This window comes from Brevibacillus sp. BC25, assembly GCF_000282075.1.
GTDB lineage: Bacteria > Bacillota > Bacilli > Brevibacillales > Brevibacillaceae > Brevibacillus.
Window position 1 is genome coordinate 1 of the sequence record NZ_AKIX01000051.1, and the last position, 87,634, is coordinate 87,634.

Genomic DNA, 87,634 nt, shown 5'->3' on the forward strand with positions numbered 1-87,634 from the left:
CCCGCGACCTCCGGTGTGACAGACCGGCGTGAACTCCAACTTCACCACAGCTCCATTTGGTTTTCGTCCCCATCTTGCGGCGACTTTTGTAATATAGCACGATTCTATCTCCTAAAGCAATAGTTTTTGAAAAAATAGTGAAAGATTATTTTTTTCATAGATTTACCAACGGAAATCCGATAGAATTTTAGATAGATATGTAGATTTTAGTAGATTGGTGGAGACGATGACATGAAAAAGACTTCGAGGCTACTCACCTTCCTCGCCCTCTTCACTCTGCTGCCTACTGCTGCCCATGCATCCTCATCGGCATATGTGGTATCAGCAGGTGATACCCTGAGCAAGATCGCTCGCGAGCATCAAGTATCGGTGGATCAAATCATCCAATGGAACCAACTGAATGATGATAAATTGTCAATTGGACAAACTTTATCTATTCATGGTGCAAACACTTCTGACTCCATTGCGACTGACATTCCTTCCGATGTAGCTGTCAATCAGAATGATAACGCTACCACTGAGTCTAAAGAACTAACCGCCGGTGAAAAGGCCCGCGTCACTGGTGACGTGCTGAATGTGCGTAAAAAGCCTTCGACTGACGCAAAAGTGTTAGGCAAACTAAGAGTCGGTTCCATTGTAGAAGTCGTAGAAACGGGTAGTGAATGGACGAAAATTGAATTCGAAGATCGTGAAGCATATGTTGCTACAGAGTTCCTAAGTCCAAACCTCACTTCTACCGTTTCGCTGCCTGCCGAGGTAAATGCAGAAGATCTGGGTCGTATGAAGGAAATTTTTGAGCCATTGCTCAATACACCATACGTCTTAGGCGGAACTACTCCAAATGGCTTTGATTGTAGTGGCTTTACTTCATACGTTTTTGAGCAGCTTGGGGTTACACTTCCGCGCACTTCTGAAGATCAATTCCGTGGCGGCCAAGAAGTATCACTGGATCAAGCACAGCCTGGTGACCTCTTGTTCTACGATGCACTTGGAAAAGGACACGTGTCCCACGTAGCGATTTATCTGGGTAATGGGGCAATCGTTCATGCGAATGGCGAAGATGTTCGCTATGGCAAAGTCGAATACATGCATAAGCTCTACCCGTTTTACGGAGTGAAGCGTTACGCTAATTTGCAGTAGGCTATCCTACACATAAAAGCAAACAAACAGCCCTACCTGCCTTTGGAGCAGTTCGAGGGCTGTTTGTTTTTCTGTGTTTAATGTATTTCGGTATTATGGGCCTGCTGCTGTTGTTGTTGTTGCCCTCCGATTTCGATTTTGCCCAACGCTTGCTTCATTTTATCGAGCTGAAGCTGATAATCACGAACGACTACGGTAAGAACACTGACAGACTCCTTGAAATCCGGCTCGCTGCTTACTCTGTCGATGGCTCTATGTAAATGCAGCATCTTGTTCTCCGTTTCCCGCAATAGGTCGAGTAACTGCAATCCGTTTACCACGTAATCACCTCATCTGTTTTTTCTTACTTTCTCCTTCCCTTCTGTTCCCTATGCGCACAAAAACGCTTTGCATTATGAATAAAAAACGTCCGCTAATGACATAGCGGACGTTCTTCCTATTTAGTTCAGACGTGCAGATGCGAGCTCAACGAATTTGTCGATGTCTTTTGCAACCAAAGAGAGTGAATTACGCCAGAAATCGACTGAGCGTACATCAACATTCATGATAGCTGCTACGTCTGCAATGCTCATTTTGCCCGTTACAGACAAGAGCTTGTCGTACTGCTCAACAAAAGCTTCCCCGCGCTTGAGATACTCTGCGTACAAGCCTTTCGCGAAGAGGAGTCCAAAAGCATACGGGAAGTTGTAGAAATTGTAATCCGCGCTATAGTAGTGCGGTTTGCATACCCACATGTACGGGTGTAGGGCTGCCGGATCCAAACCATCTCCGTAAGCATCCTTTTGCGCTTGCAGCATCAGTTCGTTTAGAGTGGAAACAGACAAGGCACCTTCTGTTCTGCGCTCAAATACAGCAGTCTCGAACAAGTAACGGCTATAAATATCGACGATCACCTGACTTGCTCCGCTAATATCATTTTCCAAAATCGCAAATGCTTCCTCGGAGGTCGCTTGTTCAAGCGCTGCATTGGCAATGATGGTTTCACACAAAATGGAAGCGGTTTCGGCGATTGGCATTGGGTATTCGCTATTCAAGAAGGCTTCGTTTACGAGACATTCTCCGTGATAGCCATGTCCCAATTCATGTGCCATTGTGCTCACATCGCTGTAGCTGCCTGTGTAGTTGGACATAATTCTACTCTCCCCTACGATGTGCAGGTTGTAGCAGAATGCCCCTCCACGCTTGCCTTCACGAATCTCAGCATCAATCCACTGATCGTCATAAGCCCGTGCTGCATAGTTGGCGAGTTTTTCGCTAAAGCTACCAAAGTGCTTCACGATGAAGTCGCGGGATTCCTCATACGAGAACCGCATGTCTGCCTCACCCACTGGCGCAAACAAATCATAAAACGGCAACTGAGCGCTCTCATGACCGAGCAGCTTCGCCTTTGTACGAAAGTATTGATGGAAGGATGGCAGGCTCTCACGCATCGCCTGAAGCATCGCTTCGAGCGTCTCGCGGTCCATGCGGGAGTCTTGCAACGTCTTATCCAGCGGCGATTCATAGCCTCTGAGCTTCGCTACCGTAATAACCTCGCCCTTAATTCCATTCAAGCTGGCAGCAGCAGCTTGATCGATTTTTTTGTAAGCAGCAAGTTCTGCCTCGTATGCCGTTTTGCGAAGCTGCGGATCTTTTTCATTCGCCATGTTCCGCACCACTGGCAATGGAAGCTGTTTGTGCTCCCCATCGACTGTAATGTCTACCAGCAAGGTGGAAGTCAGCATTTCATGGAGCTTTGTCCATGCATTTGACCCTGTATTTTTCATTTTTGCCAGGACGATTTCTTCTTTTTCGCTCAGCATGTATTTGCTCTTGTCTGACATTTCTGTCAACATAAAGCGATGTGTCTCTAACAGATCCGATTGGCTAATCAACTCGTCTAGGTTGCTCAACGTTCCTAGCCACTTTTGGAACTGTACGCCTGGTTCAACCAACTCAACTGCCTGATTCTGTACTTTTTCAATCGCGAGCAATGCTGCTTCATTCTTGGCATCGACGCTTGCAGTCAGCTCTCCATAGGCGTACAAGCGGAACTGCGTTTGCAGAACGGAGGTCATCATCGTTATGTATGTCTCCATCTTCGCTACTGCATCTTCTGAAGATTGCAAGTTTTGAACTGCCCAGCCTTTGATCTCTTCCATTTCACGTACTAACTTCTCCCAATCTTGTTTCCATTCTGGTGCATCAAACGAGGAATACAAGACGTTCAAATTCCAGCGCATATTCATAGGCACGTGCCTCCTTTTCGCTTATGTAACAAACCTATTGTAAAAAAATTTAGATGGATTCTGCAAGTTTTTACAAAGAAAACTTCTTTTGCGAAAAGAAAAAGACTCTGCCGTTAGCGTAAGCAGAGTTCTTTTATAGATGATCAAGCTCGTACAGGCTGCGTCAAAAACGTCAATGCAGATAAGGCAAAAAGCTGGGTGGATTCCACCAATTGGTCAATCGCTACGTACTCATCTGCATGATGAGGGATGTGGCGATCGCCTGCGCCTGTCGTCAAAATCGGTATGCCGGCTTTGTGCAGGAAGGTTCCATCTGTCGCACCTGGGACACCATTATATACAGGTTCTTTTTTCGTGATTTCCCGATAGGCGCTCGCGACAGAAGTCACGACTTCTTCCCTCATGCCAGTCAACGTCCAAGGACGCTCTTCGATGAGCTCCAAGGTGGCTTTAAACTTGTCATCCTCTTTGCTTAATCCTTCTAATATGGCACTGATTTCTTTGTACAGCTCTTGGTGGTCCTGCCCGGGTACCGTGCGAATATCAAGTGTTGTCATGCATTGATCGGGTACGACGTTGATTTGGGCATCTCCTTTGACCGGTGCCTGCAAAATCGTCGGAGTGATACTCGGCCACCCCAACATCGGATGCTCTCCCAGACGAGCCATTTCCTTGCGTTCCAGCTCCTCTAACGCCACGATGGCGCGTGCCATCCTTGTGTTCGGATTGATTCCCGTCAGTGGCATGGCACCATGCGCCATCTTGCCAAATGTACGAAGAATGGCTCGTATGGCTCCTTTTTGCGTGATGCAGAGCTGATTTTCTTCTGGTTCGCAGATGATCGCCGCATCGACGTTGTTGGCCCAACCGCGACGGATGAAGTCTTTGATCCCGATCATCATGCTCTCCTCATCGCAAGGGATGCACAGGAGGATTTTACCTGTAAAAGACTGTTTGGATCGTTGGATAGCTTTGACGGCACATATCGCGGCTGCCAGATTTCCTTTTGTGTCACAGGAGCCACGCCCGTAGATACGTCCACCAGATATTGTCCCTCCAAAAGGGTCGTAGCTCCAAGCATCCCGATCCCCTTCTGTTACGACATCCGTATGGGCTTCGAACAAAAGCGTTTTGCCAGGCCTGCCCGAATCGTAAAAAGCGATGACATTCGGTCTGCCTGGAACAACCTCTTCATAGAAGACCTGCAAACCCATATTGCGAAGATAATCGGCGACAAATAGCGCGACCCGCTCTTCATTCGCTCCTGCCTGTTCGGGGCGAAACACACTCGGAATTCTAACTAGCTCCTGCGTTAGGCGCACAACTTCCTGCTCGTCAACAAAGGATATCACCTGATTCATCCGCCAATCCTCTCCTCTGCATCCAATTATGTTACACCTATTCCTGGAAGTAACTGCGATAAGATGGCAGTCCCCCTGCTTCCTCTGCGTGCTTAACCGCTTGGATGACGGCTTCTGCCAGCACATCTACGGACAACGCACCCACCAAGTCTACACTCGCCACTACTTCGCCTGTTGCTACTGCAAAGATCGTATCGCCATCGTACATGGTGTGAATCGGCCGGATCGTACGGGCAAGCCCATCATGAGCCATTTGCGCTACTTTGTTTGCTTCAGCTTTGGACAAGCGGGCATTGCTCGCGACTACGGCAATCGTCGTGTTCGTACCTGGAGGGATCGGAACAAAAGCTTGCTGGCGCATTATCTCCATGCTATCCCGAATGGTTCCCTGTTCATCTCTCGGCCCGGCTATGATCGTCCCTGACTGCGGATCTACGACATGACCGACCGCATTTACAGCGACGATTGCGCCTATGACGAGTCCATTGGGTAACATCACGGAAGCTGTCCCCAACCCGCTCTTCATCGCGTTCCCAAATCCATTCAACTTTCCTACTGAAGCACCTGTACCAGCACCAACGTTTCCTTGTGCTACTGTCTCACGGCTTGCTGCCTGTGCTGCCTCATAGCCCATTTGACGATCCGGTCGAACCCGATAGTCGCCTACAGCCAGGTCGAACAAGACTGCTGCTGGAACGATCGGAACGACGCCATAGCCAACATCCAGTCCGATGCCTTGTTCCTCCAAATACTGCATGACACCTGTTGCAGCATCCAAACCGTATGCACTGCCACCCGAAAGGCAAATTGCATGAACGACACTCACCAGATTGACAGGGTCCAAGAGGTCCGTTTCGCGGGTGCCCGGGGCAGAACCCCGGACATCCACGCCGCAGACAGACGGCTTTTCCAGCATAATCACACTGCATCCCGTTAATGTTTCTTCATTTTGTGCATGCCCGACGAGAACGCCGGGTACATCAACAATCGTTCCAGTCATTATAAGTCTCCTGAAATTTTTGATTTTTGCCTGCCAGCTGAGCCTAATTTCTTCCAAGCTGCAACGACAGCCAACGTAACAATGACCGAAACAATTGCTTCTGGCAAGCCGTTCGTAATTGCGACTGTGGTCGCTACACCGAGCGTCATGTATCCTCGAATGACGGCCATACCCAATACCAGGATCGTGTTTGTCATCGCCCCAATAAAGCCAGCGGCACCAATCGCCAAGTACTGATTAACGTTTTTCAAACCAACATAGGTCAAGTAAGCAGTCACACCGATGAACAAACGTGGCAGGATGGCGATAAGAGGGTCTTTAAAAAGCGGAACGGTGGCATTTAAGAAAGAAGAGACTCCAAATATAAGGCCAATGATCATACCAACGCCCCAGCCCTCCATTATGCCCCCGATAACAGCCGGGATGTGCATAATAGTGGCATTGCCCGCTGCTGTCGGAACCGGAATGTAGCCGAGACGTGTCACCCCGAGCAAAATCGCTATCGCGCCCAGAACGCCTGCAATGACAATCTTGCGAACGGTCAAGCCTTTTTCCATGCATACTCCTCCTTTTACAAGTTTTATGTGGAATGCCCTACTCGGGCGAGTTCCCGCAAGTCTTCCTTACCAAGGTATGGCGAGCATGACGGCAGAAATGACTATGCTCACGATTAGCGCGATGTAATCTTTGCCTACCGCCTTGTATTGGGTGTATCTGGTCCGTGCGGCACCTGGTGTGTAGCATCTGGCTTCCATTGCCAAAATCAAATCTTCCGCTCTGGAGAGCGCTACATTAAACAACGGGATGATGATGGGAAACATGTCTTTTGTTCTCTGGATGATCCGCCACCATTCTCCTGTACCGAAATCTGCACCACGGGATGCTTGTGCTTTCATCATTTTTTCCATTTCCATCGCAAAGGTAGGTACAAAGCGCACTGCAATCGTGATGATCAATGCAAACGCATGGACCGGAAACTTTACTTTTTCCAAAGGCCCCAGCAGTCGCTCCATTCCGTGCGTGAGTTCCGTCGTTGAAGTGCTGAGCGTGAGGACACTTGATAAGAAGATCACTTCTACAAAGCGCATCGCAGACACGATGACGAGGCGTACACTCTCACTCGTGATCGTGATAAAGCCGTATTTCAAATAAACGGTTCCGCCATTGACAACCTCCCCGTAAAAAAGCAACTGCATGATCGCCAAAATAATGATAAAGGGGATAGCGGGCTTGATTCCGGATATGCCGTAATGCAGGGGGATTTTCGAGATTTGAAACATCCAGATACAAATGGCTAAAGCAAACAGGTTACCCACGTATGTATCGCAGATGGCAATCGCTAAGATGAGGATGACGAAAGCACCTAGCTTGAAACGAGGATCGAGACGATGAACGACCGAAGCAGTGGGTAAATATTGACCGATGGTAATATTGCGCGTCAATTCAAATTCTGCTGACATGTGGACCCCCTCCTTAGCGGTTCAACAGTTTCAAAATTTCCATCGCTGTCTCTTCAGGTAAAAAAGCGCTAGGATCAATGCTGTAGCCCTGTTCACGGAGTCTGTATAAAATATCAACCGATTCCGGTGTGCCGATATGATGCTCCCGTAACAATTCCTGATTGCCAAAAATTTGTCGTGGTGTCCCATCGCAGACTGATTTGCCGTTTGCCATGACGTAGACACGATCAGCAAGCTTGGCGACCTCTTCCATATTGTGTGAGACGAAAATAACCGTTAGCTTTTCTTCCCGATTGAGACGGCGGATGCGTTCCAATAGCTCATGACGAGAGCGCGGGTCCAGCCCTGCTGTTGGCTCGTCAAGCACGAGAACCTTGGGTTGCAAGGAAAGGACGCCAGCCAATGCCACCTTGCGCTTCTGTCCGCCACTTAAGGCAAACGTCGGACGGTCTTTCATCTCCTGAAACGAAAGACCGACCAAGTCCATCGCCCACTGAACGCGTCGCCGCACTTCCTCTAAAGGCAGCCCCATCCGAAAAGGACCGTAAGCTACATCATCACCGACCAGTTTTTCGAACAGTTGATCCTCCGGGTTTTGAAAAACGAGCCCTACTTGTCTGCGCAACGTACGAATATCGATCTTGGGTGAAGATACGTCCATTCCATTGATGATGACCGTACCGGACTGCGGGCGAATCAGGCCGTTAAAATGTTGGATTAATGTCGATTTACCCGATCCTGTATGACCGATAATGGCCAAGCATTCGCCCTCTGCCACCTGGATGGTTACCTGGTCGAGAGCACGATGTTCAAGAGGCGTTCCCTGCATGTAGACATGAGATAAATTTTCCACGTTTACGATCGGTTGCGTCATGAACCACTCGCCTCCGCTTGTCTGACGTATAGACGATTAACCTCCGCGACAACTTCTTCATTGTGGATGAGATCTGGTGTAAATTCGCTATATTCGGAGTGAACGAGATGAGCAATTCGACTCGCGTCTGGAACATCCAGATGCAGCTCGCGAAGTCTTTCCTGATGGGAAAACACTTCACGCGGAGTACCCTCCAATACGATCTTGCCGCCCTCCATCACGATGACCCGATCTGCTTCAGCTACCTCTGACATGTGATGGGTCACTGTGACAATCGTCATTCCTTCGCGATGCAGCTTGCGAACGACTGCCAGTATATCCTGTCTACCGTAGCTGTCCAGCATACTCGTCGCTTCGTCCATGACGAGGCATTGTGGCTTCATTGCCAATATCCCCGCAATGGCGATCCGTTGCTTTTGTCCGCCAGACAAATGATGAGGCGGTCGATGGCGAAAGGCACTCATTCCAACTGCCTCTAGGGCAAAATCCACTCGTGTTTTCATCTCTTCTGCAGATGTCCCTATGTTCTCCAATCCGAAAGCCACATCGTCCTCTACAATCGTCGCGACAATCTGATTGTCCGGATGCTGAAAAACCATCCCGACACGGCTCCTCACTTCATGAATTCGCTGTTTTTCACGCGTGTTGATTCCGTTAACGATGACATCGCCATCGTTTGGAGTCAAAATTCCATTGAGATGCTTAGACAGCGTTGACTTACCGGACCCATTATGACCGATGATGGCGACATACTCTCCTGGAAACACTTCTAGGGAGACATTTTGCAGGACAGGAATTTGTTGATCTTGGTTAACCTGATAGGCAAACGAGACATTTTCTACACGAATAATCGGTTGTGGTGTCATGCTCTCCCCTCGCCTCTTCGTAAAAGTCGTATGTGCTGTGTCCTCCATAAATAAGCAACTACCATGCCAAATGAATATGTTTTAAATTTTCTGTAAATTAAACAATTAACGGAGCCACCCTGTTGCAAACATGCATCGCTGATGTTGCACTTGCATCAATTTCTACAACCTTTCGTAGCGCTTCATTTTTCTCCACAGCGTGGATCGATCCATTCCCAAAATTTTCGCCGCCTCTCCCTTGTTTCCCTTCGTTTCCGCCAAAACCTTTCGGATGACTTCTGCTTCTCTCTCTTCTTGATCACGGGAAGATTGTCGCTGATACAGCTTTTTCGCAAAAAAAGCTGTGTCCTCCTTGCCAAGCGCGTCATTCTTGCAAAGCAAGATCATTCTTTCCACCACATTACGCAGCTCTCGTACATTTCCTGGCCAGTCGTATTGCTTGAAAACGTGGAAAACGGCCTCTTCGACTTTCAGATGCCTTTTGTTTTCCCGTTCCTTGATTTCTCCAATGATCGATGCCACCAATAGCGGGATATCTTCAATTCGCTCTCGCAAAGCAGGCAGCTCAAGCGTCAACACATTCAAGCGGAAGTACAGGTCTGAGCGAAACTGCTTTTCCTCTACCAGTTGTTCCAAATCCCGATTCGTTGCCGCGATAATTCTCACATCGACAGGTACGATGCGCTCCCCGCTGATTCTGCGGACTTTTTTCTCCTGCAAGATACGCAAGAGCAACGCTTGGATCGGGATCGACATCTCTCCGATTTCATCGAGAAATAGAGTCCCACCGTGGGCCAATTCAAATAGCCCGGGCTTTCCGCCTTTTCGCGCGCCTGTAAAAGCGCCCTCCTCGTATCCAAACAATTCGCTCTCCAATAAATTGCCGGGGAGAGCCGCACAGTTAACCGGGATGAACGGCCCGGTTGCACGCTGGCTGCTCAAATGAATTCCTTGGGCAAACAACTCCTTGCCGGTCCCACTCTCCCCCTGGATGAGAACCGTCGCATCTGTCCGTGCAAAAGTTTCCGCCCATTCCTTCGCTTCACGGATCGCAGAAGATTCTCCAACGATATCCTCCAGGCGGAATTTGGCTTCCAAGCCGCTCTCCATGCTCTGCTTGCGAATACGCATCTCCATTTTTTGAATGTCGGTGATCTCTTTAAAAGTGGACACCGCACCCACGATTTCACCCTCTACGACAATCGGCAAACGGTTGATGATAATTTGTCGATTCAGGATCGTCGCGATGTCCCCTATCTCTTTTTTTCCCGTTGCCAAAATTCTCAACATATCTGAATTGGGAATATATCGGGTAATTTTTTGTCCAACAATATTGCCTGGCAGACCGAGTATTTCCATCGCGTTTTTATTGACCCCGATAATAATGGAATCCCGATCGACAGCAATGATCCCGTCGTGAGAAGCGTCCAGAATCGCCTGCATGTGGATGTCGTGAATCATTTGCCTGGCTCCCCTTCCTCGGCATGCTCAAGCATGACTGCTACTTCCGGTGCAGGCCTTCTTGCCCGACGCTTTTTTCGTTTCTTTTTCCGTAATAGGAAAATGGCCAGGAGCATTAGCGCGAGGATGGCGAGTTCAATTGGTTGTGCCAGCTTTGCAGAAGTCCAGCCACTCATGCCCAGCAAGTGAAAGATGACGGCTATGTAAAGGAAGATCGATGCTAGATTTTGAGCTTTCACCTGTTTCACCTCTGTTTTTTCTGGTTAGAGAAAGAATGCGGCAATCACTTTATCGTTAATCCCACTCTTGGAGTAATAATGAACGGGCTTTCCTTGTTCTTTTGCATACGCAATTTCCTTGCTTGTACTGTTTCCGATATAGCCCTCTACATCGATGACAAAAATCTCGTCGGACAAATTGATTTTTCGAAAGTGAATGTCTGTGAGTAGATCAGCTTGCTCTTGTGATATCTCAAAGCCCTCGCTCTGTTCGAAAAAGGCAACACTCATCACGATGTTTCCTTGTAGTGTCAAATACGTATTCGCCTGCTCAAATTCCTTTTTGAATTTTGTAGACCCGCATAGGGTGATGATTTTCATTTTGAATCCCTCTTTATACGGCTTGTATTTTTCGTAATAATCTGACTATCCTACTACGAAAAACTCCCATGGAGCCGTGAACATAGCTCCACAGGAGAGTTGGTTCTTGTTGTCTTGCGATTAGATAGGAAGCAGCTCCACCGTTTCTTTGCTCTCCAAGTCTTTCACCATATCGAGCCATGCCTGCGGCTTTTGTGGAAGCACAGCGTAATAACGCTTCAAGAACGTGACGATCAGATCCGCTTCGAGCGTCGTTTGCTCTTCGTTTGTCGGCATGAAGCCTAGATCGAGTCCGGATACCGCTTCGCCGTCATTTTGCCAGGACGGATGCACATACGTAAAGTTCGTACGTTTGTAGCCCAGATGAGAGAGCACTTCACGGCGCACAAATGGGTCCATTGGCTTGATTCCGCCAAAGTTGTGTTCTTCCACACGGTACGGGTCATAGATTTCTGCAAACATCCCGTATAGCTCCTTGCCGTTTTCAGCAGCCAGAGCGAGTAGGTCCTTTTGACGCTCTCTGGCGAGGAATCGTCCCACTCCGAGTCCTTCTCGACCAATAATCGTGAAGTCTGTCATGGCTACGTTCATGTCCGTGTAATAACGGTATTCGGTAGCGCCCACAACTTCTCCTTCGTGTACAGCTACAAATACACGAATGCCCGGATCTTCTAGCGGTTCTTTCCACAGATCGTACTCCAATACTTCCTCAGGCGGGAAAACCTCTTGCATCAAACGGTGCATCTTCGCAAACAGCGGATAGTCAATATGTTGAATACGTACGAATTCCATCAGTCAAATCCCCTCTCGATCGATTATGTCGAATAAATGCCCTACCGATGCTGCTGAAATGGATTTTTCCATTCCATGAGTGTCGCGTAGTTGCGAGATTCCTCATCTTCCAAATAATTCGCCACGACCTGAACAGGCGTGCGACCACATCGCATGAGAAATGTAATCACCGGGTCTCTTACTTCCCCTGTCAGAACACGCTCCAAATACTGCTCAGGTGTCCATTGGTCTGCATAACGCCCATATCCTGGCATGCGACCTCCGCCGAGCAATCTGCGCAGTCCTTTTTGTACCACCAGCTCATACATCGCTTGCATCATCTGTTGGCCCAATCCCAGCTTGCGGAAGCTCGGACGAATGCAAATGTCTACGATGTACAGCGTGTCCCCCTCGGGATCATGATTACGGATATAACCGCTATCCGTGACATCCTCCCACTTATGCTCAGGGTGAGCCGGATCAAACTTCACGAGCAGTCCTGTCATCGAACCTGCCAAAACGCCGTCCACTTCTACACAAATGGCCCCTTCCGGGAACAGTGTAATATGGTTCGTCAGCTGCTCCTGGTTCCACCATAGCTCAGACGGAAACGGCGGGGGAAAGCTCTCCGCCTGTATTTGGATCAATTCGAAGAAGTCCGCGCGATTGTAGTTGCGTATTACGGCTTTGCGTGGCTTGTTCCCTTCAAATACATACAGCTCTTTTCTGTACATATTCATCCTCCTGGTGTCCAGATCACGATGGATTGCTTACTTCCAGTCTGTATATAAATCGGTGCGGCGGTCGCGCCACGTTGTGACGGAGCCTTTTTCCCGCACGTCGTATAGCAATTGGATATCCAGGTCAGCGGTTACCATCATGTCGTGGTTGATCTCCCCTTCAGCAAGAATGCCTCGCGGAGGGAACGGAACATCGTTTGGCGTCAAGATCGCCGCTTGTCCAAAGTTCGCTCGCATGAAATCAACTGTCGGCAACGAGCCAACTGTTCCAGTCAGCACGACATACACTTGGTTTTCAATCGTCCGGGCATGACTGGTATAACGTACACGATGGAACGCGTGGCGATCATCCGTGCAGGATGGGCAGAAAATGACGTCTGCACCCCTTGCTTTGGCGATGCGCACCCACTCAGGGAACTCGATGTCGTAGCAAATAATCATCGCGACCTTCCCTTTGTCGGTCTCAAAGATTTGCAGCGAGTCGCCAGCCCCCATGTTCCAGCCTTTTACTTCCCATGGCGTGATATGGATTTTTTTCTGCTGCCCTACTCGTCCATCCGGGTAAAACAGAAAAGCCGTATTGTAAAGCTTGCCGTTTTCCTCGATGATGTGCGTTCCACCAATCAGATGCATCTCATATTTGGCAGCGAGGGAACGAAATAGCTCGACATATCGGTCCGTGAATGACGGCAATGCCGTAATCGGTAGCGCATTTCCCTGCTCGTCTCCGATCGACATGAGTTGAGTCGTAAACAGCTCCGGGAAAAGGAGAAATTCTGTGTCGTACTCTTGCGCGTTTTTCACGTAGTGCTCAACTTGATTGGCGAAGTCTTCAAAGCTATGTATGGTATGCAGATGATACTGCACAGCGGAAACACGCATTTTCATACCCTTCTTCCTTCCTCAAACGTGATAAGAACCTCTCAGACTAAAATATATCAAAAACAGTCTGTAAAGTCTCGTCATTGACTGTATGAAAAAAGTCGCCCATCCACTTAGACGGGCGACTCTCTCTTATTGGTTGGTACTCATCCGCAATACAGTTTTGTAGAGCAGCTCTGTTCCCAGTGTCACGTCTTCATAGGCTGCGTATTCTTGCGGATTATGACTGATACCGTCCTTGCAGCGGACAAAAATCATCCCGTAATCACAAACGTAGGAGAGCGCCAAAGCGTCATGGAAAGGGCCACTCATCAGCTCGCGCACAGTGGCACCGAGCTTGCTGCTCTCTTCATGCATAATTGCCTTTATCCAGTCGGCACAGTAACGCGGGTCACTATTTGTATCTTCCGTAATGGTATATTGCAATCCACCTTCTACAGCGGCTAGCTCAATCGCCTCGCGCAACGCTTGTTCGCGCTCATTGCGACGCCTCAAATCGATATCGCGCAAATCAATCGAAAAACGCACCCGCTCGGGAATGATGTTACGCGAATCCGGGAAAACCTCCAAGTGACCGACTGTACCGACTGTTGGCGCTTGTGGATCGAGCTTTGCCAGCTCGTTCACTGCCAAAATTACTTTTGCCGCTCCCACTAGTGCATCCTTCCTCATCGGCATCGGTACGGAACCAGCGTGTCCGGCAAAGCCAGTCAGCTCGACTGTCCACCACAAAGGCCCTGATATCGCCGACACGATTCCAATCGCTTCTCTCGCATCATCGAGAATCGGCCCCTGCTCAATATGCAGCTCCAGATAAGCTCCGATGCTGCCTTTTGGATAAATAGAAGCTTCTAGGAGATCAGGATCGCATCCAAAATCAACGAGTGCCTGCCTACGTGTGATCCCGTTTTTGTCCGTCCGCTCCAAGTCCGTCGGGTCCAGCATGCCGAGAATGCCTTTAGAACCAAACAGTCCTTTTTGAAACCGGCATCCTTCTTCATCACAAAACGCAATGACTTCAATAGGCTGTGCAGGCATGAACCTTTGTTCATTCAACGTCTGGACGACTTCTAGTCCCCCCAATACCCCGATCACACCATCGTACTGACCACCGTATGGCTGCGAATCGATATGCGAGCCAATCATCAAGATCGGGGCTTGCTCATCCTTCCCCGCCATCCGACCAATCAAATTGCCGAAGTCATCGATCCGCGTCTGAAGACCAGCTTCTTCCATCCAGCTACGCACCAGCTCTACGCCTGCCCGGTCTTCAGCAGACAAAGCGAGTCGACATACACCCGTTTCGCCTATTTTCCCGATTTGCGCCAATTGCTCGATTCGTTTTTGCAGTCGTTCTTCATTAATCGTCAGCTTTCTCGCTTTTACGTTCATGCTTGTAGAACCTCCTCATCTTGGCGTTGATAGACGAACTCCCCATCTATCATCGTTTTGTGTACGCGCAGTTCTTTCATACGATCTGCCCGCGTTGCCAAAATATCGCCGTCCAGCACAACGAGATCAGCCAGCTTCCCGACTTCAATACTCCCTTTGATCCTCTCCTCAAAACTGGCGTACGCTCCGTTCCAAGTAAACATGCGAATCGCCTCCATGATGCTGACCCTTTGATTGATCCCCACATCCTGACCTGTTTTACTCAACCGATTAACAGCAGCATGAATCCCAATCAGCGGGTTGAAATCAGTCACGGGACTATCCGACGCTCCTGCCATAATGATCCCCGCGTCTAACTGATCCCTCGCCGGAAACATATGCCCGACTCGCTCTCCGATGTTGTTCACATATGAATCGCCATAATCGTAGATAAAAGCTGGATTCGGGATGGGTACGACGCCTAACCGAGCCATTCTCGCCAACAGATCAGGCGCAGATACACCCGCATGTTCAATCCGATGTCGGTGATTCTCGCGCGGATGTGCTTCTAGTGCCGTTTCAAAGCATGTCAGCAGCATGTCAATCGCTCGATCTCCCTGAGCATGAGCGGTAATTTGAAAACCTCTTGCATGTGCCTCTCCCAAAATGGTATTCAACTCGTCCTGTTCGTAGTAGAGAATTCCGTAATCATCTGGTCGGCTGGTGAATGGTTCACGCATGGCCATCGTGGGCGCAATGCTTGCTCCATCGGTAAAAACTTTCGCGGGTCCGATACGGAAGCGAGCATTCCCCGTACCCGTTACCATCCCGGCATCGATCATCTTTCGGACAAAATCATCGGATTGATTCAGCGCACAAACCATTGCGTAGATGCGAACTTTCACGTCACCTTCCTGTACCGCTTTTTGCATCGCCCGATAGTTCTCTGGACCGTATCCTCCCGCATCGTGGACACTCGTAATACCCGCAGCAACAAAGTCTTCCGAAGCCAATCGCAGGCCTTCGATGTACTCGGCTTCTGTAAAAGCAGCTTTTTCAAACATGTTCATATGTGCCGTTTCGATGAGGAATCCGGTTAGCTCGCCAGCTGCATCACGATCAATCCGTCCACCTTGGGGATCGGCTGTGTCTCTGTCGTAACCCGCTATGGCAAGCGCTCTGCTGTTTACGACAGAATGATGAGCGCACGTCCTCATGACAAAAACAGGATGCGCTGACGTTACTTCATCCAGCTCGGCGAGTGTCGGATAGCGTTGCTCATGCATGAGATTTTCATCGAAACCACATGCCCTCACCCATTCCCCTGCTGGTGTTTTTTCCGCTTGTTCTTTCAGTGCGTTGAGCAGATCATCAATCGACCTGATCCCTCTCGCTTTGCAATCGACCCCAAGCTTGTTCGTACCGTAAATCGTAATATGCAGATGGGCATCGATGAAGCCGGGCAATAGACTCTTCCCTTGCAAATCAATGACATTTGTATGTGACTGAATCAACTGTTTCACATCTTCACTAGACCCGACAGCAAGAATGCGATTCCCTCTGACTGCCACTGCCTCTGCCACCCGATTCTCATGATCTACCGTGATCACCTGTCCATTGAGAAAAACAGTATCCGCCATATAACTGCCTCCTTCAGGAAATTAGTATTAAAGAGTTGGTGTCCCTTCTGTGTTGGCTGCATGACGATTGAGTGCAAAAAGATTCTTCGTCACAAGCGTCACTGTAAACATCACGACGAGATTGACTAGCAATGCCACGACACCAATGTTCAAGTCTTTGACAACGGCTGGCCAATTCGGAAACATGGTCGCAATCGTCACTTGGAAAATCGTCACATACGCAACAGTTGACACCCCACATAAAATCCCGGCAAACGCACCATATTTATTCACCCACGGCTTGGCAGGGAGACTGAAAAGCAATGCCGGGAATAACTGTGTGACCAAGCTGTAACCCATTAATAACAGCGTTACGAGCGTATCTCCCCCACTCAGTGAAAAATACAGCGAGATCAATGAGATGACAGGCACCAACCATTTGGCAATCCGGGCGATTTGTGCGTCAGATGTGTGCGGAGCCATAACTTTGTACACGTTTTTCGCCAAGAGCGTCGCTCCTGTCATCAATAGCATCGAGCCTGGTACGAGCGCAGTTAGCGAGCCTGCCGCTCCAATGATCCCAACTACCCACGGATCGAATGTTTGCAACGACAGACGGAGCAAGGACAAATCGCCGTCCGCCCCTTTTAAACCGGGTACTTGCAGGATCGCCGTAAAGCCAACAAAGAACACAAACAAAAGCATCAACGTATAGAGCGGCAGCATGATCGTATTTTTGCGGAACACATTTGCATTTTTCGCTGAAAACACAGAGCCGAACGTATGCGGCCACATGTAAAATCCGAACACCGTGACCAGCACCGTAGAAATGTACCAGGAAATGCTTAATCCCTCCTCAGGGAACGTCAAGAAACCAGGATTGGAGGCTTGTACGGCTTCAAACATTGGCTGGATGCCCCCGTAATAATGAAACGGAAGGTAAAGCCCAAGGAAAACGACGACAAAGAAAATCATGATGTCCTTGATCGCAGCCGTCCAAGCTGAACCGTGAATTCCTGAGATCATGACGTAAATGGTCACAGCAATGACCCCGATCCATATCGCAGCAGCAGGCGAAATCGAGCCATAGGATGCTTCCGATACGATGATCCCCAAGCCTTTGAATTGGAGGACGAGATACGGAATAATCGCAATGACTCCGACCGCGGCAACCAAAATGCCGAGTATCGGACTCTTGTATTTACTCACAAAAAAATCGGATTGGGAGACGAGTTTGTGCTCTTTGGCATACCGCCAAATTGGCGGCAAGAGCCAGTAAGAAATGACATAAGCGAGGGAAATGTAAGAGAGTACGTAGTAAGAAGGTGCCCCTTTGGAGTACGCCCAACCACTGCCCCCCAAAAAGGTGAATGTCGTATAAATCTCGCCTGCTACCAGCAAGAAAATAAAGATCGAACCGAATCCTCTGCCGCCAACGGTCCATTGTTCCATATTCATGTCTTTCCCTCGCTGTGCACGAATACCGGAGTAGAAGGACAGCAATAAAAAGGCAAAAATAATGATCAAGGCAATATTCATTGGCCGCCCTCCTTCGTAGCAGGGTCGATTTTGTTGAGGAATGCCATGATGACGGAGGTTAAGACAACCCAGAGAACGATCCAAAATAGGACAAACGGCATACCTAATACGTAAGGCTCAACCCGATTCACAAACGGAATTCCTCCCAGCATCCCAACGAACGGCAGTACTCCTAGCCAATCTCTCGCTTTCATACGACTCCCCCAGTTTGCTCGATTTGTCCCATTGCCTGTACACATCCTGGACATGTACATTAGTATTATCGAAAAATTCAAATATCTCCTTTGTTCACATGGCTAGAAAACCGAACGGGCTTTTGTGCGAGTAGCTAAAAGATGAAGAAGGCATGGTGAGCGTAATGATTACTGTCCGTGAGCTCATACAAGTTGGTGGCTTTGATGAATCGTCAGTGCTTGCAGGCGCGGACTCTTTAGAAAATGAACTGTTGAATGTTACTTCCTTTGATTCTCCCGATGGCCACAGGTGGCTGCGTGCTGGTGAATTCGTTCTGACGACAGGCTTTCCATTCCTCTCTCAGCAAAAAACATGTACGAAACGGCTGATTACGCTCATCGATGAGCTAGTCGCCATCGGCACCCCCGGGCTTGCCATCAAATTAGGTCGATACATCGAGGACCTTCCAGAAGCCGTTCTCTCCCACGCAACGAAAAAGGCATTTCCCATCCTTTCCTTTCCGATGAATAAAGCTTGGTCGGATGTCATCGTGCCAGTCGTTCAATACATCAATGACAAACAGCGCAGTGAGCTGGACAGAACCCATGCCATTTATGAACGGTTTCATCACTATTTGACGGGAGGAGCTCCGATTTCTACTTTGACAGATTTACTGTCCGATATCCTTGATGCCCCTGTCTCCATCCATGTTCCCCAGCATAAATGGAAATGGGATTCCTCGCTTCGTCTGTTCCCCCTCGATGATTCATTGGACAAGCTATATGGTCAACGCGCCCCGATCCGACTGACGCAAGAGCCTCTTAGCAGACAAAAAGAAGGCATCCATGTCCGATGGCTTCTCCACGACCAAATCGTGCAGGGAACCATCATCATTGGACAGCGGGAGCGTGATCTATACGCGTGGGAAAAAGTCGCCATCGAGCAAAGTGCTGCCCTCTTGTCACTTGAAATGCAGCGACAACGAGCCATCCAGGAAACATTCCAGCGTTTTCGCAATGATTTTTTGCAACAACTCATCAGTGGCCAGATCGTCTCACATGAAATGCTCATACGAAAGGCGGATGAAGTCGGCTGGGAGTTGTCCGATCACTATATCGCGACGCTCCTAAGCACCTCCCCCCATGACAAAACCGGCATGGAACTTTGGAAAGAAAACCATCATCTTCTGAACGCGTTACACAGCTTTCTTTCCACAAATGAATCGATTCTGTATGGTTTGGATCAGGAAAATCGTGTCCTCTTACTCGTGCCTATGTCTATTCATTTCCCCACTGAATCGCTCTCGCAATGGCTGCAGGAACAGTGCTTGAAGACGATCACCAAGCAACTGGATCAGCCCGTCTTTGCAGGAATGGGGCGATATCATCCTGTGCGAGAAGGCATCGCTCGTAGTTATCGGGAAGCGCTGATCAGCTTGCGAACTGCTCTACATTATGCAAGCCCAGCCAACGTCGCTTCTCTTCGCGTCAAAAGCTACCACGACTTAGGACTCGAGCGAATCATGTACGCAGACGATCCAGCGACAGAAGCCCAAGCGTTTGCAGAAGAATGTCTGGGCAAAATCCAAACCTATGATCGAGAAAAGAACGGACAGCTCTTGCAAACCTTGCAAGTGTTTTTACAAGTAGATGGTAATTATGCAGAAGCCGCGCGTCGTTTGTATGTCCATAAAAACACAATCAAATACCGCATCCAGCTCATACGTGAGTGGACCGGATTGAATGCGGAAAACGGGCACGATCAAATGCTGCTGCGCATCGCCATAACTGCACATGTCATTGGGCATCGTCATTAATCTTGGTATAATGAATAGGAAAGCCAGGTAGGAGGAACAACAGATGAACGAATGGTTGAATAAACCCGTGAAGACGATACAGAGACCAAAGAAACGAGGCACGGTAGAATACATAGATGACCAGTACATCGTGGTGTTCTTTACTTCCCCGCGAAAAGAGCGCGTTATTTTCTCGAGCAAGGAAGCGTTCCTTACCAAAATCGAGTTCGTAGAAGACCCCGTAACATGAGAAAAAGCCCCTGACTTCAGCACGATTTGTGCGAAGCCAAGGGCTTTTTATATGTGTGTAGGCAGCTTTACGCGTAATGCTCGTCACGCAGGCGTTTGATTTCATCGCTCTCCAGGTATTCGTCATACGAGATCATTTTATCAATGACACCCTTCGGCGTGAACTCAATGACCCGGTTCGCAATCGTTTGAACGAACTGGTGGTCATGAGATACGAACAGAAGTGTACCGTCGAACTCAATCAAGCCGTTGTTCAATGCAGTAATGGATTCCAAATCCAAGTGGTTCGTCGGTTCGTCCATGATCAATACGTTGGCACTCGCCAGCATCATCTTGGACAGCATGCAACGAACTTTTTCTCCCCCGGACAATACGTTTGACTTTTTCAGCGCTTCATCTCCAGAGAACAGCATGCGACCGAGGAATCCACGAATGAATGTCTCGTCTTGATCTTTGGAGTATTGGCGCAGCCAGTCAACCAGGCTCAAATCGGAGCTAAAGTACTCCGTATTGTCTTTTGGGAAGTACGCTTGGGAAGTCGTAACGCCCCATTCGAAAGAACCGCTATCAGGCTGAACTTCACCCATCAAAATTTGGAAGAAGGTTGTTTTCGCCAGCTCATTCGGTCCGACAAACGCAACTTTGTCCCCTTTGTTGATGGTGAGGTGAAGGTTTTCAAACAGTTTTTCGCCTTCAATCGTCTTGCTCAAGCCTTCGATGGCTACGAGGTTTTTACCCGCTTCACGCTCTGGCTTGAAGTTGATGAATGGATACTTACGGCTGGAAGGACGAATGTCATCCAACGTAATTTTCTCCAACAGCTTTTTACGCGAAGTCGCCTGCTTGGACTTGGAAGCATTCGCAGAGAAACGCGCAATAAACTCTTGCAGTTCCTTCATTTTTTCTTCTTTCTTCTTATTCTGATCACGAACCATTTTCAGTGCCAATTGGCTAGATTCGTACCAGAAGTCGTAGTTACCCACGTACATTTGGATTTTGCCAAAGTCAATATCCGCAATGTGCGTACACACCTTGTTCAGGAAGTGACGGTCATGGGATACAACGATGACGGTGTTTTCATAATCCGCCAGGAAGTTTTCCAACCAACGAATCGACTCGATGTCCAAGTGGTTCGTCGGCTCATCCAAGAGCAGGATGTGTGGATTACCGAACAGGGCTTGCGCCAACAGAACACGTACCTTCTCCGTACTAGAGAGGTCCTTCATCTGCTTGTCGTGCAAGTCTGTCGGGATACCGAGGCCGATCAGCAAGCTAGCTGCATCTGCTTCGGCCATCCAGCCGTTCAGCTCTTCGAATTCTCCCTCCAATTGGGACGCGCGATTGCCGTCTTCCTCAGAGAAATCTTCTTTCATGTAAAGAGCAGTCTTCTCTTCCATGATCTCGAACAGGCGCTTGTGGCCCATAATTACCGTTTTTAACACTTCGTACTCGTCGAATTCAAAGTGGTTCTGCTTTAATACAGCGATACGCTCGCCCGGTGTCACCGAAACGTGACCGCTCGTCGGATCGATCTCTCCGGAGAGGATCTTCACGAAGGTAGACTTCCCTGCACCGTTCGCACCGATGAGGCCGTAACAGTTACCTGGGGTAAACTTAATGGATACATCTTCAAACAGTGCGCGCTTACCGTAGCGCAGCGTCACGTTCTGAGTGCTTATCATCGTCGCAATACCTGCCTTTTTTGAATCGTTCAAACACTTATCTTACCAGAGATGACCTCATTTTGCAAAAGGTAACCGATTTCGCGCACAGCAAAAAGCACTTGACTCATGAAATTGACTTTGGCAGGGAAAACTACCATGGCAATTCCAATGGGAAGGAGGCAGAGAAATGTCCAAGCAAAATGGTGTCAAAAATGAGATGGGAAAGAAAGAAAACCCTTCGCAAACCCGTAGATCGAACACAATTAGCAAAGAACAGACACGCTCCAAGCAACGTGGCGAGTAGAGAGTTCCTCCATCAAAAACCGGCCTGCGGCAAATGCAGACCGGTTTATTTACAATCAATTGGATCAAACACTTGCCTGCAACGGTACGACGGCAGGGCGATGCGTCTGTAAAGGCTGTGAATTCACATAGATCGATACATTGTGCAACGTCACATACACAACGCTCTCCTCTTCTACATTCAACTCCATAAAACGTTGTCTGCTCATCTCAGCCTCAAACACCTCATCCGTGTCCAAACGCTTCAGATCAAGGCGAACAATCGGACCCAAGAGCGAAATATGGTTAATCTCGGCCTGAACAGATCTGGCAGACTTCCCCTCAGGTGGACGCAACGAAATCTCTACATCATGTGGCCGCATGTATCCGACAGCGGGAGCCTCCACCGCTTTATCCTTCCAATCTGTCTCGAACTCTGCCTCACCCAGCTTGATTTTGCCATTTTGGATTCGTCCGTGAAACAGATTGACCCGCCCCAGAAAGCTGTACACGAACGGATTCGCCGGATGATGATAAATTTCTTCGGGCGATCCTACCTGTTCCACTCGCCCTTCATTCATCACAACTACCTGATCCGCCAATTCCATCGCTTCCTCCTGATCGTGCGTTACGAACAGAATCGTCAGCCCGAGCTTTCCGTGCAGATGACGGAGCCAGCGACGCAGCTCCTGTCTCACTTTCGTATCCAAAGCGCCAAACGGTTCATCCAGCAGTAAAAATTTTGGTTCCACTGCCAACGCCCTCGCCAATGCGACACGCTGGCGTTGGCCGCCGGATAGCTGCGATGGATAGCGATGCGCGAGACCTTCTAGCTGAACGAGCTTTAACAGCGAATGAACCTTTTCACTGATTTCTTCCTTGCTCGGTCGTGTTTTGCGGGAGCGCACTGACAATCCAAACGCAATGTTGTCAAAGATGTTCATATGCCGAAACAAGGCGTAATGCTGAAAAACAAACCCAACCTGCCGCTCGCGTACGTCGCGGTTCGTATTATCCTCTCCGTGGAAGAGGATGCTCCCCTCCTGCGGTTGCTCCAGTCCAGCGATGAGACGCAAAAGGGTCGTCTTTCCCGATCCGGAGGGCCCGAGAAGCGCTACGAGTTCGCCTTCCGGGATATGCAGATTCACATTTTTCAGCGCCGTAAAGCTTTTATATGACTTCGTAATGTTCACTACCTCGATACTCATCCGGCTCTCTCTCCTGTCACGTCGTAGTGTTGTTCCTCATCCAGCTTTGCCTGCCGCTCGGTTTTCCACTCGATTAAGCTTTTCAGAATAAGCGTCACCAGGGCTAAGGCAGCAAGCAAGGTGGCTACCGCAAAGGCAGCAGCGAATTGATATTCGTTGTAGAGAATCTCCACATGCAACGGGAGCGTATTGGTCATGCCGCGGATATGACCGGAAACGACGGATACTGCCCCGAATTCACCCATGGCGCGGGCATTGCACAAAATGACCCCGTACAGGAGTCCCCATTTTACATTTGGCAGCGTGACGCGTAAAAATGTTTTCCAGCCGCTTGCTCCGAGTGAGACTGCTGCTTCCTCTTCGTCTCTTCCCTGTGCTTCCATGACCGGAATCAGTTCACGAGCGACGAACGGGAAGGTAACAAAGGTCGTCGCGAGCGCGATACCTGGTACCGCGAAAATGATTTTGAAATCCCACGCCGCAAGCAAGGGCGCCGCCACACCTTGACTCCCAAACAGGAGGACAAAGATAAGGCCCGCAATGACTGGAGACACGGCAAATGGCAAGTCTATCAACGTAAGCAACACATTTTTACCCGGGAACGAAAACTTGGCTATTGCCCATGCAGCAGCGATTCCGAACGTCACATTCAGCGGTACGCTAATGGCTGCGACAAGCAAGGTAAGCTTGACAGCAGATAACGTTTCCTCCTCTGTAATGGCCCCCACGAATACCTCCGCTCCTTGCCGAAACGCTTCTGTAAAAACAGCTACTAGCGGCAGGATTAAAAACAAACTGAGAAAGAGCAAGGCCACGATAATCAGTGTCCATCGGATATAGGCTGGCTCCGTCAAATGCTTCATACGTGATACCTCCTAACGGGCCGCATCGAATTTATTGATTTTCCATTGCAAGTAGTTGATGATCAAAAGCATGATAAAGGAAATCACTAGCATGACCGTTGCAATTGCCGTAGCGCCTGCATAGTCAAACTGTTCCAGCTTGGTCATAATCAAGAGAGGCACAATCTCTGTTTTCAATGGCATGTTCCCGGAGATGAACACGACGGAGCCATACTCACCCAGTGCTCTGGCAAAGGCGAGCGCAAATCCCGTAATGATCGCCGGTAACAGATGCGGCAAAACCACCCGCCAAAATGTATTCCATCGAGTAGCGCCCAACGTAGCCGCCGCTTCCTCCATTTGCAAATCCCAATCCTGTAACACAGGCTGGACGGTTCTGACGACAAAAGGAAGACCGATGAATGTTAGTGCAACCCAAATACCGATGGGGGTGTACGCTACCGTGATCCCCCACTCCGCCAGGTACTGCCCGATCCAGCCATTTTCAGCGTAAATAGAAGTCAAGGCAATCCCGCCTACAGCGGTAGGTAAAGCAAATGGCAGATCAACTATACCGTCAATGATCCGCTTCCCTGCAAACTGATAGCGTACCAACACCCATGCCACCAAGACTCCGAACACTGCATTGAGACAAGCCGCGAAAAAAGAAGTCATAATACTCACACGAATGGAGGCAAGGACCCTCGTATCCATAATCGTCCCTATGAATTGCTCCCAACTCATCGTCGAAGCTTTTAAAAACAAGACAGACAGAGGGATCAGCACCAGAAGACTCAGGTAGATGATGGTATAGCCCATGGTCATGCCAAAGCCTGGCAAAAACCCTCTGTTGCGGAATGATTTTCTCATGAAGGTAACTCCTCTGAGGAAAGTGTAAGTCTACGGTTTATAAAGCTGATCGAAGACGCCTTGATCTGCAAAATGAGTCTTTTGTGCTTTCGTCCAGCCACCAAACAACTCATCAATGGTAAACAATTGGATGTCAGGGAATGCGGGTTTATGTGCTTTGAGTACTTCCTGTGAACGTGGACGATAGTAATGCTTGGCAGCGAGCTCTTGGCCTTTTTTGGTATACAGGAACTGAAGGTATGCTTCTGCTACTTCTCTTGTCTTGTGCTTGTCAGCGTATTTGTCAACGATGGTTACAGGCGGTTCAGCCAAAATGCTCACGGACGGATTCACAATCTCAAACTTGTCTTTCCCTAGTTCATTGACCGCGAGATACGCTTCGTTTTCCCATGCAATCAGCACATCCCCAATACCACGCTCGACAAAAGTAGTGGTCGAACCACGCGCCCCAGAATCGAGGACAGGTACATTTTTAAACAATTGTGCCACGAATTCTTGTGCCTTCGCTTCATCTCCTCCATTTGTCTTCAAGGCATAACCCCAAGCAGCCAAGTAATTCCATCTAGCTCCCCCAGACGTTTTCGGGTTCGGTGTGATCACGGAAATACCAGGCTTGATCAAATCATCCCAATCTTTGATTTGCTTCGGATTGCCTTTTCGCACGAGAAACACAATCGTGGAGGTGTAAGGCGAGCTGTTGTCCGAGAGCTTCTTTTGCCAATCGGCAGGAATCAGACCGCGTTCGGCAATCGCGTCAATATCATAGGCGAGGGCTAGGGTGACTACATCTGCTTCCAAACCATCAATGACGGAGCGGGATTGCTTGCCTGACCCGCCATGTGATTGCTTGATCGTCACTGTTTGACCTGTCTTTTGTTGCCACTCTAAGGCAAACTCCTTGTTGATATCTTGGTAAAACTCTCGCGTCGGATCGTAGGAAACATTGAGCAGCTCTACCGTAGAGTTGCTGCCCGCCGCTCCATTACCTGTTTCTGCTGGTGCGGTAGCCGAGCAGCCTGCCATAGCAGCCGCCATAGCAACGATTCCTACGCGTTGCAGGATCGTCTGGACCTTGCCTTTCGTGGTTTTCATACAGCTAACCTTCACTCCTCTTTTAATCTATAGTATTTTACTCGGAATACTCTGTTATTGAAGATTATACCTGCCTTTTCATTCCTGTCAACGATATTTCCATCTACCCTATGCTAGGCAGGTAGGCCACGTTCAAATGTTACTTGCCCATCCAGCAAATTTGGGCCCGACCGTTCTGACATTTTCAAAAAAATAAGCCTTCCCGTTGAATGGGAAAGCTTTTTCGATCAAACTGTGACACTGGCATATTTCTTCCGGTCAAAAGCAAAAAGACCGGCGTCCGAATGACTTCCTTGTATAATCAGACCACTGATGATTTGCGCGCCGATGGTCGAATAGACGGTTCCGTTCCCACCGTAGCCTAGTGTGAACAAGCAGTGTGGATAGCCCTCCTGCTCCCCAAACAGCGGGAGTCCGTCATGGGTTTCGACAAAAGTCGCTCCCCAATAATATTCGGCTCGCATTGGAATCTGTGGAAATAACTCTTGAATCTTTGCAAGCAATTGATCCCGCTTCTTCAGACTAGAAGCATCCCTCTTTTGCAAGTCGTTCAAGGGCTCATCAAGTCCTCCGACAATGATTCTCCCTTCTGAACAAGTACGGATATACAAATAGGGACGGGCTGTTTCCCAGATTAAACATGCATGCGGCCAACCCGTAAGCGCTTCGACTTGATTGGTCACGATGGAAAACGAACTGGCAATCACAGCGTTGGCATTACGCTTCATGGTTTGTGCTTCGTAGCCAGTGGCAAACACGGCACGCCTGCACTTGATTGTGTGACCACTTTTGGTATAAACCAAAAGCCCTCCTTCCTGCACTTTTTGATGCACGACTTCCGTGTTTTCGTATACGCGCATCCCTTTTTTCACAGAGTGGGCGATTACACCGTTGGCAAATTTGTATGGATTGAACTCCGCATCTCCCTTGGAATAAATAGCCCCTGCCTTCGAAAAGGAGAATCGCTTCTCTATATCCGGTCGATCGAAATACGTGACTGGAAAGCCGTACTTCTTCAATAACTGGTACTCTATCCGCAAGCTCTCCGCATCGGCTGGTTCACTGGCATAGTACAGGCTGTCACGCCTTATGTAATCTGGAGATTGGTCTAGCTGCCCAGAGATTTTTTCCAATTCATCAACAGCCTGCCGCGTCAGTTCGTAAAAACGAACTCCTTTTGGCTCACCGAAAGAATGGATACAGGCTGTCAATGTTTTATCGTTGCATATTTGCAACAAACCCGTGTTAGCGCTGCTACTGCCTCCGCTCACACGCCGTTTATCCACAAGGATGACGTCGATTTCATGCTGCTTCAAATAATAGGAAACGAGTGCTCCTGCCTCTCCGCCACCAATGATCAGGACATCACACTTCACATCCTCGGTCAGAGCGGGATATAGGGGTGGCGCTGGCAATGTTTCTGGCCAATACAGTTTTCCGGTCACGAATATCATCAGCATGTCCCCCTCAGGCTGAAAGTATCAATACGGACGTTACTTCAATTCTCAACCATTAGGATAACCAACACGCCAACAGGCATCCGCTCCCCTATCGCACAATTCATTGGTGATACGTTATGATGGATGTCAGAAGGAGTGATTGTGCTTGACTACGGTATACGTAAAGCTTCCGCATGAAAATGCAGTCGTTCGAGAAATCGCTGGGACGGATGAACTACAGGAGCTGGTGGATGGTGACTATGAGGTAGTGGAAGATGACCATCTGGATGGAATCTCCCTCGTTGTGAATGAAGATGCCCGCGGGGTACAAGCGAACAATTTCCCCATCACATCAGACGGTTTTTTAGACTGGATCTATGGACCTTGCGTATTCGTCAAAACAGATGGACGTTCACTGACAGCTGACGATCTTTCGAGAATTGACCAGTTTTTATCCGCCAAAGGATGAGGATTTGATCAAAACAATGACCCCTGACGTATCAGCTCAAGTCCATTTACACGGCCGATGATCAGGGGTCTTGTATTTTTACTCGATTGAATTAGCTCTTGATTCCGCTGCTACCGAAGCCGCCCGCTCCTCTTTCTGTCTCATCCAGCTCATCGACTACTTCGAACTGCGCGACTGGAACGATTGCAATGACGCCCTGTGCAATCCGGTCCCCTTTTTTGATCAGGTAGCTATGTGCATCGACTTCTTGTTCAACGGTTACTTCATTTTCGCTAGCGCCCAGACATACCTGGCCACTTTTTCCGGATGCGATTCGAATGTTATCCATCAGGACGCATACTTCACCGCGATAGCCTGCATCAACAGTGCCAGGGGCATTGGACAAGCGCAGCTTTGTTTTTGCACTGATCCCGGAGCGAGGACGCACTTGCAATTCAAATCCTTCTGGAAGCGCGAACGCTAAGCCAGTTGGAACCTTTGCAGATTGGCCAGGGGCAATCAATGTATCCTCTACCGCGACCAGATCAAAGCCCGCGTCCATTGCTCTCGCGTACGCTGGGATCACGGCGTCTTGGTGGAGCTTTTTAATTTTCACCTGTGTAACCAGGCGCTCATTTGTCATGTTCATGTAATGTCTCTCCTCTATAGCCTGTCAGCTGAATACCATTCATAGTGTACAGGATGCGTCCACTTCCAGCAAGAAGCACCGTTTTTCATAAAAACCTCACAAATCCCTTTCTTTTTCAGCGCTTTTAACAATGGAATGTGATATAATCACCGTTGCATCTAAAATCACAATTGAAAAAGAAAGGTGGAATTGTACCTTGCAAGTACAAAAACCATATCGCATTTTGTTGTATTACAAGTATACTCCTATTGAAAATTATGAGGAGTACGCAGCCGAGCACTTGCAATTTTGTAAGGATAACGGGCTGAAAGGGCGGATTATCGTAGCTCCGGAAGGAATTAATGGAACCGTATCCGGAACGATTGAGCAAACCGACGCCTACATGGAATATATGCGAAAAGATCCACGTTTTAGTGATATGTGGTTTAAAATAGATGAGTCGGAAGAACATGCGTTCAAAAAAATGTTTGTGCGCCCGAAACAAGAGCTTGTAACCTGGCGTTTGGAGGAAGATGTTGATCCGAATAAACTAGTCGGCACCTATCTGAATCCAAAAGAGTGGCACGAAATGATGCAGGAAGAAGACGTCGTGATCCTCGACGGTCGCAACTACTACGAATACGATTTGGGACATTTCCGTGGTGCGATTCGCCCTGAAGTGGATTCATCCCGTGAGTTCCCTGAGTGGATTCGTGAAAACATGAGCCAGTTCAAGGATAAAAAAGTCCTCACCTACTGCACAGGCGGTATTCGTTGCGAAAAGCTGACAGGTGTACTGCTGCAACAAGGTTTTGAAAATGTTTACCATCTTGAGGGCGGGATTGTCACGTATGGAAAAGATCCAGAAGTCCAAGGGCGCCTGTGGGATGGAAAATGCTACGTGTTTGACGAGCGCATCTCCATACCGATCAACCATACAGAAGAAGACGTTGTAATTGGCCGTTGCCATTACTGCGGTACTGTGGAAGACCGCTATCTCAACTGCGCCAACCCATTCTGCAACAAACAGCACTTCTGCTGCACAGAATGTGAGACAAAATTCAAGCGTTCTTGCTCTGATGAATGCCGCGAGCACCCTCGCAACCGTTATGTAGAAGCGGAAGAAAAAGCGAAGCTGCAAGCTGCTGGATCAAACGCATAATTTTATCCAAACACAAACAAGCTGATTCTCTCGTAGAGTCAGCTTGTTTTTTATAGACAAAAGGCTCACACTCCCCTCTCTTTCCCTTTCCCTGAATTTGGTACTATAATAAAAATCAAATCATTCGTAAAAGGGGATACATTATGTCAGTGATTCAAGAAACGAGCATTCTCGAATGGCAAGCTGCAATGACAGCTGGAACTACGACTTCTCGGGAATTGACCCTCTCCTTTTTACAGCGGATTGCCACCTACAACAAACAAGGCATCCAAATCAATGCCATTTGTGAGCTAAATCCAGATGCACTGGCGATCGCAGAGTCACTGGATCGGGAACGAGCAGTGTCAGGCAGTCGCGGGCCGCTTCACGGTATCCCTGTACTGATCAAGGATAACATTGCGACATCTGACAAGATGCACACGACGGCTGGAGCTCTAGCTTTAGCTGATTCGTTTGCCTCTGCGGATGCATATGTTGTGACAAGGCTCCGAGAGGCGGGCGCCGTCCTTTTAGGGAAAACAAATCTTACGGAATGGGCTAACTATGTCTCCAATTACATGCCAGATGGCTACAGCTCGCGCGGTGGAAAAGTGTTGAACCCATACGGTCCTGGTGTACTGGATGTCGGCGGGTCTAGCTCGGGTTCGGCTGCTGCGATTGCCGCAGGATTTGCCGTTGTCGCAGTCGGTACGGAGACTTCCGGGTCGATTCTCCACCCAGCGGAGCAAAATTCGCTCGTGGGAATCAAACCTACCGTTGGCTTAATCAGCCGTTCGGGTATCATCCCGATTTCCCATAGCCAAGACACAGCCGGACCGATGGCGAGAACCGTGACAGATGCAGCTATTTTGCTGGGTGTGCTTACTGGCATAGATGCAAATGATCCGGTGACTGGAAAAAGCGAAGGTCTAGGCCATACCGATTACCTCCCCTTCCTCGATACAGATGGATTGCGAGGTGCGCGCATCGGCGTTGTACGCTCCAGGTTTTTGGCTGAGTGTGAAGCCGAAGAAATCGCCTTGTATGAAGCAGCTATTGAAAAGCTCAAAGAGGCTGGCGCAACTGTCATAGATGCGGTCACGATTCCGACAGAAAATGCCGAGTGGGACAGACATGTTCTCGTACATGAATTCAAGGTCGGTGTAAATGCGTACTTAAAAACCTTACCGGCCTCCTACCCGATCCGCTCCTTACAGGATGTCATTGCTTTTAATCGGGCGCATGAAGAACAAGCCCTGCTTTACGGGCAAGAGCTGCTGGAAGAATCTGAGCAAACAAGTGGTACACTGACGGAGCCGGAGTATCTAGCTAATCGCCTGTTCGATTTGGAAATGTCACAGAAACAAGGCCTTGATGCTGTCATGAAGGAGCACGAACTCGATGCTCTCTTGTACCCCGGCAGTACGGGTTATGCTATCCCAGCCAAAGCAGGTTACCCTTCGATTACGGTTCCAGCTGGCTATACTTCTGCGGGCAAGCCATTTGGCATCATGCTGACGGGCTTGGCATTTCAGGAACCTACTCTTCTTCGCCTGGCCTACGCTTATGAACAAGCAACTCGACTGCGTGTAGCTCCGAATATGACGAAAGCGTAAAGGAAGCACAGAATGAACCGATATTACGGACTTTTTCTTGGTACAGCAATCCCTTTCAAACACCTGAAGAAAATCATTCGCAAATTCAACGATGATTACTATGACAAAGCCAGTCCTGAACGACAGCAGGACTTTATCGAAATTATTCCAGAATTCCACATCAATCACTCTCATGATCCACACCGTAGGCTAGAGTGTATCATGGTGGAACCAGCGTTTTTGAACAGATTTTTGGAAATCATAAACAACCTAAATTTCACTTTCATCCTTTGCCACTATACTCACGGTCATTTTCAAACGACGATGAATGGAATCGAGTATAGCGTTACGAACTTTCGCTCCTTGGAAGATGTCGTATATTTGCTATTGGAAGATGAAGATGATATCGAGAGGAGATTCTCTAAAAAACTACGCACGCTCCCACTCGAAAAACAATTTGCCTCAGCCCCTGGAATTAAAACGAGCGAAGAATATCAGCATCTGCTAGATACATGGGTAAAAGAAGTACTCGCCTATCCAGCAAAAAACGCATGAGACCTTTTTAGGCCCATGCGTTTTTCCCTTTCTACATCGTCTTGCTTTCTTGCTCCGCTTTACCTAGTCGATCCTGGAACAGCTTGCTCAATTGACCGATATTTACTTCCCATTCTTCATCCTTGTAATAAACTGTCGCTTTGGATTCGCCTTTTTTGCCTACGATACGAATACTCGTTGTCTTCACTTCATAGGTTCCGTCTTCCTTGAAGGAAATATCGGCATCCTTTAGCTCTTTGTCTAAGACTGGTGTAATCGTCTTATCGACGACTTCCTGTGTAGCTACGGCTGCTTGACGTCCCATTTGGATCACTTCTTCAGGACTGAATTGGAAAAACAACACGAGCACAACACCAATAATAGCAGCAAGCGAAATAATCCGAATGATACTTCGTACCACCCATTGGGCAGCCATGATAATGATTATGACAGCTAGCGCAATCGGCCAGTAATCTTTGATCAGTTGAAGTATTTGGTCCATGTTTATCCCTCCTTCGATTTCAGTCTCGCCAAAAAATACCGAAACCAAATCTTCTAACAGAAAAAAACCGTCACAGCAAAGCGGACGGAATCGCAAAAATGGGTTGTCTCTCACTTATTCTCGTAAAAAAAGCAAACTCCTGCTCCCATTTTCAATCGTTTTAAACGAATAATTGACACCATGATCATCTTTTATCCATAATAGGAATCCGAGAAAAAATGGAAACGGGTGATATGCGATGAAACAAAATCTGTATGATCAACTGGATTTTTGTCAGGACTATCAAAAGCTCCTTCTGTCGGATGAATCGGAGAATGATATTATCGAACAGCCTGCTTTTCGCGGTTGTCTCCCCTCCCTAAAAGGATTGCGTGTACTCGACCTCGGTTGTGGTGGCGGACAGTTTGCGAAGAACGCCAGAAGGACTCCTCTTGCCGCCGCATCAGATTTCCGAGGTAAGAAGACCTACGTTTATTATTTTCAAGACGCAGAAGACTTTGAAATGAATGAACAAAAGCCCGGAGGAGTGATCCGGGCTTTCCTTCAAGGACATTATGTATCTGTATCGATTTAGGCTTTCAGACTTTTCGCATAGTACTCATCCTGGATTTTCTCCGGCACCATACTCCCACCCGTCGCCCATACGATGTGAGTCGCGTTTTTCATTTTTTCCGTTAGACCTTGCTTCGCCAAATAGTGACGCCCAGTCTCTTGTTGAAACAATCTAGCAGGTCCTGGCATGCCAGCCAATGCTGAAGGCTCCAATCGAATGGATTCGTTATCGCGCAAGGCACGCAACAAAGTGTATAGCTCTTCGTCGTCCACTGTAAACACGCCACTCAGCAAGTCCTCCATCATTTTTCCTACAAATCGGGAAGGTCGACCAACTGCCAGACCATCTGCCTCAGTCTTGTTATCTATCCCGAAATCTTGAACGGAGACTTTGTCATGGAGGCCTGTCATTAAACCAAGCAGCATGCACGGAGAATGAGTTGGTTCCGCAAAAAAGCAATGAACATTGTCCCCATAAATAAGCTTTAACCCGTACGCTACACCACCAGGACCCCCACCAACCCCACACGGCAGGTAGACGAAGAGAGGGTGATCACAATCTACTTTTATTTGTTGTTCCTCTAGCTGCCTTTTCAGTCGTTTTGCTGCTACTGCATAGCCGAGGAATAATCGCTTGGAGTTCTCATCATCGATGAAATAGCAGTTCGGATCGGCTTCTGCCTGCTTCCTGCCCTCTTCCACCGCTTTTCCGTAATCCGATGCGTACTCCACAACCTGGACCCCTTTTGCCCGCAGCAATTCCTTTTTCCATGATTTGGCATCAGCTGACATGTGTACAGTGACTTGAAAACCGAGCTTCGCGCTAATGATCCCGATGCTCAAACCGAGATTTCCTGTCGAACCTACCGCAATGGAATAACGGGAAAACAGTTCCCGGAACGCATCCGAAGCCAAAATAGCATATTCTTTGTCCGGTTGCAGCATCTGATGCTTTTGGGCCAATTCTTCTGCATGTGCCAGCACCTCGTAGATGCCGCCACGGGCCTTGATGGAACCGGCAATAGGCAAATGGCTGTCGCATTTTAACCAGAGATTCCCCTGTATATCCGACGCAAAGCGAGACTCTAGGTGCTTTTGCATCTCTTTTATCGGAACGAGTGGGGACTCGATCAGTCCACCAGCTTCTCTTGTCTCGGGAAAAGCCACTTGAATGAACGAACCAAAACGCCGCAAGCGTTCTTCGGCATCCTGGACTTCCTCTGGCGTAACGGAGAGAGTTGCTTTTGCGATCTCACCATAGCTAGGGTTCGTCCAGAAAACTTCATCCGTCTCCATCATGTTAGGAAGAAGCGGATATTTCGTTTTCCACTCCTCCATTGTTAGCCCTTCCACCTTTTCATTGTTTCCCATCTTGAACGAGCCCCCTATTCTTCCTTCCACTCTTCTTTGTTATTATAACGAAATATTACGAAACTTCTCTCGAAAAACCAAATAAAAATTACAGATGAATCCACTCATTTGATACAATGGTCGTGTTAACGAAGTCGACTGTAACAAAAAGGAAAGTGATAACATGTATCGCTATACCATATGCTTTCTCAAACATAGAAATGGAATACTCATGCTGAATCGCAACAAATCACCGTTGATGGGGCTATGGAACGGCGTAGGCGGTAAGCTAGAGCACGGAGAGACTCCACTGGAGAGTGTTCTTCGTGAGGTTCGGGAAGAGACAGGCATTTTGCTAGAAACCGCTTGCTACAAAGGAATTGTCTCTTGGCTAGTCGATGGAATAGAAACGGGCGGTATGTATGCATTTCTCGCTCATCTTCCAGAAGACTACGAGCGCTCTCAAACCCCACAGGTAGTGGAAGAAGGCATACTTGACTGGAAAGATCTAGCGTGGATCTTAGACCCGGACAATGCTGGCGTCCCAGAAAACCTTCCCAAGTTTTTACCATACATGTTGGAAGAGGCTGATCCATGTCAGCATATCTTTACATACGAAAATAACCAGGTTGTCAACTATGAAACAGCTCCATTGCCAAAGCCGGTTACAACTTGAATCGGAGGAGAAACACAGATGAAAATTCGCAAGCTTGCAGCACAAGAACAACCACCAATGGATTTACTCTTATTGGCTGACCCCTCTGTCAGATTGGTACAAGATTATTTACAAAGAGGTCAATGCTATGTCGCTGTTCTGGAGGATAGCATCGTAGGCGTCTACGTCTTGATTCCAACCAGACCGGATACGATTGAACTCGTGAATGTTGCCGTCGACGAGGCCCATCAAGGCAAGGGCATTGGCAAAAAGCTCGTTCTTCATTCCATTGAAGTAGGCAAATCTCTCGGTTATAAGACAATCGAGGTCGGCACAGGGAATTCTAGCGTGGGTCAGCTCGCCCTTTATCAAAAATGTGGATTTCGTATAAATTGGATCGATCGGGACTTTTTCTTGCGACATTATGAGGAAGAGATTTACGAAAACGGGATACAGGTGGTAGATATGGTTCGCCTCTCTCAAGATATTTGAGAAGTTTGTCTAGAAACAGTGTAAACCGAATGAGTATACATAATTTATATTATGTTATCTTTTTATAGGGAAAGGTGAGGCCAGGTGATCACGCATTTTTCTAAATTAACCTTACAAACGGTGTCCATCCAAGGGGTACACCAGGTTTACGCAGACCGTCTCGGCTTTCCGGTTTCATCTCAAACAGACAAACAGATTACGTTTCAAGTCACACCCGATTTTCGCTTAACCTTTGAAGAAGTGTATAATCCGATTTCCCCCGCCCATATTGCTTTTCAAGTGCCTTATTCCCTGTTTCATGAATCAGCGAAAAAGATCAAAGAATCTGGTCTTTTGCTTGTTCGATGGGAGGATGGACATGACATTGATCTGGAAAAAGGGCGGATGAACCTGTATTTCCGCGATGGAGACGGGAATCTTCTTGAGATTATTGCCCACGATTATGTGTCAGAAGAGGTCGTCGAGCCATCCACTCCCCTGCACATTCTGTATTTACGAGAAGTGGGCTGTCCCGTAGAAAGTGTGCCTGTTTTTACGCAATGGCTAAAATCGAATATAAGCATGAAGACATACGAAGATGGCGAAATTTTTAACTTCGTCATCGGGGGAACGGCACATATTGTAGCCACATGGAAAAACAGGCCTTGGATTCCCATTGCGATGAAAGCGTTACCACCGAAAATGCACGTCACTTTTGGAACACCTGACCAAACGTTCCTGCAAAAAGTGCGGAGACGCTTTGAAAAAAGTAATGTCCTCTTCCATTCGGATGCCAATGAGCTTACGTTCGTCCGGGAAGGATACTCGTTTTCTGTTATCTATACACCCGATTACGCCCCTGACATCCCGAGCAAATTGCAATTACCACTTTCTATCTCCACCTAACAAATACAGCGGCAGACGAGGACTTCAGACGTGTCCCTGACTGTCGCTGTCCTGCTTTCACGCTATCCTCTGGCGACCTTTCTCTTCAAAAGTGGCTCGCGACCTTCGCGTCCTTGTGTTTTTGCAAGGTAGATAGCATATTCAAGCGGTCGAGTAATGGCATTCTTGTACTGCCCCGTTGCCCCCATCTCCCGGAAAATTTCCCGAGCTGGTTTGGGATTCACTTCGATCAGCCAAGCGCGACCATCTACATCGATGCCAATATCCAGTCCAAATTCAACCATCCGTCCAAAATGATCCTCGAGTGTTTCCGCTGTTTGAAAAGCGAGCTGTTCGCAATCACCCACGATCTGCGCAGTGCGCTCCTCCCCAAACCTCGGTCGGAGAAATACCGAAACTGGGATAGCTTCTCCACCTCCATGCAGATTAGAGGTGGCACTGCGTTCTGGACCTACGCGAATTCCATGACCTGTAATGCTCCATTCACCCTGCCCATTCTTTTGAATCAAGAGGCGCATGTCTACTGCACGCGAAGGAACCAGCTGCAAACGAAGACCTTGTTGAACGATGTATTTCTCCTGTCTCGTCCAACGATCTACCCATCTCTGGGCAGCGGCTTTGTCTCTTACTACTGTGGATACTTTCGCCCTTTGCTTATTTCGGCCGAGCAGTCGAAGTACGTCGCCACGCTTTTCAATGGACAAGATGTTTCGTCCCCCTGTTCCATTGAGTGGCTTTACGTAGAGCAATGGATGCTTCCCTAGCATGTTGACCAGGCTTTGGCGGTTATAGAGGTGGGTCTCCGGAAGCCAGCGATGCATTCTGGGGTCCCGATGCAGCACCTCATGTACACGCCATTTGTTTGCCAAGCGATTGTTTGCATACAAAAAATTACTCGTCCGCCGAAAGGCCACATAGTTCTTAAACGCTTGTGTCGGTGTATAGCGGTATCGGTCAAATACAGCGTCTGGACGGTCAAATATCCTTGCTTGCCAGCCACCATTGCTCCCCGGGACATACCCTCTCACCTGCCTGCCGGCTCCAAGAACATCATTTGGTGAAAACAAGAAAACGGTACAGCCTAGTTCTTGTCCAGCCTTGAATAATCGCCGAAAATAGGTTGGCTCTGCAAAGCGTTTGCCTTCCCGCCAAGTCAAGATGCCGATTATGGGTCGTTTCAAAAGACCACCCTCTCTCGTTTCCTCCTTGGCAGTTTATTCAGTCCGTAGTCAAATGGCGATTATCTCAGCTTCTTTTCCAAGTGAAACAGATCGAGTGGCAACGGAGCCGTGACTTCGATGACTTCCCCCCCGAATGGATGCACAAATTTGAGCACGGCTGCGTGCAGCGCTTGTCGCTTAATGAGTTCACGCTTGCCACCATACAGTTCATCCCCTAAAAGCGTGTGCCCAATATGACTGAAGTGAACGCGAATTTGATGGGTTCTCCCCGTCTCCAATTGACATTCTACTTTCGTAGCTGTTGGAAAACGTTCTTTCACCTGGTAATGGGTAATCGCTGGATCGCCGTTTGGTGTGACCCTTCTGCGCGTCCCATGATTCCGATCTTTTCCGATTGGCTCATTGATTTTCCCGCGCTCTTTGGGCATTTGTCCCGAAACATACGCGACATATGTACGCTTGATTGTGCGCTCACGCAGCATTTCATCTAACAGTGCAGAAGCCCACGCATGCTTCGCATACAGAACGACGCCTGACGTATCTTGATCCAGCCGATGGACATGGCGGACTTTTGCTTCCAAACCTGTACGGAAAAAGTGCCCCGACACGAGATGATCCAACGTCACATGATGATATCGTTCGGTCGGATGTAACAAAAGGCCAACCGGCTTATTCACGATGAGCAAATGATCATCCTCGTACAAGACCTCTGGAGCTTCACTAGCCGGATCAAGCCCCAATGGCTCAGGCTTGCACATCCGCAGGCGAACTTCCTGCCCTACTTTTCCCACAACATACTGAGCAACAGGTGCGCCATCCAGTAGTACTTCTTTGTGTTGGAATAAAAGATGGACCTGCTTGCGAGGCAGCTTCCACTCTTCGCGCAGCAGGTTCCCAATCGGAATGGCATCATCTTCGTTTCGTAAGTGAGCAACGAGCCATTCTCCTTCTTTTTTCATGAATAACATTTCTGTCTATCTCCCTGTTCTATGTTCATGCAATTACGCTTGCTCGAGTCCTTTACTGACTTGAATCGCACGGTCCAGGAAATGCTCGATCTCCTCACGATTCTTTCCGAGCTTGCTAACAAAGCGAACCAGTTCTTTTCCATTATGGAACGCAATAAAGCTCGGAATCCCGAAGACATCGTACTTTTGGGACAAGTCCGGGAGAGTATCACGGTTGACTTCAATCATGTCCAACTCTTCTTTGTATTTTTCTTCCACGGCAGGCATGAATGGATCAATACGATGGCAATCTGGGCACCAATCCGTGAAGAATTTGACAATGACTGGCTTGGTTGCTGCGATTACTTGCTCGAATTCAGCTTCTGTCTTAATTTCTCTCATGTTATCTTCCTCCCAGAATGATTTGGAAATAGTGTACCACAGGCGCGAGCTGTTTGGGACGTTTAGGAGAAACAATTGCCATCACTAACAAAACAACAATCGGAAATCCTATTGGTTGTAAGCCAATAACTCTTAAGGTAGGTGCTACATGAAGAAATTCGCTGCTTTGTTGATGGTTGCATGCTTGGTAACTACTGCAATTCCTGTATCTGCTGCGACACATGACGGTCACAAAAAACACCACAAGGTACAAACAAAAGCGCATCATATGAAGACCAAAGCTCACCATATGAAAACCAAAGCACATAAAGGCAAAGTTCATATCAAGGCTATGCCGAAAACTGGTATGGGTGGGGCAAGCAATTAAAGGGGGATCTTCCCCCTTTTCTTTGCGATCTATGAAAAAACTACTGGGTTTCCTTCTATTCATTAGTTTGGTTACAATTGGTTGCGGTCATACAGCTAAACAACCAGTCGAAGCGCCAAAAATCACGAATACGATGCTAAAACCAGCAGGGCCCATCCTAATCAAACGAACGGTTACCGTTTATGGTCCTTCGCTGCCACCTCAACCGACGTTCCTTCCTGCCCCTCCTCTTCCAGACGGAATCATGCCATCACTTCTACATATTCCAAAACTGAACCTGCAAGCTCGTGTAGAACCGGTCGGCGTTTTACCGAATGGGCAAATGGACGTCCCAAAGGCTTTTGATCGCGTGGGTATTTTGGCGCCATGGACGAAGCCCGGGATGAAGGGGAATGCAGTGATCGCCGGTCATTTCGATCATTATACGGGTCCAGCTGTTTTTTACCATCTGAAAAAACTAAAGCCTGGTGACAAAATCACGGTGCGTGAAGCAAAAGGAAGAACGCTTACCTTCCAGGTTCGTAGAGTAGAAAGCTTCCAGACTGCCGAAGCCACCATCGATCAGATTTTTGGGAATGCAGAGCGCTCCCATCTGAATTTAATTACCTGCTCTGGAAAATTTAACAAGAAAACACAGGAACATGCTCGAAGGCTAGTCGTCTTTTCCGAACTTGTGCAGGATACAGAGTCGCAAGATAAAAAACCCAGTGTGCGCAAATGATTGCGGCGACTGGGTTTCTTGTTTGTTTTTATATTTTTCCACCCTGCTCGATGAGACATTGCACAAACGCTTCAGCCGGACGTGACAGCGGTTTGTCCTTTCGATACGCCACAACGAGTGTGCGAGAAGGTTTTGTTTTTATCCGCACATAAATTGGCGGTTCGATCGTTCCGGGTGCGAGCGTAATCATTTTCGGCGCAAACGACAACCCCATGCCTGCTGCAACAAGTGACTGAGCCGTCTGGATGTTCGAGCTCTCAAACACGATTCGCGGTCGGAATCCCGCCTGCTCACAGAGCCGAAGCGAAATCGTGCGGAAGCCTTGTCCTTCTTTTAACAGGATAAAAGGCTGATCGGCTACCTCTGCGAGATCGACTTCTTTCCGTTTCGCGAGCGGATGATTGGCTGGTACAGCCAAAAAGATTTCTTCATTGATCGCGGGGATGATTTCCAAAGACGGATCACTGATGGGCATGGTTAGTAGGCTTACATCAATTTTACCCCGCACGAGTAGCTGCTCCAAATGACTCGACGTGTCCTCCATCAATTGCAGCTCGACACCGGGAAATTGCTTTGTAAACGTAGGCAACACCCTTGGCAGCACGTACGCCCCTGTGATCGGCAAGCTTCCTACTAGCAATTTGCCGCTTTCTCCTATGGCATAAGCTCGCATTTCCCTCTCTAGCCCCTCCGACATGTCGACGAGGGTTTGCGCCACTTGTATGAAGCGCTGTCCCGCATCAGTCAGTTCTACGTGCTGCGGCAAGCGATGGAACAAGCTGACACCGAGTATTTTCTCCAGCTTCGCAATTTGTTGGCTCAACGACGGTTGGGCCAAATGTAATCGATTGGCTGCCCGAGAGAAACTGCGTTCTTCCGCAACAGCGAGTACATAACGAATTTGTCGTAACTCCATATAGACCTCCCGATAGGCAAAAACTATCCTTCTTATAATTATTATATCTTTGAACTATTCTCTTTGCCATGTTACAACCTTGTTAAGAGTTTTTGAACGAAGGAGGAAACATAATGACAGCCCGTACGATGTTTGAAAAGATTTGGGACAATCACATTATTCACGAAGAGGCAGGCAAACCGAGCCTTTTGTATATCGACCTGCACCTGGTTCACGAGGTGACTTCGCCGCAAGCTTTCGAAGGACTCCGCTTGGCTGGCCGCCAAGTACGTCGTCCAGAGCTTACCTTCGCAACCATGGACCACAACGTACCGACAGCTGACCGTTTTAATGTCAAAGATCCGATTTCTCGTCAACAAATGGAAACCTTGACGGCGAACTGTGAGGAATTCGGGATAACACTCGCGGATCTGAACAGCCCAGATCAAGGGATCGTCCACGTCATTGGTCCTGAGCTCGGGCTCACACATCCAGGCAAAACAATCGTCTGCGGTGACAGCCACACCTCCACTCACGGAGCATTCGGTGCCCTCGCCTTCGGTATTGGTACCAGCGAAGTGGAGCATGTACTCGCAACGCAATGCTTGCAGCAATCCAAACCAAAAACGATGGAAGTACGCGTAAACGGCGACCTCCCATTCGGTGTCAGTGCAAAAGATTTAATTTTGGCGATTATCGCAAAATACGGAACTGATTTTGCAACTGGCTACGTCGTAGAATACACAGGCGCTGCGATCCGCAACCTGACCATGGAAGAGCGCATGACTGTGTGCAACATGACAATTGAAGGTGGCGCTCGTGCCGGCCTAATCGCTCCTGACCAGACTACTTTTGACTACCTGAAAGGCAAGCGCTTCGTTCCACAAGGGGAAGATTTCCTAGCAGCTGTCGAGGCTTGGAAAGAGCTGTGCACAGACGAAGGCGCTGCGTTTGATTCCTGTGTAGAAATCGAGGCAGCCGAGATCGCACCGCAAGTTACGTGGGGAACGAGCCCTGGTATGGGTACGAACATTACGAGCACAGTTCCAAACCCTGAATCATTCGAGACAACCGCACAGCGCAAAGCGGCACAAGATGCTCTGGCATACATGGACCTTGCACCTGGCACCCCTATGAGCGATATCAAAATCGATCGTGTGTTTATCGGCTCCTGTACGAACGGTCGGATCGAGGACTTGCGAAAAGCAGCCGAAGTAGCAAAAGGACGCAAGGTGTCCCCTTCCGTACACGCGATGGTCGTTCCTGGCTCTCAAGCAGTTAAGCAGCTCGCTGAGCAAGAAGGCTTGCACCTTATTTTCCAAGAAGCTGGCTTTGACTGGCGCGAATCTGGTTGCTCCATGTGTCTGGCGATGAACCCGGATATCCTGTCCGAGGGTGAGCGTTGTGCTTCGACCTCCAACCGGAACTTCGAAGGACGTCAAGGACGTGGTGGAAGAACGCATCTGGTTAGCCCGGAAATGGCAGCAGCAGCAGCTATCGCAGGTCACTTCGTCGATGTACGTGAATGGAAAAGCGAGAAAGCTAGCAAGGAGGTATTCCAATGAATCCATTTGTCATCCACACCGGAGTGGTAGCCCCACTCGATCGTGTAAACGTAGATACGGACGCAATTATTCCTAAGCAGTTCTTGAAGCGTATTGAGCGCAGTGGTTTTGGTCAATTCCTGTTCTACGAATGGCGCTTTACTGTCGATGGTGCGCCAATCGATACGTTCATTCTGAATACACCTGGGTACAAGGAGTCTACTGTCCTTCTTGCCCGCAACAATTTTGGCTGCGGCTCCTCTCGTGAGCATGCGCCATGGGCTCTCCTTGATTATGGCTTCCGCTGTGTGATTGCTCCATCCTTTGCGGACATTTTTTACAACAACTGCTTCAAAAACGGCATCCTGCCGATCAAGTTGAGTGAAGAGCAAGTCGATGAGCTGTTCAATCGTACCCAAAACAAGCCGAACTACCAGCTGACCATCGATCTGCAGGAACAAGTTGTTCGTGACAGTGAAGGTCTCTCCTACCCGTTCGAGGTAGACTCCTATCGTCGTTATTGCCTACTGAATGGTCTCGACGATATTGGAATTACGTTGCAGTATGAAGATAAGATCACTGCATACGAAGCAAGTCGTTAATTTTCCATTCATAGCGTTGCACATAAAAAAAGCGAAGGCATCCACTATTGTGTGCCTTCGCCTTTTTCATGTTTGTCCTATAGAAGAATATACATGTGGCTCTCATCAAAGTATTGATCGCCGAATTTCAGTGCACGCTTCTCTAAAGCGTATGGAATAAAGCCCATTTTTTCATAGAGACGAATGGCAGCCGGATTGGTCGTGACGACAGCGAGCTGTATCGTATCGATATCTCCCCGCTCCTTTAAGTAGGCTAACTCTGCCTGCATGAGTGCTTGTGCGACACCCGTCCCACGATACCCTTCACGTACGTACATGGAAACGACAGAAGCTTTGTGTTTTGCTTTTAGGCCTTTGTGGCGAAAAAAACCAATGATGCCAGCCAACTGACCTTCCACAAATGCACCAAAATAGCCACTATCACCTGACTCCCCTTGAGAAAGTCTTTGCTGCCACTCTTCCATCGATACCTGCATTGCCTCTTCATATGTAGAGCCGAATGCATCCGGATCAGTTTGCAGCCCTTCTAGTCTAATTTTAATAAGCTCATCTGCATCGTCTGGTCCCAAAAAGCGAACTTCCATTCTAAGCTGCACCTCTCTCATTTTTAATTTCCACTTATCTTAGTCAAGAGTTGCTTGAAAGTAAAGAACTATCTAAAAAAACGCCAGGAGCATATCCCTGGCGCATTTCCTCTTCCTATGCAGTTCCCGTCTGATTGGGGTTGCTTTGCCTAAACAGCTCCAGCGCTTGCTCCCGCAGCTTGAACTTTTGAATTTTGCCGGAAGCGGTCATCGGATATTCGTCTACAAACTGTATGTAGCGAGGGACCTTGTAATGAGCTATCTTCCCCTCGCAATAGTCCCGTACCTCATCCTCCGTCAACGTTTCGTGAGGCTTTACCCGAATGCACGCCAATACCTGCTCGCCGTATTTGGCATCCGGTATACCTACAATCTGGACGTCCAACACTTTTGGATGCGTATAGAGGAATTCTTCCACTTCACGTGGATAAATATTTTCCCCTCCGCGGATGATCATATCTTTAAGCCTGCCAGTAATCCGATAGTAGCCTTCCTCATCGACGGTTGCCAAGTCTCCGGTATGTAGCCAGCCTTCATGATCAATCGCCTTCACTGTCTCCTCTGGCATGTTGTAATAGCCTTTCATGACCAAATATCCTCGGGTGCACAACTCGCCTTGTACACCTGGCGGCAAAATGTCACCTGTCGCCGGATCGATGATTTTTGCTTCTACTTCTGCATGCAGACGACCGACAGTGGATACTTTTCGCTCGAGAGAATCCTCTGGTACGGTCTGTGTAATGACGGGAGAAGCTTCGGTTTGTCCGTACGCAATCGTAATGTCACGGATTCCCATTTGATCGACGACCTTCTTCATGACCTCAATCGGACATAAAGAACCAGCCATGATGCCTGTTCGCAGCGAGCTCAGGTCACGATCGGCAAACATCGGATGGTTCAGCTCGGCAATAAACATGGTGGGTACACCGTACAGTGCTGTGCAGCGTTCGGCTTCCACAACCGCAAGTACCACACCAGGATCAAAGGCGATGACAGGAACCATCGTCGCACCTGTCGCCACACATGCCAAGGTCCCCATCACACAACCAAAGCAGTGGAAAAACGGAACCGGAATACACACCTTATCCTCTAACCCGAGCCGCTGACATTCCGCTACCTTGATGGCATTGTTGACGATATTGACATGTGACAGCATGACTCCCTTTGGAAAACCAGTCGTCCCGGATGTGTACTGCATATTGATGACATCATCAGGTGAGAGCGTCGCCTGGCGCGCGCTCCGCTCTTCTTCCGTGACCCATGCAGCACGTTCGAGCAAATCACTCCACAGAAACATTCCGGGTTGTCGCTCATTCCCTAGATAGATCACATTTTTTAAATGTGGAAGCCTTTTGGATTGTAGCGCTCCAGGTTCACATGTCTGTAACTCCGGGCAAATCTCTTGAATCATCGCGAGATAATTCGCATCGCGATAGGAATCAATTAAAAGAAGCGTCGTCGACTCTGATTGACGCAGCAAATATTCTAGTTCATGTACCCGGTAGCTCGTATTGACCGTTACCAGTACACCGCCCATTTTCGCTGTGGCAAATTGCGAAATTACCCATTCTGGCACATTCGTTGCCCAAATCGCGATATTTTCCCCTTTTTGAATGCCAAGCGACATAAATCCCCGCGCTGCCTGATTGCATATCGCTTGAAATTCCCCAAACGTATAGCGAAGCCCTCGTTCGCGATAAACCAGCGCTTCCTTTTCCTGATACTTACTAGCCGTGTCGTCTAACATGTTGCCGATTGTGGTCATATGAATCATACAAGCACCCCCAAAACATTCAGACTATTCTGTAGGATTCTTCTTTTACGCCACAATCCCTTCTTTTTCCGTTATCGTCCTATATCCATTCGTTCTTATGTTCCTTGATAAATGCGATGTCTTCTTCATAGTGAAGAATATGACCTTCTTCGACCATCTTTTGAAAAGCAGTATCTCCTTTACTAGCTTTTCTGGCAATGGTTTTGCATAGTCCTTCTAACCGAAGCAAGACCATCTCTAGCGTACCCTCGTTCATTTCCATCCCGTACGATTCAAAAAACAAGGCCACTCGCTGTTTTCGCTGTTTGGCATGCAGCAGTGGTTGGTAATGGATTTTTTCTCCGGATTCAGTTAAAGAAAATCTACTCAAAGGCACGCAGGTATAGAGCGTATAAGCGATATCCCAAAGTCTTGGACCCGGAGCCGCTAAATCAAAATCGATAATGCCAATCGGTAATTGTCGATGAAAAATGATATTGTACATGGCAAAATCGTTATGACAGATGATTTCACGCGGGCCAGGAGTGTGATCCAACGACTGCCACTGGTCATCGAATGGAAAAGCACTCACAGAATCATGATAAAGCCGAAGCATTTTCGCAATTTCTTGTAACGCTTCGTCTGCATGCATATATTCCTTCCAAGGATAATGACCTGCCTCTCCTTCAATAAAGGACAGAATTTCTCTCCCCTTTTCATCCATACCTAAAAATTTCGGCGCATACGGATAGCCTGTTCTTTCCAAGTGCTTCAATAATTCATGGATGTTCTTGCTTCCTGGCTTTACTTCCCTTCTGACTGTATTGCCAGAACGGTAAACGTTCGTTACGTTTCCGCCCGCTAACAATTCTTCGCTCGACGATGACGATTTTGACATATCAGGAACGCCCCTTTCTTTTGACGAAAAAAGAAAGCGTCCCTGTTGTGGAACGCCATCTACTTTACTGCACGACGATTTTTTTCGTAGCCTCTACCTTGTATGGTAGGTGGTTGCTGTAGTTGAGCTCTACGCGAATTTCATGCTCTCCCTTGGGCAACTTTTTCAGTAAAAACTCTGGCTGATAAATCATTCCTTTTGGTTCGCCATTCAGGTATAAATGTGCGTGTCCTTCTCCAAAGACTGGTGCCTCGGCCAATTCGCCATTTTCCTGAACAAACGTGAAGTTCTCTGTAAGCAAGGCTACTTCTGCCGTTGTCCCATCCATCTTGACCTCCATATTCAGCGCCGGCTTTTCTGACCCTGCTGGCTGGTTCATGGGTGCCGTCGCTGTAACAGAAGTAGTTGGATCTGACGGACGATAAGAGTCAGAGACGCTCAGAGGGTCTTTGACCAGAAGTACGATGCCCGCCACAAGTACTACAAGAAAAACAATGCCGCCCAAAATGAGATTGCGCATACTGATAATAAAGACCTTCATGTCTCTACTCTCCCTTTCGCAAGTGCTTGTCACTTATTTGTACATGCATATGCGAGAGAGAAGAGAGTTAGAAGCAAAAACTTTTCTAGTAATTAGCGGTAGTTAATAAATTGTACTTCCAACGGCAGATCAGCCTTGCGAATCGCGTTGATGATTTGCTGTAATTCATCTTTGCTTTTTCCCGTCACGCGAATTTGATCGTCTTGAATCTGTGTTTTCACTTTGAGTCCTGTATCTTTGATGATGCTGTTGATCTTTTTCGCATTGTCTTTGTCGATCCCCTGTACCAGCTTGACACGCTGACGAACAGTACCGCCCGCTGCTGGTTCAATCTTTCCGTAGTCGAGGTTTTTGATTGGGACATCCCGTTTGACGAGCTTGCCAAGCAAAATATCTTTTACCTGACTGAGCTTGAAGTCGTCATCGGAGCCGAGGACGAGCTCTTCTTTATCTAAGGAGATGCTGCTCTTGCTCCCTTTGAAGTCAAAGCGATTTTCTATTTCTTTTAATGCGGTCTGAATCGCATTGTTCACTTCGGACAACTCTACTTTGGACACGATATCAAATGAGCTCTCTTTACTCAAAGGAATTCCCCTCTCTTTTATTAGATCGCTCGGATCAAGCCACCATCGACGAGGAAGGATTGACCTGTCACGTAGCTGTTTGCTGGCGAAGCCAAGAACGTCACCATGCGAGCAAACTCGTCAGGCTGACCGTATCTGCCCAATGGGATTTGCTTCTCCCAATTTCCCCTTACTTCCTCTGTACTGATGCTCTTCGCCTCTGCGGTAAGCCCATCCAGTTGTGCCACCCGATCCGTCGCTATTCTGCCAGGCCCGATGGTGTTAATCAGAATCCCATCTGGTCCTAGTTCTGAAGAAAGCGTCTTGGAGAGGCCCAATACCCCAGTACGAAACGTATTGGACAGAAGCAAATTCTCAATTGGCTGCTTAAAGGACGAGGAAGCGAAATTGATGATTCTTCCAAATTGGTTCGCTCGCATATGAGGCAAAACAGCACGAATAGCACGTACATAGCTGAGCAAATTTAGCTGGAAGGCATGCATCCACTGTTCGTCGGTGAGCTGATCGAATCTGCCTATCGCAGGCCCACCTGAATTGTTGATTAAAATATCGACGCTACCAAAATGCTTGACCGTTGCTTCGACAACTCGCTTTATGTCTTCTTCCTTCGTGACATCCACTATTACGGCAAGAGGTGACTTTCCAGTAGCCTGTTCGATCTCAGCACGAACGATTTCCAGAGCAGCTTCATCTCTACCGCATATCGTAACATTCGCTCCTTCTTGGGCGAGGCACTGCGCTGTTGCCTTCCCCAATCCTTTTGATGAGGCGAGTACTAGAGCCGTTTTTCCTTGCAAAAATAGATCCATGTGCATGCTCCTTTCATGGTTCACTCATGTATGTATCTTGATCTCTTTATTCTACAGAACTTTCAGACGAAGGAAAAGCAAAAGAGAAGGGGTGCAGCACATACTCCCCTTCTCTTGCGAATCACTATACCTCTGTCGGAGGTACGTTCTTATCTTTGTTTTGTTTTGCTTCTCGTTTCGCTTCGCGCTTCGCCTGGCGAGCCGCTTTACGCGCCAGTCTTCTTTCCTTCGCCCCCTCAAACAGGGAGTACAGGACTGGTACAAGCACCAGTGTCACGATCGTGTGGAATATCAAGCCGGAGATAACGGCTGTTGCGAGTGGCGCTTCCAAATCTGAGCCTTCTGCCATTGCAAGACCCATCGGAAGCATCCCGAGAATCGCCGTCAGCTTCGTCATGATAACGGGACGAATACGTTCCTTCGTTCCTTGGATAATCGCCTCTGCGGTTTCCATTCCACGTTTGCGCAGCAGGTTGATCCTGTCGATCAAGAGGATCGCATTGGATACGACGATGCCGACAAGCATGATAATCCCGATCATCGCCATTTCACCGAATGTCCGCTGCGTAAGGACGAATCCAAGTACAACACCGACCAAGGCCATTGGAATCGTCAGCATGATGATAAACGGTTGGGACATCCGCCCGAACTGGGCAACCATGATGACGTAAATCAGGGCCAGAACCCCCAGGAATACGAAGATCCCCTGGCTCATATTCGTGCTTTGCTCTTTTAGCTTACCGGCGATTTCTACTTTATATCCTGCTGGTACAGGTACGGTTGGCAATTTCTCATCTAGCTCACGGCCTATTGCCCCTAATTCACTTCCCAGCATCTCGGCAGAAACCGTAACGATGCGTTCGCCTTCTTTACGCTCAATCGTGATCGGAGACTTACTATACTCGATATCTACCAGGTCTGCCAAAGGCACTGCTGCTCCGTCTTTCGATGTCACCATAATCGTTTTGAGCTGATCCGGGTGCTTCAGCCAGTTATCCGGCATCTTGGCAACGACGTCTACTTCGATTCCATCTTGTGTGATGGACGTAATTGGTTGGCTGCCAATTAACACGCTCAGTTGTTGCAAAAGGGAACGGTGATCTACATTCAGTCTGGTAAGCGCTTCTTGTTTTGGCAGCAACGTAACTTTTTCTTTTCCTTCTTTAAAATCGTTGCGAATGTTGGTGAGCCCGTTGATCGTGCCAAGCATCGCTTCCAGATCGGTTGCGACCTTCTGCATGACTTCCATGTCATCCCCGTAAACTTCTAGTTGGATCGGGCCGCTTCCACCTTGTTGTCCGAAAGACATGGAGACGGATTCGATTCCTGGGGTCGCATTCAGGCGCTTGTTAATATCCTCGTTCAAAGCGTCCTTTTCACGTGTTCTGTCCGTTTTCGGAATTAAGGAAATGAACAATGTTGCTTCTTCCTTGGAAGTAAAGAAGAATACATCCTTGATTTCCGGGATCTCCCGCATAGATGTTTCTGCGGTGACGGCTGCTTTTTGAGCTGTTTCCAACGTAGTACCGATTGGCATTTTCATAGTAACAAAGACGATATTTTCATTGGGGTTAATTCCTTGACCCATTTTCATAAAAGGTGTGAGGAAAGCGGAACCAACCAGCAATGCTACAGCGAGTAAGACCGTTTTAACCCTATGCTTGATCGCTACATGTAAAATGCCGCTGAATACGCGAATGATAAAGTGTTCCTTGCCTTCTCCTTCTAGCGAAACGTGCTTATCCTTCTGCAAGAAGCGATTGGAAAACACGGGAACGAAGAAGTAAGCAGCGATTGTCGATGCAATAATAGCAGCGGATACCGTAAAGGCGATTGTAGCCAAAACCGGTTTCAGCCAATCTTCAAAATCCGCAAAGACAAGTGGTAAAAAGACGATGATGATCGTGAGCTGCGAGGTGAACACAGGTGTCAAAACTTCTCTCGTTCCTTTAATAATAGCCTGCTTCAGCTCTTCGCCCTTTTCCCTGTAGTGATAGATACTTTCTAATACGACGATGGCGGCATCGACGATCAAGCCGACTGACAAGCTAAGCGACAGCAAGCTGATCATATCAATGTTGTAGCCTGCGAGTTTCATCGCGATGAACGTCATGAACGCAGAGAGCGGCAGCGTCGTAGCAATGACGAGTGTGACCCTCCAGTTGCGAAGGAAGACGAACAAGATGATGATCGCAAGCGCCCCACCAATCATGACATCCCGGCTGAGGTTGCTCACGGCATGCTCAACAAAGGAAGCTCCTTCGAACATGACTTTGATGTTGTATTTGCCGTTTGCTTCTGTGTTCATTTTGCGAACGACTTCTTCTACTTTCTTTTGTGTCGTGATCAAGTCATAGCCGTCTGCCCTCGTCACGCTGAGTTGAATAAACACGGAACCGTTTGTCAGGGCGACGAAGTCTTTTACTTTTCCACGCAAATCTTCAATTTGTGCCAGTTGATTCAGAGAAACGGTTCCTCTCGGTGTATCAATTGGCAGTGCCTCTATTTCCTGCGGGGTCTGATAAGTATTGTCAATCATGACAACCGTATCAAATCCCGTGTTCTCCAGTGTACCAATCCCTTGCTTCCAGTTTGTATCCTGAAGTTGTGAAATGATAGCCGCTGGCGTTGTTTGATAGGCATTCAATCGCTGGGGCAAAAAGGATATGGTAATTTTATTCTCGAAGCTCTTCTCTTCTACGATTACTTCCTTGACGCCCTCGACTTCTTCAATGCGGTCCTTGATTGAGGTTTTTGCCAAACTCAGCATGGTCTTCGGTTCTGCTCCCACGATGGCAAAATCAATCATTTGATCGCTACCCATATTGCTCTGGAAGATATCTACAGAGTCAACGGCTTTCGGAAAACCGTTTCGGAGACGGTTAACGGCATTTTGTACATCTTGTTTAACCTGCTCGCCTTTGCCTTCATTAGCAGAAACATTGATCCTGACAGAACCTGCACTTGTTGAAGAAGAGTATTTTTTAATATCATTAATCGATTTTAGTTCTTGCTCTACTTTCTTCGTTACTTTTTCTTCCATCTCTTCTGGTGGCAGTGCACCACCGGAAATTCTTACGTAAATATCAGGGAAGTTCGTCTTTGGAACGAGTTCGATATTAAAGCTGAATAAGGACCCCAAACCTGCAATGACGAGCAAAAATGTAAACAAGTAGACGATTAGCTGTCTTTTCAGCAAAAAGAGAATCATCTTGTTCATGCAACTATTCTCCCTTCGCCTCTACTTTTTGCCCTTCGACGTAGAATGTAATTCCACTGCGCAGGAGTTGGTCGCCTTCTTTCACTCCAGATACGATTTCGATGGAGTCTCCGACCAATTGACCGGTCTTCACTGGTTTTCTTACAGTCAGTCCATTCTCTACTGCCATCACGTAATGGTCTGTTTGACTCACGCCGACACTTTCCAGCGGCACGAGGAAGCCATTCACTTGACGCGGCACCTCAATCGTCGCAGCCATTCCTCCACGCCAGTAACCATCTGCATTCGGAATCGTGATCTCAACGCGATATTTACCTGTATCCTTGTTCACAACTGGAGAAATAAAGGCAATGGTTCCTTCACTTTTCTTTCCATCGTCAGATAACGCCTGCACCTTCGTTTTTTCATGGAACTGACTGATCAAATCATTGGAAACATCCAAGGTTACCTTCACTTCGGACAGGTCGACGATGCGAATGATTTCCTGACCGGGAGACACCTGCTCACCCATTTGCAAGTTCACATCGACGACTGTTCCTGCGAATGGCGCCTGAATTTTCGCATCATCCAAGCTCTTCTTCGCACGGTCTACACCGCCGGCAGCAGCTTTAATCGATGCGTTGGCGACCATGACATCTTCTGGTTCCGCTCCTTTTTGCAGCTCATTCAGAGACAGCTGAGCGTCACGCAGTGTAATCTCTGCTTGCGTAACGGCCCGTTTACTCGCATTTATTTCGTTTTGCGAAATGGCTCCCCCAGCAAATAGCTTCTCACTTGTTGCGAGATCCTGCTTTGCTTTATCCAGACTGTCCTGCGCGCTTTTTACCTGCAGGCGCTTCTGCTCAATTGCTTCTGCTGTCGCTCCCTTTAACGTCTTGATTTTCCGCGCTGCTGCTTCGTCCACCTGCCCCTGTGCCGCTGCAATTTCTTTTTGATGGTAACGGGTATCCAATGTGGCCAATAACTGACCTTGCGCGATTTTTGCACCTTTGGTCGCGGAGATCGCTGATATCGATCCGCCTGTACCAAACGACAACACCGCGTCCCGCTTGGCTTCCACCATCCCTGTGACTGCGAGCATCACTGGCTTTGTTGCTTTTTGTACCTTTACTACCTCTACTACCTTCGCCTTTGCCTCTGTCTGCTGCGGTGCCTCTGGTGCTGGGGCTGAACAACCTGCTGCGACCAACATTACCGAAGCCAGAATAATCGATGCCCGTTTTTTCACAAGAATTCCTCCAAATTTTCACAATCATTCCTCATGGCGTAATTGTGCCAGTTTTTACCTCTGCTGCAAAACAGTCAGCGGGTGGAAATTCATATCCGCCCCGAGACGGAGAACAGTACCTAACAGCGCATAAATAGATACGCAAGAAAACTGGGAAAGTTACCTTTTATTGGACGATCTTGAAGAAAAATTTACAAAAAAAGCAGCCAAGTCATAGACTTGAACTGCCTTTTGGAATTGATGCATGTTATTGTTCGATCAGTTGTTCCAGTTCTTCGAGCAATTCCTTGAAGACACTCAATGCTTCTGCAATCGGTGTTGGCGACGTCATGTCTACGCCTGCGCCCTTCAGCAGATTGAGCGGATAATCTGAACTGCCGCCCTTGAGGAACTGCAAATAACGATCCACGGCTGGCTGGCCTTCCTCCAATATCTGCTTGGAAAGTGACGTCGCGGCCGAGAAGCCAGTCGCGTACTTATACACATAGAAGCCGCGATAGAAATGAGGAATTCGCGCCCATTCCAAATCTACCTCGCTGTCTACGACCATGTCCGGTCCGTGATAGGAAACATTGAGCTCACGGTAAATAGTACTGAGAGATTCGGCTGTCAAAGGCTCTCCCTGCTCTTCTTTTGCGTGCACAATTTTCTCAAACTCAGCAAACATGGTTTGGCGGAATACCGTTCCACGGAACTGCTCCAGGTAATGATTAATCAAGTACATACGCTGTTTCTTGTCAGTCGTTGTCTCGAGCAAATGATTCATCAGTAGTGCTTCGTTCAGTGTAGAAGCCACTTCTGCAACGAAAATCTTGTAATCGGCATACGTGTAAGGCTGTGCGTGATTGGAATAATAGCTATGCAAAGCATGCCCCATCTCATGCGCCAGCGTAAACATGTTGTTGACATTGTCCTGATAGTTCATGAGTACAAACGGATGTGACGTAAAGGCGCCCCATGAATAGGCTCCACTTGTCTTCCCTTCGTTCTCATGCACATCGATCCAACCGTTGGAAAAGCCTTCTTCCAAAATGCGACCGTACTCCTCACCCAGTGGATGAAGTGCTTCTTTAATCGTTGAAACAGCCTGATCATACGGGATTTTCATGTCCGTCTCATGTACGATTGGCACGTACAAATCGTACATGTGCAATTCATCTACGCCCATTAATTTTTTGCGCAAGGCAATGTATCGGTGCATGAGCGGAAGATGCTCATGAATCGTTGCAATCAGGTTATCGTAAACAGGGAGCTCCACATTATCGGCAAACAAGGCTGCGTACAAGGCAGACGGATATTTTCTCGTCCGTGCGTAGAAAACATCCCCTTTGATGGCAGAAGTCAGCGAGGCTGCGATCGTATTGCGGAACTTGCCATACGTACTGTACAACGCCTCGAATGCCTCTTTGCGCACGCGTCGGTCTTTGCTTTCCATGAACTGCGTATAGCGTCCCTTGGTCAGCTCGACTTCTTCGCCGTTTTCATCCGTAATCATCGGAAATTTCATGTCAGCGTTGTTGAGCATCCCAAAAATTTTGGAAGGAGAAGACGCAAGCTCACTCATATTTGCCAGCAATGCTTCTTCCTCAGCGGATAGCGTATGTGGCTTGAAGCGAGTGATCTCTTCTAATAAAATGCGGTAGTGCTCAAGACCTTCTACTTCTTTGATCCACGTTTGCAAGTCTTCCGTGGGAATTGCCAAAATCTCTGGCTGTATGTACGAAATGGAACCGTATACTTGCGTGCTGAGGCTGGTCGCCCTGTCAGTCAGCCCTTGATACTTGCTGTTCGCATTGTCTTCGTCTCGACGCATACGTGCATAGACGTACACTTGATCAAGCGTCTTCAATAATTCGTCTTGCAGAGTCAACACGGCCAGCAATTGTTTACCGGAAGTAGCCAGAGAGCCTTTCATTGCTGCGATTTTTTCTGTGAGCTGTTTTACTTTTTGTACGTCCGCTTCCCAATCATTATCAGTGGGATACATGTCCTCAAGACGCCATTTGTATTCAGCGGGGACGTCACTGCGTTTCGGCAGTGTTTTGCTTTTATTCACCGTGATCACTCCCTCGTTATTTATGTAAGATGAAATGGTCAAATCATCCATATGTGTATCCTATCGTATTATGCCTAGAGGTTCAAATCAATCAGGCGCTTTCACGATTTTCCACAGAAAAAAAGCCGAGCTTTCCCGAAATGGAAAGTCAGCTTCTCCCTACTCCGATATAGTGAAAGCCTGCTTCCTTTACCTCCTGGTTCGGCCAGGCATTTCGTCCGTCCACCAAGAGGGGTTGCACCATGCTTTGATGAACCTGGTTCCAATCGAGTTGGACACACTGTTCCCATTCTGTGACCAATAAGGCGGCGTATGCTCCCTCACATGCTTCTGCCGCGGATTGCGTGTACGTGATCTGTGGAAACTGCTTGCTGACACCAGGTGCCCCAATCGGATCGAACGCCTTCACGGAAGCCCCTTTTTGCAGGAGTGCTTCTATCAATTTGAGCGATGGCGCTTCGCGGATGTCATCCGTATCTGGTTTAAACGTCAACCCCAGAACGGCAATTTGTTTGCCTTTCAAATCAGGGAGCTGCAAGCACAACTGCTCCAAAAACCAGCCAGGCTGCGTAGTATTCACCTCTCGCACTTTATCCAAAATACTTAAGTGAATATTGTGCTCTGCTGCGAGCTGTAATAACGCAATCGTATCCTTCGGAAAGCAGGAGCCGCCATAGCCTACTCCTGCCCGTAAAAATTGCGGACCGATTCGGCTGTCCAGTCCCATTCCTCGCGAAATCGTCACGATATCCGTCCCGAGTGCGGTACTTAACCGAGCTAGCTCATTCATGAAAGAGATTCGGGTTGCCAAAAATGCATTCGAAGCGTATTTGATCAGCTCCGCGTTTGCTCTGGTGGTGATTACTCGCGGTGCCTTCACGCCATTGTACAGCTCCTCCATGCGAGCCGCTGCCTGAGGATTATCTACGCCAATGACGATTCGCGAAGGCTCCAATGCGTCCAATAATGCACTCCCTTCCCGTAAAAACTCCGGGTTGGATGCAACAGATACTCCTTGGCAGCCAGCCAGCATCCCCGCTACTTTTTCGCCAGTTCCGACTGGTACGGTACTCTTGATTACCACGATGCGTTCTTGCGGTGAGAACGAGTGGACCTTTTCCATGTCAGAAACAGCCCCGAGTACATACGTTAAATCGGCAGTGCCGTCTGCTGCTTCAGGTGTCCCCACACAAATGAAAAAAATCTCTGCGTCCTTCGCCTCTGTCAGATCCGTATAAAAAGCAAGCGCGCCATCACTCAATACTTTTTTCAATGCCTCTTCTAAGCCCGGCTCGTAAATCGGCGAGATCCCTTGGCGCAATTTTTCTACTTTGGACGCAACGAGGTCAATTCCGATCACCTGATGACCGTTCATGGCAAGGGAGACAGCAGTCGTCAAGCCTACGTAGCCGGTCCCAATAACGGCAACTCTCATTCCTTCACCTCATCATTTTTTCGACACACGCAAATAGAGCTCTTCTAGCCTCATCCGTTGCTTATGGATATCGTGGTTTTTTTCTACTTTCAGTCGAGCCTCCGTCGTGATCTGTGCCCACTCGTGACTATCTGTTAGTACACGGTTTATCATTTTCCCGAGTGCAGTCGGTGATTTCTCCGGAACCAGATATCCGGTTACTTTGTTTTCGACCAGCTCCGGAATCCCCGCGTGATAGGTGGAAATGACAGGGCGTCCGCTAGCCATCGCTTCCATGATGACATTGGGTATCCCCTCTTGGTTGCCATTTCTCGCTGTCTTGCATGCGATGATGAACAAATGGCACTTGGCCAGTTCACGCTGGACTTCACGATGTGGCAGAGCTCCTTTGAGCACGACTTGTGTGCCTAACCTGTTTTTCTTGATCAGTCGTTTGAGCTTCTTTTTTTCTTCTCCATCGCCGACGATGATTAGCTTCGCCTTGGGATGTTTTTTATGGACGTGGGTAAACGCTTTGATTAACGTATCCATACCCTTTTTCTCAGTCAGTCTCCCTACGCTTAGCAATCGGTACTCCCCATTTTCCACGGGCTGTGGCGGCAGCATGGGAAATTTGCGCAAATCGATTCCAGAGCGGATAAGGGTAATTTTGGATGGGGGACAGCCCAGATGAATCAATCGCTTTCTCATGTGATTGCTCACGACTGTAAACGCATGGCCCTTTCGAAAGAGACGCGTAAGGGACCGTCTGTACAATGGATTTTCTTTGACGCGCTTGGTCGCATCAAAACCGTGAAAAGAAGTGATCAGGGGAAGCTTGCTTTTTTGTGCATAAGGAAGCAATTCTAATCCAGCAGGACCAAAACGGGCATGCAGACATTTAAAATTTTTTCGTCGCAGCCAAGTGGAGAGGCCGGCCATATGCTTGCGCACATAGACCGGCGAATAAGGAAATTGTTTTCGGTTAAAGGCTCGCTGTCGGGTCAACACCACGGGTTTGACCACTTGATGTCCAAGCAATTGCTCGTAAATAAATGTTTCACTCTTGGGAAGAAACTTTCTGCGATAAACGAGGACCCGATGCATGCAACTGGCCTCCTTGATGACGGGTGTTACCCCTTCGATTGCGAACGAATCTCTGCTAATTGATGGCGAAGGCCCTCTTCTAGCGTCACTTTTGGTTTGTATCCCAAGCGTTGTTGGGCAAATTGGATATCCGCACAGGTTCGTAAGGAGTCACCTGCCGGCCCATTTTGGAACGTAATGCGAGGGGTCAGATTCATTAACGTGCCCATGATGGATAGCACATCGATGAGCTTGATTTCCCGATCGCCGCCCACATTAAAAATGTCACCGGGAACAGCATGCTTTGCAGCGAGTAGATTCGCCTCTACCGCGTCTGTCACATACGTAAAGTCTCGTGATTGCTGGCCATCACCATAGATAATGACCTGCTCGCCTTTCATCATTTGACGAAAGAAACGATGAAAAGCCATATCGGGACGCTGTCTGGGGCCGTAAACCGTAAAGTAGCGAAGCATGCTAACCGGGAGTCCATAAGCTTTCACATAAACCGAGCAGATTTGCTCCATCGCTTCCTTGGTCACACCATATGGGGAAACTGGGCGAAGAGGCGCAGTTTCATTGGTTACGGTCCCTTGCATCGTTCCGTAAACCGAGGAAGAGGACGAGACCACGATGACAGGTGGCTTCGGTCTTTGCAAGCAAGCCTCCAGCAATTCTTGTGTAACCAAAATATTATGGCTAACATAATCGGCAAAGGACTTTCCCCAGCTGTTTCTCACGCCCGGCAAGGCAGCGAGATGGAAAACAGCGTCGACGTTCTCGAGCCAAATGTCCCAACGCCCAGTCTGAAGCGTGGCAGAGTGGAAGGTGAAGGCAGGATGTTTTCCTATTTCGGCCAGATTACGCAGTTTCGCAGCAACATCGTAGTTATCGATGAACCCGTCTATCCCGATGACTGTCACGCCATCGTTCAACAAGCGCTGTGTCAAATGAGACCCAATAAAACCTGCACAGCCGGTGACAAGAGCTTTCTTCATCGTCTCCGACGCCTCACTTTCTTCAGCCTTTTAATGACTAAATAACCGTTGTTGTAACCATAGATGGCCTTGTACTTCTTGCCCCACCTTTTCAGATAAAATTTGAATGTTTTTTTTCGCAAATAATTACGGCGGAACTTCATCTTGTTGTCCGTGAGCTGACCTTTATGCTTCGTCCGGTTGTAAAGAATTTGATTGATGTATCTCACCCGATACTTTTCAATTAATCGCAAAATGATTCGCCGATCCTCCATGATCCTTCCCTCGTATCGATCCGAGGTATCCCAACCACCCACTTTATGCAGAGCTTCTACCCGATAGCAACGTGGAGAAACCATCCAGCGATTGTACTTTAGAAACTGGTATTTGTTATGAAATGTCTTGTGCTTCACCTTAATCGACTTGGTATACTTTCCACGCTTAACTTTCCAAATGTTCATGTTGCCATAGAAGAGAGCTGTGCTTTTCTTACTTTTGTGAATGTACTTTTTGATCACTGCCAGCGTTCGTTTCGGTAACCAGTCATCGGAGTCGAGTTGTACGAGATAAGGGGTATCCACCATTGACAATGCCTGATTCATGACTTTGCCGATTCCAGAATTTTGTTCCATTCGATGATACATAATGTTTGGGTGGTACATATATTTTTCAATTTTACCTCTGGTGTGATCGGTGGACGCATCGTCAATGATCAACAGCTTCCAGTCTTTTGAGGTTTGATTCAAGACGCTTTTGATGGCTCTGCGAATAAACTTGGCGCGATTGTATGTCGGAATGACTACAGTAAAGGTCGGATTCATAGGTCCTCCCTCTTGACAGCCGGAATGCAAATGGACGATTTGTCGCTAACAATGAAGACTCCCGTACTGTTAGAAGATTGACCCGTCATCATCGATGAGCGGCCGAAAACGCTGTTTGTTATTTTCCATGCAATGTCATGCAGTGAGCAGTTTTCAAGCAAGATACTATTTTCGATATACGAGCAATTTCTCAAGCTTACGCCATTTTGGATCGAGACGTACGGTCCTATTTGGCAATTTTCAATCACACAATCATCACCGATTAGTACAGGCCCCGTAATCTTCGCATTTTTCACAATGGTTCCTTTGCCAATTTGATGTTGATTGCCTAGCTCCCTCGTAAGCATCCACTGGTTGGCCTCCAGCCAGCGATCGATGGTTCCCACATCCGAATACTTTCCGTTGGTGACGGAGTGAGACAATTTGAATCCGCGATTAATCATTGATTGAATCGCATCCGTTATTTCAAGTTCGCCTCGGGGAGATGGCTGCAGGGTAGCAATCGACTCAAAAATAGGTGGCGTAAACAGGTATGCGCCAATAACCGCCAGATTGCTCTTTGGCTGACGTGGCTTCTCCTCTACAGAGATCAGTCGTCCTTTTTGTACTTCTGCGATCCCATAATCCTGTGGTCTCTCCACTTTACTTAGCATCACGACACCGTCAGATTTTCTCTTCGTAAACGCTTTTGTAAGACCGTGAAGCGAATCCATCAATAAATTATCACCTAGTAGCAAGATAAACGGTTCGTCTTGCAAAAACGGTTGCGCTAGCTGGACAGCATGGGCAATTCCCAGTGGTACCTCCTGCCTGATAAACGTAATGGTAGCCCCGAATTGACTACCATCGCCCACCATGGGAGGAATCTGTACTTGAGAAGGATGTATCACGATGCCAATGTCCTGAATGCCCACTTCACGCAGTTTGCGAATGCAATAGTGTAGGACCGGGTGATTGGCCACAGGGAGGAGGGTTTTCGGTTGCGAATAGGAAAAGGGGTGCAGTCGCGTCCCACGTCCAGCACACAAGATTAACCCTTTCACAAGTATCACTCCCCAGTTGTGCTCTGCGATACTTATAAGGTATGCGTATCTGAATAGCTGGACAGGGCAGACGTCCACATTGGTGCAAGAAAAGGCAGCCACCTACATCCTTTCCGTTCGAATTAACCTGTTTTTAAAAGCGGTTGTTTCTCTTCACTTCGCTTTGGAACAACTGTTTCAAACACGTTCAGATAGCCTTGTGCTGTCGCGTACCAAGAAAAAAACTTAGCTCGTTGCAGGGCCTGTTTACCCATTTCATTCCGGACAGCAGGTGAACTCCACAACAGTTCCCAGACAGCAGGCAATCCTTTTTTCCAATCTTTTGGCGGAATGATAAAGCCACTTTTCTCGTGGGCAACGACTTCACGAATACCGCCTCGTGGAGTGGAAATGACGGGCTTTCCGGAAGCCATTGCCTCTAAATTGACACGGCAAAACGCTTCTTTCCAAACGGATGGTGTCGCGACGACATCCCCAATTTGATAGTAAAGCGGCATTTTTGCAGATGGTACGAAATTGACGAAACGCACCTTTTCACCCAAAGGCTTCGCAAGTCGCTTGAGTTCTCGAACATACGGATTCAGGCGATTACTGCCGTATCCCGTACCGCCCACAATGACGAGTTTGGCTTTCGGATCTTGTTTGCTCACCTGGCGAAAGGCTTTGATCAGTACATGGACCCCTTTACCGCGCATGAGTCTGCCAGCATAAAACAAGACGCGATCATCTGGCTTCAATCCGAGTTCTTGACGCATTTTTTTGACCGCGATCTTTGCAACCTGATAAGGAGTGACATCGACTCCGAGGTGAACCGCATGAATTTTATTTGCAGGAATGTTGCACGTCCGAATAAAATGTTGACGTAAAAATTCACTGTTCGTAATAAAACCTGTCGCCAGTCGAACGGCGCGCCGCATATTTTCTTTGCTGATGATCGGCTGTGATCCATACACGTGAGAGTGCATATTCACAAAGACCGGGATCTTGGGAAAATGGCGTTTTAATGTGAGGACATAGATCGGTCTGTTTTCCACGAGAATGACATCTGGCTTGTTCTTCTTGATATGGTTAATAATCCGGCGCAAATAAGGCTTTGGCCCTTGATACGGGACGCGAATGAACTGCCGGTTTTCTTCCACGGATGAGGTTGGATAAGTCGCACATTGACGAGTGTAAATCGTCACGTTATGCATGGGCTCGATCATCTTTGTGACCTCGTCAATATCGTGTTCGACCGAGCTTCCTTTGACCGGTGGTACAGAAAAGGGACCCGGACTAATAATTGCGATGTTCATTTCGCTCGATCTCCCACTCCTTTTTCAGTGAAAGAACTACTTGATACAAGTACTGCAATTGTTTTGTATGGTTCTCTTCAAGCTTCTCCCATCTTTCTTCCCACGAAACCAGCGCCTCTTTCAGTTCCAACACTTCTTGCTCAAGCTTATGAACCTGTTCCACGACTGCCTCATCGGTCTCTCTCATAATAATTTCGAAGGTAGGCTCCAAGACCAGTTCCTTCGGCTGCTCAACTGTTGTATTAACGACCAACTCCTGGACGTTTTCCGTTACTTCCTCTTCCTGTTTTTCATTGGCTTTTACGATTGAAATGCGTTGAACTGCCTCATCTACGACATAACTTCCTGAAAACACACCTGGTGTTACCCAATGAGACAGATCCCATTTTTTTCGTTTTTCCACAAGTCATCGCCTCCTGAAGCTTGCATCTACGTAATATGTTATGACAGACAAGGAAAATGGGTACGTGTACGGTGACATAGAAAAAACCGCTTGATTTGGATGAAATCAAAGCGGTTGCCCGTGGTCTCTCATATTTGCTTGTCTACGGAAGTTCAAGCTGTAAAGACGCGCTTGTTCTACGGTCGTAATTTGTTGCTTTTGCCATTCGAGCAAGATCCTGTCGATATAGCGGATGTGGAGCTTACCTACTGTAGCAGCCTCACGCAAAGCGGTCAAAATCAATTCTTCCTGATAGCCGTCCTGTTCGGTCCACATGTGTATGTTCTCCAATTCAAATGGCGCTAACGGGCGACCAAATGCCTGCTCAAAACGAGCGTAAATGGCAACAGGCTCGGCATCCAGAGAAACAGCCACTTCCATAAAGGGCTCCATGCTTCTCGGGTCTGCTTGCTGCTCCCGCCAGGTCTGGTACAGCTTTTTGTACAAGGGGGTCAAATTGTATTGCTCATGACGCATGCCAGTCTGTGGATCGATAAACTCATCTATCGTAATCCAATCTTCTTTTAATAGCTTTTGTAGAGATTGAATCAATCTCCGGCTCGTCATGGACATACGTTCCTCCAGCTCTGTTAAGGTCGGGAATCGATTCCCTTCCTGCTGAAAGGATAATAGATGAATCAATAGCATCATCTCGTCATCAGTCAATGACATACGCTTATACATTTTCAAAAGAAGGTTGGAGACGGATGTTGCTCCTTCTTGCAACAATTGCAATATATGGGAGTCCATAACGCATATTCACCTCTGGGTTGGAATAACAAGGGAGTGCGTAAAACGCGCTGTCAAACAATAGGAACACCCTGCTGCCCTCGCGCAACAGGGTGTAGATCGTTCAGTGATAAAAGAACTCTCTATGGGTAGAGACGATTCAGCATGCGTGGGAATGGAATAGTTTCACGCACGTGATCCAGACCGCAAATCCATGCAATCGTACGCTCCAGACCCAAACCGAAGCCGGAGTGAGGAACTGTACCGTATTTACGCAGATCCAAATACCAGCGATATGCCTCTTCCGAAAGCTCATGCTCAGCAAAACGTTTCTCCAAGAGTTCTGGATCATCAATCCGCTGGCTACCCCCGATGATTTCACCGTAGCCTTCTGGTGCGATCATATCCGCACACAGAACCACTTCCGGACGTTCAGGGTGTGGCTTCATGTAGAAAGCCTTGATTTCGGTAGGATAATGAGTGATGAAAACTGGCTTGTCGAAGTGGTCCGCAATCATCGTCTCATCCGGTGCCCCGAAGTCGTCTCCCCATTTGATCTCGCTACCTTTTTCCTGCAACAGTTTGATCGCATCATCGTAAGAGATGCGTGGGAACGACCCCGTTACATTTTGCAGTTTTGTTGTATCGCGCTCCAACGTTTTCAGTTCGCGCTCACAGTTTTTCAATACGGATTGTACCACGTGAGAAACAAACGCTTCCTGAATACGCAGATTTTCTTCATGATCCACGAAAGCCATCTCCGGCTCGATCATCCAGAACTCGATCAAGTGACGACGTGTCTTGGATTTCTCGGCACGGAAAGTTGGACCGAAAGAGTAAACGCGACCTAACGCCATAGCGACTGCTTCCATATAAAGCTGGCCGGACTGCGAGAGATACGCATCCTCCTCAAAATATTTGGTATGGAACAGATTCGTGGTACCTTCCGCAGAGGTCGGTGTCAAAATCGGTGGGTCTACTTTTACGAACCCGTTCTCGTGGAAGAACTCATACATAGCGCGAATCACTTCGGAACGCACAGCCATCACTGCGCGCTGACGTGGAGAACGCAGCCACAGGTGGCGATGGTCCATGAGGAAGTCAACACCGTGTTCCTTCAAGGAAATCGGATACTCCTGGGCGATCTGAATAATTTCCACACCTGTTACTGTCAGTTCGTAACCGCTTGGTGCGCGGTCATCCGCACGAACTACACCGGTTATGTAAAGTGAGCTTTCTTGTGTGAGCTGTGATGCATTCTCCCACACTTCTTCCGCTACTTCCGCTTTCACTACTACACCTTGGATGAAGCCGGAGCCGTCGCGGAGCTGCAAAAATTGAATCTTACCGCTGCTGCGTTTGTTGTATAACCAGCAACCCAGGCGTACTTCTTGTCCAACATGCTGCCCGATTCGGGCAATCGTCGTCAACATTGAATGATTCCCTCCATTTACCATGCCACGCAAATACAGACTAAGTATACCTACCAATTATACTATTGGGGGCCTGCAAATTCAATGAAAGTCTCCTTGTACAATGTTAACCATAAATTAATTATGTAAACTAATTGTGCATTTGGGAGACCTGATCTCAACATCGGCCTCCCTGCTTCTGAATCATCCACTCGCCCCATTGTTGTTTCCTACCGAATTATTTATCATACTCGATATCGCTATCGTATTCTTCACTACTTTCATAATCTTGTTCGAGATCACTTTCATCCGTGTCTTCATCTTCATATTCATCCATGTCGTGATCCTCCGTGTCATCCTCGTCCGTGTACTCATCTTCCATGTCTTCATCGTCCGTATCTTCATAATCCGTGTCTTCATCATCCGTATCTTCATAATCCGTGTCTTCATCATCCGAGTCTTCATAATCCGTGTCTTCATAATCCGTGTCTTCATCATCGGTGTCTTCATCATCGGTGTCTCCATCATCGGTATCTTGATCATCCATGTCTTCATCATCCATGTCTCGATCTTCCTCGATCTGATCTTCGTCGACTTCTTCTGCCTCCAGTTGCTCCCTCTCCGTTGACCATTCCAATATTTCGTGTGGGACACCTACTCCTTTTTCTCCAATCGCGATCCAGTGAATCACACCAGTCGCTTCTTGACCCTCTTGATTGCGAAACACGGTGATGATCGCTGAAGTCCTCTTGGTGTATTTGAGCGATGTATAAATCCCCGGTTGATTTGTCATCGCCACCATACAATAGTGTGTATCCGCATAAGGCTGTGGCAAACGAACGGTCACATCTGTGGACTTGCTCGTGACAGAAAGTCTGAATGGGACGAAACCGTATTGTTGAAAGGTTATTCCTACGTGATTATGCGTTTCAATGACCGGAAAGCTCAGCTTCTCAGCCGTAATCGACTCATTCTCAATGTGAACCGTAGAGACAGCTTTGGGCGCAATTTTGGAACCGGTCACGGAGTCCTCTGCCAGTTTTTCCTGCGTAATGATCCGGTTTTGCAGATGCTGTTCTGTTATGCTTCTCGTGACCAGATGATTTCCTTTGAGCGTCCCCTCCATAATATGAGTTCCATCCAAGCTGCCTTTTATGACATGCGCACCATGAATCGAATGGCTATCCAGCTTGCTCGCATCAATGCTCTGGTCAGCTATTTTCTCTCGAGTGACACTGCCTTCCTGTAATTTTTCCTTGGAAATGGAGTTACCCTGGAGATGTTCATTTTGAATGATATGACTGTTGAGATGTGTAGACGATATTGCTTTTTCGGCGATCTTTTCCCCTGTGACGGCTGCTCTGCCCAGATGGCGTGTCTTGATCGCATCTTTGGCTATTTTTGGGGCTGTGATGACGGCATCTCCAATTTTGCTTGTCGTAATGCTTAGGTCTGAAATTTTGTCTGTGGAAACAGATTCCGGCGCCAATTTTGAGGTGGTCACCAAGTGGTCATGCAGATGTTGCGTGTGGATGATGTATTCGCGTAGATGATTGCCCCCAATGAGTCTGTCAGCCAAATGATGTTCTTCTACAGATCTTCTTGCCAACTTTTCTGAACGAATGGACCCGTCAATCAGATGTCGTGAACTCACACTCTCGTCGAGTAAGTGTTTCTCTCCTACACTCCTGTTCGCCAATTTGTCGATGGTGACAGCCTTGTCGGCTATTTTGCCAGTGGTAATCTGCTGATCCCCAATTTTTTTGGACGTCAGCATCCCGTCTTGCAAGTGGCTCGATAGGACACTACCAGCTTGTAAATGTGTACTACCGATTGATTCTTTGGCGAGTTTTTCTGTCGTGACGCTGTTGTTGTCTAAATGCTCAGTCAAAATCGCATTTGGCCCCACTTTATCACTGGTCACCGCTTCTGGCTGTAAATGCTGGCTGTAAATGGCCTGAAATGCGATGTGATGATTCGTGATGCTGCCGGCGCTAATATTACTGCCATCTATTAGCTCCTCAGTGAGGTGATGACGGTAAATGGAGCCTTCACGGATATGTTGAGACTCAATTGCATCCTCGTCTATCTTCGTCGAAGTGACTGCTCCATCGCGTAATTTATCTCCTGTGACTGCTCCATCCTCAAGCTTCACTGTGTTGATCACATAATTGGCTAGGTTACTTGTTTGAATGGATCCCATTTTTATTTTTTCCGTGGTAATCGATTGATCCTGGATCAACTCATTCGTAATGGCTTGATCCTGAATATGCTTACTCTGAATCGAGTGGTCGGCAAATTTCATGGAGTCGATCGTTTTATCAGCTAACTTCTCCGACGTAATGCTATGATTGATCAATTTTTGCGCGGATATCGAATAATCCTGCAAATGCTCACCGTCTACGATTCCCCGCCCCAGATGATCCCTCAGTATCGAATGGGGTGCGAGTTTGGTGGAGGTTACGCTCATGTCCGCGAGTTTGCTGCTGTCCACGGCATAATCCTTCAAAATAGAATTATCCACGGCGCCTTGCTTAATCTTGGACGCGTCAATGGCACGGTTCGCAATTTTTTCTGTTGTCACCGATTGATCTGTCAAGTCGTCTGTATAGACAAATGATTGGACACGATCATCATTTCGGTCTTTGATGACCTTTGAATAAAAGTTCGGATTGGCAGTTGAGCTTTGTTTGGAGGATACGTTTTGTTTGGGAGATACGTTTTGTTTAGAAGATGTATCCTGTTTGGGAGTTGAATCCTGTTTGGGAGTTGAATCCTGTCTGGAAGTTGAATCCTGTCTCGAAGTTGAGTCCTGTCTCGAAGTTGAGTCCTGTCTCGAAGTTGAATCCTTTCTGGAAAACGATTCCTGTTTGGAAGTTAAATCCTTTCTGGAAAACGAGTCCTGCTTGGAGGATAGGTCCTGCTTGGGTACTTTGGGAATCGGTTGTTGCTCTTTCGGTGTGGCAGCAGAGAGGGGAGGTATTCTCTGATCGCTCTCCAAATTACTTTCAAGCAGATTTAATTCGAGGTCTTCCATCCACTCCCGATCGGGTGATGATGTATATGAGAGCGGTAACTCGTGCATGGTCTGCCTAAAGGTTTTGCTCAGACTTTTGTTTGCTTTTCGCCGGTTCACATTGGCCATAGGGTCTCCTTGCCTCCTGATTTCATTCCCGTATCACTTTTGTAGGATATTCATCCATTTCCCTATTTGGCACCGTGTCTACAAAATTGTTTCATCCTTATTGGCCTAAGTTTCCAGCAAACACAAAAAACCTGCTTGGCCAACTCTCCCGTTGGCTAGCAGGTTCTTTATCTTCATTTATACAGCGACTTCTTCTTTCGTTTGTGACAAAAGCGTTCTGAATTCATCGCCTTGCAGAACTTCCGCTTCCATCAATGTGTACAAGCCTGTTTGGAATACGGAGTCAAACTGTCTCAAAAGATTACGAGTTTCTACGAGCAATCCTTCCAGCAAACGTTCAACCTCGTCATGAATACGACTCTTCTCCACGTATTGCAAATGTACAATACCCAGATCCGACATACCGCTTTGTACAATTTCCTGTGCCATTCCCAGCGCTTGCTCGAAGTCATTCTTCGATCCAGTACTGCGCCCTCCGTAGTAGATTTCCTCCGCTACGGCTCCGCCAAGGCTAACCATGATTTGCTTTTCCATCGCTTCCTTTGTATACAGATAGCGGTCTTCCATTGGATTTTGTCGAACGTATCCTAGTGCTTTGCCACGTGGACTTAGCGTGACCTGTGAGACAGAGCCTGGTCGCACGATCTCACTAACAATGGCATGGCCTATTTCATGGAGAGCAACACGTTTCTTCTCTTCCTCTGACGCTTGACGGTCTACCTTCTCTCCGAGCATGACTTTGTCCACGGCATAACCAAAATGCTTCGCAGTGATCTTGTCCTGACGATCACGCATGGCGTAAATGGCCGCTTCATTGGCTACACTTTCCAGCTGTGCGCCAGAAAAACCGAATGTCTCCTGTGCTACTTTTTCCAGTGTGACGTCCTCGCCTAGCGGTTTATTGGCCGTATGAATCGTCAAAATCTGCTCGCGTGCTGGCTTGTCAGGAAGATCAACGCTAATATGACGGTCAAAACGACCAGGACGCAACAGCGCTGCGTCGAGCATATCTTTCCGGTTCGTAGCTGCCATGACTAAAATCCGCGGCTTGTCAGTCGTTGCTACACCATCCATCTCTGTTAACAGTTGATTCAAGGTTTGATCATATTCACGCTGCTGTTGACCGTCCCTTTTCCCACCGACGACATCGATCTCATCGATAAAAATAATCGCGCTGTCTTGCCCATTTTTCTCTGCTAATGCCTTCGCTTCTTGAAATAATTCACGGACGCGTTGTGCACCGACGCCCACGTACATCTCTACAAACTGCGAACCTGATGCCGCTACAAAAGCAGAATTTGTATAGTTCGCTGCCGCTTTCGCCATCAGTGTCTTACCCGTACCAGGAGGACCTGTCAAAAGAACACCTTTGATCGGGCGAATTCCGTACTGCTCAATTTTGTCTTTGTACACGAGAAAATCAAGCGATTCCTTCAGTTCTTTTTTAGCGCGTTCCTGTCCACCGATATCGGCAAACTGCACGTCCGATTTCGGAAGCTCATGCTTATTTGCTTTTCTTTTCCCACCGAGGGCGACATTTCCGCCTTGTCCATTTTGCTGACGGATCACCAGAAAGTAAATCGCCCCCAGTACCGCTCCGAACACCAAGAATGGCGTAATATTTACACCTAGAAAAACAAGAAAAATCAACAGTGCAGGTACGACGCCGATCAGCACTTCCTTACGCACGTGCCGTCACCTCTTTTTCAATGGAACGGGGTATGATGGTATAAAAATCCTCCGTTCCTTTTTTCAAGTAAACATAAATGTTCTCGTCATCCATCAATGCAGATGCTTCGTCCAGCTGATTCCCCTTTTTCCATTGTTCCACGAGGGCTGGAATACGGCTATATTCATGCAACTCCACTGCTTCTGTAAACACAAATTGACCGCTCTGCCAAATATCGTTCATCGCTGTCGACTGGTTGTCTATGTCAATGACCACTTCTTTTTCCCCTGCGACCTTTTGTGTTTCCGTCAGCAGATTGCGATATTCTGCTGGAAATGCGTCTGGTTTTGTAACAGTTACATCTATTTGAATTTTATCTTTGCTGATCTCCAAGTTGCCCAATGTTGCGGACTGCATTTGTCCAATTTCTGCACGGATTGGCTCCTCAATCTCCATCTTTTGATACAAGAACCATCCTCCGAACAGGAGTGCCAAGGTTGCCACCAAAGATAATCCAATTGCGCTCTTTTTCAACTGCACGGCTACTCCCCCCATAAATATCGTTCTCGTTTTCTCTCTCTGCAACGTCCCTAGTATATCACATGAGTATATCAATTTCTTATACAGATGTTGGATGGAATGCCAAACAGGCCTTCTCCCATAAGGAAAAGGCCTGTCGTCAAGCAAGCGTATTAGGTTGGCGCGAGCACGTATGAGGTTAACAGAGCACCGGTGAATAGATCATAGTGAATATAGTGAAAACGACCGTCTTTGTCTTTGACAGTGACTTCCCAAAATTTCTTATCGTTTTCGAGACCAGGAACCAAATGAGTGATCTCCGATTGTGGGAATGACTTGTAAACCGCCTCTTCTACATTCTTTTTTGGAACAGCTAGATCCATTCGATCGAAGCTAACTTTCTGATCTGTCATCCAGGCTACAACCTGTGTACCTGCCTTATTTTTCCCAATGACGACAGCGTAGCTCTCCTTGCCTCGATATTCATCAATGGATTCAATCTCCGTGATTGTCGTGCGATCCTGGACCCACTGACGAACGGTTTCCTCAAATTGATTACGCTCTCCTGCTACAGAAGCCGTCAGGTGATAGGCGAACCCAGCTCCCGTAAGTAAAATGACGGCTACGATTGATAGGATAATTCGTACTAACACAGCAAAGTAACTCCTTTACGTGGCTGACATTACAATCGGAATCGAAGCTGGTCTCTCTTCACTCCAACTGCCGTTTGTATTTGCAAATCCAGCTCCAGTTGGCGAAGCTGCCCCGTAGTTGATTCGTACCATAGTTGGTAATTGACTTTCATTCCGTTCGTTACATTCGAAGTCAAATCCTGAATAGGGAAGGATGGACCTAACCACATCGATAATAACGAAGAGACTTCCTCAGGTGGTACCGCTATCCGATATCCACTCCATCCTTGCCCTGCAGTATCTTCAAGGCGTTCAGGACTAACCGATTGCAAAACTCCCTTGAGCAATACTGCATGCTCATACGGGGTGAACATCGCATACGGCAGCGCGGCATGATCCTGTATCTGGCCATCAATTCGTACCGATACTGGCTGCCTATCTTTTCTGGCTATTTCAAGCTGGTGGCCACCGATTTCTCCTGTGAGTTGAAATTGCTCATTTTGATATCGCCCATGCAACGTCTGATCTTGCATGTATACCAGAAATGAACGTTCCTCGTCCTTCGTGATCTGCTCCAAAAGCTCCGCTACCGTCGTCGCTGTCTGCTCCGTTCCTGCTGTTTGGCTGATCGCAGACGCAGTATCTGTGCTGTCTGTATTGGCTGATCGACTTACTGTCCCGAATACAATCCCAAGCAGAAATAGACCGAGTAGGATAGGAATCAGCCACCACAGCATTTTGGGCCGGATGTACATGTCGTCCCCCCTGTCCCATTTTTGTCTTTAGCCTATGCTATACGGGAAGGTTTTAGAACGACACGGAAAAGTTGCTAATCATAGCTTAAGGTCGGGCGGTCATACTACATATACACCCCGAGGAGGTGAGCGCGTGACATCTTCGCAACAAACCACATCTCCTGACATACTTGGGTTTCTGTTACAGGAATACCGCGTCTCCTGGGCAGGATTGTCGTCTCCCTTGCGTCAATGGTCGCACACACCCACTCTTCATTTTCGCCATCATCTCCTGACAAAAGCTGTGGCGAAAAATAACAACGGAACGTCGTAGTATCCAATTCCCCTACCTACACCTGCACTGCCTTACTCCTGTCCCCCACCTGACAGGAGCCTTTTACCGTTTTAACGTTTGGAATACGCGGTTTGCTTCGTAAATCGCACGCTCCTCATCGATAGTCAACAGCTTATGATTACGCATCAAGAATTTACCCGCTACAATCGTATCTTTCACATCGCGTCCATTTGCTGCGTACACGACGTGTGAAATCGGTTGGTGTGCCGGGTGGAAATGGGCTTGGTGGCTATCCAGCACGATCAAGTCAGCTTGCTTGCCTACTTCAATGCTTCCGAGCGTTTCCTCTTGGAATACCCCTTCTGCGCCATAACGAGTAGCCATGCGAAGTGCTTCCTCTGCTGGTACGGCTACTGGATCGTTGTTCACACCTTTGTGCAGGATCGCAGCGAGTTTCAATTCCTCAAACAAATTCAAATTGTTGTTGCTTGCCGAGCTGTCGGTACCCAGTGACACGCTTACACCTTTTGCCAACATTTTCGGAACAGGCGCAACACCGCTTGCCAGCTTCAGGTTGCTCACTACGTTATGAGAAACTCTCACGTTGTATTTTGCCAAAATGTCGATTTCTTCATCCGTTAGGTGAACAGCGTGTGCGACGAGTGTTGGGCGATTGAACATTCCCAGCTTTTCCAAATGAGCAACTGGACGCAGTCCGTAGTCCTTCTCGTTTTGACCGACTTCCCAAGCAGTTTCAGACATATGGATATGAAGCGGCAAGGAAAGCTCATCGGCTTTTTCGATAATTTGGGTAATAAATTCTGGTGAGCAGGTGTACGGCGCATGCGGTGCCATCATGACGGTAATACGCCCGTCTGCCTGATTATGCCATTCTTTTGCAAAAAGAGTCGCGTCTTTCAGCTTTGTTTGACGTTCTTCTTCGGAGCACAGACCGATCATACCACGGCAAAGGCGCGCACGCATTCCAGCTGCATCAACTTCCTTCGCCACGACGTCCATATGATCATACATATCCACAAACGTGGTGGTTCCGGTACGAATCATCTCGATAAGCGACAATTGGGTACCCCATTTTACTGTATCGCCCGTGAATTGCGCCTCCAATGGCCACATTTTGTCTTCAAGCCATTGTTGCAGCGGCAAATCATCTGCATAACCGCGTAGGAGGGACATACCAGCATGTCCATGCGTGTTGATTAAGCCAGGTAGTATGTAATCACCTTTTTGATCGATGACTTCATCGTATCCCGCTTCCGACAGGTCTTCAGGAGTTGGGCCCACATACGTAATCTTGTTGCCTTCGAATGCTACGGCACCATCGTAAATGACTTCATTCGTATCGTTAACGGTAATAACTGTTGCGTGAATGAGGATCGTCTTTTTCATAGTATACACTCCATTCTTACGTCAAATAGTAGGCCAAGCTTTGCAGGTTGGACGTCACATCCGCATAGTGAATGCGAACATCTTTTCCTGCGCGAATCGTCGTAGGGGCAAAATTCAAGATCCCCCTGATACCCGCTTGAGTCAACTGATCACATACGGATTGCGCTGCAGGTGCCGGTACCGTAATAATCGCTAGCTTGATTTGCTTGTTTACGATCGTTTCTTCCAGCTCTGCTAAAGGCTGGATCGGTATACCTGCGACTTTTTTGCCCTGCTTCTCTGGATTACTGTCAAAGATGGCCGCAATCCGCATGTTATCTTTCAAATAAGCGTTGTAGTTACTAATGGCATGGCCTAAATGCCCAGCTCCGACCAAAGCGACACGGATTTCATCCGTTAGCTTCAGAATTTCACGTATTTTTTCCACTAGATAATCGACATCATAGCCGATTCCCTTTTTTCCAAAATCACCAAAAGCTGCAAGATCTTTTCTGATTTGGGCAGGATTCACATCAAGATTCTTGCCCATCTGTTGGGAGGAAACGGTGGTCACCTCAACTTGCTGCAAATAACTGAGGTAACGCAGATAAATCGGCAAACGACGGACGACCGCTTCTGAAATCTTTTCGTGTTTTGCCACGTTCGGTCTTCCCCCCTAATTCTTTTGCTTCAAAATCCGATATTCTTTTCCATTCGATAAAATGGTAATGGAACCGTCGTGGCTGGTAACGTATGTCTCGGCCCATGACTCACCCAGGCGCTCCATGACTTCCGTCTGACCGTCTTTCATTTGATCCCGCGATCGACCTGTCTGAATAATGGCGACCTGAGGATCGACTTGCGTCAGAAACGGTTGCGAAGAGCCTTGATTGCTCCCCTGACCGGCTACCTTTAGCACTTCCGCTTTCAGTCTGCCATTTTGCCGTTCCAACAGTCGCTCTTCTGCTTTTTCATTCACGGCGCTCATAAATAAAAAACGCAATTGACCGTGCGTCAATCGAAAAACGAGAGAATTGTTCTGGGGCGATAAAAATAACGGTTCATCCGGGAGCAAAACTTCCATCGAGATTTCTTGGTCAAGAGCGAGTACTTGTCCTTGCTCTGCTTCCATCTGTTTTTGGTTGGAGCGAAGCAGCATGACATGGCGAATCGATGATGCGATCAGCTTGGGCAAAATGACGGCATCTACAAGCACTTGCTGGCTCAATGAAGCGTAGCCTCCCATATGCTCAGGCTGGTCGTTCGTCACCACTACATAGTCGAGCCGTGTGATCTTGAGCTCTGCCAAGCGCGCGGAGAGAACGGGCCAATCATCTGCCGTACCCGTATCAATCAGCATCGTTTTGCCGCCTGGCATTCTCAAAAGCGTACTCTCACCATGTGGAAGTGCCAAGTAGGTGATAATAAGACCCGAAAATTCCTGTTCTGTCTCTGTTTCAAACGGGTCATCTATCTTCACTGCTGCCTCTTGCAAATACAAATGGCTATCAATCGAGCATGCGCAAAGGAAAATCGCACTAAGAACTACAATCCACCAACGCCACTCTTTTTTCCATAACATTTATTTTATCACCTTAATCCCTATGAGACTATTGCTTCATTTTATGAATCTGACAGGGATTGCATACTAAGGAATGGCTCTATGCGCTCTCGCAGCGTTGGCCATGGACCGCTTTCGATCTGAAATGGCGGCAAAGATTGAAGGAAAGAGCGTCCATATCTCGACTCAACCACACGCGTGTCTAGAACGATCACGACCCCGCGATCCAAGTGGTGGCGAATTAATCGACCCACCCCTTGTTTAAATTGCAGAACAGCTTGTGGAAGAGACAAGGACATAAAAGCGTTTTTTCCTTCTGCCTTCAAAAGCTCTGCCCTTCCTTGATAGACAGGATGATTCGGTGGAGCAAATGGGAGGCGAACAATGACTAAACTGCTTAGCCATTCCCCCTGGATATCGACACCTTCCCAGAAGCTGCTCGTCCCAAGTAGGACACTTCTCTCCATGCTTCGGAACAGACGCACCAGCTTGCTCCGATTGTTGCTATCAATCCCGTGACCGAATAACGTATACGGTTCTGGGGCCTCCGCAAGGCGTTCCTTCATTGCTTGGTAAACAAGTCGAAGCATCGAGTGGGAGGTGAACAGGATCAGCGTCCTTCCTTTTGAAGCCAGTACGACATCCACGCACCCTTGAATGACCGCCTCCAAATACGTATGGTCACTCTCTTTGCCTGGTGCAGGGAAATCGGATGGAATCAACAGTAATCCCTGCTCTTCATAGTGAAACGGCGATGGCAGTGACAAAGTACGCACTCGTTCCTCGGGCAATTGGTCGAGACCAAACTGGCTTTTGATGTAGGAGAAGCTGTCTTTGACCGTCAGAGTGGCTGATGTCAAGATCAGACTCCGCTTCTGCGCGAAAAGCGGTTCTGCCAGTGAGTCCGCAACCTTCAAGAGTGCTGCTGACAAGTGAACCTGCTTGCGAGCTGTACGGGACTCTACTTCCATCCAATATACATACTCGGCATCCTGTTCAAGCAAAAAGAAGTGAAGCAGCTCCACGGCGTTTTGCCAGTCTTTGATAAGACCGAATAAATCTGTCAGTAAACTGCGTACGGCAAAAGGAGGCTTTTCCTCTTGCGGAGTCGTTCGCAATAGCTGCTCGATGTCCGCTGCGTATGCAGTCATCCCTTCAATCAGCTTTTTGGTTACTTTGCGTATTTTCTCGTGTTTGCCTACAAACGATTCGATCCGATAACGTACCGTCTCACGTCCAGCGTCCGCCGTCTCCTCCGCACGATCTGATGCCCATGCATACAAGAGCTGCGTCCATTGCTGCGCTTTCTCACGTAAGGCAGCGGACTGTTTTCTCAGCTCCGGAAGCTTTGTGGCGACATCTTCTTGAACCGCAGGCATCCAGCTTTGCAGCTCTTCTGCGAAGCGGGCAATTGCCCCACTCTCTTCAACTGATGCACGATCTAACAAGAAAAGAAGCTGCGTGGTTGAAAACTGCTTGCCTAAATGCTGCGTCGCGGCATCCTCCAAATGATGGGCCTCGTCGACGATGGCAACTTCATACGGAGGGAGGATTCTGTTTTCCGCTTGCAAGTCGCTGATGAAAAGGGCGTGATTGACGATGAGTACATCGACATCGCGAGCCCGTTCCTTCGCCTGAAAATAGTAACAGCGACTAAACCAGGGACAAGCCCGATTCAAACAAGAGCTCGTATCACTTTTTACCTGTTGCCACAGGAGTTGGCCACTCGGAGGCATGCTCAGCTCTTCCACGTCACCGGTTACGGTTTGCGTGAGCCACGTCAGCATCTGTCCTTTGACCAAGCGCATTTCTTGGCTGCTCCCTTCTACAGGCTCGTCCACGGCTTGTTCAAATTTACGCAAGCACAAGTAGTTTCCTCTGCCTTTTAGCGTCGAAGCTGTAAAGGAAAACGGCAGAGACTCCTGCAAGGTAGCGATTTCCTTATGGAATAGCTGTTCCTGCAATTGAATGGTGTTGGTACTGACCACCAGCTGCTGCTGATTGTGATGAGCCCAAATGATTCCCGGCAAGAGATAGGCTAATGATTTTCCCGTACCTGTCCCTGCCTCTACCAATAAATGGGCACCATCCTCCATTGCCTCATAGACCGCATGCATCATCGCTTCCTGAGCATCCCGGCGTTGATATCCCGACATTTTCGCCTGCATGTGCCCGTTTTCGCCCAAGACATCCTCGAGCTGGTCAGCAAACGCTTTGGTCACTGTCGCATCGACATGGGAACGTTTTAGCGAGGCTGTTAATTTTTCTTCTCGCTTCCGAAGGGCCAGCTGGCGATAAACATCCCACATGTCTGAGGAATCCGTTTTGGTTGGCGTTCCATCCAGCTCTGGCAGCTCTATGAGCTTTTCCATCTCGATCTGACGTAAAAGAACCTCGATATCAGAGCGAAACGAAGAAACGAGCATCTGCAGGCGCTGGATCGTCACGAGAGGCAGTCTCTTTAAAATATCCAGCAAGTGGAGAAACAGTTGCGCCGTTGCGAGTGCATCGCTATCTGCTTGATGGGGATTATCGTGCTCGATTTCCAGCTCAGACGCCAGTTCTCCGAGTCTGTAGCTATTTTGCATCGGCAAAAGAACACGGGATAGCTCCACTGTATCAAGTACGTAGCCGTCAAACGCATAATAGCCCTGGCTCAGCAGGGCTTCTTGTAAAAATTGGAGATCAAAGCTTGCATTATGTGCAACAAAAGCTCGTCCGTCCAATAAACGCAAGAAATCTGGAAACACTTCTTCCAAGGAAGGAGCATCTGCAACCATTTCATTGGTAATCCCTGTTAATTGGGTAATAAATGGGGGAATATCCTGGCCTGGATGAATCAGGGTGGAAAAACTCTCGGTAATCTGCCCATCATCGATTGCGACGGCACCAATCTGAATGATGCTGTCCCCTTGGCGTGGATGGCTTCCCGTCGTCTCAAAATCTACAACTAGTAATCGATTCAAAAGTTGTCACCTCGTAACCTGGGCGGAAACATTCAATCCGCACCCATTCACATTCGGCAACGATGGGAAATATTCCTGCTCTCCTGTACATTTAAGGCTGTACGAGCTCGGTTTGCATTTCTGATTGGCCGAGCTTGCTTGCACACAATTGCAGATAGATGGGGATCTCCCATAACTGTTCTGCGAATGGCAATGCCCGTTGAAAATATTGTTCAGCTAGGCGCCAATTTTCTTCCACAACCGCGATTCTTCCCAGATGAAAATACCCTAACGAACGTACATATGGCTCAGCGTCTTCCAGGAAATACTTTGCCAACCGTTTTGCCTCTTGCGTATCCCCTAGCTTTTCGTATGCGGAAATCATTCCGGATTGGCCGAGGCGATTGTCTCGGTTTTTCTCCAGCATGATCCGAAACGCTTTAATTGCTTCTTCTACCCTTCCGTCAAACAACAACATCCATCCATAACTAAAAAGAAAGTCGTCATTTTCGGGTGCAAGACTGATCGCTTTTTTGACGAGCGTCAATGCGCGCTTCGTACCCGAAATGAGCCACGTATTCCAGGCCAAGCCATGCCACGTCCACCCATCTTTTGGGGAACGCTCCGTCAAAAAGTGATAGCAAATTTGTGCCCGGTGGTAATTGCCCACTGTTTCGTATAAAGAGGCCATTTCCTGAAGAGTATCGCTGTCCAAATCACGTGTCGGCAGTTGCAAGCCTGTCGGCGGGCTCCATTCCACCGTCTGGTCCATCGTATGCAGTAATTTTGCAGCACGCAGCCATAGCATCTGCGCTTCCCAATCGTGCTCGTTTTTTTCTAGATACGGTTCCAATTCGTCCAAAGCTTCCTGTGCATCGCCATCTCTTAAATAGCATAGCGCGAGGTTGTATTGGGCTTCTTCCTGTTCTGGCTTGATCTCGAGAGACGTCTTAAAAGCTTGAGCCGCCTCTAGCCATTGCTCCTCTTCTGCCAGTATGCACCCGATGGCATTAAAGCTGATGGCCACAATGGTAGGTGAGCTTGCTGTCCTCCCGAGAAGACGGAATTCCCGAAAAGCTAATTCTTCATCCTCACACAAAAGGAGACTGTAAGCGTAGTATAGGCGTCCACTTTCCCAGTCTGGCGATTTTTGGACTAATTCTGCAAAACACTTTTTCGCGTCTTGGAACATGCGCAAATGATAAAAGCCTTCCCCTCGACGAAAAATCGGCTCGTATGGATTCGTTTCAACGGCCTTTGGTGATTCTGCACTTACCTTCGACTGATGCGTCTTTTTCTCTTCCGCCGGAAGCTGTCCTTCCATTTCCTTGATACTACGAATCGCATTCGATAATTTTTCTTCGAATTGCAGCCACAGGTCTACGACTGTATCACTTACTTGGCGCAATTGAAACAATTGTTCCGCGAGCTGAAGACGTTCTTGTTCTGAAGCCCCCTGCCACTTCTCTTCAATCGTCTGCGCTTTTTTACGAAGCGTGTGAAACCAGTCCTCGATTTTCACAAGAAAAGCCACCCCCTATGAGGCATGAGTACTTTCATTGTCTCACAAGGCAGGTGGCTCTATGCAGGAACAGACAGATCGCTTACAGAATCGTCGCGTGTACTTCTTCTGCAATCAATTCTTTGATCTGATTTTTTTCATCCATGATGGCGACACGTGGCTTGTATGTTCTTGCCTCTTCATCCGTCATCATCGCATAGGCAATAATAATAACGATATCGCCCTCTTGTACGAGACGTGCAGCTGCTCCGTTCAAGCAAATGACGCCACTGCCTGGAGCACCTTCGATGACGTATGTTTCCAGACGCGCTCCGTTGTTGTTATTTACGATTTGTACTTTTTCATTTGGCAAAATATCCAGTGCATCCAACAAATTTTTGTCAATGGTAATACTGCCAACATAGTTCAAGTTCGCTTCAGTTACCGTTGCGCGATGGATTTTTGCTTTCATCATGGTGCGGAACACTAAGAATTCCTCCCTTATCTCTACTTAATTGATGTAATTGTATTGTCGATCAGACGTGTTTTGCCAAAACGAACAGCTAGCGCGATGAGGATCGTCTGACCTGCCGTTTCCTGCTCGACTGGTGTAAGTTCTGGATAGCTCAAAATTTCCACATAATCAATATCAGCCAGCGGCTTCTCGGAAATCATTTGCGTGATTCGATCCTTGATCGCAGTAAGAGCCAAGCCCTCACCCAGCCATTCTTCTGCTTGCTTCAGGCTTTGTGATAGCACGAGTGCTTGTGCTCGCTCATCCGCTGACAAGTATACATTCCGAGAGCTCATGGCAAGACCATCCGCTTCGCGGACAATCGGGCATGGAACGATTTGTACTGGCATCGACAAGTCGTGGACCATTTGCGTCACAACAGCTACCTGTTGGGCATCCTTTTGTCCAAAAAAGGCGTAATCGGGCTGGACAATTTGAAACAATTTATTGACGACAGTCGATACGCCATCAAAATGACCCGGACGAGAAGCTCCACACAATGGAGTCGTCACATTTGCCACTGAAATATTGGTCAGCATCGGTTTCGGATACATCTCGCTGACTTCCGGGATAAACAGGAGGTCCACTCCCGCTTCTTCCGCCATTTTGCTATCCCGTTCAATATCACGCGGATAACGTTCAAAGTCTTCATTCGGTCCGAATTGCAGCGGGTTTACGAAAATGCTCATCACAACCAAATCGCATACTTCACGGGCAGCTTTCACCAAGCTGAGATGTCCTTCATGCAAAAACCCCATGGTCGGTACCATTCCGATCGTTTTGCCTTGCCGATGTGCTTCTTTTATATGAACGCGCATCTCTGCGATTGTGGAGACTTGCTGCATCATGGTTTGCATCATGACTGCTTCACTCCTTCCCCGTACAATTCCTTGATGGTTTCTTCAGAGGCATGGAAGACATGCTCTGGCCCTGGGAAGCTTCTTGCTTCCACTTCTTTGTTATAAGTCTCCACTGCTTCACGGATTGTTTCACCGATGTTTGCGTAACGCTTCACGAATTTCGGTGTGATATCCGATGCGTATCCGACCATATCATGGAACACCAGCACTTGCCCATCACAAGTCGCACCCGCTCCGATTCCGATCACAGCGATGTCCAGCTTGTCTGCAATCATGCCTGCGACCTCTTCGGGAACACATTCCAGCACAATGGCGAATGCACCAGCTTCTTGAATCGCAAGGGCCTCGTCCAACAATTTTTTGGCTGCCCCCAGATCTCTTCCTTGTACTTTGTAACCGCCTAATTGATGTACCGATTGCGGAGTAAGTCCAATATGTCCAACGACAGGGATGCCTGCTTGTACACAGCGTGTAATGATTGGAGCAAGTTCACGGCCCCCTTCCATTTTGACCGCCTTGGCTAGCCCTTCTTGCATTAGTCTGCCCGCGTTTTTCACTGCTTCCTCAACTGTTCCGTGATAGCTGAGAAAAGGCAGGTCCGTCACGACAAATGCACGCTTAGCCCCTCTCGTCACTGCTTTCGTATGGTGTATCATGTCCTCCATCGTTACAGGGATGGTGGAGTCATAGCCAAGTACGACCATTCCCAATGAATCACCGACCAGAATCATATCAGCGCCAGCTTCATCCACTAATTTGGCTGACGGATAGTCATAGGCGGTCACCATGGTAATCGGATTTCGCGTTTCTTTTTTCTTGCGGATACTCGAAGTCGTAATAGGTCTGTCGTTTTGTGCCATTTTTCATTGCTCCTCTTTCGCATCAAGCCCGTGGATCGTGTGAGGAATAAAAAAACCTTCTCGCGTCAATCGGGAGAAGGTTGTCCATGTCAAAAAGACATTTTGCGTTAGCGGATTCCTTCTGTCTCGGTCCACACAGGCTCTGAGCAGATTTTTGTCCTTGCACGTATTAATTTAAGATTACACGATAGATACAAAAATACTCCGGGAGTACCGTTCACGAGGTGATACAGCCTCCAAAATGGAGTATAGCAAATGATTTAATCATTTGCACGATAATTGACATCAGCCGAATAAACTTTGTGAATCTGTCCCGTCTGATCCTCGACCTTGAGTATGCCTTCCTCATCCAAACCAACGGCACGACCCTCAAGCTGTTGTGAAATCGTCTGGAGGGTCACCCATTTGCCAATCGTGTACGAATGATTCTCCCACTCTTGTTTTACACGCTCAAAGCCAGCCTGCAAATAATGGTCGTACTCTTCTTCAAAAATTCGGCAGAGTCGCTGGATAAGCGAAACACGCTTAAGTGGCTCGCCAGATTCAATTCGAAGCGAAGTCACAATCTGTGCCAGTTCAGATGGGAAATCAGACTCAATACTGTTGGCATTGAGCCCTATTCCGATTACTAAATAATTGACCCGATCAGATTCAGCATTGAGTTCTGTCAAAATCCCACATACTTTTTTGTCACCGATAAAAATATCGTTCGGCCATTTGATTTTGACAGGCAACCCAGTCTCTTCTCGGATCGTTTTCGCTACAGCAACCGCCGTTAGCAACGTCATCTGAGGTGTCTTCGGTAACGGAATCGAAGGTCGGATGATCAAGCTCATCCATATCCCCGTTCCTTTCGGAGAATGCCATGGGCGGCCGAGTCTACCTTTCCCACCTGTTTGCAGCTCTGCCAGCACAAGCGTACCTTCTACTGCCCCTTTTGCCGCAGCCTCGTGTGCGAGTGGCTGTGTAGATACCACCTCATCGTAAGCGATGACATTTTGACCGATCCGATTCGTTTCCAGTCCAGCCATGATTTCTGCTGCTGACAAGCGATCAGGGGCAACCAGCAAGCGATACCCCGATTTTCGCACCGCCTCCACCTCGTAACCATCTCGGCGCAGCTCTTCGATATGTTTCCAAACCGCCGTCCTAGAGCAACCGCATGTTTGGCTTAGTTCTTCACCAGAGATGAAACTGCCTGGCTGATCACGGAATGCTTGAAGGATGACTTGCTTAATGTTCATCTTGTGCAACCTCTTTCTTTGCAACTTCGACGAGTGCTTCTGGTGTATTTGGTAAACCGTGCAGAGCCGTTTTCCTAAGCAACGATTCCAAGACGCGAACAATCCACTCGCCTGGCTTTTTTTGAACGGCTACTTGCAGGTCAAATCCCGTGATTGCCAAATCCTTGATGGTTTTGACAGGCATGTTTTCGTATTGATCGTGGAGTGCTTGCATCGAAAACGCTTGCCTCTCCTTCCACCAACACGCGTGCAATAAAAGGAAGAACTCGTTGCACGTGTCCCAACCGACTTCAAGCAACAGTGGCCCCCACTCAATCGCATGAGGGACATCCCATTGCGGCTGTAATCGCGTCAGAAGTTCAACCAAGCAACAAATTGCTTCTGTTTCGCGTTTGGACATTTTGAGGAATTGGCATACTTCACGCGATTGCACAGGTGAATAATTCGCAGCAAACAGTAGCAACGACCATTTTTGCGTCACGGTTTGCAGATGATGCAGCCGCCAGACATGCTCATTCGAGAGGTCAAACAGTTTTTCTACCTCAGGGGCATAAGCCATGAGCCTCGTTTCATTCAACAACTGACAACCTACCTCTGGTGCTCTGCTGTCGAGCGTTTTATTCAGCTCTTCCCTTATGCGCTCCACAGCAATATGAGCTAACAAAGGCGCAGTCTGTTTCATAGCAAGCATGGTCTGGTCTTCTATAGAAAAACCTAACTGGGAAGCAAAGCGCACTCCTCGTAAAAGCCGAAGGGCATCCTCCTGAAATCTCTCTAGCGGAATGCCTACAGCCCGAACCAGCTGATGCTCCATATCCTCACGTCCACCGAACGGGTCGTGCAATACTTGATGGCGATCCATCGCCATTGCGTTCATCGTAAAATCTCGTCGCTCCAGATCGAGCCGAAGTTCTGAAACGAACTGAACCTCAGCGGGTCGACGGTAATCTTCATATTTTCCTTCCGTCCGAAACGTGGTTACTTCGAACATCTGCCCCTCGACTTTTACAGACACAGTACCGTGTTTCAGACCAGTCGGGACATGATCGGGAAACAATCGGATGACGTCGCCGGGATGGGCATTCGTACATATATCTATATCATGAACAGGTCGTTGTAAAAGCCAATCTCGGACGCAACCACCCACATAGTAAGCTTCGAAGCCGTGTTCCTCCAATCTGTCGAGAACACGCTTTGCCAATTCTATCGCCAATCCAATTCCCCCCTTTCTGGTTTGCTCCGCCTGATCTACACAAGGAGGCGTTTTCATGAGAGTTTTGTATGGATTGTTCATTTTAATATCCAAGGTACATCAACTAGCCAAAAGCTCGATCTTACGTTCAAAAGCTTAGCTTTTCTTCGGATTTGCTTGCCAGCAAGTTGGCGTAAAGTGCTTCATACTGAGAGGCAATCGTTTCGTGACAAAACGTTTTGCAGGATCGCTCGATGCTATTCGCGGAGAATTCGCGATATAGCTCTTCGTTTTGCAAGAGACGAATCGTTTCTTTCGCCATGCCTTCCACGTCCCCAATTGGGCGCAAGAAGCCGTTCACACCATCCAGGACGACCTCGGGCAAGCCTCCTGCCACTGTAGCGACAACAGGCACACCGCAAGCCATTGCTTCCAATGCGACGAGTCCGAAGCTTTCCTTTTCTGATGGAAGCAACATGATGTCTGCCATCGACAATACCTCGGCGACGTCTTCTTGCTTGCCGAGGAAGCAAACATCGTCGTTCAGACCGAGCTCAGCGATCATCTTACGGACCAGACCCATTTCGGGACCTTCACCAATGAGGATCAGTCTGGAAGGCATTTCTTCACGTACTCGCGAGAATATTTCAATCACATCCGGCACTCGTTTGACCGGACGGAAATTAGAAATGTGCATAAGAATTTTTTCACCATTCGGTGCAAATACCTTTTTCAGCTTCGTAACCTCTTTTGGGTAATAACGCCGCTTGTCTACGAAGTTGTACACAGGGACAATTTCTTTTTCAGTATGCAGCAGTTCTTTCGTTTGCCTGATCAAATCATTGGACACCGCTGTTACCAAATCGCTTCGCTCAATACCGAAGCGGATCATATCACTCAAATTCGAGTCATAACCCAGAACAGTAATATCAGTCCCGTGCAAGGTGGTCACAATTTTCAAATGATCCCCTACCATTTGCTTGGCGAGAAACGCACACAACGCATGTGGCACAGCATAATGCACATGTAATAAGTCCAGGTTTTCATTTTTCGCCACTTGCGCCATTCGGTTCGCCAAGGTCAAATCATAGGGTGGGTATTTAAAAACATCGTAGTTGTTCACTTCTACTTCATGATAAAAAATGTTCGGGTGAAACGCACCTAAGCGAAATGGCATTCCACCTGTAATGAAATGGACTTGATGCCCTCGCTCGGCTAATAGCTTACCCAGCTCTGTGGCTACTACCCCCGATCCGCCCAATGACGGATAACAAGTAATCCCGATCTTCATACAGTGTCACTCCTTCTCACAAGCTCTTTAATACATACGGAGCTGCACTGACAAATCCTTCTGCGTAGGCAACACCAGCCTGCTGACCAAACAGTCGCTCTCGATACTCGACAGACTCCAGATACCCGTTTGTAAGCGGTGTTTGAACGCTTCCTTCTTCTAGCTCAAACTGACTGCGGTAGCAACGCAGCGCCTCCATTTTTTGCGGATAAACAGCCGTGATATCCACGACAACCTGAGGCGTGACAGTAGAATTAATAAAATAGTAAAGGAATTGCGAAGGTCGATAGGCAGGCAAAGAAGGCTCCGGCAAATACTTGCGGATGCCTGCATTAAACACCGCCTCACGAACGATCCGACTAACGCTTTCGTGATCTGGATGACGATCCGCGTAATAAGGCGCAAGCACAATGGCTGGACGAGTTTTGCGAATGAGCTTTACTACACGTTCAATCGCACTTTCCCTGACTGCTTCCAAACCACGATCAGGCAGGCCAAAATTATAGCGAGCAGCCACTCCCATCACTTGGTCAGCTGTAGCCGCTTCTTGCTGCCTTCTTTCAACGGTTCCATTCGAAGACAATTCGGCATAGGTCAGGTCGAGAATCCCCACGCGCTTCCCCTGTTTAGCTGCCAAGATCAGACTGCCTGCCGCACCGATCTCAACATCGTCAGGATGAGCGCCGATTGCCAAAATATCGAGTGAACTCATGCTTCATTCTCCTCATGCACCACTTCGCGCCAATCCAGTTGTCCCAGCTCCAAAGCCTTCAGCATGATTTCTGCCGAACCGAGATTGGTGGCAAACGGTATCTTGTGCACATCACACAATCGAAGCAGTGCGATAATATCAGGTTCATGTGGTTGAGAGGTAAGCGGATCACGCAAAAAGATAATCAAATCCATCTCATTGCGGGCGACCATCGCACCGATTTGTTGATCGCCTCCTAATGGCCCTGACAGAAATCGGGTTAGGGAAAGCGACGTAGCTTCCATGATTCGCGACCCAGTTGTTCCTGTGGCATACAGGTCATGTTTTGCCAAAATGGATTCATAGGCCATCGCTAGTTGCTCAATCTGTTCTTTCATTCGATCATGGGCAATCAATGCAATTTTCAAGAAAACCTCTCCCTTTATGGCTGGGTATCGTGTGTATGTTAATCAATCGTTTAATCAATCAGATGTTCCAATCCGTAAATCAATCCGTTCATATTCATTACGGCTTTAATCGCCATATTTACCCCTGGCATAAATGATTCCCGGTTAATCGAATCATGGCGAATGGACAGCGTTTGGCCTGTTGCACCAAACAAAACCTCCTGATGAGCAACCATACCTGGCAGACGAACACTGTGAATCCGGAAGCCTTCGTAATCTGCTCCGCGAGCGCCTGGAATCGTTTCTACCTCTTCAGGATGCCCTTGCTTGAGCCCTTCCCGAACGGCTGCAATCATCTCTGCGGTCTTCAAAGCAGTTCCGCTCGGCGCATCCAACTTGCGGTCATGATGCAGCTCGATAATTTCTACATGCGGCATATATTTTGCTGCCATTGCGGAAAACTTCATACATAGAATCGCGCCGATTGCAAAGTTCGGGGCAATGATGGCACCCAGTCCTGCTTCTTTATAGCGCTCAGTCATCTCTTGCAGCTGCTCAGTTGTCAGCCCCGTTGTTCCGACGACTGGTCTCACACCACGAGCCAGACAAAGCTCCATATGACGATATACCGTATGTGGTGTCGTAAAGTCTACCAGAACATCCGGCTTCATTTCGTCCAGTTGTTGATTGATTTCCGCTTCGCTCACGCGCGTATCCAGATTGCCTGTAAAAACGAGTGCGGTATCCTGCGCCAGCATTTTCACTACTTCTTGCCCCATCCGACCATTTGCGCCTGCAACTGCTATACGAATTTGTTTAGTCATGCTGCTCGTTCTCCTCTATTTTCGTCCAGCGATCTTTATCGCGAGTATTAAACTTGTGCATAATACGATCAAAGGCTTCCTGCAAATCGATTCCGAGTGAGTTTGCGAAACAAATCACGATGAAGAGTACGTCACCCAGCTCTTCCTCTACTGTTTTTTCGCCTTCGTCCTTTTTCTTCGGTTTTTCTCCATAAAAATGGTTAATCTCTCTGGCTAATTCCCCTACTTCTTCTGTCATTCTAGCCAGCATCGAAAGCGGAGAAAAATATCCTTCTTTAAACTGCGATATGTATTGATCAACTTCTTGCTGCATCTCTTGCATAGTCTTTTGCCGTTCCATCCGCCCACTCCTTTTTCGCATACTTCTCTCTTTCACCTATCGTACTAAAAAAGGCTTCGTTTGCCAAATCACAATACTTCGTCTTTCCAGCATATGGACAATCAAACGAGCGTTCATTTATAATGGCTTTCGGATAGCCCTCAGGTAACACAAGTATTACCTGCACATCACGTCCGGGGGGAAGCCTGTTTCCTGATCCGGCGAACAGGAGGATATATGAAAATTCGTCTCGACAGTATCATTGCCATTATTATCGGTTCTGCCATTATGGGATTTGGTATTAACGCGTTCAACATTCCCAACCATCTAGCTGAGGGCGGTATTACTGGTATCAGTATTTTGATCAAGCTGTTAGTTCCTGCTGTGGATCAGGGAATCGTCTTCTTTGTCCTGAACATCCCGTTATTTTTCTTGGGCTGGAAAATTCTTGGACGAACTTCTTTTTTCTACACGATTTTGGGAACGGTTTCTCTCTCAGTCTTTTTATCCTTATTTGATGGTGTGCTTCCGTTGCCGATGAAAGATCGCTTGCTCGCTTCCTTGTATGCCGGGGTAGCTGTTGGTGTCGGTTTAGGAATTATTTTCCGTTACGGTGGGACAACCGGCGGTGTGGACATCATTGCCAGACTGCTTCAGAAATACATGGGTATCAGTATGGGAAGGACGTTGTTTTTCGGAGACATCTTGGTCATTGGGGCGTCCCTCGTCTATTTGAATCTGGAAAGCGCTATGTATACCCTCGTCGTCGTCTTTATCGCAGCACGTGTCATTGACTTTTTCCAAGATGGCGCTTATGCAGGAAAAGCATTGACGATCATTTCCAACGAAGCAGATAACATCGCCAAGCAAATTCTCGATGTAGGTCGTGGTGTGACACTCTTAGCGGGTAAAGGTGCCTACTCTGGCGATGAAAAGAAAGTCATTTATGTCGTTGTCAGCCGAAACGAAGTCATGCGTTTTAAAACCATTGTGCAAGAAATTGATCCGCATGCTTTTGTCATCGTCAACGATGTGCATGAAGTTCTCGGAGAAGGCTTCACCCTTGATGAAAACAAGAAACCGCTTCACGACTAGCACGAAGCAGCACAGCAAAAACCCTTGCCTTTTCGTTGGTCAAGACCCCGTTTAGTGGACATTAAGAAAAACACCTAGGCTGTAAGCTGGC

Annotated in this window: 86 protein-coding genes; 17 read left to right on the forward strand and 69 right to left on the reverse strand. The window is 47.9% G+C overall.

What is annotated here, in order from left to right:
• The first annotated feature begins 231 nt into the window (after window positions 1-231).
• Window positions 232-1,140 carry an NlpC/P60 family protein gene (locus PMI05_RS14855; RefSeq protein ID WP_007722992.1) on the forward strand — a complete coding sequence of 303 codons (909 nt, stop codon included), beginning with the start codon at window positions 232-234 and terminating at the stop codon, window positions 1,138-1,140.
• A gap of 77 nt (window positions 1,141-1,217) precedes the next feature.
• Here the strand turns inward: PMI05_RS14855 and PMI05_RS14860 are convergent, their stop codons facing one another.
• From PMI05_RS14860 to PMI05_RS14945, 18 genes are all read right to left on the reverse strand, one after another.
• Window positions 1,218-1,460, reverse strand: a complete 243-nt coding sequence (locus PMI05_RS14860) for a hypothetical protein (RefSeq protein WP_007722993.1) — start codon at window positions 1,458-1,460, stop codon at window positions 1,218-1,220.
• A 120-nt stretch (window positions 1,461-1,580) separates the two neighbouring features.
• The gene (locus PMI05_RS14865; protein ID WP_007722994.1) at window positions 1,581-3,368 is read right to left on the reverse strand and encodes a M3 family oligoendopeptidase; all 1,788 of its coding nucleotides are present in this window, start codon (window positions 3,366-3,368) and stop codon (window positions 1,581-1,583) included.
• Between the two features lie 143 nt (window positions 3,369-3,511).
• Window positions 3,512-4,729 carry a M20 family metallopeptidase gene (locus PMI05_RS14870; RefSeq protein WP_007722995.1) on the reverse strand — a complete coding sequence of 406 codons (1,218 nt, stop codon included), beginning with the start codon at window positions 4,727-4,729 and terminating at the stop codon, window positions 3,512-3,514.
• Window positions 4,730-4,766: 37 nt separating this feature from the next.
• The gene (locus tag PMI05_RS14875; protein WP_007722996.1) at window positions 4,767-5,729 is read right to left on the reverse strand and encodes a P1 family peptidase; all 963 of its coding nucleotides are present in this window, start codon (window positions 5,727-5,729) and stop codon (window positions 4,767-4,769) included.
• Window positions 5,729-6,286 (reverse strand): ECF transporter S component, encoded by a 558-nt coding sequence (locus PMI05_RS14880; protein WP_007722997.1) that lies wholly within the window; start codon window positions 6,284-6,286, stop codon window positions 5,729-5,731. The genes PMI05_RS14875 and PMI05_RS14880 overlap by 1 nt, the downstream gene beginning before the upstream one ends.
• A 66-nt stretch (window positions 6,287-6,352) precedes the next feature.
• Window positions 6,353-7,189, reverse strand: coding sequence for an energy-coupling factor transporter transmembrane protein EcfT (locus PMI05_RS14885; protein WP_007722998.1), 837 nt, complete (start codon window positions 7,187-7,189; stop codon window positions 6,353-6,355).
• 13 nt (window positions 7,190-7,202) lie between these two features.
• Window positions 7,203-8,063, reverse strand: a complete 861-nt coding sequence (locus tag PMI05_RS14890; protein ID WP_007722999.1) for an energy-coupling factor transporter ATPase — start codon at window positions 8,061-8,063, stop codon at window positions 7,203-7,205.
• Complete coding sequence (locus PMI05_RS14895) at window positions 8,060-8,929, reverse strand: energy-coupling factor transporter ATPase (protein ID WP_007723001.1); 870 nt, start codon at window positions 8,927-8,929, stop codon at window positions 8,060-8,062. The genes PMI05_RS14890 and PMI05_RS14895 overlap by 4 nt, the downstream gene beginning before the upstream one ends.
• A gap of 162 nt (window positions 8,930-9,091) precedes the next feature.
• Entirely contained in the window at window positions 9,092-10,390 is a 1,299-nt protein-coding gene (locus tag PMI05_RS14900; RefSeq protein WP_007723003.1) for a sigma-54-dependent Fis family transcriptional regulator, read from the reverse strand.
• Complete coding sequence (locus PMI05_RS14905; protein WP_007723004.1) at window positions 10,387-10,629, reverse strand: hypothetical protein; 243 nt, start codon at window positions 10,627-10,629, stop codon at window positions 10,387-10,389. Before PMI05_RS14905 ends, PMI05_RS14900 begins: the two co-directional genes overlap by 4 nt.
• A gap of 24 nt (window positions 10,630-10,653) precedes the next feature.
• Window positions 10,654-10,989, reverse strand: a complete 336-nt coding sequence (locus PMI05_RS14910) for a DUF4406 domain-containing protein (RefSeq protein WP_007723006.1) — start codon at window positions 10,987-10,989, stop codon at window positions 10,654-10,656.
• A 120-nt stretch (window positions 10,990-11,109) separates the two neighbouring features.
• On the reverse strand, window positions 11,110-11,781 hold the full coding sequence (locus PMI05_RS14915) for a hypothetical protein (RefSeq protein ID WP_007723008.1): 672 nt from the start codon (window positions 11,779-11,781) through the stop codon (window positions 11,110-11,112).
• A gap of 41 nt (window positions 11,782-11,822) precedes the next feature.
• Window positions 11,823-12,494, reverse strand: a complete 672-nt coding sequence (locus PMI05_RS14920; protein WP_007723010.1) for a GNAT family N-acetyltransferase — start codon at window positions 12,492-12,494, stop codon at window positions 11,823-11,825.
• 36 nt (window positions 12,495-12,530) lie between these two features.
• Window positions 12,531-13,388, reverse strand: a complete 858-nt coding sequence (locus PMI05_RS14925; protein ID WP_012686242.1) for a carbon-nitrogen hydrolase family protein — start codon at window positions 13,386-13,388, stop codon at window positions 12,531-12,533.
• 126 nt (window positions 13,389-13,514) lie between these two features.
• Window positions 13,515-14,774 (reverse strand): M20 family metallo-hydrolase, encoded by a 1,260-nt coding sequence (locus PMI05_RS14930; protein ID WP_007723012.1) that lies wholly within the window; start codon window positions 14,772-14,774, stop codon window positions 13,515-13,517.
• The gene (locus PMI05_RS14935) at window positions 14,771-16,393 is read right to left on the reverse strand and encodes an amidohydrolase (RefSeq protein ID WP_007723014.1); all 1,623 of its coding nucleotides are present in this window, start codon (window positions 16,391-16,393) and stop codon (window positions 14,771-14,773) included. Before PMI05_RS14935 ends, PMI05_RS14930 begins: the two co-directional genes overlap by 4 nt.
• 27 nt (window positions 16,394-16,420) lie before the next feature.
• Complete coding sequence (locus PMI05_RS14940) at window positions 16,421-17,911, reverse strand: sodium:solute symporter (RefSeq protein WP_007723016.1); 1,491 nt, start codon at window positions 17,909-17,911, stop codon at window positions 16,421-16,423.
• The gene (locus tag PMI05_RS14945) at window positions 17,908-18,105 is read right to left on the reverse strand and encodes a DUF3311 domain-containing protein (protein WP_007723019.1); all 198 of its coding nucleotides are present in this window, start codon (window positions 18,103-18,105) and stop codon (window positions 17,908-17,910) included. The genes PMI05_RS14940 and PMI05_RS14945 overlap by 4 nt, the downstream gene beginning before the upstream one ends.
• A 152-nt stretch (window positions 18,106-18,257) precedes the next feature.
• Here PMI05_RS14945 and PMI05_RS14950 point away from each other — a divergent pair, with 152 nt between their 5' ends.
• Entirely contained in the window at window positions 18,258-19,901 is a 1,644-nt protein-coding gene (locus PMI05_RS14950; protein WP_157230898.1) for a PucR family transcriptional regulator, read from the forward strand.
• Between the two features lie 43 nt (window positions 19,902-19,944).
• Window positions 19,945-20,130 (forward strand): hypothetical protein, encoded by a 186-nt coding sequence (locus tag PMI05_RS14955; protein WP_007723025.1) that lies wholly within the window; start codon window positions 19,945-19,947, stop codon window positions 20,128-20,130.
• 67 nt (window positions 20,131-20,197) lie between these two features.
• Here the strand turns inward: PMI05_RS14955 and PMI05_RS14960 are convergent, their stop codons facing one another.
• The 6 genes from PMI05_RS14960 to PMI05_RS14985 form a co-directional block, all read right to left on the reverse strand.
• A complete protein-coding gene (locus tag PMI05_RS14960; RefSeq protein WP_007723028.1) occupies window positions 20,198-21,811 on the reverse strand; it encodes an ABC-F family ATP-binding cassette domain-containing protein in 1,614 nt (537 codons plus the stop codon).
• A gap of 350 nt (window positions 21,812-22,161) precedes the next feature.
• The gene (locus tag PMI05_RS14965; protein ID WP_007723035.1) at window positions 22,162-23,283 is read right to left on the reverse strand and encodes a sulfate/molybdate ABC transporter ATP-binding protein; all 1,122 of its coding nucleotides are present in this window, start codon (window positions 23,281-23,283) and stop codon (window positions 22,162-22,164) included.
• Complete coding sequence (gene cysW / locus PMI05_RS31095) at window positions 23,280-24,146, reverse strand: sulfate ABC transporter permease subunit CysW (protein ID WP_007723037.1); 867 nt, start codon at window positions 24,144-24,146, stop codon at window positions 23,280-23,282. The genes PMI05_RS14965 and cysW overlap by 4 nt, the downstream gene beginning before the upstream one ends.
• Before the next feature lie 12 nt (window positions 24,147-24,158).
• A complete protein-coding gene (gene cysT, locus PMI05_RS31100; RefSeq protein ID WP_007723041.1) occupies window positions 24,159-24,995 on the reverse strand; it encodes a sulfate ABC transporter permease subunit CysT in 837 nt (278 codons plus the stop codon).
• Window positions 24,996-25,025: 30 nt separating this feature from the next.
• Window positions 25,026-26,087 carry a sulfate ABC transporter substrate-binding protein gene (locus tag PMI05_RS14980; RefSeq protein WP_007723043.1) on the reverse strand — a complete coding sequence of 354 codons (1,062 nt, stop codon included), beginning with the start codon at window positions 26,085-26,087 and terminating at the stop codon, window positions 25,026-25,028.
• Between the two features lie 227 nt (window positions 26,088-26,314).
• Window positions 26,315-27,541: an FAD-binding oxidoreductase gene (locus PMI05_RS14985; protein ID WP_007723045.1), complete on the reverse strand. Its 1,227-nt coding sequence runs from the start codon at window positions 27,539-27,541 to the stop codon at window positions 26,315-26,317.
• Window positions 27,542-27,692: 151 nt separating this feature from the next.
• Here PMI05_RS14985 and PMI05_RS14990 point away from each other — a divergent pair, with 151 nt between their 5' ends.
• The gene (locus PMI05_RS14990; RefSeq protein ID WP_007723046.1) at window positions 27,693-27,995 is read left to right on the forward strand and encodes a DUF3846 domain-containing protein; all 303 of its coding nucleotides are present in this window, start codon (window positions 27,693-27,695) and stop codon (window positions 27,993-27,995) included.
• A gap of 91 nt (window positions 27,996-28,086) precedes the next feature.
• On the opposite strand, the gene dut is transcribed toward PMI05_RS14990, so the two are convergent.
• The gene (gene dut / locus PMI05_RS14995) at window positions 28,087-28,623 is read right to left on the reverse strand and encodes a dUTP diphosphatase (protein WP_007723047.1); all 537 of its coding nucleotides are present in this window, start codon (window positions 28,621-28,623) and stop codon (window positions 28,087-28,089) included.
• 196 nt (window positions 28,624-28,819) lie between these two features.
• On the opposite strand from dut, the gene PMI05_RS15000 reads away from it, so the two are divergent.
• From PMI05_RS15000 to PMI05_RS15010, 3 genes are all read left to right on the forward strand, one after another.
• Window positions 28,820-29,764, forward strand: coding sequence for a rhodanese-related sulfurtransferase (locus tag PMI05_RS15000; protein ID WP_007723048.1), 945 nt, complete (start codon window positions 28,820-28,822; stop codon window positions 29,762-29,764).
• Between the two features lie 143 nt (window positions 29,765-29,907).
• On the forward strand, window positions 29,908-31,359 hold the full coding sequence (locus tag PMI05_RS15005) for an amidase family protein (RefSeq protein WP_007723050.1): 1,452 nt from the start codon (window positions 29,908-29,910) through the stop codon (window positions 31,357-31,359).
• Between the two features lie 12 nt (window positions 31,360-31,371).
• Window positions 31,372-31,893 (forward strand): hypothetical protein, encoded by a 522-nt coding sequence (locus tag PMI05_RS15010; protein WP_007723051.1) that lies wholly within the window; start codon window positions 31,372-31,374, stop codon window positions 31,891-31,893.
• Window positions 31,894-31,924: 31 nt separating this feature from the next.
• On the opposite strand, the gene PMI05_RS15015 is transcribed toward PMI05_RS15010, so the two are convergent.
• Entirely contained in the window at window positions 31,925-32,374 is a 450-nt protein-coding gene (locus tag PMI05_RS15015) for a hypothetical protein (protein WP_007723053.1), read from the reverse strand.
• 238 nt (window positions 32,375-32,612) lie between these two features.
• Between PMI05_RS15015 and PMI05_RS31375 the strand changes: the two genes are divergently transcribed.
• Window positions 32,613-32,948 carry a hypothetical protein gene (locus PMI05_RS31375; RefSeq protein ID WP_007723055.1) on the forward strand — a complete coding sequence of 112 codons (336 nt, stop codon included), beginning with the start codon at window positions 32,613-32,615 and terminating at the stop codon, window positions 32,946-32,948.
• Here the strand turns inward: PMI05_RS31375 and PMI05_RS15025 are convergent.
• A complete protein-coding gene (locus PMI05_RS15025; protein WP_007723057.1) occupies window positions 32,945-34,297 on the reverse strand; it encodes a D-serine ammonia-lyase in 1,353 nt (450 codons plus the stop codon). The genes PMI05_RS31375 and PMI05_RS15025 overlap by 4 nt on opposite strands.
• Window positions 34,298-34,460: 163 nt before the next feature.
• On the opposite strand from PMI05_RS15025, the gene PMI05_RS15030 reads away from it, so the two are divergent.
• From PMI05_RS15030 to PMI05_RS15040, 3 genes are all read left to right on the forward strand, one after another.
• Complete coding sequence (locus tag PMI05_RS15030; protein ID WP_007723058.1) at window positions 34,461-34,952, forward strand: 8-oxo-dGTP diphosphatase; 492 nt, start codon at window positions 34,461-34,463, stop codon at window positions 34,950-34,952.
• 18 nt (window positions 34,953-34,970) lie between these two features.
• Window positions 34,971-35,423, forward strand: a complete 453-nt coding sequence (locus PMI05_RS15035; protein ID WP_007723060.1) for a GNAT family N-acetyltransferase — start codon at window positions 34,971-34,973, stop codon at window positions 35,421-35,423.
• 84 nt (window positions 35,424-35,507) lie between these two features.
• Window positions 35,508-36,308, forward strand: a complete 801-nt coding sequence (locus PMI05_RS15040) for a VOC family protein (RefSeq protein ID WP_007723061.1) — start codon at window positions 35,508-35,510, stop codon at window positions 36,306-36,308.
• Between the two features lie 62 nt (window positions 36,309-36,370).
• Here PMI05_RS15040 and PMI05_RS15045 read toward each other — a convergent pair whose 3' ends face one another.
• Genes PMI05_RS15045 through PMI05_RS15055 form a run of 3 tightly spaced genes read right to left on the reverse strand, consistent with a single transcriptional unit; the run spans window position 36,371 to window position 38,838 of the window.
• Entirely contained in the window at window positions 36,371-37,489 is a 1,119-nt protein-coding gene (locus PMI05_RS15045; RefSeq protein ID WP_007723062.1) for a YheC/YheD family protein, read from the reverse strand.
• A gap of 59 nt (window positions 37,490-37,548) precedes the next feature.
• Window positions 37,549-38,457 carry an RluA family pseudouridine synthase gene (locus PMI05_RS15050; RefSeq protein ID WP_007723063.1) on the reverse strand — a complete coding sequence of 303 codons (909 nt, stop codon included), beginning with the start codon at window positions 38,455-38,457 and terminating at the stop codon, window positions 37,549-37,551.
• A gap of 33 nt (window positions 38,458-38,490) precedes the next feature.
• Complete coding sequence (locus PMI05_RS15055) at window positions 38,491-38,838, reverse strand: co-chaperone YbbN (protein WP_007723064.1); 348 nt, start codon at window positions 38,836-38,838, stop codon at window positions 38,491-38,493.
• A 148-nt stretch (window positions 38,839-38,986) separates the two neighbouring features.
• Between PMI05_RS15055 and PMI05_RS15060 the strand changes: the two genes are divergently transcribed.
• Both PMI05_RS15060 and PMI05_RS15065 read left to right on the forward strand, forming a co-directional pair.
• Window positions 38,987-39,205 carry a hypothetical protein gene (locus PMI05_RS15060; RefSeq protein WP_007723065.1) on the forward strand — a complete coding sequence of 73 codons (219 nt, stop codon included), beginning with the start codon at window positions 38,987-38,989 and terminating at the stop codon, window positions 39,203-39,205.
• Window positions 39,206-39,236: 31 nt separating this feature from the next.
• On the forward strand, window positions 39,237-39,926 hold the full coding sequence (locus PMI05_RS15065; protein ID WP_007723066.1) for a class F sortase: 690 nt from the start codon (window positions 39,237-39,239) through the stop codon (window positions 39,924-39,926).
• A 28-nt stretch (window positions 39,927-39,954) separates the two neighbouring features.
• Here PMI05_RS15065 and PMI05_RS15070 read toward each other — a convergent pair whose 3' ends face one another.
• Window positions 39,955-40,842, reverse strand: coding sequence for a LysR family transcriptional regulator (locus tag PMI05_RS15070; RefSeq protein WP_007723067.1), 888 nt, complete (start codon window positions 40,840-40,842; stop codon window positions 39,955-39,957).
• 113 nt (window positions 40,843-40,955) lie between these two features.
• On the opposite strand from PMI05_RS15070, the gene leuC reads away from it, so the two are divergent.
• On the forward strand, window positions 40,956-42,386 hold the full coding sequence (gene leuC, locus PMI05_RS15075) for a 3-isopropylmalate dehydratase large subunit (protein WP_007723068.1): 1,431 nt from the start codon (window positions 40,956-40,958) through the stop codon (window positions 42,384-42,386).
• A complete protein-coding gene (gene leuD / locus PMI05_RS15080) occupies window positions 42,383-42,967 on the forward strand; it encodes a 3-isopropylmalate dehydratase small subunit (RefSeq protein ID WP_007723069.1) in 585 nt (194 codons plus the stop codon). Before leuC ends, leuD begins: the two co-directional genes overlap by 4 nt.
• Before the next feature lie 77 nt (window positions 42,968-43,044).
• Here leuD and PMI05_RS15085 read toward each other — a convergent pair whose 3' ends face one another.
• From PMI05_RS15085 to PMI05_RS15195, 23 genes are all read right to left on the reverse strand, one after another.
• On the reverse strand, window positions 43,045-43,551 hold the full coding sequence (locus PMI05_RS15085; protein WP_007723071.1) for a GNAT family N-acetyltransferase: 507 nt from the start codon (window positions 43,549-43,551) through the stop codon (window positions 43,045-43,047).
• A gap of 115 nt (window positions 43,552-43,666) precedes the next feature.
• A complete protein-coding gene (locus PMI05_RS15090) occupies window positions 43,667-45,325 on the reverse strand; it encodes an AMP-binding protein (RefSeq protein ID WP_007723072.1) in 1,659 nt (552 codons plus the stop codon).
• A gap of 79 nt (window positions 45,326-45,404) precedes the next feature.
• Entirely contained in the window at window positions 45,405-46,202 is a 798-nt protein-coding gene (locus PMI05_RS15095) for a phosphotransferase (RefSeq protein ID WP_007723073.1), read from the reverse strand.
• Between the two features lie 64 nt (window positions 46,203-46,266).
• Complete coding sequence (locus tag PMI05_RS15100) at window positions 46,267-46,743, reverse strand: hypothetical protein (RefSeq protein ID WP_007723074.1); 477 nt, start codon at window positions 46,741-46,743, stop codon at window positions 46,267-46,269.
• Window positions 46,744-46,835: 92 nt separating this feature from the next.
• Complete coding sequence (locus PMI05_RS15105; RefSeq protein ID WP_007723075.1) at window positions 46,836-47,327, reverse strand: YajQ family cyclic di-GMP-binding protein; 492 nt, start codon at window positions 47,325-47,327, stop codon at window positions 46,836-46,838.
• A gap of 20 nt (window positions 47,328-47,347) precedes the next feature.
• Window positions 47,348-48,136, reverse strand: a complete 789-nt coding sequence (locus PMI05_RS15110) for an SDR family oxidoreductase (protein WP_007723077.1) — start codon at window positions 48,134-48,136, stop codon at window positions 47,348-47,350.
• 124 nt (window positions 48,137-48,260) lie between these two features.
• A complete protein-coding gene (locus tag PMI05_RS15115) occupies window positions 48,261-51,356 on the reverse strand; it encodes an efflux RND transporter permease subunit (protein WP_007723079.1) in 3,096 nt (1,031 codons plus the stop codon).
• Between the two features lie 4 nt (window positions 51,357-51,360).
• Complete coding sequence (locus PMI05_RS15120; protein ID WP_007723082.1) at window positions 51,361-52,584, reverse strand: efflux RND transporter periplasmic adaptor subunit; 1,224 nt, start codon at window positions 52,582-52,584, stop codon at window positions 51,361-51,363.
• Between the two features lie 247 nt (window positions 52,585-52,831).
• A complete protein-coding gene (gene pepF / locus PMI05_RS15125; RefSeq protein ID WP_007723085.1) occupies window positions 52,832-54,691 on the reverse strand; it encodes an oligoendopeptidase F in 1,860 nt (619 codons plus the stop codon).
• 97 nt (window positions 54,692-54,788) lie between these two features.
• On the reverse strand, window positions 54,789-56,075 hold the full coding sequence (locus PMI05_RS15130; protein ID WP_007723088.1) for a UDP-glucose/GDP-mannose dehydrogenase family protein: 1,287 nt from the start codon (window positions 56,073-56,075) through the stop codon (window positions 54,789-54,791).
• A gap of 12 nt (window positions 56,076-56,087) precedes the next feature.
• Window positions 56,088-57,161, reverse strand: coding sequence for a glycosyltransferase (locus PMI05_RS15135; protein WP_007723090.1), 1,074 nt, complete (start codon window positions 57,159-57,161; stop codon window positions 56,088-56,090).
• Window positions 57,162-57,187: 26 nt separating this feature from the next.
• Window positions 57,188-58,138 carry an NAD-dependent epimerase/dehydratase family protein gene (locus tag PMI05_RS15140; protein WP_007723103.1) on the reverse strand — a complete coding sequence of 317 codons (951 nt, stop codon included), beginning with the start codon at window positions 58,136-58,138 and terminating at the stop codon, window positions 57,188-57,190.
• Window positions 58,135-58,938, reverse strand: a complete 804-nt coding sequence (locus tag PMI05_RS15145) for a glycosyltransferase family A protein (RefSeq protein WP_007723105.1) — start codon at window positions 58,936-58,938, stop codon at window positions 58,135-58,137. Before PMI05_RS15145 ends, PMI05_RS15140 begins: the two co-directional genes overlap by 4 nt.
• Entirely contained in the window at window positions 58,935-59,981 is a 1,047-nt protein-coding gene (locus PMI05_RS15150) for a glucose-1-phosphate thymidylyltransferase (RefSeq protein ID WP_039960841.1), read from the reverse strand. The genes PMI05_RS15145 and PMI05_RS15150 overlap by 4 nt, the downstream gene beginning before the upstream one ends.
• A gap of 122 nt (window positions 59,982-60,103) precedes the next feature.
• The gene (locus PMI05_RS15155) at window positions 60,104-61,276 is read right to left on the reverse strand and encodes a glycosyltransferase family 4 protein (protein WP_007723110.1); all 1,173 of its coding nucleotides are present in this window, start codon (window positions 61,274-61,276) and stop codon (window positions 60,104-60,106) included.
• Window positions 61,257-61,679 (reverse strand): hypothetical protein, encoded by a 423-nt coding sequence (locus tag PMI05_RS15160; protein WP_007723119.1) that lies wholly within the window; start codon window positions 61,677-61,679, stop codon window positions 61,257-61,259. The genes PMI05_RS15155 and PMI05_RS15160 overlap by 20 nt, the downstream gene beginning before the upstream one ends.
• 105 nt (window positions 61,680-61,784) lie before the next feature.
• Window positions 61,785-62,468: a DnaD domain-containing protein gene (locus PMI05_RS15165; RefSeq protein ID WP_007723121.1), complete on the reverse strand. Its 684-nt coding sequence runs from the start codon at window positions 62,466-62,468 to the stop codon at window positions 61,785-61,787.
• A gap of 122 nt (window positions 62,469-62,590) precedes the next feature.
• Entirely contained in the window at window positions 62,591-63,880 is a 1,290-nt protein-coding gene (gene asnS, locus PMI05_RS15170; protein WP_007723123.1) for an asparagine--tRNA ligase, read from the reverse strand.
• Window positions 63,881-64,097: 217 nt separating this feature from the next.
• Window positions 64,098-67,004: a WIAG-tail domain gene (locus tag PMI05_RS15175; protein WP_007723127.1), complete on the reverse strand. Its 2,907-nt coding sequence runs from the start codon at window positions 67,002-67,004 to the stop codon at window positions 64,098-64,100.
• A gap of 177 nt (window positions 67,005-67,181) precedes the next feature.
• Complete coding sequence (locus PMI05_RS15180) at window positions 67,182-68,693, reverse strand: AAA family ATPase (protein ID WP_007723129.1); 1,512 nt, start codon at window positions 68,691-68,693, stop codon at window positions 67,182-67,184.
• The gene (locus tag PMI05_RS15185; protein WP_007723131.1) at window positions 68,686-69,213 is read right to left on the reverse strand and encodes a hypothetical protein; all 528 of its coding nucleotides are present in this window, start codon (window positions 69,211-69,213) and stop codon (window positions 68,686-68,688) included. The genes PMI05_RS15180 and PMI05_RS15185 overlap by 8 nt, the downstream gene beginning before the upstream one ends.
• A 152-nt stretch (window positions 69,214-69,365) precedes the next feature.
• Entirely contained in the window at window positions 69,366-69,845 is a 480-nt protein-coding gene (locus PMI05_RS15190) for a DUF5590 domain-containing protein (RefSeq protein WP_007723133.1), read from the reverse strand.
• 29 nt (window positions 69,846-69,874) lie between these two features.
• Complete coding sequence (locus PMI05_RS15195) at window positions 69,875-70,579, reverse strand: hypothetical protein (RefSeq protein ID WP_007723135.1); 705 nt, start codon at window positions 70,577-70,579, stop codon at window positions 69,875-69,877.
• A 133-nt stretch (window positions 70,580-70,712) separates the two neighbouring features.
• Here PMI05_RS15195 and PMI05_RS30725 point away from each other — a divergent pair, with 133 nt between their 5' ends.
• On the forward strand, window positions 70,713-70,892 hold the full coding sequence (locus tag PMI05_RS30725; RefSeq protein ID WP_157230900.1) for a hypothetical protein: 180 nt from the start codon (window positions 70,713-70,715) through the stop codon (window positions 70,890-70,892).
• Window positions 70,893-70,955: 63 nt separating this feature from the next.
• Here PMI05_RS30725 and PMI05_RS15200 read toward each other — a convergent pair whose 3' ends face one another.
• The 15 genes from PMI05_RS15200 to PMI05_RS15270 all read right to left on the reverse strand — a co-directional run bounded on the left by PMI05_RS15200 (window position 70,956) and on the right by PMI05_RS15270 (window position 86,469).
• Complete coding sequence (locus tag PMI05_RS15200) at window positions 70,956-72,260, reverse strand: amidohydrolase (RefSeq protein WP_007723137.1); 1,305 nt, start codon at window positions 72,258-72,260, stop codon at window positions 70,956-70,958.
• A gap of 16 nt (window positions 72,261-72,276) precedes the next feature.
• Window positions 72,277-72,900, reverse strand: coding sequence for a redox-sensing transcriptional repressor Rex (locus PMI05_RS15205; RefSeq protein WP_007723139.1), 624 nt, complete (start codon window positions 72,898-72,900; stop codon window positions 72,277-72,279).
• A gap of 15 nt (window positions 72,901-72,915) precedes the next feature.
• A complete protein-coding gene (locus PMI05_RS15210) occupies window positions 72,916-73,821 on the reverse strand; it encodes a ComEC/Rec2 family competence protein (protein WP_007723141.1) in 906 nt (301 codons plus the stop codon).
• Between the two features lie 41 nt (window positions 73,822-73,862).
• The gene (dinG, locus tag PMI05_RS15215) at window positions 73,863-76,766 is read right to left on the reverse strand and encodes an ATP-dependent DNA helicase DinG (RefSeq protein WP_007723143.1); all 2,904 of its coding nucleotides are present in this window, start codon (window positions 76,764-76,766) and stop codon (window positions 73,863-73,865) included.
• A gap of 91 nt (window positions 76,767-76,857) precedes the next feature.
• Window positions 76,858-78,267, reverse strand: coding sequence for a tetratricopeptide repeat protein (locus PMI05_RS15220; protein ID WP_007723144.1), 1,410 nt, complete (start codon window positions 78,265-78,267; stop codon window positions 76,858-76,860).
• A gap of 82 nt (window positions 78,268-78,349) precedes the next feature.
• Window positions 78,350-78,733 carry an aspartate 1-decarboxylase gene (gene panD, locus PMI05_RS15225; RefSeq protein WP_007723146.1) on the reverse strand — a complete coding sequence of 128 codons (384 nt, stop codon included), beginning with the start codon at window positions 78,731-78,733 and terminating at the stop codon, window positions 78,350-78,352.
• A 20-nt stretch (window positions 78,734-78,753) separates the two neighbouring features.
• Entirely contained in the window at window positions 78,754-79,620 is an 867-nt protein-coding gene (panC, locus tag PMI05_RS15230) for a pantoate--beta-alanine ligase (RefSeq protein WP_007723149.1), read from the reverse strand.
• Window positions 79,617-80,480, reverse strand: a complete 864-nt coding sequence (gene panB, locus PMI05_RS15235; RefSeq protein WP_007723150.1) for a 3-methyl-2-oxobutanoate hydroxymethyltransferase — start codon at window positions 80,478-80,480, stop codon at window positions 79,617-79,619. The genes panC and panB overlap by 4 nt, the downstream gene beginning before the upstream one ends.
• Window positions 80,481-80,740: 260 nt before the next feature.
• A complete protein-coding gene (locus PMI05_RS15240; protein WP_007723152.1) occupies window positions 80,741-81,724 on the reverse strand; it encodes a biotin--[acetyl-CoA-carboxylase] ligase in 984 nt (327 codons plus the stop codon).
• Window positions 81,714-82,937, reverse strand: coding sequence for a CCA tRNA nucleotidyltransferase (locus PMI05_RS15245; protein WP_039960846.1), 1,224 nt, complete (start codon window positions 82,935-82,937; stop codon window positions 81,714-81,716). The genes PMI05_RS15240 and PMI05_RS15245 overlap by 11 nt, the downstream gene beginning before the upstream one ends.
• Before the next feature lie 127 nt (window positions 82,938-83,064).
• Window positions 83,065-84,207 carry an N-acetyl-alpha-D-glucosaminyl L-malate synthase BshA gene (gene bshA / locus PMI05_RS15250; RefSeq protein WP_007723157.1) on the reverse strand — a complete coding sequence of 381 codons (1,143 nt, stop codon included), beginning with the start codon at window positions 84,205-84,207 and terminating at the stop codon, window positions 83,065-83,067.
• Between the two features lie 16 nt (window positions 84,208-84,223).
• Window positions 84,224-84,919, reverse strand: a complete 696-nt coding sequence (gene bshB1, locus PMI05_RS15255; protein ID WP_007723158.1) for a bacillithiol biosynthesis deacetylase BshB1 — start codon at window positions 84,917-84,919, stop codon at window positions 84,224-84,226.
• On the reverse strand, window positions 84,916-85,326 hold the full coding sequence (locus tag PMI05_RS15260; protein WP_007723159.1) for a methylglyoxal synthase: 411 nt from the start codon (window positions 85,324-85,326) through the stop codon (window positions 84,916-84,918). Before PMI05_RS15260 ends, bshB1 begins: the two co-directional genes overlap by 4 nt.
• 50 nt (window positions 85,327-85,376) lie before the next feature.
• Window positions 85,377-86,129 (reverse strand): 4-hydroxy-tetrahydrodipicolinate reductase, encoded by a 753-nt coding sequence (gene dapB, locus PMI05_RS15265; protein WP_007723160.1) that lies wholly within the window; start codon window positions 86,127-86,129, stop codon window positions 85,377-85,379.
• Window positions 86,122-86,469, reverse strand: coding sequence for a nucleotide pyrophosphohydrolase (locus tag PMI05_RS15270; protein WP_007723161.1), 348 nt, complete (start codon window positions 86,467-86,469; stop codon window positions 86,122-86,124). The genes dapB and PMI05_RS15270 overlap by 8 nt, the downstream gene beginning before the upstream one ends.
• A gap of 216 nt (window positions 86,470-86,685) precedes the next feature.
• On the opposite strand from PMI05_RS15270, the gene PMI05_RS15275 reads away from it, so the two are divergent.
• Window positions 86,686-87,543 carry a YitT family protein gene (locus PMI05_RS15275; RefSeq protein ID WP_007723163.1) on the forward strand — a complete coding sequence of 286 codons (858 nt, stop codon included), beginning with the start codon at window positions 86,686-86,688 and terminating at the stop codon, window positions 87,541-87,543.
• Window positions 87,544-87,634: the final 91 nt, after the last annotated feature.

Excerpts from the sequence above, each read along its gene's own strand:
- PMI05_RS15200 (WP_007723137.1), bottom strand. The coding sequence starts at position 72,260 with ATGAAAAAGACGATCCTCATTCACGCAACAGTTATTACCGTTAACGAT.
- PMI05_RS14900 (WP_007723003.1), bottom strand. The coding sequence starts at position 10,390 with ATGATTCACGACATCCACATGCAGGCGATTCTGGACGCTTCTCACGAC.
- PMI05_RS15095 (WP_007723073.1), bottom strand. The coding sequence starts at position 46,202 with ATGTCAAAATCGTCATCGTCGAGCGAAGAATTGTTAGCGGGCGGAAAC.
- PMI05_RS14895 (WP_007723001.1), bottom strand. The coding sequence starts at position 8,929 with ATGACACCACAACCGATTATTCGTGTAGAAAATGTCTCGTTTGCCTAT.
- PMI05_RS14945 (WP_007723019.1), bottom strand. The coding sequence starts at position 18,105 with ATGAAAGCGAGAGATTGGCTAGGAGTACTGCCGTTCGTTGGGATGCTG.
- PMI05_RS14880 (WP_007722997.1), bottom strand. The coding sequence starts at position 6,286 with ATGGAAAAAGGCTTGACCGTTCGCAAGATTGTCATTGCAGGCGTTCTG.
- panC (WP_007723149.1), bottom strand. The coding sequence starts at position 79,620 with ATGATGCAAACCATGATGCAGCAAGTCTCCACAATCGCAGAGATGCGC.
- PMI05_RS14955 (WP_007723025.1), top strand. The coding sequence starts at position 19,945 with ATGAACGAATGGTTGAATAAACCCGTGAAGACGATACAGAGACCAAAG.
- PMI05_RS14855 (WP_007722992.1), top strand. The coding sequence starts at position 232 with ATGAAAAAGACTTCGAGGCTACTCACCTTCCTCGCCCTCTTCACTCTG.
- PMI05_RS15270 (WP_007723161.1), bottom strand. The coding sequence starts at position 86,469 with ATGGAACGGCAAAAGACTATGCAAGAGATGCAGCAAGAAGTTGATCAA.
- PMI05_RS14980 (WP_007723043.1), bottom strand. The coding sequence starts at position 26,087 with ATGAAAACCACGAAAGGCAAGGTCCAGACGATCCTGCAACGCGTAGGA.
- PMI05_RS14925 (WP_012686242.1), bottom strand. The coding sequence starts at position 13,388 with ATGAAAATGCGTGTTTCCGCTGTGCAGTATCATCTGCATACCATACAT.
- PMI05_RS15060 (WP_007723065.1), top strand. The coding sequence starts at position 38,987 with ATGAAGAAATTCGCTGCTTTGTTGATGGTTGCATGCTTGGTAACTACT.
- panB (WP_007723150.1), bottom strand. The coding sequence starts at position 80,480 with ATGGCACAAAACGACAGACCTATTACGACTTCGAGTATCCGCAAGAAA.
- asnS (WP_007723123.1), bottom strand. The coding sequence starts at position 63,880 with ATGTTGACGACGATTGCCCGAATCGGGCAGCATGTTGGACAAGAAGTA.
- dut (WP_007723047.1), bottom strand. The coding sequence starts at position 28,623 with ATGAACATGACAAATGAGCGCCTGGTTACACAGGTGAAAATTAAAAAG.
- PMI05_RS14950 (WP_157230898.1), top strand. The coding sequence starts at position 18,258 with ATGGTGAGCGTAATGATTACTGTCCGTGAGCTCATACAAGTTGGTGGC.
- PMI05_RS14875 (WP_007722996.1), bottom strand. The coding sequence starts at position 5,729 with ATGACTGGAACGATTGTTGATGTACCCGGCGTTCTCGTCGGGCATGCA.
- bshB1 (WP_007723158.1), bottom strand. The coding sequence starts at position 84,919 with ATGAGTTCACTCGATATTTTGGCAATCGGCGCTCATCCTGACGATGTT.
- PMI05_RS15165 (WP_007723121.1), bottom strand. The coding sequence starts at position 62,468 with ATGGACTCCCATATATTGCAATTGTTGCAAGAAGGAGCAACATCCGTC.
- PMI05_RS15070 (WP_007723067.1), bottom strand. The coding sequence starts at position 40,842 with ATGGAGTTACGACAAATTCGTTATGTACTCGCTGTTGCGGAAGAACGC.
- PMI05_RS15275 (WP_007723163.1), top strand. The coding sequence starts at position 86,686 with ATGAAAATTCGTCTCGACAGTATCATTGCCATTATTATCGGTTCTGCC.
- PMI05_RS15010 (WP_007723051.1), top strand. The coding sequence starts at position 31,372 with ATGAACCGATATTACGGACTTTTTCTTGGTACAGCAATCCCTTTCAAA.
- PMI05_RS14920 (WP_007723010.1), bottom strand. The coding sequence starts at position 12,494 with ATGTACAGAAAAGAGCTGTATGTATTTGAAGGGAACAAGCCACGCAAA.
- PMI05_RS15090 (WP_007723072.1), bottom strand. The coding sequence starts at position 45,325 with ATGATTCATATGACCACAATCGGCAACATGTTAGACGACACGGCTAGT.
- bshA (WP_007723157.1), bottom strand. The coding sequence starts at position 84,207 with ATGAAGATCGGGATTACTTGTTATCCGTCATTGGGCGGATCGGGGGTA.
- PMI05_RS15130 (WP_007723088.1), bottom strand. The coding sequence starts at position 56,075 with ATGAGAGTTGCCGTTATTGGGACCGGCTACGTAGGCTTGACGACTGCT.
- PMI05_RS31375 (WP_007723055.1), top strand. The coding sequence starts at position 32,613 with ATGAAACAAAATCTGTATGATCAACTGGATTTTTGTCAGGACTATCAA.
- PMI05_RS15115 (WP_007723079.1), bottom strand. The coding sequence starts at position 51,356 with ATGAACAAGATGATTCTCTTTTTGCTGAAAAGACAGCTAATCGTCTAC.
- pepF (WP_007723085.1), bottom strand. The coding sequence starts at position 54,691 with ATGGATGATTTGACCATTTCATCTTACATAAATAACGAGGGAGTGATC.
- PMI05_RS15145 (WP_007723105.1), bottom strand. The coding sequence starts at position 58,938 with ATGAATCCGACCTTTACTGTAGTCATTCCGACATACAATCGCGCCAAG.
- PMI05_RS15240 (WP_007723152.1), bottom strand. The coding sequence starts at position 81,724 with ATGAACATTAAGCAAGTCATCCTTCAAGCATTCCGTGATCAGCCAGGC.
- PMI05_RS14960 (WP_007723028.1), bottom strand. The coding sequence starts at position 21,811 with ATGATAAGCACTCAGAACGTGACGCTGCGCTACGGTAAGCGCGCACTG.
- cysW (WP_007723037.1), bottom strand. The coding sequence starts at position 24,146 with ATGAAGCATTTGACGGAGCCAGCCTATATCCGATGGACACTGATTATC.
- PMI05_RS15025 (WP_007723057.1), bottom strand. The coding sequence starts at position 34,297 with ATGGGAAACAATGAAAAGGTGGAAGGGCTAACAATGGAGGAGTGGAAA.
- PMI05_RS15005 (WP_007723050.1), top strand. The coding sequence starts at position 29,908 with ATGTCAGTGATTCAAGAAACGAGCATTCTCGAATGGCAAGCTGCAATG.
- PMI05_RS15135 (WP_007723090.1), bottom strand. The coding sequence starts at position 57,161 with ATGCATCGGGTCCTCGTTTATCGCAGAAAGTTTCTTCCCAAGAGTGAA.
- PMI05_RS15030 (WP_007723058.1), top strand. The coding sequence starts at position 34,461 with ATGTATCGCTATACCATATGCTTTCTCAAACATAGAAATGGAATACTC.
- dapB (WP_007723160.1), bottom strand. The coding sequence starts at position 86,129 with ATGACTAAACAAATTCGTATAGCAGTTGCAGGCGCAAATGGTCGGATG.
- PMI05_RS15015 (WP_007723053.1), bottom strand. The coding sequence starts at position 32,374 with ATGGACCAAATACTTCAACTGATCAAAGATTACTGGCCGATTGCGCTA.
- PMI05_RS15195 (WP_007723135.1), bottom strand. The coding sequence starts at position 70,579 with ATGTACATCCGGCCCAAAATGCTGTGGTGGCTGATTCCTATCCTACTC.
- PMI05_RS14985 (WP_007723045.1), bottom strand. The coding sequence starts at position 27,541 with ATGATATTCGTGACCGGAAAACTGTATTGGCCAGAAACATTGCCAGCG.
- cysT (WP_007723041.1), bottom strand. The coding sequence starts at position 24,995 with ATGAGAAAATCATTCCGCAACAGAGGGTTTTTGCCAGGCTTTGGCATG.
- PMI05_RS15100 (WP_007723074.1), bottom strand. The coding sequence starts at position 46,743 with ATGAAGGTCTTTATTATCAGTATGCGCAATCTCATTTTGGGCGGCATT.
- PMI05_RS14870 (WP_007722995.1), bottom strand. The coding sequence starts at position 4,729 with ATGAATCAGGTGATATCCTTTGTTGACGAGCAGGAAGTTGTGCGCCTA.
- leuC (WP_007723068.1), top strand. The coding sequence starts at position 40,956 with ATGACAGCCCGTACGATGTTTGAAAAGATTTGGGACAATCACATTATT.
- PMI05_RS15035 (WP_007723060.1), top strand. The coding sequence starts at position 34,971 with ATGAAAATTCGCAAGCTTGCAGCACAAGAACAACCACCAATGGATTTA.
- PMI05_RS15065 (WP_007723066.1), top strand. The coding sequence starts at position 39,237 with ATGAAAAAACTACTGGGTTTCCTTCTATTCATTAGTTTGGTTACAATT.
- PMI05_RS14865 (WP_007722994.1), bottom strand. The coding sequence starts at position 3,368 with ATGAATATGCGCTGGAATTTGAACGTCTTGTATTCCTCGTTTGATGCA.
- PMI05_RS14885 (WP_007722998.1), bottom strand. The coding sequence starts at position 7,189 with ATGTCAGCAGAATTTGAATTGACGCGCAATATTACCATCGGTCAATAT.
- PMI05_RS15085 (WP_007723071.1), bottom strand. The coding sequence starts at position 43,551 with ATGGAAGTTCGCTTTTTGGGACCAGACGATGCAGATGAGCTTATTAAA.
- leuD (WP_007723069.1), top strand. The coding sequence starts at position 42,383 with ATGAATCCATTTGTCATCCACACCGGAGTGGTAGCCCCACTCGATCGT.
- PMI05_RS15140 (WP_007723103.1), bottom strand. The coding sequence starts at position 58,138 with ATGAAGAAAGCTCTTGTCACCGGCTGTGCAGGTTTTATTGGGTCTCAT.
- PMI05_RS14890 (WP_007722999.1), bottom strand. The coding sequence starts at position 8,063 with ATGACGCAACCGATCGTAAACGTGGAAAATTTATCTCATGTCTACATG.
- PMI05_RS14930 (WP_007723012.1), bottom strand. The coding sequence starts at position 14,774 with ATGAACGTAAAAGCGAGAAAGCTGACGATTAATGAAGAACGACTGCAA.
- PMI05_RS15210 (WP_007723141.1), bottom strand. The coding sequence starts at position 73,821 with ATGTTATGGAAAAAAGAGTGGCGTTGGTGGATTGTAGTTCTTAGTGCG.
- PMI05_RS15155 (WP_007723110.1), bottom strand. The coding sequence starts at position 61,276 with ATGAACATCGCAATTATTAGTCCGGGTCCCTTTTCTGTACCACCGGTC.
- PMI05_RS15110 (WP_007723077.1), bottom strand. The coding sequence starts at position 48,136 with ATGGATCTATTTTTGCAAGGAAAAACGGCTCTAGTACTCGCCTCATCA.
- PMI05_RS14910 (WP_007723006.1), bottom strand. The coding sequence starts at position 10,989 with ATGAAAATCATCACCCTATGCGGGTCTACAAAATTCAAAAAGGAATTT.
- PMI05_RS14940 (WP_007723016.1), bottom strand. The coding sequence starts at position 17,911 with ATGAATATTGCCTTGATCATTATTTTTGCCTTTTTATTGCTGTCCTTC.
- PMI05_RS14935 (WP_007723014.1), bottom strand. The coding sequence starts at position 16,393 with ATGGCGGATACTGTTTTTCTCAATGGACAGGTGATCACGGTAGATCAT.
- PMI05_RS15175 (WP_007723127.1), bottom strand. The coding sequence starts at position 67,004 with ATGGCCAATGTGAACCGGCGAAAAGCAAACAAAAGTCTGAGCAAAACC.
- PMI05_RS14915 (WP_007723008.1), bottom strand. The coding sequence starts at position 11,781 with ATGGAATTCGTACGTATTCAACATATTGACTATCCGCTGTTTGCGAAG.
- PMI05_RS15050 (WP_007723063.1), bottom strand. The coding sequence starts at position 38,457 with ATGTTATTCATGAAAAAAGAAGGAGAATGGCTCGTTGCTCACTTACGA.
- PMI05_RS14965 (WP_007723035.1), bottom strand. The coding sequence starts at position 23,283 with ATGAGTATCGAGGTAGTGAACATTACGAAGTCATATAAAAGCTTTACG.
- PMI05_RS15055 (WP_007723064.1), bottom strand. The coding sequence starts at position 38,838 with ATGAGAGAAATTAAGACAGAAGCTGAATTCGAGCAAGTAATCGCAGCA.